At 32.5% G+C, this 115,343-nt stretch carries 126 protein-coding genes, 3 pseudogenes and 2 riboswitches (2 of these 131 cut by a window edge); of the genes and pseudogenes, 54 read left to right on the forward strand and 75 right to left on the reverse strand.

All coding sequences use genetic code 11. From position 1 onward, the window contains the following. A protein-coding gene (locus AOB58_RS07915) for a sodium-dependent transporter (RefSeq protein WP_172457956.1) crosses the window boundary here: on the reverse strand, window positions 1–221 show its beginning. Its footprint begins 1,111 nt before the window's first position; the window shows 221 of its 1,332 coding nt (coding positions 1–221); its start codon is at window positions 219–221; the stop codon falls past the left edge of the window. 297 nt (window positions 222–518) lie between these two features. Between AOB58_RS07915 and brnQ the strand changes: the two genes are divergently transcribed. Continuing rightward, a complete protein-coding gene (gene brnQ / locus AOB58_RS07920; protein WP_021339667.1) occupies window positions 519–1,823 on the forward strand; it encodes a branched-chain amino acid transport system II carrier protein in 1,305 nt (434 codons plus the stop codon). Between the two features lie 166 nt (window positions 1,824–1,989). Next, on the forward strand, window positions 1,990–2,361 hold the full coding sequence (locus AOB58_RS07925) for an iron chaperone (RefSeq protein WP_002512033.1): 372 nt from the start codon (window positions 1,990–1,992) through the stop codon (window positions 2,359–2,361). A 179-nt stretch (window positions 2,362–2,540) separates the two neighbouring features. On the opposite strand, the gene AOB58_RS07930 is transcribed toward AOB58_RS07925, so the two are convergent. Together AOB58_RS07930 and AOB58_RS07935 are read right to left on the reverse strand one after the other, a co-directional pair. After that, window positions 2,541–3,278: an alpha/beta hydrolase gene (locus tag AOB58_RS07930; RefSeq protein ID WP_064783216.1), complete on the reverse strand. Its 738-nt coding sequence runs from the start codon at window positions 3,276–3,278 to the stop codon at window positions 2,541–2,543. A gap of 184 nt (window positions 3,279–3,462) precedes the next feature. Then, the gene (locus AOB58_RS07935) at window positions 3,463–3,996 is read right to left on the reverse strand and encodes a hypothetical protein (RefSeq protein ID WP_064783218.1); all 534 of its coding nucleotides are present in this window, start codon (window positions 3,994–3,996) and stop codon (window positions 3,463–3,465) included. A 310-nt stretch (window positions 3,997–4,306) separates the two neighbouring features. Here AOB58_RS07935 and AOB58_RS13930 point away from each other — a divergent pair, with 310 nt between their 5' ends. Both AOB58_RS13930 and AOB58_RS07940 read left to right on the forward strand, forming a co-directional pair. Next, window positions 4,307–4,648: a poly-gamma-glutamate hydrolase family protein gene (locus AOB58_RS13930; protein WP_250636769.1), complete on the forward strand. Its 342-nt coding sequence runs from the start codon at window positions 4,307–4,309 to the stop codon at window positions 4,646–4,648. After that, window positions 4,615–5,040 carry a poly-gamma-glutamate hydrolase family protein gene (locus AOB58_RS07940; protein WP_250636773.1) on the forward strand — a complete coding sequence of 142 codons (426 nt, stop codon included), beginning with the start codon at window positions 4,615–4,617 and terminating at the stop codon, window positions 5,038–5,040. Before AOB58_RS13930 ends, AOB58_RS07940 begins: the two co-directional genes overlap by 34 nt. 95 nt (window positions 5,041–5,135) lie before the next feature. Here AOB58_RS07940 and AOB58_RS07945 read toward each other — a convergent pair whose 3' ends face one another. Then, on the reverse strand, window positions 5,136–6,350 hold the full coding sequence (locus tag AOB58_RS07945) for a CynX/NimT family MFS transporter (RefSeq protein ID WP_021339665.1): 1,215 nt from the start codon (window positions 6,348–6,350) through the stop codon (window positions 5,136–5,138). Between the two features lie 368 nt (window positions 6,351–6,718). On the opposite strand from AOB58_RS07945, the gene AOB58_RS07950 reads away from it, so the two are divergent. Next, window positions 6,719–7,312 (forward strand): histidine phosphatase family protein, encoded by a 594-nt coding sequence (locus AOB58_RS07950; protein WP_021339664.1) that lies wholly within the window; start codon window positions 6,719–6,721, stop codon window positions 7,310–7,312. Between the two features lie 365 nt (window positions 7,313–7,677). Continuing rightward, a complete protein-coding gene (gene isaB / locus AOB58_RS07955) occupies window positions 7,678–8,397 on the forward strand; it encodes an immunodominant staphylococcal antigen IsaB family protein (RefSeq protein ID WP_064783220.1) in 720 nt (239 codons plus the stop codon). Window positions 8,398–8,697: 300 nt separating this feature from the next. Here isaB and AOB58_RS07960 read toward each other — a convergent pair whose 3' ends face one another. The 3 genes from AOB58_RS07960 to AOB58_RS07970 form a co-directional block, all read right to left on the reverse strand. Further along, entirely contained in the window at window positions 8,698–10,173 is a 1,476-nt protein-coding gene (locus tag AOB58_RS07960; RefSeq protein ID WP_021339662.1) for a Mur ligase family protein, read from the reverse strand. Between the two features lie 145 nt (window positions 10,174–10,318). Next, a complete protein-coding gene (locus AOB58_RS07965; protein WP_064783222.1) occupies window positions 10,319–11,137 on the reverse strand; it encodes an anti-sigma factor in 819 nt (272 codons plus the stop codon). Then, window positions 11,127–11,696 carry an RNA polymerase sigma factor gene (locus AOB58_RS07970; RefSeq protein WP_002506013.1) on the reverse strand — a complete coding sequence of 190 codons (570 nt, stop codon included), beginning with the start codon at window positions 11,694–11,696 and terminating at the stop codon, window positions 11,127–11,129. Before AOB58_RS07970 ends, AOB58_RS07965 begins: the two co-directional genes overlap by 11 nt. Window positions 11,697–12,038: 342 nt before the next feature. On the opposite strand from AOB58_RS07970, the gene AOB58_RS07975 reads away from it, so the two are divergent. After that, the gene (locus tag AOB58_RS07975) at window positions 12,039–12,287 is read left to right on the forward strand and encodes a hypothetical protein (RefSeq protein WP_002506014.1); all 249 of its coding nucleotides are present in this window, start codon (window positions 12,039–12,041) and stop codon (window positions 12,285–12,287) included. 315 nt (window positions 12,288–12,602) lie between these two features. Here the strand turns inward: AOB58_RS07975 and AOB58_RS07980 are convergent. Further along, window positions 12,603–13,492, reverse strand: a pseudogene (locus tag AOB58_RS07980) (LysR family transcriptional regulator). Between the two features lie 114 nt (window positions 13,493–13,606). Here AOB58_RS07980 and AOB58_RS07985 point away from each other — a divergent pair. Further along, window positions 13,607–14,769: pseudogene (locus AOB58_RS07985) on the forward strand (MFS transporter). A gap of 116 nt (window positions 14,770–14,885) precedes the next feature. On the opposite strand, the gene cspD reads toward AOB58_RS07985, so the two are convergent. The 5 genes from cspD to AOB58_RS08005 form a co-directional block, all read right to left on the reverse strand. Then, window positions 14,886–15,086 carry a cold-shock protein CspD gene (gene cspD / locus AOB58_RS07990; RefSeq protein WP_002506017.1) on the reverse strand — a complete coding sequence of 67 codons (201 nt, stop codon included), beginning with the start codon at window positions 15,084–15,086 and terminating at the stop codon, window positions 14,886–14,888. Window positions 15,087–15,455: 369 nt separating this feature from the next. Further along, entirely contained in the window at window positions 15,456–15,614 is a 159-nt protein-coding gene (locus AOB58_RS13640; protein ID WP_021339658.1) for an Rv0909 family putative TA system antitoxin, read from the reverse strand. Between the two features lie 70 nt (window positions 15,615–15,684). Further along, a complete protein-coding gene (locus AOB58_RS07995) occupies window positions 15,685–16,068 on the reverse strand; it encodes a phosphate-starvation-inducible PsiE family protein (RefSeq protein WP_230456613.1) in 384 nt (127 codons plus the stop codon). Between the two features lie 132 nt (window positions 16,069–16,200). Beyond that, window positions 16,201–16,401 carry a hypothetical protein gene (locus tag AOB58_RS08000; protein ID WP_002512023.1) on the reverse strand — a complete coding sequence of 67 codons (201 nt, stop codon included), beginning with the start codon at window positions 16,399–16,401 and terminating at the stop codon, window positions 16,201–16,203. 34 nt (window positions 16,402–16,435) lie between these two features. Next, window positions 16,436–16,630, reverse strand: a complete 195-nt coding sequence (locus AOB58_RS08005) for a hypothetical protein (RefSeq protein WP_021339657.1) — start codon at window positions 16,628–16,630, stop codon at window positions 16,436–16,438. Window positions 16,631–16,774: 144 nt separating this feature from the next. On the opposite strand from AOB58_RS08005, the gene AOB58_RS08010 reads away from it, so the two are divergent. The 5 genes from AOB58_RS08010 (at window position 16,775) to AOB58_RS08025 (ending at window position 18,994) form a co-directional block, all read left to right on the forward strand. Then, the gene (locus tag AOB58_RS08010; protein WP_021339656.1) at window positions 16,775–17,113 is read left to right on the forward strand and encodes a hypothetical protein; all 339 of its coding nucleotides are present in this window, start codon (window positions 16,775–16,777) and stop codon (window positions 17,111–17,113) included. 41 nt (window positions 17,114–17,154) lie between these two features. Beyond that, window positions 17,155–17,325 (forward strand): hypothetical protein, encoded by a 171-nt coding sequence (locus AOB58_RS13645; protein WP_021339655.1) that lies wholly within the window; start codon window positions 17,155–17,157, stop codon window positions 17,323–17,325. 85 nt (window positions 17,326–17,410) lie between these two features. Next, the gene (locus AOB58_RS08015; protein WP_021339654.1) at window positions 17,411–17,614 is read left to right on the forward strand and encodes a hypothetical protein; all 204 of its coding nucleotides are present in this window, start codon (window positions 17,411–17,413) and stop codon (window positions 17,612–17,614) included. Between the two features lie 272 nt (window positions 17,615–17,886). After that, complete coding sequence (locus AOB58_RS13650) at window positions 17,887–18,027, forward strand: hypothetical protein (RefSeq protein ID WP_021339652.1); 141 nt, start codon at window positions 17,887–17,889, stop codon at window positions 18,025–18,027. A 241-nt stretch (window positions 18,028–18,268) separates the two neighbouring features. Further along, the gene (locus AOB58_RS08025) at window positions 18,269–18,994 is read left to right on the forward strand and encodes a halocin C8 precursor-like protein (RefSeq protein ID WP_237283139.1); all 726 of its coding nucleotides are present in this window, start codon (window positions 18,269–18,271) and stop codon (window positions 18,992–18,994) included. A 173-nt stretch (window positions 18,995–19,167) separates the two neighbouring features. Here the strand turns inward: AOB58_RS08025 and AOB58_RS08030 are convergent, their stop codons facing one another. After that, window positions 19,168–19,746 carry a DMT family transporter gene (locus AOB58_RS08030; RefSeq protein ID WP_226957284.1) on the reverse strand — a complete coding sequence of 193 codons (579 nt, stop codon included), beginning with the start codon at window positions 19,744–19,746 and terminating at the stop codon, window positions 19,168–19,170. Window positions 19,747–20,167: 421 nt separating this feature from the next. Between AOB58_RS08030 and AOB58_RS08035 the strand changes: the two genes are divergently transcribed. After that, window positions 20,168–20,728, forward strand: coding sequence for an LOG family protein (locus AOB58_RS08035; RefSeq protein WP_002455574.1), 561 nt, complete (start codon window positions 20,168–20,170; stop codon window positions 20,726–20,728). A 174-nt stretch (window positions 20,729–20,902) separates the two neighbouring features. Here AOB58_RS08035 and AOB58_RS08040 read toward each other — a convergent pair whose 3' ends face one another. Beyond that, window positions 20,903–21,220, reverse strand: a complete 318-nt coding sequence (locus AOB58_RS08040) for a phage head closure protein (protein WP_037554456.1) — start codon at window positions 21,218–21,220, stop codon at window positions 20,903–20,905. 620 nt (window positions 21,221–21,840) lie between these two features. On the opposite strand from AOB58_RS08040, the gene AOB58_RS08045 reads away from it, so the two are divergent. The 3 genes from AOB58_RS08045 to AOB58_RS08055 all read left to right on the forward strand — a co-directional run bounded on the left by AOB58_RS08045 (window position 21,841) and on the right by AOB58_RS08055 (window position 23,528). Then, window positions 21,841–22,362 carry a hypothetical protein gene (locus AOB58_RS08045; protein WP_037554460.1) on the forward strand — a complete coding sequence of 174 codons (522 nt, stop codon included), beginning with the start codon at window positions 21,841–21,843 and terminating at the stop codon, window positions 22,360–22,362. Further along, window positions 22,355–22,858, forward strand: coding sequence for a hypothetical protein (locus AOB58_RS08050; protein ID WP_002455577.1), 504 nt, complete (start codon window positions 22,355–22,357; stop codon window positions 22,856–22,858). The genes AOB58_RS08045 and AOB58_RS08050 overlap by 8 nt, the downstream gene beginning before the upstream one ends. Window positions 22,859–23,039: 181 nt before the next feature. After that, window positions 23,040–23,528, forward strand: coding sequence for a P-loop nucleotide/nucleoside kinase family protein (locus tag AOB58_RS08055; protein WP_002455578.1), 489 nt, complete (start codon window positions 23,040–23,042; stop codon window positions 23,526–23,528). A 28-nt stretch (window positions 23,529–23,556) separates the two neighbouring features. Here the strand turns inward: AOB58_RS08055 and AOB58_RS08060 are convergent, their stop codons facing one another. The 19 genes from AOB58_RS08060 to AOB58_RS08145 form a co-directional block, all read right to left on the reverse strand. Then, window positions 23,557–23,967, reverse strand: coding sequence for a YolD-like family protein (locus AOB58_RS08060; RefSeq protein WP_064783224.1), 411 nt, complete (start codon window positions 23,965–23,967; stop codon window positions 23,557–23,559). Window positions 23,968–23,976: 9 nt separating this feature from the next. After that, a complete protein-coding gene (locus tag AOB58_RS08065; protein WP_064783226.1) occupies window positions 23,977–24,168 on the reverse strand; it encodes a hypothetical protein in 192 nt (63 codons plus the stop codon). 88 nt (window positions 24,169–24,256) lie between these two features. After that, window positions 24,257–24,592, reverse strand: coding sequence for a hypothetical protein (locus AOB58_RS08070; protein ID WP_064783228.1), 336 nt, complete (start codon window positions 24,590–24,592; stop codon window positions 24,257–24,259). Next, entirely contained in the window at window positions 24,589–24,867 is a 279-nt protein-coding gene (locus AOB58_RS08075) for a hypothetical protein (protein ID WP_064783591.1), read from the reverse strand. The genes AOB58_RS08070 and AOB58_RS08075 overlap by 4 nt, the downstream gene beginning before the upstream one ends. A 44-nt stretch (window positions 24,868–24,911) precedes the next feature. Continuing rightward, entirely contained in the window at window positions 24,912–25,448 is a 537-nt protein-coding gene (locus tag AOB58_RS08080) for a hypothetical protein (RefSeq protein ID WP_064783230.1), read from the reverse strand. 40 nt (window positions 25,449–25,488) lie between these two features. Then, window positions 25,489–25,962, reverse strand: coding sequence for a phage terminase small subunit P27 family (locus AOB58_RS08085; RefSeq protein WP_064783232.1), 474 nt, complete (start codon window positions 25,960–25,962; stop codon window positions 25,489–25,491). A gap of 1,133 nt (window positions 25,963–27,095) precedes the next feature. Beyond that, window positions 27,096–27,569 carry a hypothetical protein gene (locus tag AOB58_RS08090; RefSeq protein ID WP_064783233.1) on the reverse strand — a complete coding sequence of 158 codons (474 nt, stop codon included), beginning with the start codon at window positions 27,567–27,569 and terminating at the stop codon, window positions 27,096–27,098. A 13-nt stretch (window positions 27,570–27,582) separates the two neighbouring features. Next, window positions 27,583–28,200, reverse strand: coding sequence for a hypothetical protein (locus AOB58_RS08095; protein WP_064783235.1), 618 nt, complete (start codon window positions 28,198–28,200; stop codon window positions 27,583–27,585). 12 nt (window positions 28,201–28,212) lie between these two features. Then, window positions 28,213–28,413, reverse strand: a complete 201-nt coding sequence (locus tag AOB58_RS08100) for a hypothetical protein (protein WP_064783237.1) — start codon at window positions 28,411–28,413, stop codon at window positions 28,213–28,215. A gap of 91 nt (window positions 28,414–28,504) precedes the next feature. Beyond that, window positions 28,505–28,918, reverse strand: coding sequence for a hypothetical protein (locus AOB58_RS08105; protein WP_082920400.1), 414 nt, complete (start codon window positions 28,916–28,918; stop codon window positions 28,505–28,507). Next, the gene (locus AOB58_RS08110; RefSeq protein WP_064783239.1) at window positions 28,915–29,199 is read right to left on the reverse strand and encodes a hypothetical protein; all 285 of its coding nucleotides are present in this window, start codon (window positions 29,197–29,199) and stop codon (window positions 28,915–28,917) included. The genes AOB58_RS08105 and AOB58_RS08110 overlap by 4 nt, the downstream gene beginning before the upstream one ends. Continuing rightward, window positions 29,186–29,989 (reverse strand): bifunctional DNA primase/polymerase, encoded by an 804-nt coding sequence (locus AOB58_RS08115; RefSeq protein WP_064783241.1) that lies wholly within the window; start codon window positions 29,987–29,989, stop codon window positions 29,186–29,188. Before AOB58_RS08115 ends, AOB58_RS08110 begins: the two co-directional genes overlap by 14 nt. Window positions 29,990–30,169: 180 nt before the next feature. Further along, entirely contained in the window at window positions 30,170–31,783 is a 1,614-nt protein-coding gene (locus AOB58_RS08120) for a hypothetical protein (protein WP_064783242.1), read from the reverse strand. A gap of 58 nt (window positions 31,784–31,841) precedes the next feature. Then, on the reverse strand, window positions 31,842–32,150 hold the full coding sequence (locus AOB58_RS08125; RefSeq protein ID WP_064783245.1) for a hypothetical protein: 309 nt from the start codon (window positions 32,148–32,150) through the stop codon (window positions 31,842–31,844). Window position 32,151: 1 nt separating this feature from the next. Then, window positions 32,152–32,562, reverse strand: coding sequence for a hypothetical protein (locus tag AOB58_RS08130; protein WP_064783247.1), 411 nt, complete (start codon window positions 32,560–32,562; stop codon window positions 32,152–32,154). Between the two features lies 1 nt (window position 32,563). Continuing rightward, the gene (locus AOB58_RS08135; RefSeq protein ID WP_237283141.1) at window positions 32,564–32,911 is read right to left on the reverse strand and encodes a hypothetical protein; all 348 of its coding nucleotides are present in this window, start codon (window positions 32,909–32,911) and stop codon (window positions 32,564–32,566) included. Window position 32,912: 1 nt separating this feature from the next. After that, entirely contained in the window at window positions 32,913–33,056 is a 144-nt protein-coding gene (locus AOB58_RS13655; protein ID WP_167708146.1) for a hypothetical protein, read from the reverse strand. Between the two features lie 30 nt (window positions 33,057–33,086). Continuing rightward, on the reverse strand, window positions 33,087–33,347 hold the full coding sequence (locus AOB58_RS08140) for a hypothetical protein (protein WP_002512000.1): 261 nt from the start codon (window positions 33,345–33,347) through the stop codon (window positions 33,087–33,089). Next, complete coding sequence (locus AOB58_RS08145) at window positions 33,348–33,557, reverse strand: helix-turn-helix domain-containing protein (RefSeq protein ID WP_064783249.1); 210 nt, start codon at window positions 33,555–33,557, stop codon at window positions 33,348–33,350. Between the two features lie 189 nt (window positions 33,558–33,746). On the opposite strand from AOB58_RS08145, the gene AOB58_RS08150 reads away from it, so the two are divergent. Together AOB58_RS08150 and AOB58_RS08155 are read left to right on the forward strand one after the other, a co-directional pair. Continuing rightward, window positions 33,747–34,373 carry a helix-turn-helix domain-containing protein gene (locus tag AOB58_RS08150; RefSeq protein ID WP_064783251.1) on the forward strand — a complete coding sequence of 209 codons (627 nt, stop codon included), beginning with the start codon at window positions 33,747–33,749 and terminating at the stop codon, window positions 34,371–34,373. A gap of 84 nt (window positions 34,374–34,457) precedes the next feature. Next, window positions 34,458–35,594, forward strand: coding sequence for a site-specific integrase (locus AOB58_RS08155; RefSeq protein ID WP_064783253.1), 1,137 nt, complete (start codon window positions 34,458–34,460; stop codon window positions 35,592–35,594). Window positions 35,595–35,687: 93 nt separating this feature from the next. On the opposite strand, the gene guaA is transcribed toward AOB58_RS08155, so the two are convergent. Genes guaA through xpt form a run of 4 tightly spaced genes read right to left on the reverse strand, consistent with a single transcriptional unit; the run spans window position 35,688 to window position 40,599 of the window. Next, on the reverse strand, window positions 35,688–37,229 hold the full coding sequence (gene guaA / locus AOB58_RS08160; protein ID WP_021339649.1) for a glutamine-hydrolyzing GMP synthase: 1,542 nt from the start codon (window positions 37,227–37,229) through the stop codon (window positions 35,688–35,690). Between the two features lie 21 nt (window positions 37,230–37,250). After that, window positions 37,251–38,717 (reverse strand): IMP dehydrogenase, encoded by a 1,467-nt coding sequence (guaB, locus tag AOB58_RS08165; protein WP_002506046.1) that lies wholly within the window; start codon window positions 38,715–38,717, stop codon window positions 37,251–37,253. A 35-nt stretch (window positions 38,718–38,752) separates the two neighbouring features. Next, the gene (gene pbuX / locus AOB58_RS08170; RefSeq protein ID WP_002506047.1) at window positions 38,753–40,021 is read right to left on the reverse strand and encodes a xanthine permease PbuX; all 1,269 of its coding nucleotides are present in this window, start codon (window positions 40,019–40,021) and stop codon (window positions 38,753–38,755) included. After that, window positions 40,018–40,599 carry a xanthine phosphoribosyltransferase gene (gene xpt / locus AOB58_RS08175; RefSeq protein WP_002506048.1) on the reverse strand — a complete coding sequence of 194 codons (582 nt, stop codon included), beginning with the start codon at window positions 40,597–40,599 and terminating at the stop codon, window positions 40,018–40,020. Before xpt ends, pbuX begins: the two co-directional genes overlap by 4 nt. A 248-nt stretch (window positions 40,600–40,847) precedes the next feature. Continuing rightward, a riboswitch (purine riboswitch) is annotated at window positions 40,848–40,950 on the reverse strand. 227 nt (window positions 40,951–41,177) lie between these two features. Here xpt and AOB58_RS08180 point away from each other — a divergent pair. The 4 genes from AOB58_RS08180 to AOB58_RS08195 all read left to right on the forward strand — a co-directional run bounded on the left by AOB58_RS08180 (window position 41,178) and on the right by AOB58_RS08195 (window position 45,339). Further along, window positions 41,178–41,591: a general stress protein gene (locus AOB58_RS08180; protein ID WP_002506050.1), complete on the forward strand. Its 414-nt coding sequence runs from the start codon at window positions 41,178–41,180 to the stop codon at window positions 41,589–41,591. A gap of 246 nt (window positions 41,592–41,837) precedes the next feature. Then, window positions 41,838–42,500: a hypothetical protein gene (locus AOB58_RS08185; RefSeq protein ID WP_021339647.1), complete on the forward strand. Its 663-nt coding sequence runs from the start codon at window positions 41,838–41,840 to the stop codon at window positions 42,498–42,500. A gap of 125 nt (window positions 42,501–42,625) precedes the next feature. Beyond that, window positions 42,626–43,681 (forward strand): hypothetical protein, encoded by a 1,056-nt coding sequence (locus tag AOB58_RS08190; protein WP_021339646.1) that lies wholly within the window; start codon window positions 42,626–42,628, stop codon window positions 43,679–43,681. A 278-nt stretch (window positions 43,682–43,959) separates the two neighbouring features. Continuing rightward, the gene (locus tag AOB58_RS08195; RefSeq protein ID WP_002511994.1) at window positions 43,960–45,339 is read left to right on the forward strand and encodes an L-cystine transporter; all 1,380 of its coding nucleotides are present in this window, start codon (window positions 43,960–43,962) and stop codon (window positions 45,337–45,339) included. 120 nt (window positions 45,340–45,459) lie between these two features. Here the strand turns inward: AOB58_RS08195 and AOB58_RS08200 are convergent, their stop codons facing one another. Next, entirely contained in the window at window positions 45,460–46,035 is a 576-nt protein-coding gene (locus tag AOB58_RS08200; protein WP_031266072.1) for a hypothetical protein, read from the reverse strand. 75 nt (window positions 46,036–46,110) lie between these two features. After that, a complete protein-coding gene (gene nfsA, locus AOB58_RS08205; RefSeq protein WP_021339643.1) occupies window positions 46,111–46,866 on the reverse strand; it encodes an oxygen-insensitive NADPH nitroreductase in 756 nt (251 codons plus the stop codon). Between the two features lie 166 nt (window positions 46,867–47,032). On the opposite strand from nfsA, the gene AOB58_RS08210 reads away from it, so the two are divergent. From AOB58_RS08210 to AOB58_RS08255, 10 genes are all read left to right on the forward strand, one after another. Next, the gene (locus tag AOB58_RS08210; protein ID WP_021339642.1) at window positions 47,033–47,812 is read left to right on the forward strand and encodes a 2-keto-4-pentenoate hydratase; all 780 of its coding nucleotides are present in this window, start codon (window positions 47,033–47,035) and stop codon (window positions 47,810–47,812) included. Window positions 47,813–48,167: 355 nt separating this feature from the next. Continuing rightward, window positions 48,168–50,159 (forward strand): catalase, encoded by a 1,992-nt coding sequence (locus AOB58_RS08215; RefSeq protein ID WP_021339640.1) that lies wholly within the window; start codon window positions 48,168–48,170, stop codon window positions 50,157–50,159. Between the two features lie 417 nt (window positions 50,160–50,576). After that, a complete protein-coding gene (locus AOB58_RS08220) occupies window positions 50,577–50,930 on the forward strand; it encodes a helix-turn-helix domain-containing protein (RefSeq protein WP_021339639.1) in 354 nt (117 codons plus the stop codon). Window positions 50,931–51,082: 152 nt separating this feature from the next. Next, complete coding sequence (locus AOB58_RS08225) at window positions 51,083–52,015, forward strand: LytTR family transcriptional regulator DNA-binding domain-containing protein (protein ID WP_002511990.1); 933 nt, start codon at window positions 51,083–51,085, stop codon at window positions 52,013–52,015. Between the two features lie 95 nt (window positions 52,016–52,110). Next, window positions 52,111–52,959: an ABC transporter ATP-binding protein gene (locus tag AOB58_RS08230; RefSeq protein ID WP_064783255.1), complete on the forward strand. Its 849-nt coding sequence runs from the start codon at window positions 52,111–52,113 to the stop codon at window positions 52,957–52,959. Between the two features lies 1 nt (window position 52,960). Beyond that, complete coding sequence (locus AOB58_RS08235) at window positions 52,961–53,668, forward strand: ABC transporter permease (protein ID WP_021339637.1); 708 nt, start codon at window positions 52,961–52,963, stop codon at window positions 53,666–53,668. A gap of 381 nt (window positions 53,669–54,049) precedes the next feature. After that, entirely contained in the window at window positions 54,050–54,619 is a 570-nt protein-coding gene (gene ahpC, locus AOB58_RS08240; RefSeq protein WP_002506062.1) for an alkyl hydroperoxide reductase subunit C, read from the forward strand. 16 nt (window positions 54,620–54,635) lie between these two features. After that, a complete protein-coding gene (gene ahpF, locus AOB58_RS08245; RefSeq protein ID WP_002511987.1) occupies window positions 54,636–56,159 on the forward strand; it encodes an alkyl hydroperoxide reductase subunit F in 1,524 nt (507 codons plus the stop codon). A gap of 347 nt (window positions 56,160–56,506) precedes the next feature. Continuing rightward, entirely contained in the window at window positions 56,507–57,124 is a 618-nt protein-coding gene (locus AOB58_RS08250) for an NDxxF motif lipoprotein (RefSeq protein ID WP_021339636.1), read from the forward strand. A gap of 365 nt (window positions 57,125–57,489) precedes the next feature. Next, on the forward strand, window positions 57,490–57,705 hold the full coding sequence (locus tag AOB58_RS08255) for a hypothetical protein (protein WP_002511986.1): 216 nt from the start codon (window positions 57,490–57,492) through the stop codon (window positions 57,703–57,705). Between the two features lie 40 nt (window positions 57,706–57,745). Here AOB58_RS08255 and AOB58_RS08260 read toward each other — a convergent pair whose 3' ends face one another. Continuing rightward, entirely contained in the window at window positions 57,746–58,324 is a 579-nt protein-coding gene (locus tag AOB58_RS08260; protein WP_021339635.1) for a histidine phosphatase family protein, read from the reverse strand. Between the two features lie 147 nt (window positions 58,325–58,471). On the opposite strand from AOB58_RS08260, the gene AOB58_RS08265 reads away from it, so the two are divergent. Continuing rightward, window positions 58,472–58,837, forward strand: coding sequence for a magnetosome magnetite crystal formation protein family (locus tag AOB58_RS08265; protein ID WP_002511984.1), 366 nt, complete (start codon window positions 58,472–58,474; stop codon window positions 58,835–58,837). Between the two features lie 94 nt (window positions 58,838–58,931). Here AOB58_RS08265 and AOB58_RS08270 read toward each other — a convergent pair whose 3' ends face one another. The 3 genes from AOB58_RS08270 to AOB58_RS08280 form a co-directional block, all read right to left on the reverse strand. After that, window positions 58,932–59,558 carry a LysE family translocator gene (locus AOB58_RS08270; RefSeq protein ID WP_002506068.1) on the reverse strand — a complete coding sequence of 209 codons (627 nt, stop codon included), beginning with the start codon at window positions 59,556–59,558 and terminating at the stop codon, window positions 58,932–58,934. 122 nt (window positions 59,559–59,680) lie between these two features. After that, on the reverse strand, window positions 59,681–59,995 hold the full coding sequence (locus AOB58_RS08275) for a DMT family transporter (RefSeq protein WP_002511983.1): 315 nt from the start codon (window positions 59,993–59,995) through the stop codon (window positions 59,681–59,683). Continuing rightward, window positions 59,958–60,320, reverse strand: a complete 363-nt coding sequence (locus tag AOB58_RS08280; RefSeq protein WP_064783256.1) for a DMT family transporter — start codon at window positions 60,318–60,320, stop codon at window positions 59,958–59,960. The genes AOB58_RS08275 and AOB58_RS08280 overlap by 38 nt, the downstream gene beginning before the upstream one ends. A 51-nt stretch (window positions 60,321–60,371) precedes the next feature. Next, a riboswitch (guanidine-I (ykkC/yxkD leader) is annotated at window positions 60,372–60,469 on the reverse strand. 300 nt (window positions 60,470–60,769) lie between these two features. Here AOB58_RS08280 and AOB58_RS08285 point away from each other — a divergent pair. Continuing rightward, window positions 60,770–60,994, forward strand: a complete 225-nt coding sequence (locus AOB58_RS08285; RefSeq protein ID WP_021339634.1) for a hypothetical protein — start codon at window positions 60,770–60,772, stop codon at window positions 60,992–60,994. A 205-nt stretch (window positions 60,995–61,199) separates the two neighbouring features. Next, entirely contained in the window at window positions 61,200–61,376 is a 177-nt protein-coding gene (locus AOB58_RS13660) for a hypothetical protein (RefSeq protein WP_002506072.1), read from the forward strand. 70 nt (window positions 61,377–61,446) lie between these two features. On the opposite strand, the gene merA is transcribed toward AOB58_RS13660, so the two are convergent. Together merA and hypR are read right to left on the reverse strand one after the other, a co-directional pair. Continuing rightward, window positions 61,447–62,769 carry a hypothiocyanous acid reductase MerA gene (gene merA, locus AOB58_RS08290; RefSeq protein WP_064783258.1) on the reverse strand — a complete coding sequence of 441 codons (1,323 nt, stop codon included), beginning with the start codon at window positions 62,767–62,769 and terminating at the stop codon, window positions 61,447–61,449. Further along, window positions 62,756–63,189: pseudogene (gene hypR, locus AOB58_RS08295) on the reverse strand (redox-sensitive transcriptional regulator HypR). The gene merA and the pseudogene hypR overlap by 14 nt, the downstream one beginning before the upstream one ends. 193 nt (window positions 63,190–63,382) lie before the next feature. On the opposite strand from hypR, the gene AOB58_RS08300 reads away from it, so the two are divergent. Next, on the forward strand, window positions 63,383–63,757 hold the full coding sequence (locus AOB58_RS08300) for a VOC family protein (protein WP_021339632.1): 375 nt from the start codon (window positions 63,383–63,385) through the stop codon (window positions 63,755–63,757). A 229-nt stretch (window positions 63,758–63,986) separates the two neighbouring features. Then, window positions 63,987–64,733, forward strand: a complete 747-nt coding sequence (locus AOB58_RS08305; protein ID WP_064783261.1) for a poly-gamma-glutamate hydrolase family protein — start codon at window positions 63,987–63,989, stop codon at window positions 64,731–64,733. Window positions 64,734–64,849: 116 nt separating this feature from the next. On the opposite strand, the gene AOB58_RS08310 is transcribed toward AOB58_RS08305, so the two are convergent. The 7 genes from AOB58_RS08310 to rpsF all read right to left on the reverse strand — a co-directional run bounded on the left by AOB58_RS08310 (window position 64,850) and on the right by rpsF (window position 69,505). After that, window positions 64,850–65,239, reverse strand: coding sequence for a tautomerase family protein (locus tag AOB58_RS08310; RefSeq protein WP_064783262.1), 390 nt, complete (start codon window positions 65,237–65,239; stop codon window positions 64,850–64,852). 63 nt (window positions 65,240–65,302) lie between these two features. Beyond that, a complete protein-coding gene (locus AOB58_RS08315) occupies window positions 65,303–66,148 on the reverse strand; it encodes a class II fructose-bisphosphate aldolase (RefSeq protein ID WP_064783263.1) in 846 nt (281 codons plus the stop codon). Window positions 66,149–66,350: 202 nt separating this feature from the next. Further along, window positions 66,351–67,652 (reverse strand): peptidoglycan recognition protein family protein, encoded by a 1,302-nt coding sequence (locus AOB58_RS08320; protein WP_064783264.1) that lies wholly within the window; start codon window positions 67,650–67,652, stop codon window positions 66,351–66,353. 216 nt (window positions 67,653–67,868) lie between these two features. Next, window positions 67,869–68,057, reverse strand: a complete 189-nt coding sequence (locus tag AOB58_RS08325) for a hypothetical protein (protein ID WP_021339624.1) — start codon at window positions 68,055–68,057, stop codon at window positions 67,869–67,871. Window positions 68,058–68,352: 295 nt separating this feature from the next. Continuing rightward, window positions 68,353–68,595, reverse strand: coding sequence for a 30S ribosomal protein S18 (gene rpsR, locus AOB58_RS08330; RefSeq protein WP_002506086.1), 243 nt, complete (start codon window positions 68,593–68,595; stop codon window positions 68,353–68,355). 51 nt (window positions 68,596–68,646) lie between these two features. Then, a complete protein-coding gene (gene ssb, locus AOB58_RS08335) occupies window positions 68,647–69,180 on the reverse strand; it encodes a single-stranded DNA-binding protein (protein ID WP_002506087.1) in 534 nt (177 codons plus the stop codon). 19 nt (window positions 69,181–69,199) lie between these two features. Further along, window positions 69,200–69,505 carry a 30S ribosomal protein S6 gene (rpsF, locus tag AOB58_RS08340; RefSeq protein ID WP_002511967.1) on the reverse strand — a complete coding sequence of 102 codons (306 nt, stop codon included), beginning with the start codon at window positions 69,503–69,505 and terminating at the stop codon, window positions 69,200–69,202. A gap of 403 nt (window positions 69,506–69,908) precedes the next feature. Between rpsF and AOB58_RS08345 the strand changes: the two genes are divergently transcribed. Beyond that, window positions 69,909–70,703, forward strand: a complete 795-nt coding sequence (locus tag AOB58_RS08345; protein ID WP_021339623.1) for a GH25 family lysozyme — start codon at window positions 69,909–69,911, stop codon at window positions 70,701–70,703. Window positions 70,704–71,684: 981 nt separating this feature from the next. Here AOB58_RS08345 and ychF read toward each other — a convergent pair. From ychF to AOB58_RS08375, 6 genes are all read right to left on the reverse strand, one after another. Further along, the gene (gene ychF / locus AOB58_RS08350; RefSeq protein WP_064783265.1) at window positions 71,685–72,782 is read right to left on the reverse strand and encodes a redox-regulated ATPase YchF; all 1,098 of its coding nucleotides are present in this window, start codon (window positions 72,780–72,782) and stop codon (window positions 71,685–71,687) included. After that, a complete protein-coding gene (locus AOB58_RS08355) occupies window positions 72,782–72,997 on the reverse strand; it encodes a DUF951 domain-containing protein (RefSeq protein WP_002506091.1) in 216 nt (71 codons plus the stop codon). The genes ychF and AOB58_RS08355 overlap by 1 nt, the downstream gene beginning before the upstream one ends. Before the next feature lie 21 nt (window positions 72,998–73,018). Further along, window positions 73,019–73,903, reverse strand: coding sequence for a mechanosensitive ion channel family protein (locus AOB58_RS08360; protein ID WP_021339622.1), 885 nt, complete (start codon window positions 73,901–73,903; stop codon window positions 73,019–73,021). A gap of 1,301 nt (window positions 73,904–75,204) precedes the next feature. Next, the gene (locus AOB58_RS08365) at window positions 75,205–75,573 is read right to left on the reverse strand and encodes a Na-translocating system protein MpsC family protein (RefSeq protein ID WP_002506093.1); all 369 of its coding nucleotides are present in this window, start codon (window positions 75,571–75,573) and stop codon (window positions 75,205–75,207) included. A gap of 202 nt (window positions 75,574–75,775) precedes the next feature. Then, window positions 75,776–78,403 carry a DUF2309 domain-containing protein gene (locus AOB58_RS08370; RefSeq protein WP_064783266.1) on the reverse strand — a complete coding sequence of 876 codons (2,628 nt, stop codon included), beginning with the start codon at window positions 78,401–78,403 and terminating at the stop codon, window positions 75,776–75,778. Between the two features lies 1 nt (window position 78,404). Beyond that, a complete protein-coding gene (locus AOB58_RS08375; RefSeq protein ID WP_064783267.1) occupies window positions 78,405–79,934 on the reverse strand; it encodes an NADH dehydrogenase subunit 5 in 1,530 nt (509 codons plus the stop codon). A 547-nt stretch (window positions 79,935–80,481) separates the two neighbouring features. Here AOB58_RS08375 and AOB58_RS08380 point away from each other — a divergent pair. The 6 genes from AOB58_RS08380 to AOB58_RS08405 all read left to right on the forward strand — a co-directional run bounded on the left by AOB58_RS08380 (window position 80,482) and on the right by AOB58_RS08405 (window position 87,224). After that, window positions 80,482–81,366: an AraC family transcriptional regulator gene (locus tag AOB58_RS08380; RefSeq protein ID WP_064783268.1), complete on the forward strand. Its 885-nt coding sequence runs from the start codon at window positions 80,482–80,484 to the stop codon at window positions 81,364–81,366. A 160-nt stretch (window positions 81,367–81,526) separates the two neighbouring features. Continuing rightward, window positions 81,527–82,825: an alpha-glucosidase/alpha-galactosidase gene (locus tag AOB58_RS08385; protein ID WP_064783269.1), complete on the forward strand. Its 1,299-nt coding sequence runs from the start codon at window positions 81,527–81,529 to the stop codon at window positions 82,823–82,825. Window positions 82,826–83,022: 197 nt separating this feature from the next. Beyond that, window positions 83,023–84,393 (forward strand): melibiose:sodium transporter MelB, encoded by a 1,371-nt coding sequence (gene melB / locus AOB58_RS08390; RefSeq protein ID WP_064783270.1) that lies wholly within the window; start codon window positions 83,023–83,025, stop codon window positions 84,391–84,393. A gap of 123 nt (window positions 84,394–84,516) precedes the next feature. Then, a complete protein-coding gene (locus tag AOB58_RS08395) occupies window positions 84,517–84,783 on the forward strand; it encodes an FmdB family zinc ribbon protein (RefSeq protein WP_064783271.1) in 267 nt (88 codons plus the stop codon). 322 nt (window positions 84,784–85,105) lie between these two features. Then, a complete protein-coding gene (locus AOB58_RS08400; RefSeq protein WP_002506100.1) occupies window positions 85,106–85,924 on the forward strand; it encodes an oxidoreductase in 819 nt (272 codons plus the stop codon). Window positions 85,925–85,946: 22 nt separating this feature from the next. Beyond that, window positions 85,947–87,224 (forward strand): condensation domain-containing protein, encoded by a 1,278-nt coding sequence (locus AOB58_RS08405; RefSeq protein ID WP_002511957.1) that lies wholly within the window; start codon window positions 85,947–85,949, stop codon window positions 87,222–87,224. Between the two features lie 572 nt (window positions 87,225–87,796). On the opposite strand, the gene AOB58_RS08410 is transcribed toward AOB58_RS08405, so the two are convergent. Both AOB58_RS08410 and AOB58_RS08415 read right to left on the reverse strand, forming a co-directional pair. Next, window positions 87,797–92,131 (reverse strand): non-ribosomal peptide synthetase, encoded by a 4,335-nt coding sequence (locus tag AOB58_RS08410; protein ID WP_064783272.1) that lies wholly within the window; start codon window positions 92,129–92,131, stop codon window positions 87,797–87,799. A gap of 136 nt (window positions 92,132–92,267) precedes the next feature. Further along, complete coding sequence (locus tag AOB58_RS08415; protein ID WP_237283142.1) at window positions 92,268–93,005, reverse strand: 4'-phosphopantetheinyl transferase family protein; 738 nt, start codon at window positions 93,003–93,005, stop codon at window positions 92,268–92,270. A gap of 277 nt (window positions 93,006–93,282) precedes the next feature. Between AOB58_RS08415 and AOB58_RS08420 the strand changes: the two genes are divergently transcribed. Beyond that, the gene (locus tag AOB58_RS08420) at window positions 93,283–93,486 is read left to right on the forward strand and encodes a TM2 domain-containing protein (protein ID WP_021339915.1); all 204 of its coding nucleotides are present in this window, start codon (window positions 93,283–93,285) and stop codon (window positions 93,484–93,486) included. A 124-nt stretch (window positions 93,487–93,610) separates the two neighbouring features. On the opposite strand, the gene AOB58_RS08425 is transcribed toward AOB58_RS08420, so the two are convergent. Continuing rightward, on the reverse strand, window positions 93,611–94,315 hold the full coding sequence (locus AOB58_RS08425; protein WP_021339916.1) for a ferredoxin reductase domain-containing protein: 705 nt from the start codon (window positions 94,313–94,315) through the stop codon (window positions 93,611–93,613). Window positions 94,316–94,680: 365 nt separating this feature from the next. On the opposite strand from AOB58_RS08425, the gene AOB58_RS08430 reads away from it, so the two are divergent. After that, a complete protein-coding gene (locus tag AOB58_RS08430; RefSeq protein ID WP_002506106.1) occupies window positions 94,681–96,723 on the forward strand; it encodes a heavy metal translocating P-type ATPase in 2,043 nt (680 codons plus the stop codon). Between the two features lie 18 nt (window positions 96,724–96,741). Continuing rightward, window positions 96,742–97,287: a DUF1541 domain-containing protein gene (locus AOB58_RS08435; RefSeq protein WP_002506107.1), complete on the forward strand. Its 546-nt coding sequence runs from the start codon at window positions 96,742–96,744 to the stop codon at window positions 97,285–97,287. A 198-nt stretch (window positions 97,288–97,485) separates the two neighbouring features. On the opposite strand, the gene mbcS is transcribed toward AOB58_RS08435, so the two are convergent. After that, window positions 97,486–99,063, reverse strand: a complete 1,578-nt coding sequence (gene mbcS / locus AOB58_RS08440; RefSeq protein ID WP_002506108.1) for an acyl-CoA synthetase MbcS — start codon at window positions 99,061–99,063, stop codon at window positions 97,486–97,488. Between the two features lie 587 nt (window positions 99,064–99,650). Here mbcS and AOB58_RS08445 point away from each other — a divergent pair. After that, window positions 99,651–101,072, forward strand: a complete 1,422-nt coding sequence (locus AOB58_RS08445; RefSeq protein ID WP_002506109.1) for an MDR family MFS transporter — start codon at window positions 99,651–99,653, stop codon at window positions 101,070–101,072. Window positions 101,073–101,333: 261 nt separating this feature from the next. Here the strand turns inward: AOB58_RS08445 and AOB58_RS08450 are convergent, their stop codons facing one another. After that, entirely contained in the window at window positions 101,334–102,530 is a 1,197-nt protein-coding gene (locus tag AOB58_RS08450; RefSeq protein ID WP_021339920.1) for an amidohydrolase, read from the reverse strand. Window positions 102,531–102,687: 157 nt separating this feature from the next. Then, window positions 102,688–103,869, reverse strand: coding sequence for an MFS transporter (locus AOB58_RS08455; protein WP_064783273.1), 1,182 nt, complete (start codon window positions 103,867–103,869; stop codon window positions 102,688–102,690). Between the two features lie 121 nt (window positions 103,870–103,990). Between AOB58_RS08455 and AOB58_RS08460 the strand changes: the two genes are divergently transcribed. Next, on the forward strand, window positions 103,991–104,371 hold the full coding sequence (locus tag AOB58_RS08460) for a winged helix-turn-helix transcriptional regulator (protein WP_064783274.1): 381 nt from the start codon (window positions 103,991–103,993) through the stop codon (window positions 104,369–104,371). 279 nt (window positions 104,372–104,650) lie between these two features. Here AOB58_RS08460 and AOB58_RS08465 read toward each other — a convergent pair whose 3' ends face one another. The 5 genes from AOB58_RS08465 to AOB58_RS08485 are packed head-to-tail and all read right to left on the reverse strand — an operon-like array spanning window position 104,651 to window position 108,825. Next, entirely contained in the window at window positions 104,651–105,460 is an 810-nt protein-coding gene (locus AOB58_RS08465; protein WP_064783275.1) for an ABC transporter ATP-binding protein, read from the reverse strand. Then, complete coding sequence (locus AOB58_RS08470; protein WP_002506115.1) at window positions 105,460–106,458, reverse strand: FecCD family ABC transporter permease; 999 nt, start codon at window positions 106,456–106,458, stop codon at window positions 105,460–105,462. The genes AOB58_RS08465 and AOB58_RS08470 overlap by 1 nt, the downstream gene beginning before the upstream one ends. 11 nt (window positions 106,459–106,469) lie before the next feature. Beyond that, complete coding sequence (locus AOB58_RS08475) at window positions 106,470–107,603, reverse strand: ABC transporter substrate-binding protein (protein ID WP_064783276.1); 1,134 nt, start codon at window positions 107,601–107,603, stop codon at window positions 106,470–106,472. After that, window positions 107,600–108,205: a hypothetical protein gene (locus tag AOB58_RS08480; RefSeq protein WP_002511942.1), complete on the reverse strand. Its 606-nt coding sequence runs from the start codon at window positions 108,203–108,205 to the stop codon at window positions 107,600–107,602. Before AOB58_RS08480 ends, AOB58_RS08475 begins: the two co-directional genes overlap by 4 nt. Further along, window positions 108,202–108,825: a hypothetical protein gene (locus tag AOB58_RS08485; RefSeq protein WP_002506118.1), complete on the reverse strand. Its 624-nt coding sequence runs from the start codon at window positions 108,823–108,825 to the stop codon at window positions 108,202–108,204. The genes AOB58_RS08480 and AOB58_RS08485 overlap by 4 nt, the downstream gene beginning before the upstream one ends. A gap of 153 nt (window positions 108,826–108,978) precedes the next feature. Here AOB58_RS08485 and AOB58_RS08490 point away from each other — a divergent pair, with 153 nt between their 5' ends. Together AOB58_RS08490 and AOB58_RS08495 are read left to right on the forward strand one after the other, a co-directional pair. Beyond that, window positions 108,979–109,611: a hypothetical protein gene (locus tag AOB58_RS08490; RefSeq protein ID WP_064783277.1), complete on the forward strand. Its 633-nt coding sequence runs from the start codon at window positions 108,979–108,981 to the stop codon at window positions 109,609–109,611. After that, the gene (locus tag AOB58_RS08495; RefSeq protein WP_021339926.1) at window positions 109,604–110,206 is read left to right on the forward strand and encodes a hypothetical protein; all 603 of its coding nucleotides are present in this window, start codon (window positions 109,604–109,606) and stop codon (window positions 110,204–110,206) included. The genes AOB58_RS08490 and AOB58_RS08495 overlap by 8 nt, the downstream gene beginning before the upstream one ends. Before the next feature lie 159 nt (window positions 110,207–110,365). On the opposite strand, the gene AOB58_RS08500 is transcribed toward AOB58_RS08495, so the two are convergent. Next, on the reverse strand, window positions 110,366–111,127 hold the full coding sequence (locus tag AOB58_RS08500; protein ID WP_021339927.1) for an SDR family oxidoreductase: 762 nt from the start codon (window positions 111,125–111,127) through the stop codon (window positions 110,366–110,368). 303 nt (window positions 111,128–111,430) lie between these two features. Between AOB58_RS08500 and AOB58_RS08505 the strand changes: the two genes are divergently transcribed. After that, the gene (locus AOB58_RS08505; protein ID WP_002506122.1) at window positions 111,431–111,856 is read left to right on the forward strand and encodes a MaoC family dehydratase; all 426 of its coding nucleotides are present in this window, start codon (window positions 111,431–111,433) and stop codon (window positions 111,854–111,856) included. Window positions 111,857–111,989: 133 nt separating this feature from the next. Here AOB58_RS08505 and AOB58_RS08510 read toward each other — a convergent pair whose 3' ends face one another. Both AOB58_RS08510 and AOB58_RS08515 read right to left on the reverse strand, forming a co-directional pair. Beyond that, window positions 111,990–112,745, reverse strand: a complete 756-nt coding sequence (locus AOB58_RS08510) for an SDR family NAD(P)-dependent oxidoreductase (protein WP_064783278.1) — start codon at window positions 112,743–112,745, stop codon at window positions 111,990–111,992. A 43-nt stretch (window positions 112,746–112,788) separates the two neighbouring features. After that, window positions 112,789–113,223 carry a MarR family winged helix-turn-helix transcriptional regulator gene (locus AOB58_RS08515; protein ID WP_002506124.1) on the reverse strand — a complete coding sequence of 145 codons (435 nt, stop codon included), beginning with the start codon at window positions 113,221–113,223 and terminating at the stop codon, window positions 112,789–112,791. A 144-nt stretch (window positions 113,224–113,367) separates the two neighbouring features. Here AOB58_RS08515 and AOB58_RS08520 point away from each other — a divergent pair, with 144 nt between their 5' ends. Then, on the forward strand, window positions 113,368–114,102 hold the full coding sequence (locus AOB58_RS08520; RefSeq protein ID WP_064783279.1) for a glucose 1-dehydrogenase: 735 nt from the start codon (window positions 113,368–113,370) through the stop codon (window positions 114,100–114,102). Between the two features lie 115 nt (window positions 114,103–114,217). Here the strand turns inward: AOB58_RS08520 and AOB58_RS08525 are convergent, their stop codons facing one another. Both AOB58_RS08525 and AOB58_RS08530 read right to left on the reverse strand, forming a co-directional pair. Then, window positions 114,218–114,541 carry a PH domain-containing protein gene (locus tag AOB58_RS08525; protein WP_002506126.1) on the reverse strand — a complete coding sequence of 108 codons (324 nt, stop codon included), beginning with the start codon at window positions 114,539–114,541 and terminating at the stop codon, window positions 114,218–114,220. Window positions 114,542–114,561: 20 nt separating this feature from the next. Beyond that, window positions 114,562–115,343, reverse strand: partial view of a catalase gene (locus tag AOB58_RS08530; RefSeq protein WP_002506127.1) — the 3' portion only. Its footprint extends 700 nt past the window's final position; only the last 782 of its 1,482 coding nucleotides appear in the window; its start codon lies beyond the right edge, outside the window; the stop codon is at window positions 114,562–114,564.

The raw sequence follows: 115,343 nt of genomic DNA on the forward strand, positions 1-115,343 counted from the left end.
GTTGTATAAGTCTTCCCCAACTTACCAACAGTAAATTCCATCATTAATAGAGGTAGTCCGACAACTATCGTAAATATTAAAAACATTAATAAAAATGCGCCTCCGCCATACATACCAGCCATATATGGAAATTTCCACATTGCTCCTAGCCCTATAGCAGATCCTGCACTTGCTAAAATGAAGCCCGTCGATGACTTCCATTGTGATTGTTTACTCATAATTTTACATCCTTTGTGTTTTACAAAACTTCATTGCGTTAAAGCGTTTTAGTAACATAGCAATTACTATAACATTTTTCAGTGATTGTCTCAATATAAATTTCCTTTGTTGGTGCGCACTATGTATCTTAAGACAAAACATGAGAGCCTTCTGTTACATTGAACATTTTATGACGTTTATAAAACACAATACTTTTAATATTGAAAATTATCTGACATCTTATTGAATTAACAAGAAATATATGTTAAAGTTGCTTACGTTTTGTGCAAGTAAATTTCCTTTAAATCGAGGTATTAGAAATGAACAGACTCATCTTAATTTCTGGTCTAATGTTATTCTCATTTTTCTTTGGAGCCGGAAATTTAATATTTCCACCTATGTTAGGTTATACAGCTCAAGAAAATATGTGGGTTTCTATGACTGGATTCGCTATAACAGGCATCTTATTGCCTTATCTTACAGTAATCGTCGTAGCTTATATGAATGGCGGCGTTGAAAGTATTGGTAACAAAGTCCACCCTATTTTTGGGACAATCTTTGCTATCTTTATTTATTTATCTATCGGTGCATTATATGGTATCCCACGTGCTGCAAATGTTGCGTACGAAATTGGAACAAATCATGTTTTACCAGTACATAATCATGTTACATTAATCGTATTTTCAATAATATTTTTCCTAATTGTTTATTTTATCGCATTATATCCAAATCGTATTATAGATAATTTAGGTAAATACCTTACACCTATTTTAATATTTATTATAGCTATTTTATGTATTCTAGTAATCATAAATCCAGAAGGTTCAATTGGCCAACCAAGTGGTGATTATGCACAAACTCCACTCGTATCAGGTATTTTAGAGGGGTATTTCACGATGGATCTTGTGGCTGCGCTAGCCTTTTCTGTTGTGATTGTGCAAAGCTTCAAAATGAACGGCATTACCGATCAAAAAACACTCGTTAAAAACGTAATTAAAGCTGGTTTGATCTCTGCTATTTTACTATTAGTCATCTATTTTGCACTGGCTTATGTAGGTGCTACAACAACTCAAGCTGGCTTTAAAGATGGCACAGGAATTTTAACTTTTAATTCGTTACGTGTATTTGGCTCATTTGGCAACCTATTATTTGGCATCATCGTTATATTGGCTTGCTTAACTACTTGTGTTGGATTAGTAAATGCATGTGCGGCCTTTGCGATGAAAAAATTACCGAAAGTATCATATAAAATTTTCGTGCTTATCTTTTCATTATTAGGCTTTTTAGTTTCAACATTAGGTTTAGAACTGATATTAGAAATTGCAGTGCCCTTGTTAACATTTATATATCCAACGTCGATTGTATTGGTACTCATTTCATTAGTAAGTATTTTTATTCCATTTGAAATGAAATTTGCTTTTATCATTCCTACTATCGTGACTTTAATTATTTCAGTGTTACAGATACTCAATGATTTCAAATTATTCCAACCACTGAATGCGTTATATCAAGTGTTACCACTCTCTGATATTCAATTAAGTTGGCTCATACCATTTATAGTCTTACTTATCGTTGGATTAATAATAGATTTTCTCTTAAAAAATAAACCAGCAAAATCGTTATAAATTCATTGTGTTTCTATACAAGCGAGCTGGAGATAATATTGGTTTCGCTGTCATAGCCTTTTCTTATTTTGCTTTATGATGGTTTGTCATAATTAGCTTTGCTAAAATGGATATTATGCAAATAAATTTATTTTAGTTATATTTTTAAAAGGGGATGGGATATTACATGGATAATTTCAATGAATTTTTACAAACTATAGATAATGATAAACACAAAAAAACAATGACTGAGATTTTCAATTGGATTTCAGAAACCTTTCCTAATCTTGAGACAACCATAAAATGGAACCAGCCTATGTTCACAGATCACGGTACTTTTATTCTCGCTTTTAGTAAAGCAAAACAACACTTTTCAATTGCACCTGAAGCGAAAGGCATGACTGAATTTAGTGAACGTATTGATGCCGCTGGTTACTCACAAACGAACAATCTATTTCGAATAAAATGGACTCAAGAGGTCGATTACAGATTATTAAAAGATATAATTCAATTCAACATTGATGATAAAGCCGATTGTTCAACATTTTGGAGAACTTAAAATTTATTCCAAGATAAGATTACGGTAAAAGAAAGCGAATATAAGCCTAAATTTAAATTCGCTTTTTGTCCCATTGTTGTAAATAGGTAAAAAAATGATGATCTCTACTATATTTCAGTAGAAATCATCATTTTTTATCTGGAGCATTAGTGTCCTAAAAGCTTTTTCGTGCTAAAAGGTTAATAATCTTCGAAAAATGCAATAACATCTTGTTCTACTTCTATATGACCTTCACCATAAGTCATTAAATGTTTGGATGGCCCATAACCTTTCACTTCTTTTTGTTCATGTGTAATACGATCATAGATATAACGCGCACTCGTTGCATAAGCGTCATCGTCTTGTTCACCGAATTTGATAGTAATGGGTGCAGTGATTTGATCTAATTTTGACATCACATCTTCAACTACGATTTGAAATTGATTAAGTCCTGGTGCATAGCGCTCAATATTCGCAATTTGTTGCGCTACCTCTGATTGTTGTAAACCAACCAAGTCGCCCATACGTTGACCATAATAAGTCAATCTACCAGAGAGACCAGCATCACTTTTTCGATATGGTGTAGACATAATAGCTATCGCATCTATAGGTTGATTCTCTGCCAATTTGAGTGATAATATACCACCTAATGATATACCACAGACACCAATACTTGAATAACCTTTATCCTGTAAAAATTGATAACCCTCTAATACATCTTGCCACCAATCTTCAATATCATAGGTCATCAACGTGTCTAACATTAAACCATGACCTTTGTATGCAGGAACATAACATGTAAAACCCGCTTTATGTAATTTAGTGGCTAGTAATTTTACATCTCTCACCGTACCCGTGAATGAATGTAATAATAATATAGCCCGTTCCGCTTCATTATTTTCCAAAAATATTGGGTTTGGCGCCTTAACATTTATCATCTTTGTCACTCCAAAATTTAGTTTCATCATTTATTGTAATTCAAATTCATAATGCGTACAAAGCATATAAACTATTACTTTTTTAAAATAAATACCCCTTTCAAAATCCAACACATTTTCGTGTTACTTTTGAAGGGGGTATTTTAATGAATTATTAACATTTATGACTTCTCTTAGTTTTTAGTTATTGGTTCATGTTAAAGAATTGTAATTCATATATTGATTTTTCATCATACGCATTAAAAGTATCAATTTTACCATTTAGATGTATTTCTTGTGTTTTTCTACTTACATTATGCTGGTAAGCTATTCTCACATTTAAATCAGATTCATAACCGTTATTCTTAATTGTATTTTCAATTTCCGAATAAACGTCTTTATTAATCGGTAACAAATAACCTTCTTTACTAGGTAAAATATTAACATATTTTGTTTGCAAGATGTCTTGATTACCAAGATAGATTTCTATTTTTATATTTTTAGCAGCACCGCCACCCAAGTTATATAATTTCAAAAAATCTTGGTCTTCATCACTATCAATAGCAATATTTCTTAAGTTTAATTCATCATGGTCTCTAGTAATCAGTATTTGATTAAAACCGAGCGCCGGTAAAAAACTGATTTTCATTTGGTACAGTTGCACACTGACTGATATAAAGTAAAACAGTGCCATTATAAATGTACCAAGTGAGCCAATCGCCGAAATAATATTTATCATAATTGTAAACCTCCATTGTTTTATTTAAGAGGCAGGATTTGAATTGTAACATATTTTACACTCAAAAAAAATAACGAGCCGCCAAAAGGCAGCCCGTAACTAAGAGGAAGTCTGTTAACATGCCCAAGGGCATGTTACAGACCTGCCTCTAGTTATCATGCCCGAGGGCATGAACAATTATTGTACAATGAACTTTTACTTTTCACAACCTAACATATATTTTTGATTTTATAAATGTTTTATAGCATTTACAATTGTATGCTATTATTATATTTATAAAATATGATTTAATATCAATAGGAGTTGTCGTATGTATAGTTCTAATCAAAGAGTCACCTCATTTTTAAAGATCACTTCATTTTCCACTATATGCTTTTTAACATTTTGTTTTTTCCTTACTTTATCTCCTAAAGCGATTTATGCCAATGATTTATACACGTCAATGACTGAACTTATGGAAGACACCGAAGAAGGTAGCGACTGGGAAATCACTTATAACAACAACCAGAGCAACGCGCTTATTGCAGCAATACACGGAGGTAATATCGAACCTGGAACTAGTGAAGTAGCAAAACTAACTGCTACCAAGGGGCATATAATTACTATAGCTTCCAAGGTATACGTTCCACGAACAACGCAAGTTTACATGTAACTTCAGTTAACTTTGATGAACCTATTATAGAAGATATGCAACAACAAGTATCAAATTCTGTCATGATTCATGGTGCAAACGGCGATGCACCTATCGTTTATATTGGTGGTAAAGATGATGCTTTAAAAGCGTCTATCGAAGAACAATTAGAGCTTAAAGATTTCGATGTACAAACATCCCCTAGTCATTTAGAAGGTGAAGCTGACGAAAATATTGTCAATAAAAACAATCAAAATGCAGGTGTACAGTTAGAATTAACGACTGGATTACGACAATCCTTTTTTAACAACCAAGACCTAACTATGAATTCTAGGCAAGATCAAAGTAATTGGAGCTTTGCAATGTATGACTTTGCTCAAGCAATACAAACAGCAATACATGAACATGAATAATTTCATTAAAAATTCTCTTTTAAGCTAACATAAAAACGCAGTCGCTTTTTTAACTCAAACGACCGCGTTTTTTATCATTTATTTTCCGAATTTTATTACGTTTCATCTTCAACCACTTTATTTTTAGCAGCAGGATAGCCAAAAATAAAGATTAAAATGGACATAATGATTAATGCGACAACACCTGAATTCCAACTTCCAGTTGCATCATACAGATAACCAATTAGGAATGGTCCAATTGCAGCAATTAAATAACCGACAGATTGTCCAAACCCTGAAAGTGATATACTGCCTTCACTTGTATTCGCACGAATCGAGAAGAATGTCATACATAAACTGAAACATGCCCCCATAGCTAAACCTGCAATCACAATACCAATAATCAATAGCACGAGTGATTGTGTAAAGAACAGACTAAATCCGATTAAGAATAATATTGTAATAATCACGACTAAAATACGTTGATCTTTCAACTTAGAAGCAACAATTGGAAATATAAAAGTCATAGGAACTTGAGAGAATTGATTTAACATCAATAAATAGCCTGCTGTGGTGGGTTCTAACCCTCTATCTATGAGAATTGAAGGCACCCATGCAACCATCGTATAGAACACCATCGATTGAAATCCCATCGTCAATGCGACCATCCACGCTAATTTAGACTTTACAATATTTACTTTTTTTGAAGTCTTTAGTTTCGACTGATCCACTGTCGCTTGTTCCAATTTGGCACCTGTACGTGCTTTAGGTATCCACAACAATAACGCAATTACACCAAAGATAATCCAAAAAGATAATGACAATCTAAATCCTATAGGTGATATTTCGGATAATGGAAAACTTAATCCCCCACCTAAGCCAGCTGTAAAATTCATCGTCCCACTATAAATACCTGTCGCTAATCCAATTTGCATTGGAAAATACCATTTAACATAACTTGGTAAGACGACATTCCCAAATGCAATGGCAATACCCAGCAATAATGTCCCAATAATAAACAAATTAAAGTCACCAGCGATACGTAAAAACAACGCAACAATCAATAATATCGTAGAGTAAAATATCGTGCGCGACATCGTTAAGCGTGACGTAACTTTAGAGACAAGTGGTGATACAATCGCAAAAATAATCAGTGGTATAGTAGTTAAAATACCCGCTACACTATTATCAATTTCCATCACTTGTTTAATCTCTTCGATTACAGGACCTACAGAAGTAAGTGGCGCTCTTAATGTCGAAGCTATAAAAACAATAGCTATAATAACGCCCCAACGCTCATTAATTCTGTGTGTACGATAAAGTTCCGACATCTTACCCCACCTTTCTACAATAACTTAATTTTAACTCACCATATTTTAAAATCTTATATACTCTATATCATTCAATGTTACTATATTCATTTTAAAATAGCTTCTTTTATTAAAATAATCGCAGTCAATTTACCAACCAGTAAAAAGTATTATAGCGACCTATTTATACTATTGCTAATTACGTTACTACAATACTAAATATATTTAAAGATGATAAATTTTTAATTATAGAACTACTTTTGTAAAATGAATAGATACATGAGAAACTAAGCTATAAGATACATGACACATTTATACATATCTATATATGAGTAAATGGTAATAATATAATTTTGAATTAAAAAAAACTATGATAAAGGTTGATATCAATGACGGAAATTTGTTTTATTAGACACGGGGAAACAGACTGGAATACAGCAGGGAAATTACAAGGTCGCACAGACGTACCATTAAATAACACAGGCGTTAAACAAGCCGAAGCATGCAGCAAATTTCTAAATCATTCAGAATGGGATATTATCATCACGAGCCCATTAGCGAGAGCGAAAAAGACAGCAGAAATTATTCAGCAACAACTCACTATACCTTTGATAGAAATGGAGGCCTTTATTGAAATTTCATTCGGCGATGCTGAGGGATTATCAACAGAAGAACGTACAGCGTTATATCCCGATCGACTTTACCCAAACAAAGAACAAGCACACGTCGTAACAGATCGCTTTCTTAATGGGATAAACTCAGTTATAGAACAGTACAAAGATCAAAAAATTCTAATTGTCTCTCATGGCGCATTTATTAAAGCAGTATTTTCTTACTATTCTAATGGAGAAATCAGTACTGATTCACCAAGGTTGTCTAATGGCAGTCTAAGTACCCTTAAACTAACGAATAAACAAGCTACAATTTTAAATTATAATGAAGCGGCACATTTACCATCGCATTCTTCACTAGGAAAAAAGTAGCAGTCATTTTATAATTATTATGAATAATATATCTTGTAAATGAACTACTTTAGTTAAATGAATTTTATATCTTTAACGGTTAATTATAACTTTTTGTTATGATTAACCGTTTTTTTATAAAGTCCATGACAATATTTGAGAGCAGTAAGTAGATTGAATGAATATAGCGTTTTAAAAATAATTCAAAGAAAATTTCTAAAATGTGAACTCTATCTAAAAAGAAAACGTATATTTATTGAGTCAAATTAAAAAGGGGGCTAGTTGTGTAAGCTTATTTTGGATTTAATTTGGTAGTTAAAATCTAATGAGAATTAAGGTTAGACAACATGAATTACTTTAAAAACTAAAAATAGGGGTGAAGCTTTATGAATAAAAAATTATTAGTATTATCATCAACAGTCGCAGCTACAGGTTTTTTATTAGGAGCAGGAAATGGCGTAATTGGAAATAACACTGCACATGCGGACACAATGAATTCTCAAGAAAATAACATGAACAACAATATGCAACAACAAGCCATACCAATGGAACAAGGCATGAATGATATGCAAGGCAATATGAATCACAGTGATATGCCAATGGAACAAGACATGAATGATATGCAAGGTAATATGAATCACAGTGATATGCCAATGGAACAAGGCATGAATGATATGCAAGGCAATATGATGAACAGCAATATGGAAGAAACTATGATTCCATATTATAATTACACTGGCTACACAACATATGATGGTCATTTCACTCAAGATTATGATTTTGTAAGAGCGTTAAAATACGATAACGTAATGATTGATGGGTACAAAGTTAACACTGCAACAAATGATAAAGACGTGTCTACAAGTAAAAAAGTGAATGACACAATGGTTGATATGAATAAAGATGGCCAAGTCGTTAATATCACTTTTGATACTAAAGCCGATACGGTAAGCAAAGCAATGTTCAAAGAAGCACATATGTCTAACCATATGTCTGACGAAGGACAAACAGAAAACGGCTCATATATGACTTATGAAACAAATAATGGCATGTATACAGCACACTTCGACGAACAAGGATATTTAATGAAAGTAATGATAAGTTAATAAATAGTAACAAAAAAGGACCTGATTATAGGTCCTTTTACTATGCCAACAAAGTCAGCGACTTTGTTGGCACATTTTTATGTTTTATATGATAAATGATTGTTAGGGAGCAAGATAGAAATCTAATTTTTCTAATAATATTTCGACGTATGAGCCCACCTCGGCAAAGCCGACTATAAAATGGAACTCAAGCGTTGAAGATTTTGTATAATAATTACTTGTCTTCATAAATGCAATAGTAGTTTTTTTAAAGACTTGGTATAAGCGCATTTTCAATTCATTCAGCCACTGCCAATTAAGTTAAATTATATCCATTTGTAGTATTTCTTCTATATATGATTGATCATCATGGTCATACTTACTACCTTTAAAGTTTTGCGGTTCATTAATACCAGTAAGCAAGATGACCTCATTATTGCTATCTGTAGCATATAATAGCTCTCGTATACCTTCCTTTCTCGAGCATCCATTTAAAACCACACTCTTTTTATAACTATCAGGTAAATGCTGATTCATAAATTTGATAATAAGTTTAGGATCTACATACCCTACTTGCTCTGCAGCCAGCATCAACTTATGAACACCATCAGGAAGATCATCGACAGTCAAAGCGATTTTATCAAAACCTCTTAAGCCTATACCAGTAATCATCGTATTTAATTTTTTTCCAATACTGTCCGTATAGTTTAAAGCATTGTTTACTGATTCTCTAACTGCTAAAGCTGTATGTGCAAAATCTAAAATAATCGTATATGCACCTATGTCAATAATTTGAAAACGATGTAAAGGTGACTCAATCACATGAGCTGCTTGAATAATAACTTCGATATCGAAATCCATTTTATGCAATGCAAACATACTCGTCGCTAGGTTAATGTAATTATGCCCACCCTCAAAAGTAGGATGAACACAATACTTCGCTCCATCGATAATGATATCAATATGACTATTTTCCGCATGATATTGGTAATATGTTTCTTCTTGATTTGAAAAATATAAATCATCTTTTGCTATAGATCTATATTCAGTCATGTCCCAATTCACTAAATTCGATTTACTTAGATTATCCAACTTTAACTTAGCATTTAAATAATTTTCCATTGTGCCATGATATTCAAGATGTTCCGGACTAAAGTTAGTAAATACTGCTAACTCATTTTGAATGAAGTCAATGCGTCTTTGTTCTAAAGCAATAGAAGTTGCTTCATAAATTACATAATCATAATTTTCACGATAAAAATAATCTATGATTTCTCCCATTTCAAAATACATCGGCGTCGTTTGCGTCGTATGGTTAAATTTCATTTTGTTATAATGACTATCAAACACGCCCATCGTACCGATGATAGCTACTTTTTCACCTAACTGTGTTAATAAATTTCCAATCATATGACAGGTTGTTGTTTTTCCGTTTGTACCCGTCACTGCAATAAAATTTAAAGCGTCAATGGCATCTCCATAGTATAACTTCACTAATTGATTAGCTACATTAGGAAAATCATTGATATAAATTATGGGCATATTAAATTCGAAATCTTTAAAAGTAGACGGACTCGCATCTGTAATCATAATCAATGGTTTCATTTCATTTGCACGTTCCGCATAATAAACCGTATTATCCGAACACTTCAACATAAATATTGTGTCTTGCTGAATATCTTGATACATTGACGTAATTTTTTCACAAATCTTATCTGTCTTCACTTTTACGCTTAATGAACTCTTAACTATGTTTTCTCCAATTGTTAATAATATATCTTCAACAGTTATTTTCATTATATTCACCCAACATTTATCGTTTATTTTATAATACTTAAATATGCATATTAAAAAAGTAATTATAAAGTATACGTATAAATCAAAGAAAAGGATCACATTAATCTGTGATCCTTTCAAAATAATTTTTTAAATCAAAACCAAGTTAAATTTCATTACTAGACATAATCATTTGTCCTTTAGGTTGTTTATTATTAGGTGATGGTTCTAGTGTAATTGCTATTTTATCTTCTTTATCAACATCTACATTACTTAACTCAAAAACAACCATGCCTTTATCATTCGCACTCGCAAATGTTCCTGCAGGGTGTGCTTGCTCGCCTTTTAATATCCATACTTGATAAACTTCATTACCTTCTGTTGGCTCAATATCATTGGCTTCAACCATTAATTTTCTATCTTTCGTACCATTAGATTTAGACAGATAGGCTTGCCCTTGCACTTCATCTCTGGCCATAGAATTTAAATTTATTGGTTTCGCATCATTCGTATTAATCATGGAAGATGATTGATTTTGAGATTCCTTATATCCAAAGTATTGCACGCCATTACCTATAATAGATAAGAACAATAGCGCTACTATAACGCCTATCGATACGCGTTTGGTAATAACACTTTTAGATTTTTTCTTCTTATGTTTCGAAATATGCGCTATTTGTTGATTTTCATGATTGTTATTTGCACTTGTTGTATCAATTTCATCTTCTTGCTGTTCTTTTTCTGCTTCTTCGTTTGAATTGTTGTCTTCATCTAGCACCGACGTTAAAATTCTTTTCTTCATACCTGTTGGCGGTTCAATTTCTTGATTACTATAAGGAAGTGAATCGTGAAGAACGTTTAAGTCGTCTAAAGTCTCATGGCTTTCAGATGACAAATCTAATTCTTTTTCAACTTGCTCTTTTTCACTTTCGCTCAGATTGCCATTAAAATAATCATATAGCTTATCAACTCTATTATCTTTCATCTTCTCCACGCTCCCTTCTTAAATGTTTTTTGGAATAATCGTTCAAATGCTTAATTGACAGTCTCATTCTACTCTTAACAGTTCCCAATGGAGTTTGTAATTTATCAGCAATTTCTTGCTGACTCAAACCTTTATAATAAAACAAATAAATGATCTTTTGTTGATCTTTATTTAAAAGTGAAATCATTTTTTTAATTTCTTCAGAGACTTCCTTATCCAATAAGTCATATTCTGGTAGACTATTGTTTTGTATTCCTTGGAAATCCTCATCAAACTCATTTTCAATATGCTTATTTTTTCTTAACATATCTATAGATTTATTACGGCATAACGTAATAAGCCAAGTCGACATTTTTCCTTTGTTTGGTTTGAAAATTGCTTTTTGATTCCAAATTTTCATGAAAACATCTTGCAAAACTTCTTCACTAGATTGAACATCTTTTGTGATTTTGTAAGCCAAATTAAATAACAATGACTCATATCGATCATATAGGATTTCTAAGCTCTCACTGTCCTTTTTATCGATTATTGATCTATAAAGATCATTTTCATCTATCATGCCGTCCCCTCCTTAGTTTAAATTCAGTATCTAGAAATACTTATCCTATATGTATATTTACATATGTATACAATAAACATACGAAAGTTATATGTTAAAAGTTTAACTTTCAAGAAAATTTTTATAATATCGCTAAATAATTAAAGCTATTTCCTTTTCCCCTTTTTAGCTTTAACCTATTAATCACATTACCACTAATGGCTCAAGCATTTCATTACAAAAGCGGTTGTACAATTGTTTTATCTAACTAACAAATGCAGTAATATTACAAGTCTTCATACTAGATTGTCTATAAATAAGTGTTACACTGGACGTAAATCATAACCTACTGGAGGGATTTTGATGAGTATCATTCTTACACTAATCGTAGGTGCTATTGTAGGCATCAGTTTATCGCTTTGGTTAACGAGCAACTCAATTCCCACTGTCATTGTCAGTCTGATTTCAGGTGTTTTAGGTGCATTTATAGGCACATCTTTATTAATACCATCAGGTATGTATTTCTTAATCACAGCATTTATAGGCGCATTTACGCTTACATTGCTTGTTCTATTCATCATCAATACAAGCATTGATGTTGTAAGAAACTAGGTTAATTTCCAACTACAAGTCGATATTAAACTTCAAAAAACATTCCTTGTAATATAAATTTTTAAAAGGAATGTTTACATATAACGCATCTTAAGTTATTCGTGATAGTAAGTGCTTTTCTGTTTTTGAAATGACTTACATCTTCTAATATCAAACAAGTGCATCTTGTTTTAATTGTTTTTCAAAACCATCCTTATCCCCGTTTTTTCTGTATATGAATTTCAATTTTCTTCATATAATTTCCTTTAAAATCGTATTCACTTTACATATATGCACCAATTAAACGAAAAATAATTTGGCTCTAATTCTTATAAATTACTGGCAAATTTCCGTCGCTTTTTCTAAAAAAAGTTGTGCTGCTTTAGAAAAAGTATGGTCTTTGCGCCATACGATATTATGTTTTGCTATTAATTTCGGTTTTAGCGGTACAAAACTAAGTTTGTTTTCAATAGAAGTGTTGATAATACTATCCAAAGTGATGACATACCCTATGCCAGCTTTGACCATTAATCCAGCGTTATATGCTAAATTGAAAGTACCTACAATATTCAGTGCTTCAAAACTACTACCAAACCAATCTGCAAATTCATTTTTAGAAATCGTTGTATCTAAAACTTGTCTGGAACAAATTAACGGTTTCGTTAATAAATCCTCCTTAGTTACAAAAGTTTGCTGTGCTAAGGTACTATCACTTTTAGCTACTACCCCCAATGATCTAATGACGGTAAATTTAATGCTTTATACTTATTTAAGTTTGCTGGTTGAATAAATATCCCAAAATCCAACAATCCTTTATCTAACCGACTCTCAATATCTTCTGCATTACCACTATATATATGAAAATGAATACTAGGATACACTGATTGAATATTTTTAAAAACATTAGCTATTACTTGCATCCCTTTAGTTTCACCACAACCTATATAGACATTACCTTCAATGTTTTTATCAATAAATTTAAATTCATCCTGTATTTGGTGAGACATTTCTAATAATTCTTCAGCTCTCTTTTTTAGTAATAGCCCTTCATCTGTAATATAGATACTGTGGTTGCTTCTTTTAAAAAGTTTTACACCTAGTTCACTTTCCAAATCTTTAATTTGTCTAGATAAAGTTGGTTGCGTAATGTGCAATGTGTTAGCAGCACGTGTTATACTCTCTTCTTTTGCAATCGTTACAAAATAATATAGGGTTTTTAATTCCATTACATTTCTCCTCATTATGCGTTTTAAGCATATCTAATAATTACAATTAAGTATTTGTTATAACTATTTATACCCTTTACACTTTTATTATAAAAGTTCTGTAGGGGGTACATAGTGAAAAACAATAACTTAATTATACTCATTTTAACTATTGGTGTTTTTGGTATCTTAAATACTGAGATGGGTTTCATCGGATTAATACCTCAAATTGCTGAACGTTTTGGTGTTAGCACTTCAACTGCTGGTTGGCTCGTTTCCATTTTTGCTATTGGCATAGCAATATCAGGTCCAATTATGCCTTTATTATTATCTAAATTGGAAAGAAAAAAAGTGATGATTATTGTGCTTTTAATTTTTATTATTAGTAATATCATTTCAGTATTCACTACAAGTTTTACTGTTTTATTAATCGCTAGAGTAATTCCAGCCATTTTCCACCCAGTATATATCGCCTTAGCTTTTTCAGTCGCGTCTGATTCGGTCAATTCTAAAGATGCACCTAAGGCTGTAGCTCGTGTATTTATTGGTGTTTCTTCAGGCATGGTTGTAGGTGTACCTATCGTTAATTTCTTAGCAACTCAATTCAACTTGTCTATTGCTTTATCATTTTTTGCACTGGTTAATATAATCGTTTTGATTTTAACATTAATCTTTATACCTAAAATGCCAACAAAAAAATCTGTGACTTACGGCACACAACTTAGTGTATTAAAACGTCCTTTAACATGGATATCTATCCTCGTTTCTATACTATTTAATGCTGCTATATTTGGTGTTTACAGTTACTTAACCGATTACTTAAATATTGTGACAGAAGCGCCTAGTCACTATGTATCCATAATTTTATTCCTATATGGTATATCCAACATTTTAGGAAATATTATTGCGGGAAAACTATTAACTTCTATTCCACAAACAGCAATTTTTCTATTACCGTTTGCGTTAATTATTATATATGTATCAATGTTTGGCTTAGGATCTTTCCTTATACCAATGGCTATCATTTCAATCTTTTGGGGTACACTAGCCGGAATTTCCGCAAATATCACACAATATGTAATTACTTCATCTGCTCCTGATGCACCGATCTTTCCAATGGTATATTTTTATCAGCTGTAAATTCAGGAACAACGATTGGTACATTTATTGGTGGTATATTTATCACTACACTAGGATCAAATTATGTCATTATGGTTGGTATCTTAGCCTGTGTCATTAATATCTTGTTCATCTTAATTAGAAATAAAAGTTTTAAAAAACAAGATAATATTGCATAATAAAATCCCTTAATCTAGATAGATTAAGGGATTTCGCGTTGATACTTTCATTAATCATTTTGAAATTTAAATTTAGGCATAAAAAAAGACGAGTTATACTCGTCTTTTAGCCGTTATTATAATTTAACAACGTTAGCTGCTTGAGGACCGCGGTCGCCTTCAACGATTTCGAATTCAACAGCTTGGCCTTCTTCTAATGATTTGTAGCCTTCTTGAGTGATTGCTGAGAAGTGTACGAATACGTCGTTTCCACCTTCAACCTCGATGAAACCAAAACCTTTTTCTGCATTAAACCATTTAACTGTACCGTTATTCATATTAAATTCCTCCATGTGCTTTTGCACTAATATTTGTAATCTGTCTTAAAAAATCAAAAGGAGTAAATTCAAAAGAATAAAACTACAAATCAATTTCACGAACTAAATTACTTAATACCTATTATAACGAGTTATACTCATTTTGTACACCCCTATTTCTAATTTAATTTTAATTTTTAATCTTTGATACGAATATATTGTGTTGCTCTACTCATTTTATTTACAGTTAAACCTGTGTGCACTACGTCTTTCATTAATATAATCATTAATTACATCACCGTTTAGAACATAAATTCACTACAAAAAAACAATGAAGACACTCTATTAGGTGTGCTCCATTGTTTCAAATGACTCTAGTTCCAGGCTATATTATACTCTTTTACGTAATTGATCCATTATTTTACTAACATATTTTGAATAATCTTTGCCAGTTTTCTTTTTAAGTGTATCGCTTATTTTATACAAGCCTTGCTCTAATTTACCGTTTTTTACATATTTACTTAATGTGCTTTTTACCTTATTTATCAATTATAAATCTCCTTTTTTTACATTCTAAATGCTTATTAGTATTTCAGTCACAAAATCTGTGTCTTAATTTTTAATCTAATGAATAGCGTTTCAATAAGTGTAAGCAAAATATTAATACACCAATTGTCACTGCAAGAAGCAATGTTTCAATTGCATTATAATGCTCTACAATAATAAATCGAATCACTGCCGTAATTCCTACGTAAATAAAAAATTGTAATGAGAAATGATAATTCTTTCTGAAATATTGTATGATTAAAAGTATGAATTCGATATGCATGAAAGCAATCAACATTTTCTCTACGACATAATTATACTTCACATTTTTATTTTCTATAAAGGTATAAATCATACCCCAACATTCTTGAAATAAAAATACGACTAAAATAACTCCTAATATTGCAATACAGAGGTTTAAACAAAAATAAAGTGCTTTAGTGAAATAATCTATCACTTTGTTCAATATTAATAAATCTCCTTAGCTTGAGAATGTCCTTATACAAACACTTGTATAAGGACATCCATTTTAACATTTATATCATAAATTACATCATATAGAACCTTATAAATAAAATTTATAATTCAGCTAACCAACTAGAAATGTGCCCACTAACAATATTACCGAAATAATCATTGTCCAACTCAATATGGGTGCCACTTTATCAATCATTTTTTTGTATTCTTTATCTGGCGCATTATTTTTCTTTAAATGCCAGCACTTTGTTAATAAATACAATGCTTCTAGAAAATTAACGAGCAAGACTATAATGAAGATTGTGATGATCATAAATATATCTCCTTTTTTATAATGATATGTAAGCTTAATTATTGTGTTTTTTTCTTATGTTCATAGCTTTATAAACGAGGTAACCTGCATTTAGCATGGTAATTATTACTAATATAATTAATAATGGCATACTTAATGAAGATGAACCGAAAGCTATGATTAATACAAGAAAGATATTTATAAAACTAGAAATCATAAAACCCGTGTCTAAATCCTCTTCTTTCTTCATCAATACATCTCCTTAGTTTTTAATTCTTCAAACACTACACTAACATAATTTTTTTGCCATAAATATTTCATTGATAATATATTTAAAAGCAATACAAAATGGATTATACTTATATTGTTGATTAATTAATAAGGAGATACCATTTTGAAATTACTTTTATTCTTCATTGCTATTTTGATATTTTCATCAATTTGGACAGTGATAACAAGCAAGTATTTACCAAGTGAAGCTGTGGATAATAACAAGAACAATAGCCGATATAATAAAAGACAAAAGAAAATATTCATTGAAATTTTAGCCAGAACCTGTGTTTGGCTAGTTTATATTTTAGTACTCATACTTATATTTCGACTTTTTGGTTTTTGGGATACCAAAGGCAGCCTTTTCATGAACTATCCTGAAATTATATTTTTAGCTGCAACTTTTATATTAATTGTCGTAAATTATTTAGTTGTTAAGAAAAAATATTCTACTAGCGAGTAATAAAATAAGAATACATAATATAAAAAAGGATTGATGCAATTATGAAATTCATAAATTTTACTTCAATGACAGAAAAAGGATTAAATAAAAAAGTGAATGAATTTTTAACAGAAAATCCATATATCGAGATTATTAAATTCGATTATCAAATGGGTTATAGCGGCTGTGGCGTCGGCATACTTTATAGTGACACGAAAGTTTCTAATTTATAATAATCACCAGAAATTAAACTAGTAAGTGAACATCTAATAGTCTTTAAAATTTTTTAGAAACCAATTCACTTAAGGGGAAATTAAAATGAGCAAGTCTCTGTTTATACACAGCACAATTAACATTGCGCTTATGATCATCCTATTTATATTGAATTTCACCAATATAGGTGGATCAACAGCTTTAATCGTATTAGCAATTATATTTGTTTGTAATACGATATTATTACTAAGAGCAAACAGTAAACAAGTTAAGAAAGATGGCACTACTATGGATAATTATGAGAAATAATAGTACCAATTACATAGGAGGGATTTCATGAAATATAACGATTCTCAATCAAATACTAAAGATGTTAGAAAGATATTTTTAAAACCTTTTCCGATACCTTTAATGTTTATTGTATTTGCAATATACACCATAATAACTAAAGATAATACAGCTTATATAGTTACATCTATAATCGCATTAATATTTTTCACATCATTGCTAACGTTAGATATTAATGCCTACATAAATTGTAAAAGACGAAACAAGCAGAATAAACGGAATGGAAGATATGTATGAATTTTGGTAAATATAAATATGATTATAACTATTTACTTATGTCTACACCACTTTTAGTAGTATCATTATTTGTACCATCAGTATTTGTTGCCTTTCTTGTATGTATATTTTGTGGATTTGAGAATAAGAATGATTAATGATGGTATTTTCGTTGATGAAGACAAATCGGGTACTATGATTAATACAAGAAGACTGTTTATAAAACTAGAATGCAATGAATTTTTTAAATCTTTGTTGCCACTTACTAATAGTCACACATTGTAAAAAATGAACAATATGAAGTCAAATAATTTATATAAAAAATGATACAATAAATAATTTCTATGATAATTTCATGATATAATATAATGAAGGAAGAGCGTAAAGTAGTTAATTATTTTGAGAAAATTTTTATTTTCATTTTTATCGCTAGTATTAGTAATTTCTTTTAGCATTATTCCATTTTTTCAACAAGCACACGCAGCCAGCGAAGGAGTCCATAAGCCTAAAAGTAATGTCAGCACTAAAACTAAGAAAAAAATAATTAATATAATTAAAACTTCCAAAGAGTATAAAGAGTATGCCACTTCAACTTCTATTGACTCTATAAATGATGAAAATGTAATCGTTCACCTAAACAAAGGCGAGAACACAAATGTGTACTCTATCAATTATATCTTTGGTAAAAACCTTGCTAAACAAAATAATAACTTAGCGATGGTTGAACTGAAATATAATGAAGCCAACGGAAAAGTTTTCTATGCCCACTCAATGTACACAAAATTTGTAAAACATAATGGTAACCAGTTTGTTAATTTACAAGGAGTTTTAAATAACAAACCATATTATAATTTTAATCTCGGCAAAGACGGTAAATTGTATAATGAAAATTTCAAAGTTTCTTCTAAGAAAGAAATTGAAGCTGACTCTTATAAAAATTTACCTCACAAAGAACGAGGTTGGTGTGAATGGGCAGTAGGATCACTTTGTGGTACTGGTGGTGCTGGAGGTTGTTGGGCTAGTTGCTTTAGGTATTACCAAAGGTTTGGGTGGCTTCGGTATAGCAACAATATGTGGCTTAATTACTTCATTAGGTTGTATAGGCGCGACAAACTATATTTGTAGTTGAACGAAATGAGGTTTTAGTATGGCGATGTTTATCATAATATTCCTATTTGTATACTCTATAGTCATAACGTTAATGTATTTTAAAAATCAAAAATAAATTAAAACACTCTTCCTTTGAAAGGGCGACTCTAATAACAGTCACCCTTTTGTTGCTTTTGGAATTATCTAAATCAGACAATCTCTTTTTTCTTTAATGCTAAATATGCACCAAGACAAGCTAGAACTATGCCCACAATTAGGTTTAAACTGATTTGAGTCTCTCCCATAAGGATACTTCTGCCTCTTCCTATTGCTGGAAACATCGCAACCATATCCCCACTTTCAGAGGCCCCAATATTACTGATCAATTTTAAATAGAATAGCCACGCTAAAAATGAAGATAATATAGCTAAGTATAGTAATCCGAACCAAAAATTCGGCTCTTGTGGCAACGTATATGAATAGCTTTTAAACCCAGTATAAATAACTAAAAATAGAACTGCCGATAACATACCTATAGTGTTTGCTAAAACAGGATTAGTATTATTATTGTATAAAGATAATACATCTCCAATAGATGTGATTATAGTACCTATTAAAGCCATTACTATGCCTATTATAAACTCACTTGTAAGTTGGTTTAAGTCTGGGAATAGAATTACCACCACACTTATTAAACCTATAACCCCACCTAAATATATTCTGTTAGCTATTTTACTTTTAAATACTAGACTTATAAATATAGGCGTCAATTTAAAATATATATACATAAACATTTCTAGTATTTTTGTTTCATCCCTGTTTATTAAAATTATCTATCTCGGAAAATTACAAAAACACCCCTTAAGCCTATGGCCTAAGAGGGTGTTTCATTTTACAATATTATTCCCACTCGATGAAGTAGTGACTTTTCATAGTTTTATAATACTTGCTAACAGTTGATATATCAGTGTTTTAATATTGCACTTATTCTAGTTAATTACCAATAATTTAAAATTTACGTATTCAATTACGTATTCAATTACGTATTCATTCCCGTATGCGTGAGATACCTATCAATATAGGTGGCCTTGTTTTATAAAACAATTTTTCATATAATTATTACCATGACTAGAAAAACTCGTTTCAAATATCGCCTCAAAAATTGTTCCATCTTGTTTAACATAAAAAATGAAAAAAGGAGTAGTAAAAATGAATATTATAGTCTATTGTGGAGCCAGCAAAGGAAATCAAAAAGAGTATGAAAATAGTGCTATTCAATTAGGGGAATGGATAGCTAAAAATAATCACTCTTTAGTTTTCGGTGGTGGCAATGCTGGATTAATGGGTATATTAGCAAATACTGTAATACATAATAACGGAAAAACAATCGGCGTAATGCCTACTTTTTTACAAGAAAGGGAATTAGCACATGATAAATTAGACGAATTAATAATCGTCGAAAGTATGTCTGAAAGAAAAGAAACCATTTTAGAAAAAGGCGATGTATGTATAGCCTTACCAGGTGGTCCTGGAACACTAGAAGAAATAACGGAAGTTGTTTCATGGACAAGAGTTGGACAAAATGACAATCCTTGTATTTTCTTCAATACAAACAACTATTATTCACTTATTGAACAATTTTATGACCAAATGGTTTCAAATCAATTTTTAACTCAAGAAGATAGAGACAAAATATTATTCTCAAAATCTTTTGAAGAAATCGAAAGATTTATAAAAAATTATAAAGTGCCAAAAGTAAGAACATACTAAAATAAAATTGCTTTATTGTCATCGATCCTCGGAACACACCTATTCATTTAGGTGTGCTTTCTTTATGGACGTAATCAACCAACCGTATACCCGCTTTATCAATTCTCGATGCAACATAAGGCATTTCTCAGAACACAAAAAACCTCTACTCCGTAATAAGGTAATGGTTTAATGTTACATTTCATTTCTATTTGCAAATATCGTTAATGTATAATTTTTACCATCGTCATTTTCGATAGATTCAATCTTATACATATCTCCATTGTATTTAATTTTATGATCTAACTCGATACCCTTACGATAACGAATAATAAATCTTATTGGTACATTTGTGACACTGAATCCCATTGCTTCAAACTCACCTGCTCGCATTGTCTTAATGTCTGCCCATGGTTTAGCGATTTCAGCTTCTACTTCTTCAAATCCACCTTCATCATTCATTTCTTCCGTGATACCAATGATAGATATTCTATTATTAAAATGATATGCCATTTGTTTCACCTCACATATAAATTGTTGAACCTGTTCAACATTTGAAATGGTCCGACGTCGGACTTTTTAGTTACAGACAATTTTGTCCGTTTGCTGTTACTCTTTTTTGAGTAATAGTACGCGCACTTTTTTTGTGTGTACTTTTACATATTGGTTAAACTTTTTTGTCTAACCAAAGCTCATAATTGAGCCGTGTGATTCCTCAACTTTGAGGTCTCTAAATTTTCTAATTGGTCGCCGTGCAACTGTTGCACAACGAAATTCTGATACGTACCACATTTCAAGCGAGCACTCGATTACATCGCCCGTAAGAATTGCTCATAATTATCAAATATCCCACTCTCACATTCGCCCTGTGCTGCATCGAGAAATAAATTAACGTATAGTTGTTCGTTTGACGTTCTATAATTATGTCCATATTATCATTAAATATAAACAAATTCTTAAATTTTTATATTAATCATAACTTTTTGTTATCACCATTATTTTTTAGATATAGTACAATTAAATCATTATCTTTTTTACAATATCCATTAATAAGTTGCACGAATTTTAATAATTTCAGTTTGAGGCATTGCGTGTGTTTGAATATAAAAAAATTAAATAAGGGGGTATGTAGAATGGGTGTTGGAAATAGTAATTTAGAAATAAAACCTACACTAAGTAATTTACAGTTTTACATAGGTCAAACAGGCAAACCTGAACATGATCCATTGCTAGACTTTTCATTGTTATATGAACACGCAGAATTAGGTATTAAATTCACTTTGAGTGGTTTAGACAAAATTGATAATCCTTATAATACAGATAATGAATTATATTTAATAATTCTATTATACGATAAGGTTGGAGGTATCGGTTTTGATTTACGTAATTTTTGGACATTAAATTTAAATGCCGAAACCATGAAAAAACCTTATGAAACAATCCAATTCACGTTATATAAATTTGAACCTAATAATAGAAGTTACGATTTCACTAATATTTATCAACAATTAAAAGTATTAGTCTTGCCTGAAGAAATTGGTAAAGAAGAAATTGACAAAGATACTTTTATGAATTGGATGACTTGGCCACAACAGAACGAAATTTTAAGTACTAAAATACCTATTTATCATCACAAGGAGATTAATAATGAGTAATTTAGAGCCTGTACCTCACAAAACTTTATTAAACAGAATATATCCAAATGGTGATATTCCAGTCAATTTTATGAATGATACTAAAAATCAAAAAGATGATATAATGGAATTAAATAAAAACGATGAATCCGGAGGTGGCGATATGAACAACTATGTAACTAGAGATGAATTTAATAATGGAATAAAAGAATTCAAAGATGAAATGCGTGCTATGAGAACTGATATGAATAACAACATGAATAGCATCAGAACTGATATGAGCAATAATATGAATAGTTTACGTACAGAAATGAATACTAATTCTAATTATTTACGCAGTGAAATGCAAAATTCTATTAGTAAGTTACCTACTAATTCTGAAGTTGAAAATATTTTACTAAAAAACAATAAAGAATTAGACAAAGAAGCAAAGCAAAATAGAAACACAATTATAGGTTGGACTATTGGTATAGTTGGTTTAGGTTTCACAATTGCTAAAAGTCTCGGATGGCTATAAATTAATAATAAGGGTAGTCCACCTACCCTTATTATTTTTCATCTTAATTGACATACAAAACAACCCACCTATTCATATAAATGAGTGGGGGTTGTTTGTTAATATAATTTTTCATATAATTAATATCAACACAAGAAGAATTCGTTTACACACTTTTCAAAAAAATCGGAGGTACATAAATTTGAATAATTTAGGAACTTTATATTTTTTCTCAGGAAAAATGGGAGCAGGAAAATCAACTAGATCTAAAGAGATAGCACAAACTGAAAATGCAGTTTTATTGTCTGAAGATGAATGGTTAGAAAAATTATATCCAAATCAAATAAATGATTTTGATGATTACTTAAGTTACTCAAAGTTAATAAAACCATTATTGAAAGAGCACATCCAGCGAATTTTAAAAGTCGGTAGTAATGTAGTATTAGATTTTCCAGGTAACACTAAAACTCAAAGAAAATGGCTATTAAGTGTAGCTTCAGAAATTAATGCAAATCATCAATTAATTTTTCTCAATATAAGTGATGATAAATGTTTGAAACAAATTAATATAAGACGTAGTGAAGAACCAGAAAGAGAACAATTCGATACTAAAGAAACTTTCGAATATGTTTCTAGTTTCTTCGAACCCCCTGAATTTTCAGAAGGTTTAAATATTATAGAAATCAAATAGTTAACCCCATCTTTTCATTTAGGTGGGCTTATTTTATCTCCACAATATCTTTTAAATTCAATACACTCATTCCAGTATCTTCATACATGTGCAGTGTTTTAGTATACACATCTACTTTATGAATGTAACCTACTTTCGTTTTAATATATCCATTTTCGAAGTAACGCAATTCAATAGATGGGTCGTTGTACATTTTGAAAATTAATGTGTTATTTAATTCATTCAACTGATCGTCGTCTAATATCGGTTTTTCAATTTTATTTTGGTCTTGTATGTATTGTTCTAGTTGCTCGTATTGCTCAGGCAGCGTCTTAAAGGCTTGCCACTTAATGATGCCTCTACCTTCTGGTATACGTGGATTAAGATACTCTCTAGGTATATTACGGTAATCAGTTTCGTATTTGTATTCATCTGGTACATCTGGATTGATTGGTTTCATATAATCACCTCAAAAAAATGGAATCGTTTTACTAGCTTTTATAATATCTTTTGTAAAGAAAAATTGCTTGCCTTCACCAGTATAAGCTGGGTTTAAAACCATATTCGCTTTAGCATTATATAACCACTCTGGATTAATACCAGAATTTAATATTTCTTGAAATTCTTGAAAGTTTTTATTCCAATCTAAATTTGGAATCATATAATCACCTCATGAATATAATAGAACACTTGTTCGCATATGTAAATAAAAAAATAGGGCAAGCACATAAGTGCCTACCCCTAGTTTTTCATTCCAACTTATCCAACAATCTATTCAACATTTGCTTAGCTCTTGCCTCTTTAACACCAAATATATTTCCAGCCTTTTCAAAACTAACACCATTACAAATTAATAAAAACAAATTATGTTCTTTTTCAGTCGCTACTCTTTCAATAACAGCTTCTAGTTCATTATAGAATATCACATCTTCAATGTTGCTATTATCTATCTCATGAGTTTCTACTTGATTGTTAACATTAAAAAAGTCATCAATCCCAACATCTTCATCACATGTATAGCTATTATCTTGTATCTTGTGGTAGTTTAATATGAACTCTTTTACAGTTGCTTTGTCATACCTCATACATATTCTACTGCCTTTGCTACACGCTTTAATATAACCTCTCTAGCATGTCTTAAAGTGTATTCTGTGATACCTATAACACTTGCTATCACTTCATCTGTATACTTCTTATCTTTCCACCATGTGAGTTTAATAATCTGTTGCACTTTAACTTCACTATCGTTATATACTTCTGTAATCCCCTTTACAATTGATTCTAGGTTCATATACTTTAATTCGTTCACATCACCAGGTTTATTCTTATAAGTATCAACCATACTATGATAATTGCGCATGTATTTTTCTAATATTGGATAATCTACTTTATCTAATCCTCTAATCACACAACCAACTCCTCACGCTCTTTATTTAAGCTTTCTTTCACTTCTACTACAAAGTTTTGATATATAACTTCATTCTCTTTTTCACGCTGTTCATTGCGTTCTATACGTTTATTGTGATGTATCTTATATAAATCTTCCTGTAACTTATCAATTGTCTTATAAGGCTTGTTACTCCCATTAGATTTGAAATATCTCATCACTTCTTTTTGTTCCTTAGGTGTATAGTTACTGATAAGTTTCTTCAATAAATTGAGTTTCTTGGTACTATTAATTTTAAAACGATTCAATTCATCTTTTTGATCAGTTATCCATATAACTAATTTATCTAATGGATATGAAACTGTAATAACACCAGCGATTTCATCACACACTGTATGGGATGTATTAAGATGATACATTGCATTGATTTGTTCCTGTATTGCTCGAATCTTACTATTAATGAATTGTGGATTGTAATTAGTTAGCAACTCATATTCAGTAATTTTCATTTCTTCTTTATACCACAAAACTGATTTACAACGTTTTAATATCATAGTAGCCCTCCTAGACACTTATAATGAAACAAATTTATTTTTAATCGTCATCATCCATACCGAATATGTCAAAAACTGATTTTCCAGTCACTTTTTCTTTTGAAGGATCTAATATTTTCAATCTTGATTCCACAGTAAGTCCCAACTTAGGCGCAATACTATTTAATTGTGATAGTGAATCTCTTTTAATAGCGTGATTCTGATTAAGTTTCGTGCCACGTTCCGTTTCTATAATTGCACTTTCATTTTTCATTCGTATAGTTGCATTGATATAGTCCGAATACGCTGTGCAATATGCTGATACAAGTGCTAAATCTAAACTAGCTATTGGTAATTCTTCTAGTAACGGGAATATCCTGTGCCATTCCTTTGTGGCTGTATCATCTAACCATTCAGGTGGCTCTGGTTGTAATTTAGTAAGTTGTTTCAATGCTTCTTCTGTAGCTTGCTTAGTTTCCTGTGCTTCTGTAGTTAATCTACTCTTTTGCTGTGACAATAATTTTCTTTGAGCCATTCAATTTCCCCTTTTCTAAATGATTTTCTCACTATGTAAAGCTACTTTTCTTTACACATTTTCAACTTTCATTTTCAACATTCTAGCGAGATTACCTGTCGACCGATTTAAAAAAATTAAAAATATAGTGGGCGCCTATAGGATGCCTCCCTTTTTAATTACTCCTCTCCTGTTGCCAATAGCTGTATTAATACTACGTGCATTTATTATTTACAAAGCCTTTAATCACAGTGTTATAACATGCTCTGAAACAGGCTCTAAATGCCTTGTATGAAGTCTTGATATTAAGCATTTTATTGCTCTGTTTATCATGTATATTAATAGCTGCTATAACTGTATTTAGATAAGCTATTACACTCGCTTTATGAGTACTTAACCAATCTATTCACATTGATATCGCTAAACTGTTATGACCTTTGTATTAGTTATCTATTTGCTATAAACCTATTAACACTATTAAGCATTTAACCTATTGAATAAGTATGAAGATACTTATTGTATTGATGTTCATGTTGAATGTTTATTTTTTTATTTTAATAAATTATTTTGAATTTAATTTTAAGTTGAAGAACAAAAACATTTTGTAATCATTTATCTTTTAAGTTTGTTCATCAAAGTTATTTAGTTAATCATTCTTCTTTTGATAATATAAATGAATTCATTATGATCTAATCATTCAATTGATTACATTTACTTATCTCATTATCATTGTTGAACTAATTACTTATTCATCATTCAATATAACTTCAATCATTTTCTATCTTGAATACTTATCTTGTTATAACAACACAACAAGATAGAATCATTCTCTTGCTTTAACAATGTTCTATATCAATCTGTTAATCACACATCAATCACATGTTAGATATGATTACTGAATGTATGATCTATCAAACTGTATATGTCTGTATGAACTCTTAATATTAAAATAGCCACCACCACAAGTACAAGAACAGGACAAGTGATGATGGCGTATAAAGGAAGGGTTTATCTGTATGTTACTTTCAAGAACAAGCGATTAATTGATACCAGAAGAATAGACTGAATGATTTATAAAGCATTCAAGGTAGATTTCTACCTACTTACATTATACTACATAAACCATATTATAACAATACTATTTTATAATTACTTTATTTTGTGTTCACCGATATTAATTCAATCTTATCAATGTTACCAATCGTTGTACCATCCATACCTAATGTACTGGCATAACATTGTACTGATACCGAACGCTTATTCTTTGCTATGTCTACTAATTCTTTTAGCCCTTCACCTTTATCTTTCACCTTATCAACTTGAATACCAAAACCTATAAACTCTTCTTTAATAACAGTAAGTACGCCAATATCTTGACTGTTAGCAACGAATGAACTTTCGCTATTATTTAACACAATGTTTATTCCATCAGTATCTTTAAAGTTTTTAAATACTCTGCTCGTAAGTAAACCATTCTTATAATTCACATTAGATTTAGTTAATCCATCTGATTTAGCAATTCCAACTTTCGAATCTGAATATAATGGTTTTAAAATAATAGTGTTTTTCTTTTCATCAAAACCTAATGCATAATCTTGTTCTAATGGACTTAATACTGTATAACTCATTTAAATTCCCCCTCTACCATTTTTGGTTTCCGTTATTGTATTCTGAATCTGCACGACTGTTTATGTTAAATAGTTTCTCTTTAAAAGTATTCGCTAAAATAGTTGGGTCTGTATCTGTTCTGAATGGATCATCAACTAAACTTGTGCTGCGTTGTAAACTCAATCTCCATTGGTCTGGATTGCTAATTGCACTATTCATATAATTACGTCTTGATGCTCTGCGAATAGCTTCTACCTTATTAGCTGCAATCTTTTCATAGACTTCATATGCATCTTGCAATTTGTTATTGAAATCTTGAATTAATTTACTATTTATCTCTCTTAATTCTTTAACCTCTTTATCATAAGCACTGTTAAAGTCTTTAATATCTTTATCTAACAACTTATGATTATCATCTTCACTTTGGTCATGTAATGCCACAATCTCATTCTCAAGTTTTCCTTGTTCCTTTTTAAGTGATGCAATCATTGCAAAATCTTCTTCATTGCGATAGTGCGACATCTTGAAATCAAACTCTTTAAGTTTGTCAGTTACTTTAATCTTTTCTAAAGCTGCATATTTTTTATTCTCTATCTTTGGTTCAATTACCTTGTTGAATACTTCGATTGATTTTTCATTTACTTTAGCCATTTAAAAAACTCCTTATTGTTTAGTTATAAAATCTTTGTATGTTTTAATTTGCTTACTTTGTTTCATATCGTTAATGCATTGTTTCACTTCTTCAATATCTTCATGCTTAGTTACATATCGCTTGATCACAGTATCTAAATAACTTTCTGATACATTACTTATATCGGTCGGTAATCTTGCAACAATTTGATTAACCACATCTCTATACCACATGTGCGTATCCCCTTTAATAATATAGATATAAACAATCTTTAATATCTTCTAATAATTTGTAGCTATACAATTTCAAATGAATATCTTACTTTTAAAGTTGTTTAATACTACGCTCACTTATCGGATAAAACCAATTGAGATCGTCGGCGCTCTTAGGCTTAAATCCAGCAAGTGCCATGACTTCTTTCATATTCCCATTTGATATATAAAAGCCATAAGACTCACGTTCAAACATATGCTTTAAGTTATAGCTAGAACAATTGTAATTAACTGATTTCATAGGCTCTAACTGTTTACACCACATTAATACTGTTTCAAGTTGCTGCATTGTCATATCGTTAAAATCAATTGCATTAAAACCTAAGTTGTTATCTAACATGTACTGCTGCAATTCATCATCGTTAAAGTTAAATACTTCACGTGGATAATCCATAATCACACGGTGTGTATTATTTTTAGTTACTACTGTTCCATATCTGTTGCCACTGTTGTATAGGTATCTCATTTTCTTCCCCCTCTATTCTTTTTGATATATCCTAAATAATTCTTAGTACGTGCCATTACTAATTCAAAGCCACCATGAGCAATCATTTTATAACTGGTGCGCCTATTACTATTGGGTACATAGCTTTCACGCCATGCCACCCAATTATTATCAATATACTCAACATATACTTGCGACACCTTACTTATTGAACAGAAATACATTTCTTCTGATATCCCAACTATTAAACCTGCCTTATTTGCTTGTTCATCATAATTTATTTCAATATTAGTAGCCTGCACTTCTTACAGTCGCCTCCCAACTTCTCTCATCGAATATATCGCCGTTTTTATTATCCCCAATTAATATACGCAACGGTTCAATGTCGATGTTACATTGCTTCGCATAGCTTGCTGCTTTATATAAATCATCATTTCTATATTCACTTTCACCATTTACAATACGTTGATAGGCTTGCTTACCTAATCCACCTTTACCAGCACCTAAATGGTCAAAATTATAGTCTGATAACACTCGTTTCATAGAATACGGTTCTAATACTTGTTGTGTGTAATTGCCACGTTTAGAAAATATACGATTTTCAAATTCTCCGTTATATTCAGATACATTTATACCATTGTGTTTGTAAGTACCTTTATGTGTTCGACTGTTTCCTAACACAAAATAGTTATTATTATGTGCCTTTATATCTACTGATGGTAAATAATCTATTTTTTGACCGTATTCAATACCGACACGTTTTTTGAATACTATGTGCTTGCCACCACTAGGTGTAGTTTGTACCAAAGTATTTTGAGCATTTGCTACAATCTCATCATTGTAAGGAATCATCTTTAAACTCTCGAATCCGTTTTTACCTTTAGCGTGATCTACATCAATATCGATGCACCACACGCCACGTGTGAGAACACCTAACACATTTGTTTGATTGTATATATTAGAGTGATATTCAATGAAATCATCAGTAATATCTATATCAGCAAATGAAACACTTGGCTTTTTGTACTCATTTAAAGGTATAACTTGAATATTCTTTTTTAATAAATATTTTGCTACATGATAACCTGTCATTGAATACCTCCTACCTAAGAGTTACGGTAACGCTTGTAACTCTTATTTTCTCTATAGTAGTAAAAGATAATTTCATTTATAAAAAATGCTATAGAAATTAGCGTTACAAGAGTTACCGACTGTTATTACAATGATTTGAGAGTTACTATAAGAGTTACCTAAGAGTTACGGTAACGCTTGTTATTGATTAATTAAATTTAACGCCATATTGAATAATTCTGTATTGCCCACTTCATGGATTCTTGTGTTTACACCGTCTATCTTTTTTTGATTATTAAGACTGATACCAATTTTTTTCATATCATCTTTAGCTTGTTTGTAGCGTAAACTTTTATAATCTTGTTCAATCAACTTTTGTAATGTTTCATCGCCAGCAAATATGAAATTTTGCCTAGATAATGCTTTCAATAAAGAAACTTGTGTTTCAGTCAATTCATCTTCGCTAAAATAGTTTTTAAGTGTTACATCACTAAAATTAAACTCTCGACCAATTTCTTTCAGATACTCTAAACTCACAATCAAAAATGAAACTGCAGCTACTACTGATTTTTTACCATTAGGTTGCACGAAATCCCAATATGGTTTGAATATTTGATAACGTTCTTCATCTGTTTCATTGAGTGGTCTATCTTTGAGTGAAATTTTAATTGTTCTTGTAGTGTTCGCTGTAATTTCCCCTGTGTCTACATTTTCATTAGTATCAAGAATTAAAACTGCTCTATTTGTAAATTTAAAACTATTTCTTTGAATGCCACGCCCAGAAATTGTTTCTCCAGTAGCAATTTTCCGTAATATACGCATCATCACTTTTGTAATTTCACCAGTTTCATTGGCATGTGCAATATCGGCACCGTAAAAATTCATCCATTCGTTAGATGCTTCAAAGCCTGAAGACAATAAACTATCAAAGTTAACTTTATTAACCTGTAACAGTGCATCAAATGTAGTCATTAGTAAACCTTTGCCCGACCTACCGAAATCCTTCATCAAAAACCATTTCTCAGCTTGTATGAGTTTCATCTTGCGATACATTGTATAAGCGTGCATTAACATTAAATTATTTTTACTCTTATCATTTTCTGTTACTAAATCATAAAATTTCTTAGGTGTTTCTAAATTAATATCAGATTCATTTACATCATATTTTTTGACGTATAATTCGTCTAAATTAAGTGTTTTTTTCTTAAACTCTAAATTCCTACAATCATATATCCAGTCATTACCTGCAATCGTATACGGAAGAATATTGTATCCGTGTTCAATATTTAAATGTTCTCGATACATTTCAAGCATGACGTCTAAAAAATCGTTTATCTGATGCTTATTATCGACTGGATAATTTAATGCAAAATTAGTTTCATCTATCACTTCATAGGTATTACTTTTCACTATTAAAAATGAATCTAGTTCATCTGAATAAATCACTTTACCTGATATTAGATCTGCAATAAATCTTGCATAATTGTTAAATGCATCTGCTTTAAAACTTGCCTTCTTTTCTTCTTCACCGTTATCATTTTCTATAATTTTAGTGTTTACAATCCCATAAATAACTCCAATTTCTTTTGGAATTATGATATAATCTAAAGTAAGATTACTAATGTAATCACCTATATCGTTCTTTTCACGATGATATAAATTTCCTTTATTATTAAAGATTTGTTTATCACCAGAGATAGAAGCGAAATTGATTCGCTTACTGATCTCCTTGATTTTGGATAAACTTGTTGTATTGATATAATCTAAATTTGAATGAAATTCAAAATGTTTTTTATATAGTGTTGTTTCGTCCATACAACCATCCTTTCATTTATGTTATATTCTTGTTAGGTATTTAACTAAATATCTGTGTTTAGGCGTTATCATTCTGCTTGCCGGCTTGTGATAATGCCTTTTTTTCTTGCTTAATATTCATTTGGATATCATCGTGCATATGCTCAATATCTGTTCTAATAGCTTGTAAAGTCGATGAGATAATGTAATTTTGTTTAATGTTATTATTAACAGCTTGATGATAAACAGGTTGATTCGTTTTTATTGCATGTTCTCTTTCATCTTCTAATTCTGATGATTCCATACCGATGTAGTCGAGAACGCTCTGAATCTTATTTCTCAAATCTGCAAATTCCACTGACTCGTTAACTTTTTCTGTGTATAACATGTTATTTACTCTCCTTATAAAAATTAATGTAATTTGGTCTATTTCTCTCGATCACTTTGATTAACTTTTCAATTTCTAGCTTAGCAAGATAGAGATTGTTTAAGTCGTCTTCTCGTGAGAAGTAACTAATTTCATTTGCTATATCATAATTTTTAACTCGCATTTTCTTTAAGATGTTTGTTGCATATACTGACATTTGAGCCATCGTTTCAAAGTCTTGAATCATATCTAAAATATCTAATTCACCAATGTATTTATCGTTTACGCCTTGATGTTTCATGTATTCTTGAATTAGTTCCATCTCATGTACTTCTCTATCATCTTTACTTAAATTTCTATTATTGATACGCTCGCTTATTAGCATTAGTGTAATCTCTCTGCCATATTTGCTTTTAAATTCTTTAATTTTCATATTAATTTTCCTCCATCATTTCTTCATCATCTAGGTATACGTCATACTCATCGTCGAATTCACCATGAAATTCATTTTTACTAACAAAAATTCTAGATTCATCTTCAACAGTTAGGCCATATAGCAATTCAGCGAGACATTCTTCATAACCTAATTGTTTTAACGCTTCAACACGACGGATTCCGTCAATAATATATAAGCCATCTTGTCTTACACTGACTGTGATGTAACCTATAGCAAGTCTGTTGAAATTTTCCACAATACCATCAGCATTTAGATTATTTGTGGAACGATAACTATAATCTACTTTCAAATCATTAATTTTTACTGTTTCAAATTTTTTATTCATTTTATACTTCCTCCAAATTTGTAAATTTAATTCCAACTGCTGATGCGACAATATATAATGCAAATGCTACGAACATATCAGTTAGTACAGCTAAAAATACTGTGATTATTGATAATGTGAGCATGTAGATCAAGTAGGTTTTCATAATTTTTCTTCCTCTCACGCATGCGGGCGTTTATTGTTTTAATGTTTCTAATACTTCATCAATATCTTTACGATCGTAATACCATGATTTTCCTTGTCTGCGTTTACGAAGTCCTGCAATTTCCCAATTAGTAATATCTGCATGTGTACATCGGTACTCTTTCATCACTTCATTTTGTCTTAGCCAACGTTTCTGTGACTGCCTAGCCTTTTCTATAGCTAATTTCTCTGCAAGACTTATAATGTCACTCACAAGTTGTTGACTAGCTTCGTTACTTAGTAATTGGTTCACTTAATTCACCACGCTTTCTTTGATACCAAAAAATTCATTTGGCGTTACTTCAAAATACTCACATAACTTCATTACTGTTTTAGTATCTGGATTCTTAGTTGTTTCCTTATATAACCCATACAAAGTAGTTTTTGCTATGCCTGTGTCCTTATAAACGTCAGAAACTTTAAGTTTTTTCATAGCTAGCAAAATTCTAAAGTTATTTTTCAATATATCCACCTCCTACAAGTCTGTTATATTTTTTTGATATCGCTAACTATTTACAGAGTACAACGAATTGATACATATGTCAATACTCAATAATTAAACTCAATACTCAATAATATTTTAGCGATGTTTGTTATTTTGTGGTATTGTATGTTTATATTGAAAAAATCAAATAGGAAAAGAGGTTCAAATATGATTCAAAGTAAGTTATCCGTGTTAATGGCTGAAAGAGGACTTAAAATATCAGATTTATATGAAGAAACTGGAATTTCAAAAACTACGCTAATGGCTTTAGCTGAAAATTCAGGTAAAGGAGTGCAGTTCGACACTATTGATAAGCTTTGTAATTATCTAGATATTACCCCTTGTGAATTCTTTGATTATGCACCGTATATGATAAATATAGATGATGCTGATTTTAGTAGTGGGTCAGAAGAGTTTAATAATATATCTATCACTTTAAAAAAACAGTTCTACAAACGTACCTTTTATATTTCAATTTATGTTTTCGATGCTACAGAAAAATTCATAATTTTACCTACTGATGATAAAAATATAGATTTTTATGTAAGAGTAGATTTGGAAGGGTCTGACTCTTATAACAATGAAGACTTTTATTCCTTTTTGTCGGACTTATCTGTAAATTTTAAAACTAATTTAATCAATGAAATTTTGAATAGGTCAATTGACAAGCTGTATCAAAACATAGGAAAAGAATTATCAAATGAAAAGGGCTATTTAAGTAAAAATGATAATATCTTAATTCATTTATTCAGTGATACAAAATTTGATATGCTTAAAAAAATAACTTTAAAATAATTAATCACACCATGAGGTAACCACTCCTTATTGGTGTGTCAATCCAATCTCACGCATGCGGGCAAAGAGGAAAGGATTGGTTTTATGATTAAGAAATATAAGAAAAAAGACGGTACTAACGCCTATATGTTTGTTGCATATTTAGGCATTGATCCAGTTACTGGAAAACAAAAACGTACTACTAGACGTGGTTTTAAATCTGAAAGAGAAGCAAAAATTGCAGAAGCTAAGTTGCAAACAGAAGTACAACAAAACGGATTTTTGAATAACGAAATTACAACTTTTAAAGAGGTTTACGAGTTGTGGTTAGAACAATATCAAAATACTGTAAGAGAAAGCACGTACCAGCGTGTACTTACATTATTTGATACTGCAATACTAGAACATTTTAAAGATATACCAGTTAAGAAAATTACTATTCCTTACTGTCAAAAGGTTATTAATAAATGGAATAAAAAATATAAGGATATGAAGGCAATTAGAATATATGCGTCTAACGTGCTTGATTATGCTGTGAATTTAAAAATCATTGCCGATAATCCATTTAAGCATACGAAGCAACCACGTAAGAATGAAGTTAAGCAAGATGATACAATCATATATTACTCTAGCGACGAATTACAGACGTTTTTAGGCTTTGTAAAAGATAAACCAATGTATCATGCCATATTTAGAACTTTGGCGTTTACGGGCTTTAGACGTGGTGAATTGATGGCTTTAACTTGGGAAGATGTCGACTTTGACAAGAAAACTATATCTATCAATAAAACATGTGCTAGAGGTAAAGACTACAAGCTGGTTATTCAAGCACCTAAAACTAAATCATCATTAAGAACAATCAGTATTGATGATAAAACGTTAGATGTATTAAAGTATTGGAAAACGCAACAACGTATTGAGTCGTTGAAATTCGGTCACAATACGATGGATGAGAAGCAGCATGTATTTACTGATGTTACTACTAATAAAATTTTATATCCTGAACATGTTAATAAAGCGTTAAGTGATATTTGTAACGACAACAACTTTAAACGCATTAAGGTACATGGTTTTCGTCATGTTCATTGTTCGCTTTTATTTGAAGCTGGTCTAACTATACAAGAAGTACAAGATAGGTTAGGTCATGGCGATATTAAAACCACAATGGATATATACGCACATGTTACTGAAAAACAACGTGATAAAGTTGCCGATAAATTCGCTAACTATATCAATTTTTAGACCGAACGTATTCAAAACGTATTCAAGGCAAATTAAAAAGAGCTAGAAAGTGCATTATAGCAACGTTTCTAACTCTTTTTATATGCTTATATATTATTCCCACTCGATTGTGCTTGGTGGCTTAGATGTAATGTCATAGACGACGCGGTTAACGTGGTCTACTTCGTTTACAATACGACTTGAAATCTTTTGTAAGACTTCCCAGTCAATGCGTGCGAAGTCACTTGTCATGCCATCAATAGAAGTTACAGCACGAATACCTACTGTGTGATCATACGTGCGGTAGTCTCCCATAACACCTACAGATTGGATGCCTGGTAATACCGTGAAGTATTGCCAAATCTCACGTTCAAGACCTTCTTCACGTACAACTTGTCTTAAAATCGCATCAGACTCACGTACAATTTCTAGTTTATCTTCTGTGATTTCTCCAAGTACACGAATACCAAGTCCAGGACCTGGGAATGGTTGTCTCCATACTAAATGTTCTGGAATTCCTAATTCGATACCTAATTCCCGTACTTCGTCTTTAAACAATGTATTGATTGGTTCGATTAATTGGAATTCCATATCTTCTGGTAATCCACCAACGTTATGGTGTGATTTAATTGTTTGTGCAGTTTTCGTACCTGATTCAATAACATCCGTATACAATGTACCTTGAGCTAGGAAGTCTACGCCTTCTAGCTTAGACGATTCGTCATCAAATACATAGATAAATTCATTACCAATGATTTTACGTTTTTGTTCTGGGTCAGATACACCTTTTAGTTTACTCATGAAACGTTCTTGTGCGTCCACACGAATAATGTTCATATTGAAACCTTCACCAAATTGTTCCATTACCATGTCGCCTTCACCTTTACGTAAAAGACCATGGTCTACGAAGATACATGTTAATTGGTCACCGATTGCTTTGTGTAGTAATACTGAAACTACTGATGAATCTACCCCACCGCTCATTGCAGAAAGGACTTTACGATCGCCAACGAGGTTGCGGATTTTTTCAATTTCAATATCGATAAAGTTTTCCATTGACCATTGGCCTGTACAATCACAGACGCGACGTACAAAGTTACGTAATAAATCATTACCGAATTCTGTATGACGTACTTCTGGGTGGAATTGTACGCCATAGATACGGCGCTCTTTATCTTCGATAGCTGCATAGCTTGTACTTGGGCTATCTGCAATAACTTCAAAACCTTCAGGAATTTCAATTACTTTGTCCGAATGACTCATCCAAACATTTTGTTCTTCTGGTAAACCAAAGAATAATTCATCAGTTTTAGCATTAATAACTGCTTTACCATATTCGCGTTCATTAGCGCGCTCAACTTTTCCACCTAATAATTTAGTTGTAAGTTGCATACCATAGCAAATACCTAAAATAGGAATACCTAAATTATATATTTCTGGATCAATTGTAAATGAATCTTCTTCGTAAACTGAATTTGGTCCACCAGAAAGGATAATACCTTTAGGGTTCAAACTTTTAATTTCATCTATACTCATTTCATGATCGTGTAATTCACTGTACACTCCCATTTCACGAATACGACGCGTAATTAATTGGTTGTATTGGCTACCAAAGTCTAAAACAAGTATGAGCTCTTGCTCTTTCGCCATTTCCATAACTTTTAAATCTCCTTTGACTTAGAATGAATAATTTGGTGATTCTTTTGTAATTTGAACATCATGTGGGTGACTTTCTGCTAGTCCAGCAGGCCCCATACGTGTAAACTGTGCTTCTTCTCTTAGTGCTTCTAAGTTTCTTGAACCAGTATAACCCATACCAGATCTTACGCCGCCCATAAGTTGATAAATTGTATCTTGTAATGAACCTTTATAAGCAATACGGCCTTCAATACCTTCTGGAACGAATTTCTTAGGTGTTTTGTCCTCTTGGAAATAACGGTCATTGGAACCACTTTCCATAGCACCTAATGAACCCATACCTCTGTATACTTTATATTGTCTACCTTGGAATACTTCTGTTGCGCCAGGACTTTCTTCAGTACCAGCGAGTAAGCTTCCTAACATTACCGCATGTCCACCAGCAGCTAATGCTTTGATGATGTCACCAGAGAATTTAATACCGCCATCAGCAATAATTGATTTGCCTTGTCTACGTGCTTCTGTAGCACAATCATAGATAGCTGTAATTTGAGGTACACCAACACCTGCTACAACACGTGTTGTACAAATTGAACCTGGGCCAATACCTACTTTAACTACATCTGCACCTGCATCATATAACGCTTTTGTACCTGCAGTAGTAGCTACATTACCAGCGATTAATGTTACTTGTGGGAATTGCTCTTTAATATGCGCAACTTGGTCTAACACGCCTTTAGAATGGCCATGTGCTGTGTCGATTACTAACGCATCTACGCCAGCTTCAACTAATTTTTTAGCACGGATGTCTGTGTCTTTAGCGATACCAATTGCCGCACCAACTAATAATCTACCGTGTGCATCTTTAGCTGAATATGGGAATTCAAGTACTTTTTCAATATCTTTAATTGTGATTAAACCTTCTAAACGTCCTTCTTTTACTAGAGGTAGTTTTTCGATTTTATGTTTTTGTAATAATTTTTCAGCTTCATCTAATGTTGTGCCAACAGGTGCTGTAACTAGTCCATCTTTAGTCATCACATCAGAAATTTTAATTGAAAAATCTTCAATAAAACGTAAATCACGGTTTGTAATAATACCTACAAATTGTCTATCTTCTTTACTATTAACAATTGGTACGCCTGAGATACGATATTTACCCATCAATGCTTCCGCTTCAAAAACACTTTCTTCAGGTGTTAAGAAAAATGGATTTGAAATAACACCATTTTCAGAGCGTTTTACTTTTTGAACTTCGTCTGCTTGATCTTCAATGTTCATGTTTTTATGAATTACGCCAAGTCCGCCTTGTCTCGCCATTGAAATCGCCATTTTCGATTCAGTTACTGTGTCCATACCCGCTGAAATCACAGGAATATTCAATTTAATGCCTTCTGATAATTGAACACTTAAATCTACTTCTTTCGGTAAAACATCTGATTCTGCTGGTAACAACAACACATCGTCAAAAGTTAAAGATTCTTTTTCAAACTTATTTTCCCACATACTGGTATAGCCTCCTATTATTTGTTTTATAGTTATTATTTCATAACTTCCGTATTTTGTTGACTCTTTATTCCATTAAAAAAGAAATTCAAAATAATTGCTGAAATCGCGCCAAGTACAATACCATTTTGAGTTAACCATGCAAACTGCTCACCCAATGCTTCAAATGCTTGAGGTACTGCACTTATACCCGTTCCTAGCCCAACTGATACAGCAATTACTAACAAATTGTTTTGATTCTTAAAATTAATATTACCTAATATACTAACACCATATGCCATAACCATGCCAAACATAGCTATCATGGCACCACCTAATACTGGAAGTGGGATCATATTCGCCAATGCACCTAATTTAGGAATACATCCGCAAATGATCAATAATATCACCATGCCATATATCACATTGTTCTTTTTAGCACCTGATAACGATACTAACCCAACATTTTGCGAATATGCTGTATATGGGAAGGCGTTAAAAATTGACCCTAATATAATCGCAATGCCTTCTGCAGTATAGCCTTTACGGAAATCTTTACGTTCTAGTTTCTTACCTGTAATCTCACTTAATGCATGATACACACCTGTTGATTCTATCAAGCTGACTAATGCAACGATGAAAAATACAAGCGTCGCACCTAAGTCAAAGCTGAAAGTTGAAAACCTAAATGGCTGCGGTAACGCAAACCAATGCGCTGTTCCAACTTGCTTCACATCTACAATACCAAATATCGAAGCTAAAATCGTCCCTGCAACCAATCCTATTAAAATAGCAATAGATTTTAGAAAACCTGATGTAAATCGTTGAACGATCAAAATAATAATTAACGTCGCTGCACCAAGCATAATATTCGTAGCATCACCATAATCTTTTGCGTCTTCTCCACCAGCTAAATAATTCATTGCAACTGGCATAAGGTTAATCCCTATTATCGTAACTACACTACCTGTTACAACAGGTGGGAATAACTTCACTAAATGCGAAAAGAATGGTGCAATAACAACAACTAGGATACCTGATAAAAATAGTGAACCATATAAGTCACCAATACCTTTTGTCTGACCAATCAAAATCATTGGTGCAACTGCAGTGAATGTACACCCCAATACAATAGGTAATCCTGTACCAGTACCTTTCCAAACTTGTAAAAATGTAGCCACACCACACATAAAAATATCTACTGTAACTAAGAATGCAATCTCTTCTGGAGAGAAGTCTAAACTTGTTCCAACAATAATAGGAACTAAGATGGCTCCTGCATACATTGCTAATAAATGTTGTAAACTTAAGAAAAAGGTCTTCATGCTTCGTCCCCTAGAAACGTTACTTTGTTTCCACTTAAAGAAGCAACTTTACATAGTGATGAAACCGTAAGACCCGCTTGTTCTAATCGCTCTCTACCGGGTTGGAAGCTTTTCTCTACTACAATGCCAACACCGACCGTAGTCGCGTGCGCTTTTTCTACAATTTCGTTTAAACCAAGTGATGCATCGCCGTTCGCTAAAAAGTCATCTATAATTAATACGCGATCATGCTCACCTAAAAACTCATTTGAAACAATGACCGTACTTGTCGTGTTTTTTGTGAATGAATGGATATCTGCTTGATATACATCTTTCTTTAATGTACTCGGCACTGCTTTTTTCGCAAATAGACACGGTACATCAAAGTGCATTGCAGCCATGATAGCTGGTGCAATACCTGAAGCCTCTATTGTTAATATCTTAGTAATACCTTCGTCCTTAAACTGCTCATAAAACGTTTGTCCTACATCGTACATTAACCTTGCATCGATTTGATGATTTAAAAATCCGTCCACTTTCAAAATCTTCTCATCAATAACGACACCATCTGCTTCTACTTTCTGTTTCAACAAATCCACTCGAAAACCTCCTCATTTTGTGTACAAAAAAAGTCCTAAACTAACTTAGTTTCAGGATCTATGAGTGAACTTGCAATACGAGAAGAAGCCCTTCTTCAACTTTTAACTAATGTTGCCCAAATTGGTTGTTTCACATTCATTTCCCAAATTACATGTAAAAAGGTTAGATTTGTGACAACAGTAGCGATAAGTGTTCTAAAACGTGTATGTCTTCCTACGATTTAAAACATATGAATTCGAATTACTTATGTATTGTATTGGTTACCCATAGTCATATCGTTAATGGCGACATGGTAGAAACTTCTAAAGCCTTATCCTTTAGATTATATGAGTTAGATAAATTATTAACTGATGATAGCAAATTTTAGCTTTATTTTCAATACTCATATTACAAGTAAGCGCTTTATGACGACCTTTTTATTACTTTTTTCTCGAAAATATAAACGTTTTCTATAGCGAGAAAATGATGTTTGTCAGAGTTGTCTTTCCGTTATATAATAAAGTTGTATTCGTTTTATCTATATGTGAACTGGGTAAATACTTAATAATCATTAAAACAATGGCTGGAGGGATTTTACATGACAGATTTTACAATTGTACAAAATGAAGAAGAATTATTACAAAAAGTTAAAGAAAAAGTTTCTGAAGGATATGATGAATCAGAGTTATCCGTTTTATCTAGAACAAAACTCCATATTGATGAATTACATAATTCCGAAGTGAGTTTAATAGCAACAAGCGGATCATTTAGTGATAAAATCGCTAAGATTATGACTGGTGAAGACGGTGAAGAAGTTGTCTTATCTCACTACGATATTACAGATGATGAAAAAGAACATTATAAAAAGGAAATACTGAACGATAAATACATTATCGTAGCTGCGAGAGATACTTCTTCACATGAAGAAGTAGAAAAAACAAATGCTGCTTATGAAAGTGAATCAGTTGTAGGGCATCATTATGCCGAAGAATCAAATGGGCCAAAATCGTAGAGATACACTTATTACAATAATTTTGAGTCTGAAACATAATTGTATTTTTAATTTAGAAACTGCATAGTAGTTCACTAGATGTTTAGTTATCCTAGTGGGGGCGGGAATACGAAATCAAAATTTGATTTCTGTCCCGCTCTTTTTCTATTACATAATAATTATTAACAAGATTTGAATCATGCGTTAATAAATTACAAATATAACTATTATGTTATAATGAACGCAATAATTTTGGGGGGTGTGTCTATGGAATTTAAAGCCGTAACATCAATTGATGATCCATTGTTCAAATCAGCTTTAAAGATATATGACGAAAAGTTTGATATCGGATTAACAGAGGACGAACAAATATTTAAACAATCGTTAAAAAATGAGCGTACTAAAGATGATTATTTATTTTTAGTAGGCATCGAGTCAGAAAAACCAGTGAGTTTAGCTACTGCTCACTATGAAGCAACGACGAACTCAGCTTTTTTAATATATTTAATAGCCCTTGATCAACCTAACCATGATGAATTAATCAATTTAACACTGAAGCGTATGGAAAAAGAAATTAATAAATTATCTAATCAACTACATGCTCATGATGTTAACTTCATCATGTTGGAAGTGCCAAAAGAACCTGAAGAAGTGTCTGAAGATGAGATAACTATTATGGATAACAGACGTCAGTTTTTATTCGAAAATGGTTTCGAAAGACAATATGATATCGATTATTTAGCACCCAGTCTGAAAAGTTTTTCTGAAGGACGACCTATGGATTTATTTATTAAAGCTAATATCGAATTAACTAAAGATATTTATGGTCCAAGTATTAAATCGAATTATATATTAAAGTATGTATTTGCTAACAGAATATCTAGAAGTGTTATTTATCCTTTACTTACAGAAATGGATTTGCGCAAATGATAGCAGGCACTACTTGAAATCACTGTTAAAACAGTTTAGACTAACATAGAGGTAAGACTGACGTTTCACTAACCGAAGACAAACGTCCGTATACATAAATCACTTATATGAAAGGACTTATTACTATGTTAACTAAAGAATTTGCACTACGTGTAGAGCTAAGTGAAAAACAAGTCCGTAAAATCGTTCAACATTTAGAAGAACGCGGGTACCAACTTAGCAAAACCGAATACCGTGGCCGTGAAGCTACAGATTTCAAAGAAGAGGATATTGAGCTTTTCCAAGAAATTGCCGAAAAAGTTAAACAAACCAATAGTTATGATTTAGCTTTCGAGGAATTAGAAAAAGAAAAAGACTTCCTACAAGTGCTTGTTAAAGACAATGACAGTAATCTACCTACTGATCAAAACGTATCTAAACTTGTGGATGACTTACGCTCTGAAATCCAAAAAATGCGTGACGAACGTCAAATGCTCGGGCAAATGATTAACCAAGTACACCAACAGCAGCATGAATTACATGAAATGCAAAATCAAATCACATCAAAATTAGATGCTAACACTGAATCATTAAAGGCTATCCAAACATCAACGGATGAAATTAAGACAACTCAAAGTGTGATTCAAGATTCTCAAAAAGAACAATCAGAACTTGTGAAATCTAATGTTGAGACAGACAATATCACTGCTTCTACCGGTACAACTGCTAGTAAGGGAGATAAGTTGACTGATAATACTACTGAACAAACTTCAGCTGCTACTACACATCCAGCTAAAGACAGTAAAGTAAGTACTGAAAACACTTCAAACCCAGCTCAAGTTGAAGATAGTGAGATTACGCAAGTTGGTGCTCAACCATCTACTGTAGCTAAACCAACAACTGATGATAGCAAAGTTGCTTCAGCTACTGCTGCTTCAACTTCTTCTACAAGCGAGACAGCTAAAGAAACTGATACAGCGCGTGCTACAGCTTCAACAGAAGAAAAAGATACAACTTCCGTTGATAAAGCTAAAGATGACTCAATCCAAAAAACACCAGACAATGATCATGCTACTGACATAGCATCATCTAGTGAGCAAGAAACAGCTTCAGAGCAAACACACGCTTATGAATCACCACTTGCTAAAGAAGAACCAAAAGATGAACGCAAAGGATTTTTTGCTCGTTTATTCAACCTATAAAGAAACGCTAATTTATTTAAACCATCCCCAACAATCAAGGGATGGTTTTTTTATATAATTATCCAGTATATCAATCTTCTCTCCTCACCCCTTGCTCCACCGATAAAAACGCCTTCATAGCAGTGCCTCAACGCATTTCACTATTGTCAGAATATAAAGTCATTTTTATTTTTAAATTTTCTTGCAAAATAGACTTGAATATTATCAACTTTTCTAATATCCTTAGTATGCTTATCGGAATTAAAAATATTAAATTATGAAAGTGTAGGTCCTGCTTTATGTTATTAACAATTCTTAACATCGTCATTTTTGTGGCCTTCCTCATCGGATTATATGTAATGGCTAAACGACACGTGTCATTTCCAAAACGTGTTTTTAGTGCTTTAGGCGTAGGTATCATTTATGGTATTTTCATTCATCTAATTTATGGTGTGGATTCTACGATTACTAAACAAACAACAGATTGGTTTAGTATTGTCGGTGATGGCTATATCGCATTATTACAAATGATAGTAATGCCCTTAATCTTTATTTCAATCGTTTCAGCTTTCACTAAAATTCAAATTGGAGAAAAATTTGCTAAAATCGGCATTTATATTTTCATGTTCTTAATCGGTACAGTAGCTATCGCAGCTATTGTCGGTATTGTATCTGCCCTAATTTTTGGTTTAGATGCTTCTTCTATCGATTTAGGAAGTGCTGAAAGCTCAAGAGGTAATGAACTTGCAAGTCAGGCTAAAGGCATGACTGCCAATACATTGCCACAGCAAATCTTAGAGTTACTACCAAGTAATCCATTCTTAGATTTCACAGGTCAACGTACAACTTCTACTATTGCAGTTGTTATATTTGCTGCATTTATTGGTTTTGCATTTTTACGTGTAATGCGCAAACAACCTGAAAGCGGAAATATCTTAAAACGTGGTATCGATGCATTGTACAACCTAGTAATGGCCATTGTAACGTTCGTATTACGCTTAACACCTTATGGTATTTTAGCAATTATGACATCAACGATTGCAACAAGTGACTTTGGTGCTATATGGACATTAGGTAAATTTGTGCTCGCATCTTATGCAGCACTTATCGTAATGTATATCATTCACTTAATTATTGTTACAGGATTAGGTTTAAACCCTGTTACTTTCGTTAAGAAAACAGGTGAAGTACTACTATTTGCCTTTACGTCTCGTTCAAGTGCAGGCTCATTACCACTTAACGTACAAACTCAAAAAAATCGTTTAGGTGTACCAGATGGCATCGCTAATTTCTCTGCCTCATTTGGTTTATCTATCGGACAGAATGGTTGTGCGGGTATTTATCCAGCTATGCTAGCTGTCATGGTAGCACCTGCTGCCGGTGTGGAAGTTAACTTACAATTTATATTGGCAGTTATCGGTGTTGTCATTATTAGTTCATTTGGTGTAGCTGGTGTTGGTGGCGGCGCAACGTTTGCTTCAATCATCGTATTGTCTACACTGAACTTACCTGTTGCACTTGCTGGTGTGTTAATTTCTGTAGAGCCATTAATTGATATGGGTCGTACTGCATTGAACGTCAATGACTCTTTACTTGCAGGTACAGGTACAGCTAAACTGACAGACAACTTAGATAAAGACGCATATAATGCAGAAGAATATGGTGAAATTACTGGCTAATCAGCCTTTAACAAGAACAATACTGCTCATTAATTGTTCTAACTATAACTAAAATTAAAAATGTTAAAAACCTTCCCAAACCGTGTCATTTCACGTCGTTTAGGAAGGTTTTTATTTTATCTAGTATTCTGGTTTAAATGGTCCCCAAGTGATTCTTTCTTTACCGTCTAGCGGAATCGCATCAATTTCTTTCGATACATCATCAAACCATTTTAAAAAAGCAGGTTCTTTTTCCAAATATGCCTCAACGCTTTCTTGCGTAACATCATGTAAATACCACGCTTTACTTTCAAATTCATATTGAATTTGAGCATATGCTAACCTAACTTTGTCTACGCTATCGTATAAACAATTCACCTGTTTCACTAAATTCGGTGCTTGAGAAACGATACTACCTGAAATAACCTTTTTATGTGTTTCGTTATCCAAGTCATTCCACATTCTGAGTTGGCCATCCATTTGAAAAAACAAATCGATTGTTGAATCTTTCTCATCAAAGGTTATTAAAATAAATATGCGCTCAGCTGTATGATCTACTGAATTGATTGCAGTGACAAGCACTTTTTGTGCCATTTTCGCCCAATACTTTTGCGCTTCTTCCGGGGTTAGTTTGTTCTCAGATGAATAAATATATTGATTATTTATGTCACGTCCATCAGTCTCATCTGTTTTTTTTCTAAAAAATCTATTAAACATGCTCAACTTAACCAACCCCTTCCTTAATGTAATGAGTTTTTGAAAATGAAACACTTTAGCTATCTTGTTATCCTATTATTTTCTAATAAAACCTGCTCTATTCAATTGATCTAACATATCCAATCTTTGTTTTGCGCTCATAAAATTCGCGATTTGATTAGACCATGTTTCACTACGTTCACCGTTTGTACGCGATTTATAATAATCACTTACGGTTTGATCATATCTTTGTAATTCTTCTTTTTGCTCGTCCTTATCGCTATTATATCTATCACGATGAAAAACATGTTCAAACGGTAAACGTGGTTTCGGGCTACCATCTTCCTCATCTTTAGGTATGCCAAGTGCCATACCGAATAGAGGGAAAGTATGCTCAGGTAGGTCTAATACTTCTTTAACTCGTTCAACATCATTTCTTAATGAGCCTAGATAAACAATTCCATATCCCATATCCTCTGCTGTAGCAGCGATATTTTGTGCTACTAACGTTGCATCTATTGTACCAACGAGCAAGCCTTCCGCAGATTCAAATGATGTCTCCATTTGATGCTTGGAATCTTCATTCACTATTGAGTGTCTATAATAATCCATTACAAAAACAAACAAATAGCCATTTTCTACGACATAAGGCTGTCCAGATACTTCTTTTAAATCTTCTTTTATCTCAGGATCTTCTATACCTATAATGGAATAAGTTTGTAAATAACTAGAAGTCGAAGCGCTTTGCCCTGCCTCAACAAGTTGTTTAATATGCTCTTCTGGAATAGGTTCTTTCTTAAAATTTCTTACTGAATGGTGTTTTTTCAATAAGTTGTACACGTGATCAGACATGCTATCGCTCCTCTTTATGAAATATATCCATATCTTACCAAAAGCATATTTTGATTGCTTATATTATGTTTACCCGTTTTTCACCTTTCTTAAAAGATTTGAAAGTAATTAAGTTTATGGTTAGTATAATAGTAACAATATTCTGAAAAAGGAGTGCTAATATTTCATGACACAAGCCAATACAACTGTCGTAGATGCATTGTTTGAAGCCTTTAAACAGCACGAACCCATAAATTTTGTTAGTCAAACACACAATATCAGTGAACGAGAAGCGTACCAAACACAAGATTTACTTATCGATAAACTTCAAGACGTTGATCAATCCAATATCGTCGGCTATAAAGTAAGTATGACGAGTGCAGCAACACAAAGTATCGCTAATACTGATGAGCCAGCTTATGGCACAATACTTTCCTCTAAAATTGTAGAAAGCAATGGCTCTGTATCACTTTCAAGTCTATTTTCACCTTTAATTGAACCAGAAATTATGTTTATTCTAACGAAAGATTTATCTTCTAATCCAACAAATGAAGAAGTCCTATCTAGCGTTAAAATTGCACCAGGTATTGAAATACCCGATGCACGTTACAAAAATTGGTTCCCTAATTTCACTTTAGGTGATTTACTAGCAGACAACACTGCGACAGGATTAATTGTTGTTGGTGAAACAATTGATCCTTTGTCATATGAAGATTTTGCAAATATCCATATGAAACTATCGTATAACGGCATAGTAGAACATGAAGGTGATTCTACAGAAGTGCTTGGCAACCCAGTTGAGTCTGTTAAATGGCTTGCACAAAAACTCGCAACGCACGATAAAAAATTACACCAAGGTCATATCATTTCTTCAGGTACGTTTATATCCCCTATCCCTGTAGAATTAGGATCTTATAAAGCCGAATATAGCGATGTAGGACAAGTGGATGTCACATTTGTAGACTAGTCCCTCTTTCGCTCACAGCACAGGTTATTTCTGTGCCAAAGAATATAGACAAATCAAATGCTTTTCAGCATTTGATTTGTTTTTTCGTATTTTTCTTTAAAAATGATAGTGCTTAGGTCGACTCCTACGAAAAAGTAAGTAGCCGAAGACCACAGTCTAAGCCTGTAATCGTGGAAAACGTGTACACAACTGCCAACAATCTCGGAATCTTGTCTATAATCAATCATATATAATCTTCCCCCTATACATACTATAATTTATAAATCATTTAAAATAATTCATTTAACTCATAGATATGTTTCTCTTTATCGTAACGTGGAAAATATTAAATGTACGTAAAGATAGGGGTATTTTAATGAGCAACAAAAAGAAAGATCAATTAAATGAAGTAGAAAAAAACAATGACGATAAAGCAATGACGACTAATAATGGTGTCAAAGTAAGTGAAGATGAAAACACGTTAACTGTTGGTGAACGTGGTCCTAGCTTATTAGAAGATTTCCATTTCAGAGAAAAAATCATGCACTTCGATCATGAACGCATTCCAGAACGTGTTGTCCATGCCCGTGGCTTTGGTGCACATGGCGAATTTCAAGTTTATGAAGATTTATCGAAATATACTTCAGCCGACTTTTTAACTCACCCCGAGAAAACAACGCCCGTATTTGTTAGATTTTCCACAGTTCAAGGTTCTAAAGGCTCTCCTGATACAGTTAGAGATGTCCGTGGCTTTGCGACAAAATTTTATACAGATGAAGGTATTTTCGACCTAGTAGGTAACGATATACCAGTATTTTTCATACAAGATGCAATCAAATTCCCAGATTTAATTCACGCAGTTAAACCTGAACCACATAACGAAATGCCTCAAGGTGGTACAGCACATGATACATTTTGGGATTTCTTTGCTCAAAACCCAGAATCTACACATACCGCTGTATGGGCTATGAGTGATCGCGGTATACCTAAAGATTTTAGACAAGTCGAAGGTTTCGGTGTGCATACGTTCCGCCTTGTTAATAACGAGGGACAGTCTTATTTTGTTAAATTCCATTGGAAACCACTTCAAGGGCTAGAGTCTCTCGTATGGGATGAAGCACAAATGCTACATGGTAAAGACGTCGACTTTCATCGTAAAGATCTTTATGAATCTATCGAAAAAGGCGATTATCCTGAGTGGGAATTAGGCCTACAAATTATTCGTCCTGAACAAGAATTTGACTTTGATTTTGATATTTTAGACCCTACGAAGATTTGGCCTGAAGATGATGTTCCAGTACAAAGAGTTGGTAAAATGACACTAAATCAAAATGTTACGAATGTGTTTGATGAAACAGAGCAAGCCGCATTCCATCCAGGACATATCGTACCAGGTATAGACTTTTCTAATGATCCATTATTACAAGGACGTTTATTCTCCTATACAGATACACAAATCACGAGATTGGGCGGTCCAAACTTCAATCAAATTCCAATTAATCGTCCTGTAAATGAAGTACACAACAACCAAAGAGAAGGCATGCATCAAACAAGTGTAAACAAGGGACAAGTTGCGTATCATAAAAATGCATTGAATAATAATAATCCTCATACAACACCGAAAGAAGAAGGTGGTTATGAGCACTACCAAGAAAAAGTTGAAGGCCGCAAGATTCAAAAACGCAGTGAAAGTTTCAAAGATTATTATAGCCAAGCCAAACTTTATTTAAACAGTTTGACTCAGCCTGAATTTGATCATACAGTAGATGGCTTTTCATTTGAAATCGGTATGTGTAAATCGGTTATGGTTAAACAAAATGCTGTTAATCAATTGAACAAAGTTGACCGTACATTAGCCGAACGTGTAGCTAAAAATGTAGGTGTGGAAGTACCCACAGAAAATGAAGAAGTCCAATCAGATGCAAAAGATAGTAAACTAACAATGGAAAAATTCGGTATCCCATTAGCTGGACATTCTGTAGCTGTTGCAGTAAATGGCGATATTAGTGCTGACACGCTAAAATCATATGCTAAAACGTTCACTGAAAACAAATTGAACTACGCATTTGTGGGACAACATCCTAAAGATATCTCAGAAGACTACGGTATCACTGAAACATTTGATACTGCTCATCCAACTTTATTTGATAGCTTAATTGTACTTTCAGATGGTAGCGATATACTCCCACCTGTCGAGGAGTTTGCAGAACTCACTTATAAACACAATAAACCATTAATCGTTAACCAAACAGCTGCGACAAATTTAGCAGATGCCAAATTGAATCTAGCAGCACCTGGTGTTTTCGTATCGGATGACCCTAATACAATTGTGCAAGCTTTTGATAGAGCAAGATACTGGGACAGATAAAAAATTCACAAATAATCATTGAACACCAACACTGTTTAATTTAAATATATTATATTATTTTTGTTTAAAAAATAGCAGTAATTTGTGCCGACTCCTGCGGGAAAAGCACTAGCTGAAGACTACAGGCTGAGGCTGTGCCCGCGGAAAGCGTGCACAAAAAAAGTACCAACACTCTAGCTGCCTAAGTTATAACTTAGGCAGTTTTTTATTATAATGGAAGATAATGGGTATTATTACATTAAAGAGGTATTCACAAATACATTTCAACATAGTTCAACATGTTACATATTTAATTTTTTAAAAACTGCTTAAGATGATAAGCACGCGATTGCAACCTGCCGTTGCGGCAGACAATAACATTAGGTTCGTGACGCTGAACATGTAATATATTACCTTTAAACAAAGGATGTGGTTGTTATGGAAATTGGAAAAAAGATTAAAGAGCAAAGAGAGCAAAAAAATTGGTCGCAGGATGATTTAGCTGAAATACTTAACATTTCACGCCAAAGTATTTCAAAATGGGAATTAAATAAAGTCTATCCAAGCATTGATATGTTAATTAAAATGAGTGATCTGTTCGACATTTCATTAGACGAACTCATTAAAGGGGACAAGCAACTGAAACATACAATTATTGAAACATATCAGCAACCTGTTTCAGATGATAAAGAGAAACATCCTATGAATGGTTGGGAATTCCTAGCAGGATACTGGTGGTTGTTCTTCCCTGTTGCTGCAATGATTTGGTGGATAATACAATCATTCATGTAATCAAGTACTAACACCTTCTTTAGTAACTTTATACTTTTAAAAAATACGAGACCTATTTCAAACTGTAAATAGGTCTTTTTTCATGAAAATCTCACACATTATTACTATAGCTTGTTATACTGTTTTATAAATACACTATAGGAGTATTATTTATGGTTAAACATATAGAATTATTTGTAAAAGACAATAGATTGGTTGAACTTCAAAACGATTTAGCTACTATTGTCACAGAAGATGAGTTTCAAAATTCAATTATAGAACTCAATCAAGATACGAGCGGATTCAAGACATACACGCTTAAAGCACCACTACCAGAGCGACTATCAGTAAAAGAAATCATTAAATTTTGGTGTAAGTGGTACGATTCAAAATTATCCTTAGATACAGTCCTTTATGAATGTAAGTTATTCTCCTTCAATCACAAGAAAATTAAAAAGCTCACAACTTCTGAACTTAAACTCGTCCATTTAGCAAAATTATTCCTTGTACCTGAAACGAAATTTATTATTAAAGAACCTTTACAAAATGTCTCTATTGAAACAAAACACACCGTACTCAACTTACTCAATGAACTCAGCAAATACAATTCGATTATTACGTTAACAAATCACACAGAAGAAGCGTTACTTATCAGCAACAATTGTTATCGCCTTACTGAAAAAACATTTAAACCTATAGAAATATCACAATATGAACCAAATCATCAGCAAGATATAAACGACAGCAACCAATTAGAGCGTCAACAAATCAAACGTTTAACAGTTAAAACCAATGAAAAAACGTTATTTTTAGATCCTATCGACATTGATTACTTAGAAGGTCAAGATGGCAAAGTTGTTATACATGTAGGTAATGAACAATATACCCATGATACGACTTTACAATCTATTGAAAAAATTATTGTTCCTTACGGTTTTTATCGATGTCATCGTTCTTATATCGTAAACTTACAAAAAGTTAGTGAAATTATTTCTTGGTCTAAAAACAACTATTCGATACGACTCAATAATACTAAAGAAATACTAATTCCTTTATCTAGGCAAAAAGCAAAAGAAATAGAACGATTTTTCAATATTAATGAGTAACAATTCAACACTTATACGTTACATTTCACCTTCTTTTGAACGTCAGATCCGCGTGAACACGCTATGCTGAAGTTAATTCAAAAGGAGGTAATTTAATGGAACACATAATTGAAATGAATCATGTAACAAAATCATTTAAAAACAAAATAGCAATTAAAGATATGAATTTCACTGTAAAAAAAGGAGAAATTTTTGGTTTCCTTGGACCTAGTGGTTCTGGCAAGACAACAACAATTAAAATGTTAACTGGCACATACGATCCGTCTAAAGGTAGTCTAAATGTACTTGGACACAATGGTTCTGAAATAGGTGCAAGCAACTTCATGTCAAAAATTGGTATCCTTACAGATCACAGCACTGCTTATGAACGCCAAAGCATTTGGGATAACTTAAAGTTATTTGCCAAACTTAATCAACTACCATTACAAAAAGTTGACGAAGCTTTAGAATTTGTCGGTCTAACACAGGATAAAAAATCATTATTTAAAAACTTGTCTGCTGGTATGAAGCAACGTGTACTACTTGCTAAAGCAATCTTACATCAACCTGAGTTATTATTTTTAGATGAACCAACAGCATCTTTAGACCCTATGACAATTCAACACGTGCATAAAGGACTTAAAGCACTAAACCAACGTGGCACAACGATATTTTTAACAACGCATAATATGGAAGAAGCAAACGCATTATGCGATCGCGTGGCTTTTATAGAGTCAGGTGTACTCAAAGAACTTGATACACCTGAGAACTTTCGTTTTAATCATGCAAATCATACAATTAAAGTCATTCATAATAATAATCGAGAAAAAACCTTACCCATGACTACCGAATCCGCACAGTATATTACAGATATGCTCGAAGCAAATGATTTAAAATACATTTCATCTGATTTACCTACGCTTGGCGATGTTTTCTTGAAAATCACTGGAAAGGAGCTTGTTTAATATGAATATCACACGCTTATCAGCACTGTTAGAGAAAGACTTTAAAGAATCTATACGAAATCCTTCTATTATTTTCATGCCGTTAATGATCATATTAATCAGTATATTTTACAGTATCATTCCAACTACAAATGCAGTTCAAAGCGCACCGGCTGTAATGCAGTTCATCATAATTAACATGGCATTTGTTTTTGTTGCCACATCACCGCTTATCACAATGATCTCTGAGGAAAATGAAAAAGGTACATTGAAAGGCTTAGTAGAGTCGCCAGCATCTAATATTGAAATATTGTTATCTAAAGTCATTATCACGTTTATAATCACTATTATTACGACTATTATAAGCTTAATGATTGTGAACAGTAACGTGAATTTCGATTTCCAAACTTATTTAGGCCTTGCAGTCATGCTATGCTTTTACCTTGTACTTGGTTTAGTCTTTGGTTTGTTGTCTAATACTGTTGGTACTGCCACAACATTAATGATGGTGCCCTTCATTCTCTTTGGTATGACACCAATATTTAATACCTTAGAAGGTGTTATAAAATTAGGCTTTTTCGACAAAGTACTAGAAATATTACCTTTTGGCTTAATTTTAGAATTAGAAATCAATAACGCTAGCTTGAATCTACTATATCTTGTGATTTGGTTTATTCTTATTATGGTTTCCTTGTTCATTACTTATAAGTATAAATTCCGTAAACGTTAGTCGTTCACAAAATTGTAAAAAACACTCTAAAAAGCTGTGTAATTCATGTTTTCAAGCCATTTTAATAAATAATAAGCCTTTCTTCTCATTTTCATATGTTTAGTTGAGAATTGAAAGGCTATTTAATATGTAGAAAGATTATATCAATTATGTAAACGCTCTCTTTTTTATGCATATTTTCACTTACCACTAATGGTTCAAAAGCACACATAGAGCGTTATTTTACACTTTTGTATATAACCTTTCATCGTTGACTAGAATATATGAGCGTGCAATAATAGTAAGTGAAAGATTAGAATTATTACAATTAACAAACTATAATAATCTACTTAACTAATATTCTAATCAAAATTAGTTAATAAATCAGGAGGATGTTTTTTTATGTCTTTAATTAACAAAGAAATTTTACCATTCACAGCTAATGCTTATGATCCAAAGCAAGATGAATTTTTCGAAGTTTCAGATGAAAACTTAAAAGGTTCATGGAGTGTTGTTTGCTTCTATCCAGCAGACTTCTCATTCGTATGTCCAACTGAATTAGAAGATTTACAAGGACAATATGATAAATTACAAGAATTAGGCGTAAACGTGTATTCAGTATCAACTGATACGCACTTCGTACACAAAGCTTGGCATGACCATTCAGAAGCAATTAACAAAATCCAATACACTATGATTGGTGACCCTTCTCAAACAATCACTCGTAGCTTTGACGTATTAGACGAAGATTTAGGTTTAGCTCAGCGTGGTACTTTCATCGTAGACCCTGACGGTATTGTACAAGCAGCTGAAGTGAATGCTGACGGTATCGGTCGTGACGCAAGTACATTGGTACACAAAATCAAAGCAGCACAATATGTACGTCAACACCCAGGCGAAGTTTGCCCAGCTAAATGGGAAGAAGGTTCAGAAACATTACAACCTGGTCTTGACTTAGTAGGTAAAATCTAAGGAGGCATTGATTTAAATGCTTAATGATCAGCTAAAATCACAATTACAACAATTACTTCAATTAATGGAAGGTGACGTTGTACTAAGTGCAAGTTTTGGTACAGATGAAAAGTCTAAAGAATTAAAAGAATTGTTAGACGAAGTAGCAGAGATGTCATCTCGCATTACTATAGAAGAAGTTGACCTTAAACGTACACCAAGCTTTTCTGTTAATAGACCTGGTGAAGAAACAGGTATTACATTCGCTGGTTTACCAATGGGTCATGAGTTCAACTCTCTTGTTCTCGCTTTGTTACAAGTAAGCGGTCGTGCACCAAAAGAAGAACAAGCAGTTATAGATCAAATCAAAGCTTTAGACCGTCCGTTACATTTCGAGACTTTTATTAGTCTAACTTGTCAAAAATGTCCCGACGTTGTTCAAGCTTTAAACTTAATGAGTTTGGTAAATCCAAATATCACACATTCTATGGTAGATGGATCTATCTTTAGAGAAGAGTCTGAAGACATTATGGCCGTTCCTGCAATTTTCCTAGATGGAGAAGAATTTGGTAATGGACGTATGACAGTTCAAGATATATTAGCAAACTTAGGCAGTCAAGCAGATCCAGCTGAATTTAATGACAAAGATCCATATGATGTATTAATTGTCGGAGGCGGACCTGCAAGTGGTAGTGCAGCAATTTATACTGCACGTAAAGGTTTACGTACAGGTATTGTTGCAGATCGCATCGGTGGTCAGGTCAACGATACCGCTACTATCGAAAACTTTGTCACTGTTAAAGAAACAGATGGACCTAAATTTACTTCAGCACTCGAAGATCATATTAAACAATACAATATCGATGTAATGACTGGTATTCGTGCCAGCGATATTGAAAAAACAGACGATGGTATCATTGTCACTTTAGATAATGGCGCACAATTAACAAGTAAAACTGTTATTATTTCAACAGGTGCACGATGGCGCAAGCTAGAAGTGCCTGGCGAAGAAGAATTAATCAATAAAGGCGTTGCATTCTGCCCGCATTGTGATGGCCCATTATTTGAAAATAAAAATGTTGCTGTTGTAGGCGGCGGTAATTCTGGAGTCGAAGCTGCAATCGATCTTGCAGGTATCGTTAAACACGTAACGTTACTTGAACGTAACGCTACGCTGAAAGCAGACAACGTATTACAAGAACGTTTGGCTTCTTTACCAAACGTAACTATAATAAAAAATGCTCAAACAACAGAAGTTTTAGGTGACAGTGCAGTAACTGGTATTAAATATCAAGATAAATCACTTGGCGAAGACCATACTTTAGAACTCGAAGGTATTTTTGTTCAAATTGGTTTATTACCAAACACTGAATGGCTTGATAATTATGTTGAATTAAACCAAGCTAAAGAAATTGTAATTGATCGTAAGAATGCTACAAGCATCCCTGGTATTTTTGCAGCTGGTGATGTTACAGACGATCGCAACAAACAAATTATTATTTCTATGGGTGCTGGTGCAAATGCAGCATTAAACGCTTTTGATTATATTATCAGACATTAATCTCAAGCTCTAGATTAAATAGAACCCTTTTGTGGTTCTATTTTTTTATGCCCTTTTCCCTGAATATGAGTATTACCTTTGCGTTCTTATTCTTGTATCTATGTAATTAATTATTCATATTAGCTAACATTTTAAAATGAAAATCTAATGAATTTTTAAATTTATATGGCAACTATCCTCTTTTATTATTAATTTGTTCAATAGATTGTGCGTTTATTATTTAATTCATCATACAAATAGATAGCACTACATGATACGCTTAAGTTATAATTTTCTAAGAACATATGTAAACATACAATGGGACTGTTAAAATAGAATGACTTATTATTAAAGGAGCAATATTATTTATGAAGAAAAGTATACTTTTATCGTTAGTTTTGGTGCTAGCTGTCATACTCGCAGCATGTTCAAATGGTAATTCAGAAGATGAGGAACATAATGAACGCAATGCCCCTAAAAACGTGAGCAAATTAGCTGAGAAAGATATCTTCCATTCAGATAAAAAGGGTGAAGATATTAGTGAAGATGAAATGAATAAAGCGATTAAAAAATATTTAGATGTTAACTCACTTATTATTGATAATAAATACCTCATGCAATATAAGTTAGATAAACAAATAGGTACAGATACAAAAATCACTGATGCGCAAGAAAAACGTTTATCAAATTTATCGAATAATGCAATTAAAAATGATCTTCACTTTAAAGACTTCGTAGAAGATAACAACATGCCGAGCGGTTATAAAGATAATCTAGATGAAATTATCGCTTACTTTACATCCTTAAACAGTACAATTAAAAACGTTGATAAAGAAATTGAAGAAATAGATTACCAACCTGACAACAACCTCAACGTTGTTGACGTTCCTGCTAAAGTTGCCGGAAATGTTAATCATAAAAAGCAAAAATCAATTAAGAAATTCCTTGATGACAAAGGAATTGAAAGTGACGCAGTAGATAAATAGATGACAAATGGGAGTGAGACAACGAAATCTAATGTTTCTAACAAGATTTCTATTCCAGCTGCATTTGTGTCAAAAGATTGTTGTTTTAGCGCCATACTTTTCATTTATGTTTCATAATATTAGCTAAGGTTACAAAATGATGACATGTCACCTTTCCGTGGTGGCAAAGGCGTTAAGACTATTTTTTACTCAACCATTTATATACTCTGACTTATTCTCGTAAAAAACCTTACATGATTGTAAGGTTTTTTAATATGATTATCCTGTTTTTCTCAAAGCTTAATTTGTTAAGATATATACAAGTTAAGAAATACGTTATTAGAAGCACAGCCACTCATTAATAATTTTAAGGAGGCCACACTGTTATGATATTAACTATTTTAATAGGTGCCATGGCTGCTATTTTCATAGCTTTTAATCTCTTTGAGAAGAAAGAAAAATATGGCGTCGTTTCTTTTAGAACAATCGCGCTAAGTGTAACTTACGTCATACTGGCTGTTATTGTCGGAAGCTTTTTAGACAATATCAATACATTATTCCAAGGATTTCATGATAGCTTGACAGCAGCTAAAAAATATTAAACCTGAACCGACAATGTCGCAGTTCAGGTTTTTTTTTGTCTTATATTTCAAGTTCATAGGGTACACAGTTTTCTATTTTTCTATCAATTACAGTTTCTTTTGTTTCATAGCGTAAATAAACAAGAAAACATCTGATTACGACCTGATGCGCAACGATTGCGATAGACTCTAAAGACGGATCAAGTTCTTGTTCAAAAAATTGTTCAACACGCTGTAATACATCCGAATAGCTTTCTCCTTCAGGGGCTTTTTGCGTAAAACTATGGCGAAAAGCAAGTAAATTATCATCATTAAAATAAGCATGATATTCGGGGTTTTGTTCAATTTCATTTACCATTTTGCCTTCAAAGATACCTAAAGAACGCTCTCTTAATAAAGGCGTTACACTTGCTGATATGTGCTTATCAAATATGGCATTATATGTTTGTCTCGTGCGAGTCAAATCAGATATATATACGTGCTCGATGTTCTTTTTTTCAAAGTAGCTTTGTAGTAATTGAGCAGAATGTACACCACTTTCTGTTAAAGGCACATCTAACTGACCACAAAAGTATTTTTTTCCTTGTTTTTTATCATAATTAGACTGTGATTCTCCATGACGAACTAAATAAATTTTCATAACGATTACCTCTTCTCTATTTCTATTTATAATCCAATATTTCATTATTCTTTTTCACGAAGCTCATATCTTACAATACTGTTAGATGAAGTAATATACCTATATTTCAATACTTATTCTTGTTATTATCCAATTGAGGTGATACAAATGAGCGAAAAAATGTTACATCATGACACACAAAGTGGTCGCGTATTAGCAGCAGTCAGTTATTTCAGTATATTCTTTGCACCAATTATATTACCTATTATCCTATGGATTTTTGCTGATAAACCTGCTTCAACTCATGCAGCAAAATCGTTATTTTACCATATTATAACGTATATTGGACCAATACTATTAGTTTTAAGCGCAGCGTTCGGAACTGCAATTATCGATCAACAGAACACTACAATTGCAATAATAGCAATTGTAGTAGCAATCCTCCTATTAGTTGTAACAATTTGGTACACTATCAAAAATATATATCGTGGTATCAAGATATTGATTTCTGAAGATGCTTATTTCCGTCCATAAAGCATTGCAATTTTCTAGAAATTCTATTTAGAAAGTGAATGAGGCTGAGACATGTATTTGTCCCAGCCTTCTTTCGTTATACTTTTAAGTTAAATCAGCTGCTTTTACTAAATAATAAACTGATAGATAAACCAATAAGGATGGCACCTACTGCATAATCAAACACCGCTTTTATTTTTCTATTTCCAAAAAGTAATTTGATATATTGGAATATGTATACGCAAAAAATAAACCAGATGAGAATAACTGTTGTTACTATTGCCGATAATATTGCAATTTGAGATGACACACCTTCGCCAGCAGTTATAAATTGCGGTAATATACTTATGTAATAAAGTAATGCTTTAGGGTTTAATATTGTGCTGATAAAACCTTGTCGATAAGAACTTAAATAACTAATCTGTTGTGCCTGCATTTGAGATGTTGAAAAATTCATGCTTTGACGTGCACAGATGATACTTTTAATTCCTAAATAAATCAGATAACATGCGCCTAAAATTTTAATCATTAGAAAGACATAATACATATTTGCCAAGATAAATATAATGCCAAATACTGCTAATAATGAATAGATAACGTGTGCTGACGTAATACCTAATGCGGCCATTGCGCCATTACCTTTACCTGAAGTAATTGAATTTTTCATTACTACAAAAAAATCTGGACCAGGAACAATAATAATCATTAATGTAATCGTAATAAATGCTGCAAGTCCTTCCATCACATGCACCTCCATCTTAACTACATCGTATCAATTCCGCTATGTCACCGCAATACACCTAGCCCATATTTCTTTTTACCAGCTGATTAGAACCCCCTTTATTACTTCTTATTACTTCCACGTTAACTCAATAATTTCAAACCAACCGTACTAGCTAATATGACTGCAATACAAATTATTCTTTTGATATCGGTAGACTCTTTATAAAAAACCATACCCAATATCGCTCCGCCCACTGCACCAATACCTGTCCAAACTGCATACGCTGTACTCATAGGTAATTGAGTCATTGCCATAGATAAAGCTAAGAAGCTCAAACTAAAGAAACCTATCAATCCTATGACAGCAGATGTTTTTCGTGTATGCGTATAAGCATTTAAAAAGTTAATGCCTAACATTTCAAAAACACCTGCAATGATTAATAATATCCAAGCCATTATGCTTCTCCCCTTTATCTGGTGTGACTAATTTCAAACAAATCACACCTAAAAGTAATGTTAAAATTAATATAATTTTTCCATAATTAACTTCCTGGCCAAAGAAAGCAAAATCAAATATAGTGACACCTGTTGTACCCAGACCAACAAATACTGCATAAGATGTACCCACTGGTAACATTTTGGATGCATCTATAAGCAAATAAAAACTTAAAAATATAGCTATAATTGTTAACATCCATTCTAGACCTGTCGTTGCATATGTTAACCCAATGACCCAACCAACTTCAAATATTGATGCGATAATAATTTTTATCCAATTCATTCATATTCCTCCTATTAAAATAAAAAAGCCCGAGAGATAGTTATCACTACTATCTCCCAGGCTTTTATCCTTCCGTGTCACATTCAACATGTGGCTTCCTCTCGGACCAGTCCAACATTGAGTGTTGCGGAACCCTAGAAAGCTTTTATTTAATTCTCTGTATCATATCAATTTATCTTATAGACATCAAGCATAGCATTTCATTCTTACTCAATTTAAAATTATTATCATTTAAAAACGCTTACAAGAAACACTTAGGTGTCTTTTTACATTTTTATTTTAAAAAGTTTTAATTATTTAAGTCATTACCCTCTACATTTTATGAATTTTCATGTATACTATATATCAGATTAGAACTATTATAATCTAAATGCTTAATCAATGAAATGAATTCTCAATTAAAACACTCCGATTATTGGATTGAAATATAAAAAAAGTGAGGGATTACTATGCAATTATTAAATTACAAAATGCACAATGATGAACTCATCGCTACAGTGTTATCCGATAAGAAGCAAGTATTCAAATACACGTTTGATGTAAACACGCCGGAATATGAAATCTTAGATGTACTTGAAGAAATTAACGAATATGTAGACAATGGTCACCATCCATTAGGTTGTTCATTACTAAAAAATTATACACACGCGGATGTGAGTCAAAATAGTTTATAATATTGATCACACAGCAAAAAGATGAGTATTACTGTTCACTTAGAAACAGTAATTACTCATCTTTTATTTTTGCTTGTTAATCTTCATGAAAAATACTACCTTTAATTGAACTGTGCATGGTATATTGAGTTAGTTAACATCATATACCGGGTAAATACATAATAAAGATATTCAAACGTGATAAATATAGTTGGGGGGACGCAAAATGTTCTATGGTTCAATATTACTCATTATTCTTGGTATTGTACTATTAATTTTAAATAAACGCCTTTCAAAAAAAGGTGATACAAGTAAAAAACAAAGTTTTATTAGTTTCGGCGTGATGTCATTAGTTTTTGGTCTTTTTGGCCTTATAGGTGTTATTATTATGGCATTGACTTAATATTTATTGCATGTAAAAAGGTGATAGAGCCCCTCAAGGGGAATCTATCACCTTTTAACTTTCCACACTATTACATATCAAATAAATCATTAAATGATTCAACCATCGTTGGATGTGTATAAATATTATCTTTCAATACCTTATAATTTAACTTTTGATCTATTGCTAATTTTAATACATTAATGATTTCTTCTGATTCTAAGCCATATAATGTTGCTCCAAGTATTGTTTCCGTATCTTTATTCACTACTGCTTTAAACAAGCCTCTTGGATCATTATTCACTTTATGTCTAGGGATAGCGTTAACTGGAAGTGCGTTTTCTATTACATTGTAGCCTTGATTTTTAGCTTCTTGACCAGTCAAACCTACACGTGCCATTGGCGGATCAATAAATACTGTATAAGGCACAGCGCCTCTATTTTCAGTAGAACGCACACCCGTTCCAAAGAGTTGATCTTTAACAATTCTAAAGTCATCTAAAGAGATATATGTGAATTGCATACCACCTTTAACATCACCGATTGCATAAACATGTTGCGCATCCGTTTGGAGATATTCATTCACTTTAATTTCTCCATGCTCACCAAGCGTTACATCCGTATTGTCTAAATCTAAATCCACATTAGGCTTACGACCAGTCGCTAACAGGACTGCATCCGCTTCATAATCTCCATTAGACGTATGCACAATAGTTCCAGATTCAGTATCTTCAAAGCGCTCTGTGTTCACATTGTATATGATATTTACACCTTTGTTAGCTAAATCTTTTTTAACTTCTGTAACTATATCATGATCTTCTTTAGGCATAATATCGTTGCCACGTTCAAGTACGGTCACTTGTGTATCGAAGTTAGCAAACATTGACGCAAATTCTAAAGCAATATATCCAGCACCAATGATGACTAATTGCTTAGGCTGAAAATCCAAACTCATAATCCCAGCAGAATCGTATAAATGCTGAGAACTTTCGACGCCTGTAATTGGTGGTATGACTGACATTGCGCCCGTATTAATAACGACATCTTCTGCATGCAATGTTTCCACTACATCCTCATTGTCATTTAATAACTTCACTTCATTGTTAGATTTGAACTTCGCAGTATAATCCAAGACTTCAATATTATTATCATCTGCAAGATTATGATAATTTTTATTATTCAACGCATCTACCACATCTTTTTTTCTAGAAAATGCTTTGTTAAAATCATTATGAGTTAGACCTTCGTGAACAAGCGTTTTTGAAGGAATACAACCAACATTGATACAAGTGCCACCATACATCTTTTTAGACTTCTCAATGACTGCTACTTTTTTACCTTGTGCTGAAGCAAATTTCGCTAATGTTTTACCACCTTTACCAAATCCTATAATCACTAAATCAAATTGTCTCATGAATATCCTCCTTCATTACATCATTTAATACATCTGTAATTGTTATAGTTTTATAATAATTTATTAATATATCATTTTCTTTTTGCTGAAACTTAGACATTGTAGTCCCTATTTCCCTGGAAATCTCACAATCACTACCTTCGTCACCTGTAAAAATACGTCCATCTGATCTTTCCTCATTAAATAATTCAAATAAGTCTGCCAGATTAACATCAGCGGTTACTTCATTAGCTTGATAACCACCATACTTCCCCTACTAGCATCTAGGTAATGTTGATCATTTAACTTTCTTGTCACCCTGCGTAATTGCACAGGATTAATACATATCCGCTCTGATAATGAACCACTACTATAACGTGCATCTGAATGCTTAACTAGAAATGTTAGCAGATGGACTGCTATATTAAACTCTAAATTCATTCGCATCACCTTTAATTGTAACTTTTATAATTACATTAAAACATGTCTTGAAATTACTCGAAAGTTTTTTGCTTATACTATCTATATTCCCAATTACAGTAATATATATCTAACAATGTTATTGTTTTGCATTACTGACTACATTTAATATACTTATGTGCAAGGTGGTATTAACAATAAAGGAGATGGAGAAATGATTAAAAAATTAGATGAAGTTATGATATACGTATATGATCACGATAAAGCAATTGAATTTTGGACAAAAAACTTAAACTTTGTAGTAGTAGCCGATGACGAAGAAATGGGTATGCGCGTAGTAAAACTGCTTCCAGAAGACGATGCTCAAACTGCTATTGTATTGCAGGACAAAGCGAAAGTTGACGAAATGGACATGGGTGTCAGTACAACTACACCATCACTGATTTTCGCAACAACACAATTCGACCACTTATATGATCGTTTGAAATCTAATCAAAATGCAGTTGGAGACATTATGGATTTACCTATGGGTAGAGTCTTTAATTTTGCAGATGCCGAAAACAATTATTTCGCAGTTAAAGAAATATAATTCTACGATACTTTAAATGAACTTTGCTCATGATCTAGGACATAAATATATCCCTCCGCCTCAATTATGAAAACATACAACTTACCTTAATCTAGCATGTTCTTCCCATAATAATTGTAAATAACTGTTAAGTCGTAAGTAATGTAATTGTAATCAACACATAACCTGTATAACCCATTAAGTTTGTTATACTTTTATAGCCACTAAATATGTATTACAGGAGACAATTATGAAAAGAATCTTCCACTTGTATTTATATTATTTAATTATGTTAGCTATCGTTGCCGCTATTTTACTTTCTTTATATTTTTTATATGTGTGGAAAAACAATCAGCCGCAAAATCAAGACTATTATAAGAATTTCGAAGAACTGAAAGCTGACACAAAAGAAGATCGTGATTGGCAAATCAATTCAAAAACGACAAATAACAAAGATATATTAGTTACTGCTATTCATGGTGGCGGTATTGAGCCTGGCACTTCTGAATTGGCAAAAATCATTTCTAAAAAAGGTAACTTTAATCTATATAGTTTTGAAGGTTTATTAAAATCGAATAATGCTAAATTGCATATTACTTCGACTCGTTTCGATGATCCCAAATTAAAAGACATGACGAGCAAATCTGATGAAACGGTGTCTATTCACGGCATTCGAGAAGATAAAAAAGTTGTCTACATTGGTGGTAAAGATAAAGATATGGCCAAATCTATACGTAAGGAATTAGAAAATGAAGATTTTAATGTTGAAAATAGCCCTGATTATGTAAATGGCGATTCCAGCCAAAATATCATTAATAAAAATGATACAGGCTCAGGTGTTCAACTTGAGATTTCAACAGAATATCGTAAGTCATTTTTTGAGGACGATGAGCTTGGTCGCTCCACGAGAGAAAATCCAAATGATTACAGACAATCCGTCTACGACTTTGCTGAAGCTGTTACAAAGGGCGTAAAAGAGCAAACAACAAAAGATTAGCAATAAAAAATCCAGGAATCTTACTGGCATTTAATATTTAGTATAACTATTGTAACGATAAAAAAGGTCTGGGCATTGAGTGCCAGACCTTCTTTAATTTAATGAGTCATTACACCCTATAATTCTCCAGTTAAGAATTGAGCTTCACCGTTAAAGAAACTCCAATCTTCATCAGAATTTTCAACTAAACTAATCATGATATCTTCTGTTCTTATGTTTAACTTCTCATTTAGAGACTCTGTTAATTTTTTATAGAATTGGATTTTTTGATCTTTAGTGCGTGGTCGAGTGACAACAGTGAATACCAGTACGTCATCCGTTCTAGAAACACCTAGCCCTGTATCTAATATTTGCATTTCATAGTCTTCATGCTGATTAACAATTTGGTATCTATCTCCTATTGGGGCTTGAAATGTTTCTAGCATAACATTATATGTAATATCTAGAATACTTTTAATTTCTTCTTTAGTTCTACCTTTAATCATATCTACTTTTATTAACGGCATGTTATTGCTCCTATCTACTATAATTTAAAAGAACCTACAATGCTGCAGGCTCTTTACATCAATTTAATGTTTTACTTTTCCATCGCTAGAGCATTTTTTAATAATACTTTTTACAGTTGATTTAATTATTTCAATACTTGGACTTATAATTTCTTGAGGACTAAATACTGTAGGATGCTTGATTAAATAGTCCCTTATAGCACTACTCCAAGCCATATTTATTTCAGTATTAAAATTGATTTTTGCATGTCCATAATTTATTGCTTTTTTCAAATCATTATCTGATAAACCAGAAGCACCATGTAGTACTAATGGTATATTTAAAATATCATTGATGTTTTTCATTTTATTAAAATCTAAATCAGGTTCACCGACATATTCTCCGTGCACTGACCCAAGTGCAGGCGCTAAAGTATCAAGATTGCTATTGTTCGCGAGTTTCACGCAATCCTCTAAACTAGCGTATTTTAGATTACTAGTCATACCATCTTCGCTACCACCTACCGCGCCAACTTCGCCTTCAACATAAACATTATATTGATGTGCATAGTCTACAACTTCTTTAGTCGCTTCAACATTTTCATCAATTGGCAGTTTAGAACCATCAAACATAACGGAGTCGTAACCTGCATCAACAGCTTTTTTACATCCTTCTACACTTAATCCATGGTCTAGATGAATAATAACTGGCACCGTGATATTCATAGCCTGAATTTTATTTTTGATTGTTTCCCCAATAAATTCATACCCACCTAAAAATGGAATGTTTTTATCAGTTGTACCTAATATAATAGGAGAACCACTTTCTTGCGCAGCTTTTAACGCGCCTTCAATCCATATAAGTCCATTAATATTAATTTGTGGTATAGCATAGTGATTTTCAAAAGCATTGAGGATATATTTTTTCATGAAAGTAGATCTCCTTTCATTTAATTAATAAGATTTAGCATGTTTTAGATTGGAATCTAAATCTTCTCGTGATTTTTTCACATTCTCTTTTTGAGATGTTTCTGAAACACCTACCTCAAGTGAGTCTAAGAATATGAAATAGCTGTTAGATATCTTTGTGATATCTAACAGCTATTTTTAACATTCATTAAACATTATAAGGCTATTTTATTTTTAAGATTTGTCCTGTTTTAATGCTATTTGAATCTAGATTATTATCGGATTTTATTTTACTTACTGTTGTATCTTGTTCTTTAGCGATACTATACAAGGTATCATCTTTTTCAACGGTATATGTTTTAACTAAGTAGAGTGTTTGCCCTTTACTGATATTATTCGTTTCAAGATTATTCCATTTTTTGAGATCTTCAATACTCACTTTGCTTCTTTTAGAAATATTGTATAAAGTGTCACCTTCGACTACTTTATGTGTATCACCTGAAATACTATCGTCATTACTATCAGGGTCCGTCAATTTCAATGTTTGACCGACGGATAATGTATTATCGTTTAAGTCATTCCATTTTTTAATATTATCAATTGTTACGCCACTTCTCTTAGATATACTATACAATGTATCGCCTTTAACTACTTTATAAGTAGAACCTGTAATGGCATTGTCATCTTCGCCACCTAATTCTTTATAGTGTTTCTGAACTAAACTATAAAATTGATTCATGTTATAGCCCCATTGGTTAAAATAACCTACAGGGTCAGTATGGTTTGTCCCACCCCAGTATTGACTAACTGCATTATGACTAATAATTGTTCCAGTTCCTTGATTATTATCTGCAAGTGAAGGTTGTAGTCCGTTTTGTTTTAACATTTTAGCAGTCAAATAAGCTTGGTTGTTCACAGACTTAGCAAAACCATCAAATGTGTTAGATCTTGTTAATTCTATTTGATAAAAATATGGGTTAGCATTCGCTCCGGCGCCCCATGCTAAATAGTCGCTTGGCGCTGTTTGTATAATTTTGTCGCTACCTGCATATGCATGAACAAAGGCATTATTGTAGTTATTATACATGTAATTTACTTCACCATCGATTGTACTATTAGGGTTTGCAGTTTCATGAATAACGACACCGATGAATTTCCCTGATTTATAATTATATTTTGGTAAATTATTCATACGAGAATCTTGCACTATTTTTGCAGGTTCTATGTTGTTATTGTCTATGTATGTATTAACGTCTTGGTACGCTCTATTTGCAAATGTACTCATTTCTACTGAATTATGTTCTGCAACTTTATCATGTAGCTTCAAATCCCCTGCCGTTAACTGTTCTTTCAAAGCTTGCGGACTCATTTTTTGTGCTTTTTCAAAATCTATTGCCTTACTTGTATTTTCATTTTTAGTTTCTTCTGCACTCTTATTAGAATTATCTTCTTGTGCGGTTGCAACTGTACTACTTAACAATAAACTTGTGGCTAACATTAATGACAAACTTACCCTATACTTCATAACACCATCTCCTATTTCAAAAATTTAAAAACACGACACTATATAAATATCTATTCCTTGCACAACACCTTATTGTCTCATCTTATAATATTATAAGATTATTTACAAAACATAGTTTTATTTTATGCTATTATTTTAAATATTTTTATCTAGTCATAATCATTATTTTGATTTTCGCACAAAAAAGCTACTACCTTAAAAGGCAGCAGCTTATATTCAAATGTCCATAAACACACTAGATAAAATAGCAACCAATGCGACTACGAGTACCAATACTAAAAGTGAATCAATTCGTTTTTGGTTACGTTCATTCATAGGTTTTCTAAATTCTTTTAATGCGAAAAATCCTGTAATTAATACAATAACTAAACACAATAAATGAAATACCAACGCTAATACTTCCATTATCATCACTCCAAACTTGAAATAATTAAGTTTGTTGCTTTAAATCTTCTTATATTATTTTGGTCTTTCATGTACAAAGCATTCCCGATTCGATATGTTACGATTTATATTTCACAGTTACAAAAAACAAAGATTAATTTATATTCTTTTTATTCAAGTACCCCTTTTTCGACGATTAGAAACAAATATCACTCGTTCATCTAGCATATGTAATAATAAAATTCTCCACTATAATTAACACTACAAAAATAACCCCGTAAGCCTAAGCTTACGGGGTTTTCAGATACAATATCTATTATTGTTCTTCTTTAACATATGGTAATAATGCCATATGACGAGAACGTTTAATAGCTAATGTCAACATACGTTGATATTTAGCTGAAGTACCTGTTACACGACGTGGTAAAATTTTACCGCGTTCTGAGATAAAACGTTTTAATAAGTCTGTGTCTTTATAGTCGATGTGTGTAATTCCGTTTGCTGTGAAATAACAAACTTTTTTACGACGACGTCCGCCTCTTCTTGGTCCACCTGCCATGGTAACTGCCTCCCTTTTTATGATATTTTCTTATTTATATACGCTATATAATTAGAATGGTAAGTCATCATCACTAATATCAATTGGTCCGTTTGCATTTGCAAATGGATTATCCGATTGATTATTTTTGTTTGATGAATTGTTGTTATAATTATTGTTGTTGTTTTGGTTATTGTTTTGATAAGATGACGTATTTTGACCTGATTGTTGTCCGCCAAAGTTTTGGAAATTGTTATTTCCTTCTTGGGCATGACGTTGGTTTTGGTTTTTAGGTTCAAGGAATTGAACACTATCACAAACCACTTCAGTTACAAATATACGACGACCTTCTTGGTTTTCGTAGCTACGTGATTGAATGCGACCGTCAACGCCAGCTAAACTACCTTTGAATAAGTAGTTATTAACATTATCTGCTTGTTTTCTAAAAACGACACAGTTAATGAAATCTGCTTCGCGTTCCCCTTGCGCATTTGTAAACGTACGGTTTACTGCTAGAGTAAAAGTCGCAACACTCACGCCTGAGGGTGTTGTTCTATATTCTGGATCTTTCGTTAAACGACCGACTAAAACAACTCTATTTATCATTTAAACGAACCCCCAATTATTATTTTTTAGTCTTATCTTCGTCTGCACGAATTACGATATAACGGATGATATCATCGTTGATTTTAGCTAAACGTTGGAATTCATCAGTAGCTTCATTGTCTTCAGCTTGGATACGTACTAAGTTGTAATAACCTTCACTGAAATCATTAATTTCATAAGCTAAACGACGTTTACCCCAATCTTTAACTTCTAAAGCCTCTGATCCGTTAGAAGATAAAATACCGTTGAAACGTTCAACGACAGCTTTTTTAGCATCTTCTTCAATGTTCGGACGAACGATGTACATAACTTCATATGTTCTCATTTATAATTGCACCTCCTTGTGGTCTATGCGGCTCATCATCATATGTGATAAGCAAGGAATAATTTTCATTACTCACAATCAAGAATTATAGCACAGCGCATTACATTTTACAATGGTTATTGTACTGCTATAATCTAAAAAATATCAAAATGTTTCATATGAAACATGCTGTACAGTCACAATAAAATGCCTTTCAAATTTCTTGTAAAACGCTTTATGCTGATATTTAATATTTAAATTCTAAATAAAGTTAATCTTAATAAAAAATTGATTATATAAAATATATGGTTGATAAATCTTTTTAATTCTAATAGCATACAATTTGAGTTCGTTTTTTTATAATTATAAACTTATTTAGCACCTAGCATTTTCAAAATATTAATTACATATAAAGGAGAATATTATGGTTTCAGTAATCAAAAAAGGTTTAGTCACTGCAAGTGTATTATTTGCATCAACGTTAGCAATGAACGCAGCACACGCCGCTGGAGATACATCAAACCAAAAAGGAACGATGGGGTATGGCTATCAACAATACATTGAAAAACACCCTGAAAAATCATCCAAACAAAGTTCAAGTGAAGTACAATCTGAAGCAAGCACAACACAATCTGGCGAACGTGTTCTAGACATTTCAGAATGGCAAGGCGACTTAACTGAACAAGAAGTTATAGACCTTAAAGCTAATTACGACTTCATCATCATTCGTGCTCAATACGGCTCTGAAAAAGTGGATGCTTCATTGGAACACAATTCAGCTTTATTAGACAAACACGGCTTGGACTTTGGCGTATATTCTTATAGTATGTATGAAAATCCTGAAGATGCACGCTACGAAGCTCAAACATTATACAACCGTGCACCTAAAGCTAGCTTTTACATCAATGATTTTGAACAAGATACAGTCACTTCAGGTACTTCAGAAGAAAGTACATCTGCATGGTATGATGAAATGAAAAGTTTAGCTGGTAACAAGAAAGTACTATTCTATTCTTATGAAAATTTCATGAAGGAACATGCTTCAGAATCAGTAGGTGAATATGACGGTTATTGGATCGCTAACTACAATCCTGATCAACCTGCTAGTGAACATGTCTTATGGCAATATACTGATAGTTACGCATCACCTGAACTAGACCAAAATGTCGATGCAAACTACACTGGTCCAGGTGTCGATACATCATGGTTCACATCTTAAATTTATATACTTTAAAATATATTAGCTCATACATCACAACTGTTCAAGTTGGTTGTATGAAGTTCATTTAAATAACGACAACGATTTAGCCAACTCCAGACTCGTTAATAAAGCATTAGTCGAAGATTACAGGCTGACGTGCACAAACTAATGCCAATGTCGACACTCTGAGACAATCTCTATAATAGAGATTGTCTTTTTTTAAAACGTTAATTGAATATACTCTAATTTTATTGTAAGAAAAAAGACCAAACAACACGATGGGTTGTCCGGCCTCTTATATATTTGAATTCAACGTTATAAGTCGTTAAATTAAAATGTATTTTGATTGGGTGTTAAAGAATCATAACCTTTAATTAGGGTACTTCTAAGTAACTTTTATACTGGTAAGATGCTTGATACTAAGTCTAAAACTGTTTGTAATAATCCGCCTAACATAGTAACGCCTCCTTATTCTAAACATTGAATGTTGTTATTCTAATTGTTTAATCTAAGTGACACTTAAAATATAAATGTTACACAAAATATCTCGTATTATTTAAGTAATGCTTTAAAAATTAGTTCGATAATATTTTCTATCATAATCGAGCCCCTCCCATCACATAAACCTACTCACTATTTTTTTAACTATTCTACTTGATCAAGGATTAATCCAAGAATTTGTTCTACTAGATTTGCTAACATATGATGCACCCCCTTGAAGTGTCTAAATACAGACTAACATAAAACAAATTCCAATAAAATCATTTTGTGACCAAAAACAATATATTTACTAAAAGTTAACTTTAATTTTACATAAATTAATTATTTAATGTACAATTCAATTGATTGTGCTTTTATTCACTAAATATTCTATCGCACTGTTCCCTATTTTAGCTTTATATAATTGTGTAAAATTCCACAAAATACACATTGTAGTTTTAGACAAAATAAAAAAGCCTTCTCATCACTATTTTATAATGAGAAGACTTCATGCTTATCTTACACGTTAAATCTAAAGTGTACGACGTCGCCATCTTTCATAATATATTCTTTACCTTCTAAGCGCTGTTTCCCAGCATCTTTGGCACCATTTTCGCCATTGAATTCAACGTAATCATCGTAGCTTGTTACTTCGGCACGGATAAAACCACGCTCAAAGTCTGTATGAATAATACCCGCACACTGTGGCGCTGTCATACCTGAGATGAACGTCCATGCACGTACTTCTTGAACACCCGCAGTAAAGTACGTTGCTAAACCAAGTAAGTCGTATGTTGTACGAATTAAACGATCTAAACCAGGTTCTTCAATACCTAAGTCTTCTAAGAACATTTCTCTATCTTCATCTTCAAGCGTTGCAATTTCTTCTTCAATCTTAGCGCTAATTACGATAACTTCTGAATCTTCTTTGCTTGCATACTCACGAATTAATTTAAGTTTTTCGTTATCTTCATCGCCAATTTCATCTTCGCCTACATTAGCAATATATAACATTTCTTTAGAAGTTAATAACTGTGCTTGATTTACAAATTTTTGATCTTCATCATTAAATTCAAGGCTACGAACAGGATTTCCTTCTTCTAATGCTTCTTTAATTCTTGCTAAAATGCGAGCTTCATTCACTGCATCTTTATCTTTTTGTTTCGCCATTTTTTCTGCTTTTGGCAAACGTTTTTCAACAGATTCTAAATCTGCCAATACTAATTCCATATTGATTACTTCGATATCATCAACTGGGTCTACGCGTCCTGAAACATGTGTCACATTATCATCGTCAAATGCACGTACTACTTGGCAAATTGCATCTACTTCTCGAATATGTGATAAGAATTTATTACCAAGTCCTTCACCTTTAGAAGCCCCTTTAACGATTCCAGCGATATCTGTGAATTCAAATGTTGTTGGGATGGTTTTCTTTGGTTGTACCATTTCTGTTAATTTATTTAATCTGCTGTCTGGCACTTCTACGATACCTACGTTAGGATCGATTGTCGCGAACGGATAATTCGCTGCCAGTGCACCTGCTTTTGTGATTGCATTGAAAAGTGTAGACTTACCTACGTTGGGCAAACCAACTATACCTGCTGTTAAAGCCATTATTCATTCTCCTTATTTTCAGTATCTTGATGAGACACTAATATTTTTTTTAGTTTTTTATTAAAAGTTTGTCTTGGGATCATAATACTTCTTTGACAGTTTTCACATTTTATCCGGATGTCTGCACCTACACGAATGATTTTAAAACAATTCGTGCCACACGCATGTTGTTTTTTCATCTCTACAATATCATTTAAACCGTAATTTGATGTCATTCTGTCACACCTCCGAACATCTTATGCATTATTTTGTTGATTCGCGTCGTATTGTACCATCATAGGTTTCGGTATTTGAATCTCATGCTTTTTAAATAATTTTAAAATCTCTTTTCTTAAAATACGTGCACCTGAAAAACCTTCTCCAGGTATCGTTTCAGCAGAAATCCACAGTGTAATTTCATCTCTTGTAATGGAATTAATACCAATCACTTCTGGATTTGATATAAATAAATAATATTTAGAACGCATTGTTTCAAAATGTTCGACTAATATCTCTTCTACTTTATCTATATCTTCTTCTACGGAAACCGGTATTTCTACCATTGACTCACCATTCGTTACTGAGTAGTTTGTAATTTCACCCACACTACCATTAGGTAATGTTGTTAGCTCGCCCGTAATCGTATTAATTCGCATCGAACGTAAACCAATTGACTGTACTGTACCTTCCGCAACGGTAGTACCACTACTATTGATTTTAACATAATCTCCTACATCAAATTGATTTTCAAAAATAATGAAGAAACCAGTGATAATATCTTTAACAATTGTTTGTGCGCCGAAACCAACTGCTAAACCAACAACACCAGCACTAGCAATAATGCCTCCAACGCTTATACCAAACTTACTTAAGATTGTAGTCAATACGATAAACCATACCACATATGCTACTACGTTTTGAACTAATGCTATTAAAGTTTTAGAACGTTTTTTATTCGCTTTTTTACCTCTATTTTGTATTTTAAAGAATTGTGCTATTCCTTTATTTATAAAATGTAAGACAACCCAAGCCACAATGATATAAACAATAATCATGATGATATTCGATATCAATGTTTGATATGTCTCTGGCTTGGTTAATGGTTCAATTAATGAATAAAGGATGCTTTTAATTTGATCCAACTACACTTCCTCCTTAGCCATAACTCTATACCATTCTATTATAATCAATTTTTCTATGAAATAAATCCAACTTCAGCTTTAACTTCATAGAAAATTTTATAATTAAGAACAGTCGAAATATATTCTACAGAGACATAATTATTTTCTCTCACTAAAATAATTATAGACTTATATAGTTTATTAAAAATGTATCTGAAAGGATAGTTTTAAACCTTATATTGTACTTAAGCTTTAAAGGGGTTCTTTAATGAAGCTTTATATCAATAATCATTAAATTAATCGGATATTTCTAGTAATAGACTAATGATGCAATGATTAAAATTTGAAATTTCATTATAATATAACTTTTATGTATATCTTTATTTTTATTCCTAGTCATAAGATTGCCTACAGAACTTAAAAAATGGCAAAAGAAAAAGAACCATAATTAAAAATTATGATTCTTTAACACCCAATTTAGAATTATACTATAATGCATACACAAAATTCAAGTGTTTTACATTTTATTTGTTAAATTTTCAAACAAACAAAATTCACTACCTCCCAAATGTCTATAACTCTATTTAAATATATATAAATTTCATCAATCTCTTTTTACAATATTTAAAATACAACTAAATAAATATAAAATTACAATAAATTTAATATAATAACACTTGCGCATTAAATATAAACACTTAGGGATTTTTTACCAATTTTTTATGTATTTATTATAATATTCAGATAAAGGGGTGTATACAATGTTAGCAACTCTAGTAGAACAAATCCTTAACTTAGTATTAGACCAAGTAGAATAGCAATTACAAGATAGTATTTATGAAGGAGGGAATTGAAATGATTGAAAACATCGTTGAACTCATCTTCAAATCACTTTTAAAATAATCCTCGTAAATTTAGATTGAGACAATATTGCACTTTGTATAGCGTCTTGAACTATTAGGTTACATAACTTTTATAAGGAGGGGTATTATGCTAGGAGATATCGTACAAACAATTTTAGATTTAGTATCAAGTATTTTACCATTATAAGAACAAAACGTTAACGTTTAAGAACTCTAATTAAAGATTATGATTCTTTAACACCCAAATATATATATGATGATAGTCATTTTTTAAGTAAACGGTTCTTCTGAATTCCTATAATTAACAAGCACTTACTGAGCCTTACATCGGTAAGTGCTTGTTTTGCCAAAAATGCTTTAATTATAATATTAAAAAGCCTAATCAACTTCTATTTGGAAATTGATTAGGCTTTTTAAATACTAGCGTTTAATTTTCATTAATAAATGTGGTGAATTGTTCTATTCAGCAATTTGTTTTTCAAGGTCATTATGAAGTTTAAAAATCATCACACGTTCACCTGTACGAGAACTTAAATCAGTATGAAAACCTTTGACTTCTTCGCCAGTAATGGATAATACAATGTCATCGAGTGCTTCAATACCTGATTCCACGAGTTTTGAGCGTGTTCTTTTAATTGTTACTAGTCCTTCGTTCGTTTCACAAACTTTATACTCTGCTTGTGTTAATACACCTTGTAAACTCACAATAATCATATCGCGCAATATATCTGTTTTTACAGAAAGAGAGCCACGGCCAAGGAAGTCCTTTTCCCATTGAGTAATTGCTTTGCTGATTTCAGACTCATAAGTGCCTTTGGTTGTTTTCATTTAGTATGCATCTCCTGTAGAACCAAAATGAGGTTAAGTTAGATAATTATTTGAATAAAGATAACATTATCATTTTTTCATACTTTTCTCCATAGTTCTACAATATCACCTGGGAAATCATTTATATTATATTTAATAAATTAAGTACGATAAGATATCAATATTCTCATAGATTTTCAATGACATGATATTCAAATATAGCTTAATAATCCGTTGACCAGTCATGCCACTGGCCATCTTCATCAATCGTTGCTAATCTCACCCAACCGTTTTGTACTTTTTGTTGGAATGCTTTGTCCGCTTCCAGTCGTTCTTTCACAAAGTCTTCAGGCGCTTGAATCACTACAAGTAAACGTATAGGTGAATGATACATTTTATCATCTGACGACATCACGGATTGCCAAGGTAAACCTGTTAACAAATCACTCGCATTCCCTTGCATAACTCCAATGCCAGCTGTCACCGTTTGTGTTGTTTTACTACCACTACCATAATAATGGGGCGCAACTGTAGAAGCGTAATATTGTAAGTTAATCCATTGTGCTACAACTGCAGGTCCACCGATAATATTTGCTAATATACTACCATCAAGGTCGTTTTTCCAATCATAATTATGTAAAAACGCTCTACCTTGTAAGTTACCGTGCTTTGTTAGCTCACGTTGTCCAATAATAAAGGAGGCATTTTTAGCTAAGCCCCACTCTGGTCTTATCTCGCTCCAATCATTTGATAAGCGATGCGCTTCATTAACAGGGTTTTTCTTCGTTACGTTATTATTTGGTAATTGTTCTAAGCGTTGTTCGTTAGCATAATAACTGACGTTAGGCATTGCTGCTTCGATAGCATCATAAGCTTTTTGTGCCTCTTCTGGTAATTCTGGTACATAAACCCATTCTAATACGTCCACAGAAGTCTGATGTTCTGCAGCTGCGAATACGGTCGTTTCCGGAATTTCAATACCCTCACGTGCTAGCCCCTGTCTCACTTCTGGCAAGTTACATAACTTCGCTAATACTTTGCCATTAAAACCACTTGCTGCACCACCACATGCACCACAATCTAACGAGGCAGCATACGGGTTATTCGCACTTTGACTGCCATGACCACACATAACAACTAAGGGTGAAAAATCTGTCGTTAAATCCATTAAGCGTAGTGCTTGGCGTGTATAATTTAACTGCTCATCTTTTGTAAACCCTACAGGCAAACCATCTTCTTTACGATGATGGTGATCAAGTGTCAGTGCTGTATCTTCTGGTTTTTGTAACCAACCTGCATAGAACCTGCGAATCCCATTTCCTACACGATTAGGTATGAAACTACGCGTAAATGTTTGTAGCGTTAACCATGGACCACTGAGTTCTGGTAAGAGTAAACTTGGTAACACATTCTGCTTCATTTTTTTAAAAGTATATGTGACCGATTCAAGTACATGCTTACGTTGTCGGAAAATAGTTGGTTCTTTTTCCTGTGTATACTCTTTAATTTTATGCTGTGGCTTACTCATTACAGGTAAAGATGGATGACTATGTTGATTCCCAAGTTCATTTTTAGCAATCGGCAAACCAAAGAACCCTGCAATACCTATCGTTTCAAAGGGGCCTGCTGCTTCAATTTGTTTACGAAATGGCTCAGAACGCACATCTATACAAAATGCCATTTGTGCGAGTGGCGTGTCATTCTCTAACAACGCTTGCTTCTCAGGCGCAACAATCTTTCTTAATTGCTGATTATATGTTGCTTCCCACGCCTCTAACAATAATTTACGACGTAATTGATCATTAAACTGAGCGGCAAACAATACATGTTGTTGTTGTTCTTGCGTTGTTAATTTGTCCCATTGTTCTGCCGTAAAACCACCCCATTGCATCCATGACAAAATGCAATCCGTTAATGAAATAGATTGATTCGCTGACGTGTCATTTGTCGATATGTCTGATAAATATGGTTCCATGATTACCCACTCTATCCCTAAGCGAATCGCAAGGTAATCTAATAACAATGACTCCATTTTACTATTATTGTCGTGTTGCCATAGCATCATACCTGCCCAACCTGGTAATGATAATAAATGATTCTCTAAATAATTTTGTGTATCTTCCTCAGCAATACCTAATTTTAACAATGTTGTTCTAATTAATGATTCAGCATCATCAGGTAAAGTCTTCAATCGAGCACGTTGGTGTTTCGTTAACGCTGGATCATATTGGACTAAACGTCTCCATGAATAGAATAATCCTTTGTCACGATGAGGCATTGTCCACCCTGATTGTGCATCATCAACAAATAACTTACACCATTTAATAACGTGATAATCCACTGTATCGATTAATTTTTTATTATTTTCATCCATTACATATGTAGACAATAACGACGTTGAGCTTTTGACATCACTTGATAAATCTACATCCTCTAACTGTTGAGCCAATGCATCAACTTGCTCTTGTACATGCTGATTAGATTTTAAAGGATGTAATTTTAAAGCATTACGTCCATATTTCACTGCACTTTCTCTTGGGATTGCTAACGACGCTTGCTCCAACCACTTTTGGAATCGTTCCTCTATCTTACAGTCGTCTATTTCGCCCTGTTTCTTAGCTTCTAATATACTTGCTATCGCAGGGTAAATATCTACTTCTCGCACTTGTTTAAGCCAATGTGCAACTTCATCAAACGTTTTATCCTCTAACCCAGACCACGGACTTCTTGCCGCAAACACTGAAATGGGTGATAACGGGACAATAACCTTACTTGCAGCATCAATTAATTTTCGAATATCATTATGATTGTTTTGTGAAACATAATCTGTCTCTCTATTTGTTTCCCCCATTTTAGTGTCCTCCTTTTGTTAAATATGTTTTAAGGTAGTTTGGATGACGTTCTACAGTCTCAGCTTTTGCATCCCCGATACGTACAAGCCACATATATAATATTGAAAATGCAACCGATGAACGATTACGCGCGACCCACGTACTCATTAAACTACCAAGCAAGAGCACTAAAGCTACAATTACAACGACAAGCATAGGTGGTTGAACACTATTGAAAGTTATCGTATGTAAGGCGCTAGCGAAGAAGTGATGAACGATAAAGTATACTGCACCAACGACGATGAGTATCAATAAGCCCATGATACGTCCGAATTTCCCTTCTCCAAATGCTACAAGTTGTGTCCATGATACAGATAATGACCAAGCTAAGATGAGTCCACTCACTAAGCGGTAGCCTTCTCCTGGTGATGTAAGCCAAAAACCTAAACCAATCGCCAAAGCTAATATACGTCCTGACACAATCCATAAGTATGACATTCTCTCACTTGCACGACTTGGTACATTAAAGTGACGCACTGCTGAACCAGAACGTAAGAAGAGCGTTGCTTTAAATAGACCATGTAAAATCAAATGGATAATCGCAGGAATGTATGCACCCATTGCACACTGGATTAACATAAAGCCCATTTGTCCAATTGTTGATCCTACTAAAAGTCGTTTATAGTCTACATGCACTAAACTTATACCTGCACCAATCAGTACAGAAATACTCGCAAACAATAACAACACGAATGTTGCAATGTCACCATTAAATATCGGTGAAAACCTTGCTAATATGACGCCACCCGCATTAACGATACCTGCATGCATAATAGCCGACACTGGTGTTGGCGCTGCAACTGATTCTATCAACCATCTTTGAAATGGAAATTGTGCAGCTGGTACCATAACCGCTAATATAATGAGCATATTAATACCAAAACTTTCCCACGCATTAATTTGAGCTAAATTTGAAGCTGTGAAAATTGAGGTGTATCGCCATTCACCAGTTAGTAATGTCATCCACACTACTGCCAACAATAATGCTATCCAACTTAACAAAAACAATTTACCAGTTACTTTTGCAGCAGCTCTCGTCACTTTCCAAGCGCTTGTTAAGCTGATTAATAGCGTTAAACCAAGTAACGTTACACCCCAGCTGATAACCATAATACGCAAATCACCTGTTAACCAAGCCATTGCGGCAAAACTAGTCGTAATTGTAAATAAAGTGAAGTACTTTCTATAACTTCGATCGCCCATTAGATACTGTACACAATAACGCTGGATGATTAAGCCTATGACTAAAACGAAAAAGGCCATTAACCACGCTAGAAAATCTGAATACCAAAACCCTACTTCTATATTTTTCGGTGCGCCTATAAGTCCGATAAATGCTACAAGCGGCGGTAATGCCACTAAGAATATATGTATACGCACATACGCCAATGGTATGCGTGAATTTAAAAACATTATGCCACTCAATACAGAAACAATGACAGTGATAAAAAATATAATTAACAGTATTGATACATTAAGCGATGTGAGCATATTAGATTCTCCTTTCTTTTTACATTACTTTTAGCGTTACAAGATTAAACTACTTTCATTTATAACTTGCTATGTCCAGTTATTTTTCCATTAAAAAAAGCCGACAATATACAATAAACCACGCATGATTTATTACAATTGTCGGCTTCATTACAACGCACTTTTTAAAGAAGTGATTTGCTTTGCTACCTTATATGTATGAATGTTTATGAATTTTATACTCTAAAATATTACATTTAATCTTATATGACGGATGATTTTAACTTTTCAACACTATTCGTACACTTTTTCAATTTGCCAATAATATTATTAACAACTTGCTAAAGCTTTAACATCGTGAAAAAAGCAGTATTCAACGACTATATTTATTTTTATTTAATATTACAAATATATACTTATTATTCGTGATTGTCAAGAAACACAAACTTCATTCAAATCTGTACCTCCTATTGTAAAAGTGCAAAATATAACAACTAGTTGTTCGAGAAATGAGTGAAATGTAAATGAAGCATGTTAAAATGAGTAACAAAAGTTGGGAGGCGTAGATTTGGAAAATAGGTTAAATTATAATTCTTATGGTTTTAGATTTAAAGGAGATTATCAAGATAAAGTTGCTGGATTAAATGCAATGGGTTTTGAACTTCAACAAAGCCAAGAATACAAATGGCATGGTTTAAATCGTGGAGAAAATGATGTATTTATCTTTCAGTATACGACAAATGGCTATGGCATTATTCAAATAGAAGATAAAACTTTTAATTTAGAAAAAGGAGAAGCTTTTTTTGTCAAAGTTCCAAGTAACCATTGCTATTATCTACCTCATAATTCAAATGAATGGGAATTTCTCTATTTCACAATTTATGGCGATGAAGTCAGTAGATTATTTAATATAATTGTAAATACATACGGAAATATATTCAAATTACCTTTACACTCAAAACCAATTAAACATATTATAGAAACTTTAGAAAAAGTGGATACTATCGGAATCAACCATGGTTACGACGCTTCTTCTTGCGCCTACGCCTTTATTATGAAGTGCTTAGAGTATTTTGAATACGGCTATCAACACTCTGATGATTTCCCTCTATCTATTACAAAAGCGATTAACTTCATTGAAAAATATTATCAAGAAGACATAAGTCTAGATGATATTGTTAAAGTGTCTAATTTATCTAAGTATCATTTCACCCGCCAATTTAAAAAGTCTATAAAAGAAACCCCTATTAATTTTTTAGCAAAAACTAGAATAAACAAATCACTTATTTTATTAACCTCAGATGATAAGAACATTGAATATATCGCACAAGAAGTGGGCTACACTTCTAGTAATTATTTTAGTAAAGTATTTAAAAAGTTTATCGGGACAACTCCAAATAATTACAGAAAAACCATCAATATAATGCCTGTAGATAAAGTTTTCACCGATTGATAAAGAGCAATATATTACTCTTTTTAAAAATATTTACGCTTGTTTATCCTCTAGTTAATGACTAACCTAAAAGTAAGCTATAGCGATTCAAGTATTTTATTTCCATAAAATAAATTCAGTTGTTTAAGTTTTATTTTCCAACTGTCAGGAGGAGTAAATATTGAAAAAGATTACATTTTTAGGTGCAGGAAGTACTGTTTTTGCAAAGAATGTACTAGGCGATTGTATGACTGTGGATGCTTTGCAAGATTTTGAATTTGCATTATTTGATATAGATAAAGAGCGTTTAAAAGATTCAGAAATGATGTTGAATAACTTGAAACAAAATATGAATTCTACCATTACAATTAAAGTATATCAAAATCGTAAAGCAGCATTGAGTAGAGCAAAATATGTCATAAATGCAATACAGGTCGGTGGCTATGATCCGGCTACAATTACTGATTTTGAAGTACCAAAAAATTATGGATTACGACAAACAATTGCCGACACACTTGGCATTGGTGGCATTTTTCGTAATTTGAGAACTATTCCCGTAATGCAAGATTTTGCCAACGATATAAAAGAAGTTTGTCCCGAAGCTTGGTTTTTAAATTATACAAACCCCATGGCTGTTTTAACAAATATTATGTTGAAAGAAGGCATTAAGACAGTGGGCCTATGTCATAGTGTGCAAGTATGTGCTAGTGAATTACTTGAGTCTTTGGAATTACCAAAAGATAACATACAGTGGAAAATCGCTGGAATCAATCATATGGCTTGGCTATTAGAAATTAAACGTAACGAAAAAGATCTTTATCCAGAAATTAAAAAGCGAGCTAAAGAAAAACAAAAAACAACTCACGACGACATGATTCGGTTTGAATTACTGGATAAATTTGGCTATTACGTCACAGAATCGTCTGAACATAATGCCGAATACCATCCATACTTTATCAAAAGCCAGTATCCGGAATTAATAGCTAATTACAATATTCCATTAGGTGAATATCCACGACGTTGTGTTAAACAAATAGATGATTGGAAACAAATGCGCGATGATATTGTTAATGATCAAAACCTTTCACATGAACGATCTCATGAATACGGTTCTTATATTATTGAAGCTATGGAAACAAATAAGCCATTTAAAATTGGTGGCAACGTTTTAAATACAGGTGGATTAATCAATAATTTACCTGAAAATGCAGTTGTTGAAGTTCCTTGCTTAGTAGATGCAAATGGTGTTTCACCTACTTATGTTGGGGATTTACCAGAACAACTTGCAGCCCTCAATAGAACAAATATAAATACACAATTATTAACAATTGAAGCTGCTTTAACTAAAAGTAAAAGTAAAATTTACCAAGCTGCTATGTTAGATCCACATACCGCAGCTGAGTTATCTATTAACGACATTATTTCCTTATGCGACGATTTAATTGAAGCACATGGCAATTGGTTACCAGAATATAATTAAAATAAAAACCAGGCTTTTACTATTTATCTTAGAAAAGTCTGGTTTTTCTAAGATTATTAAATTCCATTAATGATTACACAATGTAGACATATAGCTTAACACTCTATTTCACAAGCATATTAACTATGCGTATTTTGTTAACGCAATAATTTAAAGCGCTTTCATTATTGATTAGATACTATAGAGAGGTGATATAATTGGAGAGACAAATAACCCGTAAAGAAAAATATTCATTTGGAATTGGTGCATTTGGTAAAGATTTGGTTGTTAACTTAATAGGTATATATCTTATGTATTATCTTACCGACATCTTAGGTGTTGCGGCCGGTTTTGTGGGCTCATTATATTTTGTTGCTCGTATTTGGGATGCGATTAACGATCCAGTCATGGGAATGATTGTGGATAAAACTAAAACTAAATGGGGGAAATTCAGACCCTGGTTAGTCATAGGCACACTTATAAATTCTATTGTAACAATTATTTTATTTACAGATTTTGATTTAACAGGAACAAGTTTATATATATTTATTTCAATTATGTATATTCTTTGGGGCATGACTTATACAATGATGGATGTGCCTTATTGGTCATGGTTACCTAATCTAACCAATAATCCCACCGAACGTGAAGAAGTATCTGTCATCCCTCGTATTTTTGCGAGTTTAGCAAACTTAATTCTTGGAGCTATAGGTTTAAGCGCTGTAATATATTTAGATACAATTTTCGGCACTGGAGATCAATCTACTGGTTTCTTAATTTTAACAGGAATTATCATTCTTTTTTTCATAACTACAATGGGCATTACCGTATGTAATGTAAAAGAGGCTCCTACAAATATTGATACTGGTATTACACTACGCTTTAAAGATATTTGGCGAATACTATTTACCAATAAAGAATTACTAGCCTATATCGGTATCCTAATTACGTTTTTCTTATGTACTCAAATCATTGGCAATGTACTCATTTATTATTTTAGTTATGTGGCAGAATCAAAATTCTTATTTGCCCTATATAACGGTATGGGATTTGTAGAAATTATAGCATTAATTCTTTTCCCTAGAATTGCCAAATTACTTACAAGAGAACGTATATTTCCTATTGCAACATGTAGTATCATTATAGGCCTACTCATTTTATTACTAGCTAGTTATGTTTCACCAAGTGCTATATTACCAGTTGTTATAGGTACTACTTTTATAAAAATTGGCACTGGATTTATCATGGGTATTATAACAGTTTCTATTGCCGATGTAATAGACTATAGTGAAATGAAATTTGGTCAAAGAAACGAAAGTGTCATTACTTCTACTCAAACATTTTTAATGAAAACAGCTATGGCAGTTTCTGGTTTGATTACTGGTTGGAGTTTAACTTTTTTAGGTTATCAACCTGGTGTAGAACAAAGTGAATTCACCAAGAATGGATTGCGTTTTATCATGACTATTCTACCTATTATTTGTATAATAGCAAGTTACCTCATTTATAAATGGAGCTATAATTTAAAAGGTACATACATTAAAGATGTAGTACATGTATTGAATCAAAGAAAAAGTAAAAAAGGTTGATATTAAAAACAAACGAAAGTATTAGATACTCTCATTTGTTCTTTGATTTTAAAATTCTACACTTTCAATTCCCCGGGAAATATTCAAAGGTGATATTTTGCCCGAATTGGAGCCTGATGAATAATGCCAAACTACACATACACATGTCCGACTTGTGATGAATTTACAATTCGTCAATCCATGAACGACATACACAATAACGTTTCGTGCCCTGAATGTGGACATTTATCTAAACGTGTATATACTGCTTTTCAAACCTATGGAATGGACTCAAAGTTAAAAAACCGTATTGAACAAGGACAACAACCTAAACTCGTTACCAAAGATAAATTACCTCAACAAAATCGTGCAACTACAAATGCTGTCAGACCTTGGATGGCCGGACATTAATATATTTAATAGCATTACAAATACTCAGATCCACCATTGCTTAGAATTAAGTAGTAATGGTGGATCTTTTATATTCATTACTTCTAAATAATAATTTCATCGGTACATTCACACCCTCACACTGAGTACATTTAATTTAAAAACATTAATTTTACTTTCAGTAGATAGAATTAACATTTCGTTAATAATTTTAATAAAACTAAAAAGAGTTATTTTTTTAATAAAAGTATAATTTGTGATATATTTATAAAATAATCATCATATATATATTAAGTTTACTTAATATTTTTATTTATTTTCAAAAACAAAGGGGATGGTTTTAATGAAAGTTGCTATAGTCACAGGAGCAAGTAGTGGAATTGGTTTTGATACAGCTAAAATGTTAGCCAAAAAAGACTACCGTGTTTATGCTCTTGCAAGAAACACAAAGAAAATGCAAGGTTTATTAGCATATAATGTCAAAATAATGAAACTAGACATAACAGATTATAATGCAATCAAAGAAGTAGTTAACCATATTTTAAATAAAGAAGGCCATATAAATATTTTAATAAATAATGCTGGCTATGGATCATATGGTGCTATTGAAGATGTATCAATTGAAGAAGCGAAAAGACAGTTCGAAGTAAATCTATTTGGTCTATCTGAAATAACAAGAGCCGTTATACCTTCCATGCGTGAACAAAAAGCAGGAAAAATTGTAAATATATCGTCAATCGGTGGACGTATACCTAATTATCTAGGAACTTGGTATCATGCTTCTAAACATGCTTTAGAGGGATACAGCGAAAGCTTACGTTTAGAACTTTCCGAATTTGGTATAGACGTTATCGTTATTCGACCGGGTGGTATAAAAACAGAATGGTCTTCTATTACAGCTCAAAATCTTAAATCATCTGCTAAAGGAGGAATCTATGAAGAAAAAGCTTTAACACTGGCAAATTCAATGATTAAATTAAATTCACTTAATTTATTTTACCCTCCTTCCGCTGTAGCTAAAGTTATAACTAATTCAATAGAAAGACGCTTTGTAAAACCGCAATATATTGTCGGTTTCCTTGCTAAAACCTCTATTTTTTTACATGCATTACTACCAGTTAAGCTATATAATTTTATTATCAAAAAACCGGTATCTAAATAATTTATGACAGGAGCGAATTTAAATGTCCACTGCAAATCTAACTTTGGCTCAAAATCATTATGCAATGTTGGAGTTATCACAACCTAATACAAGCATTTCTAATCTTTCTAATTTATTATATATCGAAAACACTTATTCTTATGATGCAATAAACAATGCATTAAATAAGCTTGTTGAAAATTTTGATGCATATAGAATTCATATAATTAATGAATCAGGTGAACTAAAACAATCTTTACAACCTTTTAATTTCGAATACTTCCCATTAGTTGAATTTACAGACGAAGCTCAATATAACGCTTGGATTGATCAACAAAAAAGCAAATGCTTATTTGATTTAAATAGCGATTTATACGACTTTACAATTGTAAAAAAACCCGATGGAAAACATTGCGTTTTCTTCACACATCATCATATTATTACTGATGCATGGAGCATAACGCATTCCGTTAACTATGTCGCAAAAACTCTGATTGGCCACAATATGGAACCCAATCCTTATTCTTATTTAGATATCACTAATGATGACAAAAAATACTTAAATTCTAACCGTTATGAAATCGATAAAAATTATTGGTTTAATAAAGTATTGAATTTTGAAATTACTGATTTTTTACCAAAGTTACAAAATGAAAATTATAAATCAGTAAGAAAATCTTATTCTCTTACTGAAGATGAATTTAAGTTCCTTCATAAAATGTGCAGTGATTATTCTATTAGTATTAGTACAATGTTTATGTCTTTAATGCATTTATATGTTAGTAAATTATCGAATAAGAAGCAAAATTCAATTGGTTTAATGGTACATAATAGAAGTAGTAACATCGAAAAAGAAACTTGTGGTCTTTTTACAAAAGCGCTACCATTAATTGTTGAAATAAACCCTGAGCAAACTGTTGAAAGTTTTATCAACTTAGTTAAAAAAGAGAACTTCACTTTACTAAAACATAGAAAAATACCTACTACATTATTAATAGAACAAAATAAGGAAAAAGATGTAACGGCCTTAGCTGATTTTGCTATTTCATATCATAATATGCAATATGATAATGAAATTACAAAAGAAGGTTTTAAAGAGGAATGGTTATTAAATGAAGCAAATCTTTACAACAAATTAAATATGAATATTAGTAATAGAAATAATGAGAATACATTGCATATCGATTATGACTTCAGCACATTCTATCTAAGCGAGACTTATATTGAACAAATGCATTATAGTTTAATGGATATTTTAGTTCAATTTCATAATAATCCGCACACATGCTTAAACGACATAGACGTTGTTCCTTTTAAATGAGGTCGATAATTCATGGTAAATATTACTTTGTTTTGTATTCCACATGCAGGGGCAATAAATTTATATTTCACCCCTAAAATATAAACTTCAAAAATGATATTGCTTTAAAACCATTAGAACTTCCAGGTCATGGAGAAAGATTAAGGCTCTTTGTTAAAGAGGATTGATACAATTTTTTGAGATTAGGCAACCTTATGTTGCTTAATCTCTTTTTTGCTTGAAGAAGCATAAAGTATTGAAGTTAGTAAAATACGGCTCATACATATCAAGTGTATGAGTCAAAACTTTGTACCTTTCTGTTAAGTGAAACGGTAAATATTTTTCATGAGTGTAATTTTCTATCTTTTACGATATCCATGACTTTATATGTTGTTGCGTCGCAAAAGATGAAACTATTAACACTTGTCCACATGTTTAACGCATTTAAATTCATCCATCTTATTGTCAATGATAGATATTTTTTGCGCTTTTTTATACCAAAAAACAGGACTGATTTTTAAGTCTGTCCTGTTTAGTATAGATCCTAAAAAATAAAAACGAGGTAGCAAAATAAAATTTGCTACCTCATTTTGTTAGAAATTATTTTTTGTATGATTAATCATTATATTTAATGTATTTTCACTTGTTGGTTCCCACTGGAAATTCAATTTTTCTAGTATGAAATTAGTTTTATAATCCAAAATTTCAAAATGTGCTTTATTAAATAATGTATTGTCTAAGATACCTGTATGCAGTAGAAATGCATTGACTTCATCACTCATTACACCAAGATTTATACATTCCATTAAGTGATCCAAAAAAGCATCCCAATAAACAGCTTCTATATAATGGTTGTTCTCATTATATACTGCCATTAATTTCTGGAGTGATAAGCGCTTGTTGTTATAAATGTGATGGATTTCATTGCTTAATTGATCATTCAATATTAATTTATTACATGCTTTTGCAGCTTGGTCCACATGAGTAAATTCTAAGTCATCTTCTTCGAGCCTTGGAAACTTTTGAAGCATCTTGAATGATTTTATAACACTATAAAAAGCATTGTTTTCTTCATTTTTTTGAAAAATTCCTGTTCTAGAGTCACATTGTAAGTTACCTAGTCTATAAATGTTCGTCTCAATGCCTTCTTCACGATAAGCAATAAGTAATTTTTCAGCTTCTATTTTACTATCAATATAAATATTATTTGGTTTTTGAGAAATATCCACGTCATATTCAGAAAAAGTACTACTATCTTTATCCTCTATACTGCCTGAAGCTATACTAATTGTAGACATATGGTGAATTTCTTTTTTATTTTTATCTTTTGCAAACGATATTAAGTTATGGATTGATTTAACATTTGTGTTATAAGAAGACTCTTCTGTCGCAAAATGATTTACATTTGCTGCTGCATTTATAATAATATCTATATTATTTACTAAATAATCATAATTGCTATTAGAAAAACCTAAATATTTTGATTCAATATCGCCCTCTACAAAATGAATACGACTCAAATCCTCTGTTTTTAATTGAGAATTAAAGTAATAGAACCAATTGTTATTTAATTTGTTCTCACCACTTATTTTTTCACTATTTCTCACTAAGACATAAATAATTAAATCTTTACGTTCTAGTAGATCTTTTAATATATGGATACCTAAATAACCTGTAGCTCCTGTCAATAATATTTGTTTATCTGATTTAACTACATCTTTATCAATAAATTTATAATTTTCATTACTTTTCACTTTGTAATCATTGATTTCAGATATAAAGTCACTATTAAAATGATGTTCATTCTTAACATTCGGAATTTTTAATGCGTCTAATTTTGTCATTACATTCATTTCTTCACGTTCAACCAACGCTTTACTTATAGATGCAATGGTCTGTAACTCAAAGATGTCTTTAATTGATATATTATATGATTTAGATATTAAAGATGTTAACTTTATAGCCTTAAGTGAATCTCCTCCCATTTCGAAGAAATTATCATGAATACTAACTTGATCCACATGTAATACTGCTTCAAACGTTTCTGCTACAGCGCTTTCCATATCATTTGTCGGCGCTACATATACTTTACTTTCAACTTTAATTTCTGGTAAAGCTTTTTTATTCAGCTTTCCATTTGAAGTTACTGGCAGTTCATCAAGTTGCGTCATATATGCAGGTATCATATAATCTGGTAACTTTTGACCTAAAGATGTTTTTAAAGATCCAAAATCAAGTGAGTCATCTGATACTAAATACGCACAAATAGATAGTTCATTATCAACCATCGGTCTCGCTACAATCGCTACATCATTGATATGAGTATGTTGTCTTAAAATACTTTCTATTTCACCCAATTCAATACGATAACCGCGTATTTTAACTTGTTCATCTATACGGCCTATATAAATAATATTGCCGTCGCCATTCCATTTCGCTAAATCTCCCGTACGATATAATTTACCTTTCCCAAATGGATTATCAATAAATTTCTCTTGTGTTAATTCAGGACGATTTAAATAACCTGCTGTGACACCGACACCTGCAATACAAAGTTCACCAGGCACTCCGATACCCATTATATTATTATCTTCATTTAAAATATAAGCTTGAATATTGGAGATTGGTTTGCCGATTGGAATCGAATCATATGTTTTATGATTTTCACAGTCAAAACTTGTTACGTCAACGGTTGTTTCAGTAGGGCCATATAGGTTGAGTAAGGCAGTATTGTTTTTATTTCCAATAAAATGATTAAAGTCATTAACTTGTTCCGGTTTTAATGCTTCTCCACTAGCTAAAACATATTTTAGTTTCGAAATGGCTTGTGCGTTGTTTGTAGATTTAATAAAATTAACAAACATATTTAACATCGACGGCACGAAGTGAACCATCGCTACTGAGTAACCTTCTAATAATTCAGTTATTTTTTCAGGGTTCCCTTCTTCTCCAGAAGGTAGTAGAACAATTTGACTACCAAGCATTGCCCAGCCAAAGATTTCCCATACTGAAACATCGAATGTATAAGGCGTTTTAAATAATATTGTATCTTCACCATCGACATTATATTTATTTATCACCCAGTTTAAACGGTTCATAACGCCTCCACTATGCGCCATAACGCCCTTCGGTTTTCCAGTTGTACCTGAAGTATAAATAACATACATTAAGTTAGACTCATCTGAAATTTGTTTTAAATTAGAAGTTGGGAATGCTTCTAACCTTGTTGTTTCAGTTAAATCAATGACTTTATTTCCATAATTTATAGCTTCATCTAATTCTCGATCTGTTAATAAAACCTTCGGTTGACTATCTTCTAAAATATAATTAATGCGGTCAATTGGGTACTTAGGATCGATTGGAACATAAGCACCACCTGCTTTTAAAATCCCATAAATACCAATAATCGTTTCAAGTTGTCGATCCATAATTAAGGCAATTAAACTGTTAGCTCCAACACCTTCAGCTCTTAATTGATAGGCAAGCTGATTCGCACGTGCGTTTAACTCATCATAATTTAAACTTTCACCTTCATACGTAATGGCTGTTTGATAAGGCGTTGCTTTTACTTGTTTTTCAAAACGCTCTACAAATGTTTCCTTATTATTTAAACTAGCCTCTGTATCATTAAATTCATTTAAAATTGTATATTTCTCATTTTCATCCAATATCTCTATATTTTTGATTTTTGTATTTGGTTTTTCTATTGCCTTATCCATGATTTTTAAAATAATATTATGTAAATCTATAATTTCTTTCTCATTTACAATAGCTGTTTGATAATCATAATCTACAGTTAAAGTGTTCTTTCGATTTCTATTACTAATATTCACAGTTAATGGCGCGTTATTTGAGCCATTTTCTATCCATTCATCTGAATAAACATTTTTTAAAACTTCATGACTGTATTGAGTATTTTGGTAAGAGATCAGACAGTCTAATAGTCCTTTTTGCCCACCACTATCTTCTACTATATTTCTATAAGGGTATTTTCTATGCTTTAATATATTGAAGGTTTCATATTTTGTTTGAGTTAATAAATCAGATATAGAATAATCACTAGAGACATCAATTATAATTGGCAACGCCCTTGAAAATACTCCTGTAACTCCTTTTTCTGCTTTTTTATTTCTATTATGCATTATCGACCCAACTGAAATTTTTTTCGATGTCGTTTTTTTATATTTTATAATAATCATCATAGCAGAGAATAAATTATTAATACTTATATTATTTTTTTCACAAAATTCGTGTATTCTATGGGTTTCAATATCAGACAAACTATAACTTTTTCTATTACTATGACCATTATTATCACTATTTTTCTCGAATAATTCATTGTCTTCTAAATTTTCAGTCTTTTTCAACCAGAAAGATTTATCTTTTTCAAATCTTTTAGTATTTTTATATTCTATTTCTTCTTCGATGTAATCAAAATATGTAGATTCTATTTCCTTGCTATTCGGTCCATCATTTAAATATTTACTTATTGTATTTGCAGCTACTGTTATACTCCATGCATCTGAAATGACATGATGTTCCATCAAAAATATTCCGATTTTTCCAGTAGGTAATTTCACTATTTTAAAGTCAAATAAGTCACTATCTGTTGAAAATAAATTTTTGCGTGCTTGTTCATTAATCCATTTGGTATACCCTACTTGATTATTCTTAAAGTCAACAAAATCAAATTTTTTGTCTTTATGTTCACTAATATATTGTTTATATTCACTCTTCACTTTTTTCAATTTAATTCTATAAGTTTCATGTGTTTTTATTAGATTATTTAATGCTTTTTCTATTTCTTCTATTTTAATACCAGGTTTAATATAAATAATAACTGATATATTATTAATACTATTATTTTCATAATATTCTTGTAGTTGAATAATCTCAGTTTGTGCATCTGATAAATTAATTGTTTCCATAATTAAACCCCCTTTTTTTATATCTTAAGATTAACATATTTTTTAAAAAAATAACCTTTTATAACTTTTATTATTATTAAAATAAAGGTTATAAAAAGTTATAGATTGTAAATATTTTGTAAATATTTTATTGAAATCAAAAAATAATATTAATTAAAACAAACGTAGTGTAAAAACAGCCTATAGGAGCAGCTGGTTTACAACACTTTAATAAGTGATTTTTTATATTTTGATAAGTAACCAATTCAATATCAGGTTCGGTGATATTTTTGCAACAAACAGCTACTTTGTAATTTGCGATAATATCTAACAATAGAAAATGATTTGTAATAACTTGATTATTGAACGACAGTTTAATGTTTTGTTTCCTATTAAGATCAAAAGATAAATCTTGAATATTCAAATATAAACCCTGTCCTACAAATTTAATATAGCTCTCTTTTAAGCACCAAATCGAAAAGAAATTTTCTTTATTATTGCTCAGCTTAGCGCGTTCACTATCATGTGTTATATCATTAAACAGCTTCTTATTTATGTCTTCTATTTGTTCTATATCGACCCCTACTGACGAATTGGAGATATAACAAGCCGCCCATTCATTTGAATGAGATAAATTAAAATGTACATTCTGTGCTTTTGCTAAAAAAGGTTTGCCATACTCATTTTCCTCAAAAATGAGTTCTTCAGGAGAAAATCCATAATCTTGTATCAGCGCATAATACAATAACAGTTCACTAACCAAAGCAAGCATTTTATCATTTTCAACATGTAACTTATGGATTCTGCTCCGCTTGTCGCCTTTTATACGATTTAAAAAACGTTTTTGTATAGCATCATAGTTTAAGTCACTAACATTTATTAAATATAACTTCATCTATTTGCTCCATTCTAACTAGGTTTAATACATATCGATTTACAAAAATATACAATGATATAAAAAGTTATTAAAAATATTATATTATTATTTACATAATAACACGTGGAAATAATTTTGATATTAAATATTTTTTAAGATTTTGTTATTGTAATAATAATTTATATCATACAGATATATTGGTTTTAGAAGAAACAAATTGATGGAAATGACAAAATATTATGTATACCCCCTTTTATATTGTATAGTGCGTATAAAAGAGTTAGGAGATGCTTGAATGAAAGTTAACAAAATAATTTATATGCTATTAGCCTTCTTTCTAGGTGGATTGGGCGTCCATAAATTTTACTCAAACAAAAGAAAAATAGGGATATTATATTTTGTGTTTTGTTGGACTGGTATTCCTGAAATCATTGGTATCGTAGAGGCGATTTTAACTGTTTTTAAAAAGGCAGATAGTAATGGTGATATAACAGTATAAAGAAATTTAAAATTCCAGTTCCCAAGGAATCTATTAATATAAAAAATAGCAGTGAAGTCCTCTATCATTATAGATTTCTTCACTGCTATCTTCTTATGTTTTAATTTTATAACAATTCAAACATTTATATTGTTAAGAATTCTGAGCGTTGTTTCTCACGCTTATCAATTACAATTTGTGACGTTTTAACATCTAATTCTAATAATTTTTCGATATTTTGAGTTACGAATTCATCGCTTCCTACTATATAGAATAAGGCGTTTTTATCCATTGCAATATTTTCTAACTCTTCATAATATGATGCTCTACTATCCACAAATTGTGATGTGAATTTTTTATCTGGTACAGACTTAAATATATCTGTAAATAAGAATTCTCTAGACGAATCAACATTTATAGAATGTATTTTATTAACATCCTCAGCGTTCTCTAAATATTTAAGTACTATTGGTCTATATGTTGCCAAACCAACGCCAGAAGATAGTAAATACACATTTTTACTTTCTCTTTTTAGTGGAATATTTGAATGTGTTTTAAAAATTGCTACTTCCTGTCCAACTTCTAAATTATTTAAAATATTTTTAAACTCAGAACATTGTTTTCTTATTCTTGTAGTAATTCCAATTATATTCTCATTAGGAACGGTAGAAATCGACATATGGCGCACCAAGCTTTTATTTGGTTTTTCGCCTTCATTAAAGCCTTTTAAGCCCATGTGTGTATGAGATCCTTCTTCCCAAGTAAATCCCTCTGGGCAATCAAGTAAATACGTTTTAATTTCAGACGTTTCATTAATAATCTTATTTATTTTAGTCCAATATATCTGCATTTATATATTCTCCTCATCATTTACGATTAAATCTATTTATATAATATACTCCAAATGATAATAATTATCAATTAAAGCATATTAGTGTTTATCGAAAATAATTTTACAGAAGTGATTTTCGCTATATTTAAAGCGTGAGTAGAAAAAAGGGCAGCTAACTCTCCTGTTGAATATATAGACATATTTTTCACCTCCTATTTTATTTAATAAACTATTACCCTGAGTAACAGTCAATATAAATAAACACTCTCATTATGTTTTCTACCAAATTATTTATGAAAAGTCGAAATATTTATACCCATATAGGGTATGTGTTATACTAAAATCATCTTATTACCAATTCTATAAATATAGGGGGTTTTATTATGGAACATAATGATCAACACCATAATCATGATGCTCATAGTCATCACGAACATGAGCATCATGACAGCCATAATGGTCATGCGCATCATCACGGCAATTTTAAAAATAAATTTTTTATTTCTTTAATTTTTGCAATACCTATTATTATTCTATCACCAATGATGGGTGTTACATTGCCATTCCAATTTTCATTTCCAGGTTCTGATTGGATTGTTTTAATCCTTGCTACAATTTTATTCTTTTACGGTGGCAAACCATTTTTAACAGGTGCTAAGGATGAGATTTCAACTAAAAAACCTGGCATGATGACGCTAGTTGCTTTAGGCATTTCAGTGGCTTATTTTTATAGTTTATATGCTTTTTACATGAATAATTTCACCGATTCCTCAACGCATACAATGGATTTTTTCTGGGAATTAGCGACTTTAATTTTAATTATGTTGTTAGGTCATTGGATTGAAATGAATGCTGTAGGTAAAGCAGGCAATGCATTGAAAAAAATGGCAGAACTGTTACCGAATATTGCAATTAAAGTGACAGAAGATGACCAACGTCATGAAGTTAAAATTGATAACATCAATATTGATGATATTGTTGAAGTTAAAGCTGGGGAAAGCATACCTACAGATGGCACAATCACTCAGGGCGAGACATCAATTGATGAATCATTAGTTACTGGTGAATCAAAAAAAGTTGCCAAAAAGTATAATGATGACGTTATTGGCGGCTCTATCAATGGTTCAGGCACAATACAAGTTAAAGTTACAGCCACTGGTGAAAATGGCTACCTATCTCAAGTTATGGGATTAGTTAATCAGGCGCAAAATGATAAGTCAAAAGCCGAGCTTCTCTCAGATCAAGTAGCAGGTTATTTATTTTATTTTGCAGTGAGCGTAGGGTTAATTTCATTTATTGTATGGATGCTTATTCAAAATGATATCGACTTCGCACTTGAAAGACTTGTTACTGTATTAGTTATTGCTTGTCCACACGCATTAGGACTGGCCATTCCATTAGTTACAGCACGCTCTACTTCTATAGGTGCACATAATGGCTTAATCATAAAAAACAGAGAATCTGTAGAAATTGCCCAACATATTGATTACGTTATGATGGATAAAACAGGAACACTTACTGAAGGTGATTTTACAGTGAATCACTATGAAAGTTTTACTGATGAATTCCATGAGGAGATAATATTGAGTCTATTTGCTTCATTAGAAAGTAGTTCTAATCATCCACTTGCTACTGGAATCGTTGATTTTACTAAAGGTAAAAATATCTCGTATGCTAATCCTAAAGAAGTTAATAATTTACCAGGCGTAGGATTAGAAGGCACAGTTGATAATAAAATACTCAAAATAACGAATGCTTCTTATCTCGATAATAACAATCTTAAGTATAATAAAGAACAATTCACTCATCTTGCTCAACAAGGTAATTCTATTAGTTATTTAATTCATAACCAACAAGTTATTGGCATGATTGCACAAGGCGATAAAATCAAAGAAAGCTCACAACAAATGATTTCAGACTTATTATCAAGAAACATTACACCAGTGATGCTTACTGGTGATAATAAAGAAGTTGCAGAAACAGTTGCTAAACAATTAGGAATTAACGATGTCCATGCACAATTAATGCCCGAAGATAAAGAAAGTATTATTAAAGCATATCAAAGCAGAGGTAGTAAAATTATGATGGTTGGCGATGGAATCAATGATGCTCCCAGTCTTATAAGAGCAGATATTGGAATGGCGATAGGCGCTGGAACAGATGTAGCAGTCGAATCAGGCGATGTCATACTTGTTAAAAGCAATCCATCCGATATTATCAATTTCTTTACACTTTCTAAAAACACTATGAGAAAAACAATTCAAAATTTATGGTGGGGTGCTGGATATAACGTTGTAGCCGTTCCTCTTGCAGCCGGTATATTAGCTTTTATAGGTTTAATATTATCGCCTGCTGTAGGTGCAATACTCATGTCCTTAAGTACAGTTATCGTAGCAATTAACGCTTTTACTTTAAAATTAAAATAAATGATAGGGGTTAAAATTATGATTAAAAAATTAAGCTTTATTATATTAGCATCAGGCCTCGTATTATCAGCTTGCTCAAATGGCAGTGGAGAGGAAAAAGATTCTAAAGATCAAAAACACGAGGAACATATGGAACATAAAAGTGAAAATAAAGTTCCAGAGGATATGGAGAGCACAGAAGAAAGTAAATTTAAAAAAGATGATGAAGTTACTATTACAGCAGGACACATGCCAGGTATGAAAAATGCGGAAGCTACTGTAAAAGGTGCTTATGAGACTTATGCTTATGTCGTAAGCTATACACCCACAAATGGGGATGAAAAGGTAAGTAATCATAAATGGGTTGTTAATGAAGAAGTTGCCGATGCCCCTGAAAATGGCTTTAAGAAAGGTGATACAGTTAAATTAGAAGCTGACCATATGCCAGGTATGAAGGGGGCAGAAGCAAAAATAGATGATGTAAATAAGACAACTGTTTATGTAGTTGATTATAGATCAACTGAAAATGACAAAATGGTTAAAAATCATAAATGGATGACAAGTAACGAACTAAAATCGAGATAAATTAAATTATCCTTTTAGACTTTTTAAAATCTAACCGCATTTAGCATTCCCATTACTTTCGATATTATAATACAGATGATATGACGTAATAAAAAGAGCAAACACTTTTCAATAAAAAAATAAAACTGGCACTATCATTAAAATTACTCAATGATATTGCCAGGTTTTTGTGTACTAAGCATTTTTAAGTTTAATCAATTACGATTGTTTCTTTTTCTCAGCGTCTCTTAATTCGATACGTCTAATTTTACCTGAGTTGGTCTTAGGTAAGTCTTCGACAAACTCGATGGCTCTTGGATATTTATATGGCGCAACGTCATGTTTGACGTAGTTTTGTAATTCTTTGATTGTGTCTTCATTACCAGTTACATCATCTTGTAAAATAATAAATGCTTTAACGATGTTCCCTCTAATTTCATGTGGGCTTGCAACAACAGCACATTCTTTTACGTAAGGATGTTTCGTAAGTGAATCTTCAACCTCGAATGGTCCTATTGTATAGCCAGAACTAATAATGATGTCATCTTTACGACCTTCAAACCAGAAATAACCATCTTCGTCTATTTTAGCTAAATCACCCGTCATAAAATAGTCACCATTTTGTGGTTCTGCTGTGCGTTCTGGGTCTTTATAATAACCTTTGAATAATGCAGGTAAGTCTAACGGCACTGCGATATTACCTACTTCGCCTACTTTAGAAAGTTCACCATCATCATTAATAACTGTTACATGACTACCAGGGATTGCTTTACCCATTGAACCGGGACGGCTCTCTGTATCTTTTAAAAATCCAATCAACAGTGTACTTTCTGTTTGGCCGTATCCATCTCTTACCGTAAGATCAAAGTTTTCTTGGAATTTTTCAACGACTTCTCTATTTAATGGTTCGCCTGCAGACACTGCACTATGCAAATGTTCTAAATTATAATCTGTTAAATTAGACAGTTTTGCCATCAAGCGATACTCAGTCGGTGTACAACAAAGCGCATTAATTTTATTATCTTGTAATAACTGTAAATATTTTTCAGCATCAAATCTTCCATTATATACAAAGGCAGTTGCACCTGATCCCATAATTGATAACAATGGGCTCCATACCCATTTTTGCCACCCTGGTGCAGCAGTTGCCCAAACAATATCGTCTTCTTTAATACTCAACCAATGTTTTGGCGCCATCTGCATATGTGCATAGCCCCAACCGTGTGAATGGACAACAGCTTTAGGATTACCAGTTGTACCAGACGTATAAGATAATAAAGCAATATCTTCACGAGAAGTTTCAACAATCTCTAATTGATCCGTTGAATTTGCTTTTTCATCTTCAACTGACATCCATCCATCTTCTTGACCGCCAACAATAAATTTAGTTAAAGTGTCGTATTCTTTGACTGCTTTAAACTCATCAAGCGCATCTGAAATAACTACAATTCCTTTTACTTCACCATGTGTAATTCTGTATTGTAAATCTTTCGTACGTAACATTTCAGAACTAGGGATAATAATGATACCTAATTTTAAAGCAGCAAGATAAACCTCATATGTCTCAATACAACGTGGCATCATGACGAGCACTTTGTCACCTTTTTTAAAACCATATTTTAAAAACATATTACCAACTTTATTCGCATTTTTGATAAGGTTGGTATATGTAATTTCTCTATTTTCTCCTGTTTCATTTTCAAATATTACAGCTTTTTTAGATTGATCTACTGTAAATTTTTCGATTTCGCTCACTATGTTATAAGTTTCTGGAGCGATTAAATCTTGTTTATTCATTATTTACTCTCCTTTTATTTGAATATCTATAATCTGTACAATTGTACTTTAAATGTATAGATTACTGATTACTTATCCAAATACTTTCCAATAATTTAATGATAATTTTAAACTTATTACATGTAAATAGATACGATTATGACTTAAATGATTTATTTACTTATTTATTATAGCAAAAGTGACCCATAGATAGATATATTTTAAATTCAGAATAATTAAAATATTTTTGCAAAATCATTTTTTTATACCCTTATTAATTCCACAAAAAGCTCTAGCAATCACTTTATAGAGTTCTGAAATTAATCTAAATAATTTATGTTAACTCCTGATTTTTCAACTTCATTTATATTTCCCTTCATATAAATAGAGTTTATTTTGACATTAGCTATAATAAAAGTGTAGTATTTCATACGTAGCATTATAAATGTGTAAATCACTACGAAAATTATACGCACCATTTCAAAATTATTAAAATAGATTGAGAAATGGTCCCTGTTCATCAATTATCGGATGTATTATTTATTTTTAAGCTCAATCACTAGATTGAAAATGAGCTTAGTGTTAAACTGTTTAGATGTGCTATTTTTATGAAAGAAGTGAGTCTATTGACTGAAACAGGAGCATTCCATGTAGAAAAAAGAATCCCCTTATTTATCGTATTATTATCAGGGGCCTTTATTACAATTTTAAACCAAACATTACTTGGTACAGCTTTACCCCCTATTATGAAAGACCTACAAGTATCTGAAAGTACGGTACAGTGGTTACAATCTATATTTATGTTAGTAAACGGTATAATGATACCTGTTACTGCATTTTTAATTCAACGTTATACATCGAGGCAGTTATTCTTAACCGCCATGAGCATTTTTGCATTAGGTACTTTAATCTGTGCTGTCGGACTAGATTTTTCAATGCTATTAATTGGACGTGTCTTACAAGCAGCAGGCGCTGGTATTATGATGCCATTAATGCAAACAATCTTATTCTTACTTTTCCCTGTAGAAAAACGTGGTACCGCAATGGGCTTATTCGGCTTAGTCATTGCATTCGCGCCAGCGATTGGACCTACGCTATCAGGTATTTTAGTAGAGCATCTCTCATGGAGAAGTGTCTTCTACGTCGTATTCCCAATTGCAGTTGTTATCATCGTTGCTTCAATTTTCCTATTGAAAAACGTTACAGAAACTTCAAACCCAAAACTAGATATCGCATCAGTAATTCTATCTACACTAGGTTTTGGTGGACTCTTATACAGTTTCAGTTCTGTTGGAGAAGCAGGATGGGGCAGTGTACAATTTATCTTACCGCTTATCGTTGGTATCATTGCATTAGTTATATTTATTCGTCGCCAGTTAAACCTCAAAGAACCTATGCTTGAATTTAGAGTGTTTAGCTACAGCATTTATACGTTAGGTACAGCATTAAGCATGTTCGTATTTGGTGTATTAATCGCATCAAACATTATTTTACCATTATATATGCAAAATATGATTGGATTCTCTGCATTAGAATCTGGTTTAGTATTATTACCAGGCGCTGTTGTTATGGGAATAATGAACCCAATTACAGGTTATTTATTTGATAAATTTGGCGGTAAATGGCTCGCTCGTATTGGCTTGCTCGTATTAGTTGCTTCAACAATACCATTTACAATGCTCACAGCTGATACAACCTTTACTTATCTTGCCACGGCTAACGCAGTACGTATGGTATCACTAGCAATGGTTATGATGCCTATGACAACGCTAGCGATTAATCAATTACCGAATAGTCTCATTGCTCATGGTACTGCTATGAACAACACATTTAGACAAATGGCCGGTGCAATCGGTACAGCGTTATTCATTACGTTAATGTCTGTTTCAGCTATTCCTAGTGAAGGTCTAGAAGGTATGATTCATGGTGTGAATGTAACATTCATGGTCGCTACTGGTATATCAGTCATCGCATTATTATTATCAGCTAAACTTAAAGATGACAGTAAACCATCACGCAGAACAATTTAATTAGACAATCGATCAAAAAGCTTCATTATAATAGATAATAAAAAAACACTTTCGTTACATTCATATAAATAGAATGTTTTCGAAAGTGTTTTTTATATTTTAATATATTAACTTTGGTTGATAAAAATGCTTTATTAACTGTTCGATTTGTTAGCGTACAGTGTTTTCATTGCAAATCTCGCTATTGGTTGAGCTATGAGTAGTTCAATCCAAAATGCAATAAAAAGTTACGAGGCCAATTATAAAAGAATATTTCAAAGATTAGTCTGTAGCAGAAAGTCTGTTAATTGCAATTTCACCCACTGCTTTCGCTGCAACTAATAATGCATCTTCATTCACTTCAAACTTAGGATGATGATTCATATATGGCGCTTCAATGTCTTCTGGTTTACAGCCAACGATGAAAAAGGCACCTGGTATTTCTTTTAAATAATACGCAAAATCTTCAGAACCTGAAACTGACGGTATTTCTACAAGATGTTCAAAATAATCACCCTTACTTGCTGTTAAAATATCTACCACTTGTTCTGTTTGTGCGGGATGATTGTATAGCACAGGATAACCAAATTGGTAATCTAAATCATACGTAACATCAAAACCGACCGCTACGCTTTTTGCGACTTTCTCAATCTCTTCATACATAAATTGCTCTAAGTCATCATTAAGATAACGTGCTGTTCCTTTGATTGTAACTTTGTCTTGTATAACATTGGCTCCACCAGGTGCATCAAACGCACCAACAGTAATCACACCCATTTCTGAAGGATCGATACGTCTAGACACTATTGTTTGGAGGGTGTTTACAAAATTGGTACCTGCAATCAAAGCATCGTGTGTTTTATGAGGACTCGCAGCATGACCACCTAAACCATTAATCGTTAAAGTAAATGTAGAACTACCAGCGAAAGCATTGCCTTTATTATATCCAATCACGTCTGTACCAGCGACGGGTACTACATGAATACCATATATTTCATCTAAATCATTTAATGCACCTGATTGCATCACTTGTTGTGCACCACCTGGAGGCATTTCTTCAGCATGTTGATGAATAATTTTAACTGTACCTGAAAGTTCATCTTTTATTTCAATTAATGCGTCTGCTAATCCTAACAAATACGCGGTATGTGCATCATGGCCACACGCATGCATCACCCCTTCATTTGTTGACTTAAAGGGCACATCTATCTCTTCTTGTATTGGCAACGCATCAAAATCAGCGCGTAATCCTATTGTTTTGCCAGGTTGTCCCCCTTTGATTTCTACAATAATTGCGTTACTACCTAGAACAGGTTGCGTAACTGTAACTTCTTTCGATTTGTAAAAATCTTTAATATATTGCGCCGTAGCATCCTCTTGGAATGACAACTCCGGATGTTGATGTAAATAACGACGATGCTGAATCATCTCAGATTCCTTCTCTTCCAACTTTTCAAATAATATCTCTTTTGTATTCATAACTGTTCACTTCTTTCTATTTGTTTATAAATAATTTAACTATTTTAAAATTTTAAATCTAAAAGAAGATTAATACAAAAATAAATTACTGTTTTATGGAATTTTACATTTTTAAATATTTAATGAAGTAATGTTAATCTCTCTTATTATGAAATTTTTATAGTATATCTACTTGTACTTCTGTCTCATTTTTATAAACGATATACATCATAATGCTAGCAATCACCACCATAATAAAGCCAAAATATGGTGTCATTGAAAGAGAAAAATGATTGAGCACATATCCTCCGATGACCGCTCCCAATGTGATACCGATATTGAAGGCAGCAATGTTTAAACTAGAAGCAAAGTTAGTCGTTGCCTTATTTTTACGTTCTGCAAAAAGCACCACAATCAATTGCAGACCCGGAACGTTCATAAATGCGAACAACCCCATAATAAGTATGGCTATCGTACCTAAGAAATAATGTGTCACAGATAAGCCTAGAAGTAATAAAACAATAGCTTGAATTAAAAATATCCATATAAGTACTTTTGTTGGCTTATTGTTTGTTAATTTCCCACCAAGTGTATTGCCAATAGCAACCATTACACCATATATCACAAGTAGTAGTACCACCGCTTCGTCACTATAATTCAAAATATCTGTAAGTATACTAGTCAGGTATGTGTAGACTACAAAAGTGCCACCGTAACCGAGTGCAGTAATCAAATAAACCATCATTAATGACTTGTTTTTAAACACTTCTAATTGTTCCTTTATCGATGCCTGAGCATATTCTTTCAAATTACTTGGCACTGCAAATATATTAATGATTAAACTGATCAATCCAATCATAGCAATCGTAATAAACGACGCTTCCCAACCAAAGTGCTGACCAATCCACGTTCCTAATGGTACGCCTGTAATTGTAGCAACGGTTAAACCTGTAAACATCATTGCAATCGCGCTTGCACGCTTATCAGGCGTTACCAAATCACTTGCGATTGCTGTGGCTATAGACATAAACACTCCGTGCATTAATGCCGATAATACACGCATTGCTAGCAACATACTAAACGTGGTAGCAAAGGCAGCAAGTGTATTCGCAACAATGAAAATAAGCATAATCATTAATAGTAAATGCTTCCGTTTCATTTTATTTGTCAGTGGTGTTAGTACAGGTGCTCCTATTGTTACCCCCACAGCATACAAAGATACAGTTAATCCTGCTAATGAAATCGTAGTATTAAAAGCATTTATAATGAGCGGTAAGAGACCTACACTAATAAATTCAGTCATTCCAATTGCAAAGGCAGACATTGCTAACGCTAATATAGCGAATTTGTTTTTTCTCATAATGTTTTTTGACTCCTTCTTGTTTTGTGTATGTGTTAATATAAACTACACGTATCAAAAGCGGAAGTACGCACTTTAAAGTACTATAGGCACCTTTGAGTACCTATAAGGAGGTAATTAAATGAGCAAATCTTATAATATTGGCGTCGAAGCAACCATTGATGTCATCGGTGGAAAATGGAAACCTGTCATCTTATGTCATTTACAAAACAACGGGTTGATGCGTACATCTGCATTAAAACGTGCTATTCCAACGATCACTCAAAAAATGTTAACACAGCAATTACGTGAACTAGAGAATGACTGTATCATCAACCGTATCGTATATGATCAAATCCCGCCTAAAGTTGAATACGAATTATCAACTTATGGTCAAACACTAGGAGAATTACTTTCTTCACTTTGTTATTGGGGAGAGTTCCATATTGAAAAAATGCACCAACAAGGTGAAACAGTCTCATTAGCACAACAAGATTTTGTCGATATACCCAAACCGAGTTAAAAAAATGCCCCTTTCTATAACTTTAGAAAGGGGCATTTTTGTATACCAAATTATTATGATTTTTATCTATATTTAATAGATAGATGAGTATATTCCATACAGAAATATCGTTCTTCTATAAAATTGTGCCGATTTTTTAAAGAGATGACGCCTAGGGTAATAGTATGAGTGAGAGACTACAGGCTCGAGCCATACCCCAGGCAAGCATGCACTTTCAAAATCGGGGATTTTTATATTCTAAAATCTTTTGTATACCAAATTATTATAATTATTTTGTTCTTAAGTCTTGTTTTTGGGGATTCCTAAATCTTTAGGAACCATCGTTTCAAGTTGTAGTTCTTCATCTTCATAGTACAGTTTCTTTAAATCAACATCGAAGAATTGTTTCATTCTTTGTTCAGTCATTACTTCAGTTGTTTCACCAAAGACAATACCTTTTTCTTTTCCAGTAATAATTACATTATCTGATAGATAAAACGCATGGTTTGGATAATGCGTATTAATAATGCACGATATCCCCTGTTCTTTTGATAGCTTACGTATCGTTTGTAAAATCGTAATTTGTTTTTGAATATCTAAATGAGATTCTGGCTCATCCAGTATTAATAATTCAGGGCCCGACACAAGTGTTCTTGCGATAAGTGCTAATTGTAATTCTCCGCCACTGACTTCGTTACATGATTGATTGGCTAAATGGCTAATACCTACTGTTTCCAGCGCTTCAATTGCAGCCGCTTCATCTTTTTTTGAAGGTTGTGCTAAAGTACTTATAAATGGTGCTCTCCCCATAATCACAAGTTCTGAGAGCGTATAACCAAAAGTCATTTTTTGAGCTTGTGGCACATAACCAATCTTCTTCCATAATTCTTTTTTCTTCAGGTCATTTAACGGGACATCATTGATAAACGTTTCGCCATCCGTCCAATCTAGCAGACCAATAACACATTTTAGCAATGTTGTTTTTCCTGCACCATTAGGCCCTAGAATGGATAAGACCTCGGCAGGAGCCAATTTAAAACTCACATCTTCTTTATATAAATAAGGTTTGTTTTTATAATGAAAATTGCCTGCTTTTACTTCTAAGTGCATTACCACGAACCTCCCATACGGCGTAATAAGTATGCAAAAAATGGTGCGCCAATAATTGCAGTTAAGATAGATAATGGAATTTCAGTAGCTGTTAAACTTCTAGCTAAGTTATCAATAATTAACAGATACGTACTACCGATAGCGAGTGATACAGGTAACACATATTGATTATTGTTACCTACAAACATACGTGCAATATGTGGGATGATTAAACCAACCCATCCTACGATACCCGCTACTGCAACCGTAGCTGCTGTGATTATCGTTGCACCTGCAATGATTGCCCATTTTAAAGATACAACAGGAATCCCCATAGATTTAGCTTCATCTTCTGGTAACGTGAGTAAATTGAGTCTCCATCTTAGTGTATACAATATGAGCACACCTATAATGATAATTGGTGCCGCAACATATAAATCTTTATAAGTTGCAGTTCCTAGACTTCCCATTAACCAATATGTTATTGCAGGTAATTTTTCTTCTGGATCAGCTACGAACTTCATTAATGAAATAAGCGCGTTAAATAATGCTGATGTAATGACACCTGCGAGTACAAACATAAAGATTGGAGAATTTTTTTGATTTCCCGCTACAAAGAATGCAAACAATATCGCCAATAATCCAAATGCTAAAGCCAATATTTGTGCGCCAAATGTGTTACCAAAGAACAATATACCTAGGGAAGCTCCAAATCCAGCTCCTGCTGAAACACCGAGTATGTCTGGCGAAACTAATGGGTTGCCAAACATGCCTTGGAAACTCGCACCAGAAATAGACAATCCACCCCCTATTAATAAGGCTAATAATATTCTTGGAAAACGGACATTCATCACAACTGTTTCTTGCACTGGCGCCCAAGTTTCTTCTATAGGAATAATTTGTGATGTTAAAATTTTAATAATGGTAATAGGATCTATAAAAACTCTTCCTACTCCGAGTGAAATAATTGCTACCACAAGTGGTAAAACAATTAATAATAATATTTTTGATTTCTTCATTAGTTAACTCCTTAATACTTCGCTGCATCAGATGACGGATGTAAAATAGACTCAACATCTTCGTCTGATAATTTATAGTCGTAAAAATCTTGGTAATATGATTTAATTTCATCTTTCATACCATAGTTGAATTTATCTGGGTGATTATGTTGCGCCATCCATTTAAGCATTAATGGCGCATCTCCGTTTGGTGGGAACCAACGATAGATACCTAAAGGGACCTTATAGACCGCTTTGTCTTTAACTGCTTTTACCTGACTCCAATCTTGACCAGACACTTTGTTTTTCAATAAATCATTTGGCTGGGTCTCAGTGAAGTTCGTAATATAGATTTTATCTGGATTCCATTTATAAATTTGCTCCATATTAACTTCTTTTTGACCATCGACACCGTCATCGCCAACAACATCTATACCACCAGTTGCTTCTGTCCATTTTTCACTAAAGAAATTACCGCCACCGACAACAATAGAGTTGTCTGTATGTTGATGTAAGAATAGCACTTTGGGTTTGTCTGATTTTTTCGTGCCTTTTAGACCATCATCAATCATTTTTTGAGATTTTTCTCCCTCTTTCATAAATTTCTCAGTTCTATCGCTCGTCTTACCACCTTTAACATCTGAAGTGACTTTTAACCAGCTGTTAAACGTAGCTAAAGGATCAGCGTCTTCTACCTTGATTGTTTCTAGTCCCATGGTTGGTATACCACTCTCCGCAACTTTATCTAAGGTTTTCTGTTCAGTAGCATTTTCAAAATAGACATCTGGGTTTATTTTAGAGAGTTCTTCTATATTCACATCGCCATTTTTCACAAATTCTGTAGACGCTTTTTTAATATCAGGCGATATTTTAGAAAGTATAGAATTTTCTGCAGCGTTATACGCATTAGGATGTAGACCTTTAATTTCTTTTGTAGAATTCGTCCCTACAAACCAAGTAGAAAAGTATGGTAAGATGCCTCCTACTACAATACTGTCTGGATCTTTCTTTATTTTCACTTCTCGGCCTGTTTGATCTTTCACTATTTTTTCTTCTTTTGTTAATTCTTTCTCTTCTGAATTCGTAGCTGTCGTATTTGAATTACATGCTGTAAGTAATGTAGCTGATAATACAATTCCAGCTAGAGCACTATATTTTTTCTTCATTGATTATCTCCTGTTCTTAGCCATTGTCCTAAACCATGTAAAAATGGCTTTGCTTGATTAATAAAACCGAGTCCGATATGAAACATTGGATCTAACGACGTTACGATTAACTCGCCATTGAAATTGATATCATCAATATAAAAAATAGACCGTCCATCTGGTGTATTTAACAGTGATTTCGCGCCATTTGGTGGAGCAAACGTGCCGTGATAATGCCACTTCATATCATCCACTTTCAAGTATTCATATAAACTATGCGTTTGATAATCAGGGTTTAACGGGAGGTCGCCGTTGGGTCGAACCCACCAACTGAAATTCACTTCAGAATCTTCCCAATGTATGTGAGGAAACCATTGATCCAATACTTCTCCAAAAATTACTAGCCGCTTACCTTGTTTTAAAAAATTTAAAAATATTTGTCTATGTTGTTTCAATAATTGAATATCTAGCCGACACGATAATAAAATTGTGTCATAGCAACTTAAGTCGTATGAACTTAATGTTCTAATATGTATCACGTCATTATATAAATACTTAAATTCCTGTTCTTCTAAAAATCTATTTTGGTATGGTGTCCCATTAACAATCAAAGCTATATTCAATGTTGATAATCCTCCCTAATTCTCGATGCTTCTGTACGTATGGCATTTAACATCTGTAGCCCCACTTGATTTGAAGTGTTGTCTTCGTATGTATAGATACGATACATATCGGTGCCAGCACCTGCATATATCGTTCCTTTATGTGTTCGGTCTACATAAACAATAGGTTGTTGTTCTTGATCCGTTATTAACACTTTTGCTTGCTCAGGAACTGTTTCAAAATAGCCTCTTGAAAAGAAACCCCGCACGCCTCGTCTATATTCCAAATCTTTTACTTTAATGTTCTCAAAAAGCCCATTATCCGTTGCTTTCACTTCTAAAGCCCGATCTTTTAATGGGATGGAAGACCTTTTCCAATTCGATACACAATTCAACCAAGGTAAAGATTTTTCCACTAATGTGAAAATCACTCCGCCTTGGTTGATGTAATCAGTTAATATGGCGTCATGTGCCAAAAGATAAGGTTCATCAATATGGTTTGAAATAATTACGCCATCAAATGTATTTAAATTAGTGTTTGGTAAATCGTATACATTTAAAAACACGAGTCCTCTTTGACGATCTAATTCTGTAAGTCTCGAAAATTGGATGTCTATTGCTAAATATGCGATTTCATTCATTTTTCTACTTCCCTTGCTAAATTTTATATTTATGCGTATTTTATAATATATAAATCATTTTACCGATAATGATTCTCAATTTCAATTAAAAAATTAATTATCATTAAAAATGTTATTTCAAAAAAACAAATTAATTATAAAAGGATGTTTTTAATGACTTATTTAATTGGGCACATTGACCCTGAACATGCATTTGGCGTAACCAAAGAAAATAATATAGACAAAGAAGTAATAGTAGAATATATCCGTCAATATGAAATTCATAAATTAGACATTTTTAAATTTGATGCAATTATTATTCCAAATTTCGTAGATCAAGAATATTTGTATCGTCATAAGCGTTTGATTGATGACTATTTGAACGCTAAAAAAGTCATTGTCTTTTTTGGTCACTTATTCAAACCATTTTTACCAAAAACTGCTTTGTTTATGCCGGAACACATTAATCATTTCAGTGATTATTCGCTATATCCAAACAATGACTCCTCTATCTATGCCAATGTCGATACTGACGACATGACATTTAATAAAGGGGTCGCTGGTTTCTTTGCAAGAGGCCATTACCAAACGCAACCTGAACATGAAATACACTTAACATTTCGTAACGGACATGTTGTGACCTATGTAGATAGAATTTCAACTGAAGGCACACTCTTTATGCACGCTGGCCGTTCACTTTTAGGATACATAGCACAAAATAAAACAACCGATTATATTTCTAGTCAATTTACAACTTGGTTAAAACAAGAAATCACATCGTTACAAGGAGGAGAATTCAATGAATAAAATAGGTGTTATATACTCTGGAAATGAGTCACATTATCGTACATTCCACGAACCTAAGTTTCATCAATTTATAGACCAATTAATTTACCATCCAGATTTTTTAGGAACAGACATTAGCATGCTTGATATATTGATCGTGCCTTCGCAGTTAAACCAGCCCTTATTATTAAAAAGCGTCAATAAAATTCACGCTTTCGCACAATCTGGAGGCACCGTTATCGCATTCGGACCACAACCACATGACTGGTTACCAAATCAAAATTGGGAATTTAGACCTACTAACTTTTGGTGGTGGTTAGAAGAGAATGCTGATAGTGGTTTGCTTTTATCAGCACCGAATCATTCACTATTCGCACGTTACCTTACGCTAAATGATTGCACATGGCATCAACATGGCGTGTTTTGGCCACCAGAAGATGCTGAAATATTAATTGCCTCAAAAAATGGCGGTGCTGTCCTATATGAACAAAACTCCGAACAATATGGTCATTGGATTATTACAACGCTAGATCCTGATTATCATTTTGGCTCATATTTCATGCCAGCTACAGAAAAATTTCTTGAAGGCTTTTTTCCGTACTTAGCTTATGAATGAATTTTTATAAATAAGAAAAAACCATAATATTAATGACAATCACGTAGTTTATACAAAAAATGATGGCTTCTACTTTATTTCACGTAGGAGCCATCATTTTTTAGTTATAGTTTTTTTATTTCCCAAGAAATAATGATGATAAGGTTATTCATATTTATTCTAAAATGCTGCAGTCCATCCGCCATCTGCTGTGACGATTGTCCCATTGATAAAACTCGAATCATCAGAAGCTAAAAATAATGCTACTTTAGCAATTTCTTCTGCTTGCCCTGTTTTAGGTATCGCACTTTGTGCTATTTTTGTACGTTCAGCTCCAAAGTGATTAATATTTTTCATTGAATCAGATATATTTGTTTCAATTGCCCCTGGCGCAATCCCATTACAGCGTATACCTTTTTCAGCATACATAAATCCAGTGTTTTTTGTAAGTCCTACGAGAGCATGTTTAGAAGCACTATAAATGGCGCCCGCATGAGCACCATTTAATCCGCCTGTAGAAGTCGTATTGATAATGATACCTTCTTGTTTTTCCAAGAATATTGGCATCGCCTTGCGCATTGCCCTCATCGCACCTTTAGTATTAATATCAAATATTAAATCCCATCGTTCATCCAAGATATCTCCCACAGGCTCAAATCCATCCATAACTCCAGCATTATTGACTAAAATATCTAAAGTACCATAGGATTCTATAGCAGTATCGATCATATTATCGATATCTTCTTGCTCAACTATGTTTACCTCAATGGCTTGAGCAACACCATTATTTTCGTTAATCTCTTTTGACACTGCTTCTGCCTTTTCTAAATTAAGATCAGCTATGATAACTTTAGCGCCTTCTTTAGCATATAATTCAGCAATTGCTTTACCCATTCCAGATGCTGCACCTGTGACAATCGCTACTTTATCTTTTAATTTCATAATATTCTCCCTTTCTTTCTATTTTAATAGCTACTAGTGTAAATATATCATTTCGAGATTTTTTTAGCCCAAAATGAAGTTGTCGCTTTCAATTGCCTTACAACAAATATAAATAATGAAATGATTGTACGTATCTTTTGCTATAATTGGTTCAATGATATATTAGTTAAAAGAAGATATGCCCTATACACCAAATATTTAGTTGATAACATAGCTAAAGTTCATTTCAATAAATTTTAATTTTTCATATTTCTCAGTACAATAGAAATATGAAAAATTTAACACACTAAGGAGAATACAATCATGAAACTAGATGAATTTCACATTGGCGAAGAATTTACGACTAAGCCATATAAAATAAGCGAAGAAGCTATTACTGATTTTGCTAGTGAATTTGATCCACAATATATGCACTTAGATAAAGAAAAAGCGCAACAAGGCAGATTTAATGGTGTCATCGCTTCTGGTATCCAGACACTAGCCATTTCTTTCAAACTATGGATTGAAACAGGAAAATATGGAGAAGATGTCATTGCAGGTACACATATGAATAATATTAAATTTATCAAACCAGTATTTCCGGACGACGAATTACATACAGTTATAAAAGTTATTGATAAAAAGGCTGGTAAAAGAGACCAAGGATTACTTACGGTATTAATGACAACATTTAATCATGAAGAAGTTAAAGTATTTGAAGGCGAACTCACGGCACTTATCAAACGTTAAAATTTTCAAAATATATAACAAAAGCGGGACAAAAACCAACATTTGAAAGTTGTTTTTTGTCCCGTTCTCGTTAATAAATTATTTTATTTCAACTCAATTGATACAAAAATACTTCGTTATACTTTTAACATCATTAGTATAATTTAATACTACCGCCATCTACCATAACCGTTTGTCCTGTGATATATTGTGCATCTTCGCTTCCTAAAAATACTGCTACTGGACCAATATCATTTTCAACATCTCCAAATTTTTGCAACGGAATGCCTTGAACGACCTTTTCATAATAATCTGGGTTATCTTTACGCCACTGATCAACGCCTTCAGAATAAGCGATTGGCGATATGATATTTGCATTAATGCCAAATTCTCCAAATTCATTCGCTATCACACGTGTAATACCACGTATCGCCTCTTTTGCTACAACATATGCACCTTGATTCTTATCACCTTTTACAGCGGCACCTGAACCAAAGTTTATAATATTACCTTTTGTTTCTTTCAAATAAGGTATAACCATTTGGCATAAATAAAATGTCGCATAAAACCCCGTATTCAGAGATAAATTCAAATCTTCTTCTGTAATATCTAAAAAAGAATTCATGCGAGATGCATGTGCATTATTAACCAATATGTCAATTTTTCCATAGTTTACAATTGTAGTATCGACACAAGCTTGCAAAGAATCTTTATTTGTTAAATCTGTTTTAATAAATAATGTTTCGTATCCTTGATCATTCAATGTTTCACTCAATAATCTTCCTTTTTCTTCAGCAATATCAGCGATAACTACTTTAGCATGTTCCTTAGCATAAGACTTCACAATTCCAGAGCCAATACCTCCTGCACTGCCTGTCACAATTGCTACTTTACCTTCTAGTTTAGCCATTAAATCACACTTTCGTTTTTTATATTGGGTTACTTACAAAATGTTATTTATTCATTTGTTTTACATGACTATAAAGTTTCTTCTGAATATTAAGTAGTTGTGTCACTTCATCATCATTCAATACTGAATAAATGTCATTTCTCATTGCTTGACCTTGTTTTTGAGCCTCTTCTAACACATCCAACCCCTTTGCAGTAATAGTAATTAAAATGGAACGTCTATCTTCTTCTTGGTGTTCCCTTACTATGTAACCTTCTTTAACGAGTTTGTTTGTCAAACCGGTAATTGCTCCTGAAGTATAGCCAAGGGACTGCGCAAGCGCTGATGGTTTTTGCGCTCCATGCTCCTTAAGTTTAGATAAGGCAATAATTTGTGAAATATTGACATTCATATTAAATTGTTTCAAAAAAAGTGTCATTGTCGCATCGTTAAATAACTCAGCAGTATGAATGAGTTCGAAAAAATTATTCTTTTCCATGATATCCCTCCTATATATGTTGATATAACAATAGTATATATAAATTTACTTTAGCAGTAAAATACTTAAACCTAAATATTTAACTTTTAATGTATTTACTGTTAAATTATATAATAAGAAATAGAAATTGGGAGGATGTTATTTATGAAAAGATTAGACAATAAAGTTGTAATTATTACTGGGGCAGCACAAGGTATGGGGAAAATGCACGCAGAAAAAGTATTGAATGAAGGTGCAAAAGTCGCGATAACTGACATCAATGAAACGCTCGGTCAAGAGGTTGCACAAGAACTTGGGGAAAGTGCACTTTTTATTAAACATGATGTTTCTAATGAAGCAGATTGGCAAAATGTAGTAGATACGGTAATCAATAAATGGGGCAAAATAGACGTCTTAGTTAACAATGCTGGCATTACTTATAACACGCCTTTAGAAGAGCTCAGTTTAGAAAGTTATATGAAAATTGTAAACATCAATCAAGTGTCTGTATTTTTAGGTATGAAATCAGTCGCTTCAACTATGAAAGAACAACAACACGGTTCAATTATTAACATATCTTCTATGAATGGACTTGTCGGTGGTGCTATTGGTTACACAGATACAAAATTTGCAGTTCGGGGTATGACGAAAGCTGCTTCAAGTGATCTTTCACCATATAATATACGTGTAAACTCAGTACATCCGGGTGTGATTCAAACACCTATGATTGAACAAGAAGGCGTTAAAGAAGCAGTTGAAGAATTTGCGAAAACTATTCCAATGCGTCGTATCGCTTTAACAGAAGAAGTATCTAATATGGTCATCTTTTTAGCTTCAGATGACGCGAGTTACTCTACAGGTTCTGAATTCGTCATCGATGGCGGTCTTACTGCGTTATAAACAACTTATGAAAAGCAAATGTTTTACACATTAAAAACCCCTTCACAACCATTTAAATGGTTGTGAAGGGGTTTTATAATAATTCATAGTATCTATTGAAATCAAATTGCTAATTCTATTTTTTAGGCTCTACATAAGCAACAAATTTTTCAGCATTATCTTTATTTAAATCTGTTAATGAAAATGTGCCAATGCTAAAGCGCATCGTTAATACATTATCATTTAATTCGATATTTTCAATTTCGTCATATCTAATGTTTCTATAGTAAAACTGTCCATCCATATCAACATTTAAAATAAGACGTTCATTTGTTGCGACATAAGCTGCCTCATATACTTTGATTTCACCTTGAACAGGGTACTCCATTTTTCCTAAAACGGAAGGACCTTGTTTCTCAGTTGGAAATAAATCTTCTGGATTAATATTATCTAATATCATTCGATTACCTACCTTTTCAATTAGTCTGCAACTTCTAAGTCTACAGTATTAATATCAATACCCATAGCATCTGCTACACCTTGACCGTAAGCTGGATCTGCTTTATAACAATGTCTAATGTGACGGTGTTTAAGTGGGTCAGTAACTGGCCCCATTTCGTTAGCCGTATTATTAAATAATATTTGTTGCTTATCAGGTGACATGCGACGGAATAATTCACCAGGTTGTTCAAAGTAGTTATCATCATCTTCACGATAGTCATATTCGAATGCTTGACCTTGAATGTCTAAGCCTGGTTTTTTGTATTGCGGTTGGTCTTCAAGCGCACCGTTACTATTTGGATAATAGTGTGTGCCACCGCCTTGATTATTATCTAAAATTCTCATTTGACCATCTCTACTGAATGGACAAATATTTTCAACACCTACACCTTTAGGTTGGTTTACTGGAATTTGCCAATGGTTAGCACCAAGTCTGTAACGTTGTGTGTCACCATATGAGAATAAACGGCCTTGTAACATTTTGTCTGGTGAAAAGTCTAGCCCTGGTACGATGTTTGTTGGTGCAAATGCTGCTTGTTCAACATCTTGGAAATAGTTTTCAGGGTTTCTGTTTAATTCAAACTCTCCTACTTCGATTAATGGGTATTCGTCTTTATACCAAACTTTTGTTAAATCAAATGGATTATCTTTATGGTTGCGTGCTTGTTCTTCAGTCATTACTTGGATGTACATTTTCCATTTAGGGAAGTTACCTTCTTCAATGTTTCCAAATAAATCTCTTTGAGAAGACTCTCTGTCAT

This window comes from Staphylococcus sp. AntiMn-1 (genome assembly GCF_001663395.1).
Classification (GTDB): Bacteria; Bacillota; Bacilli; order Staphylococcales; family Staphylococcaceae; genus Staphylococcus; species Staphylococcus equorum.

Bases quoted from the DNA above. Each gene is read 5' to 3' on its own strand.
- brnQ (WP_021339667.1), top strand. From the start codon at position 519: ATGAACAGACTCATCTTAATTTCTGGTCTAATGTTATTCTCATTTTTC.
- AOB58_RS07925 (WP_002512033.1), top strand. From the start codon at position 1,990: ATGGATAATTTCAATGAATTTTTACAAACTATAGATAATGATAAACAC.
- AOB58_RS07930 (WP_064783216.1), bottom strand. From the start codon at position 3,278: ATGATAAATGTTAAGGCGCCAAACCCAATATTTTTGGAAAATAATGAA.
- AOB58_RS07935 (WP_064783218.1), bottom strand. From the start codon at position 3,996: ATGATAAATATTATTTCGGCGATTGGCTCACTTGGTACATTTATAATG.
- AOB58_RS13930 (WP_250636769.1), top strand. From the start codon at position 4,307: ATGTATAGTTCTAATCAAAGAGTCACCTCATTTTTAAAGATCACTTCA.
- AOB58_RS07945 (WP_021339665.1), bottom strand. From the start codon at position 6,350: ATGTCGGAACTTTATCGTACACACAGAATTAATGAGCGTTGGGGCGTT.
- AOB58_RS07950 (WP_021339664.1), top strand. From the start codon at position 6,719: ATGACGGAAATTTGTTTTATTAGACACGGGGAAACAGACTGGAATACA.
- isaB (WP_064783220.1), top strand. From the start codon at position 7,678: ATGAATAAAAAATTATTAGTATTATCATCAACAGTCGCAGCTACAGGT.
- AOB58_RS07960 (WP_021339662.1), bottom strand. From the start codon at position 10,173: ATGAAAATAACTGTTGAAGATATATTATTAACAATTGGAGAAAACATA.
- AOB58_RS07965 (WP_064783222.1), bottom strand. From the start codon at position 11,137: ATGAAAGATAATAGAGTTGATAAGCTATATGATTATTTTAATGGCAAT.
- AOB58_RS07970 (WP_002506013.1), bottom strand. From the start codon at position 11,696: ATGATAGATGAAAATGATCTTTATAGATCAATAATCGATAAAAAGGAC.
- AOB58_RS07975 (WP_002506014.1), top strand. From the start codon at position 12,039: ATGAGTATCATTCTTACACTAATCGTAGGTGCTATTGTAGGCATCAGT.
- cspD (WP_002506017.1), bottom strand. From the start codon at position 15,086: ATGAATAACGGTACAGTTAAATGGTTTAATGCAGAAAAAGGTTTTGGT.
- AOB58_RS08000 (WP_002512023.1), bottom strand. From the start codon at position 16,401: ATGATCATCACAATCTTCATTATAGTCTTGCTCGTTAATTTTCTAGAA.
- AOB58_RS08005 (WP_021339657.1), bottom strand. From the start codon at position 16,630: ATGAAGAAAGAAGAGGATTTAGACACGGGTTTTATGATTTCTAGTTTT.
- AOB58_RS13645 (WP_021339655.1), top strand. From the start codon at position 17,155: ATGAAATTCATAAATTTTACTTCAATGACAGAAAAAGGATTAAATAAA.
- AOB58_RS08015 (WP_021339654.1), top strand. From the start codon at position 17,411: ATGAGCAAGTCTCTGTTTATACACAGCACAATTAACATTGCGCTTATG.
- AOB58_RS13650 (WP_021339652.1), top strand. From the start codon at position 17,887: ATGAATTTTGGTAAATATAAATATGATTATAACTATTTACTTATGTCT.
- AOB58_RS08030 (WP_226957284.1), bottom strand. From the start codon at position 19,746: ATGTATATATATTTTAAATTGACGCCTATATTTATAAGTCTAGTATTT.
- AOB58_RS08035 (WP_002455574.1), top strand. From the start codon at position 20,168: ATGAATATTATAGTCTATTGTGGAGCCAGCAAAGGAAATCAAAAAGAG.
- AOB58_RS08040 (WP_037554456.1), bottom strand. From the start codon at position 21,220: ATGGCATATCATTTTAATAATAGAATATCTATCATTGGTATCACGGAA.
- AOB58_RS08045 (WP_037554460.1), top strand. From the start codon at position 21,841: ATGGGTGTTGGAAATAGTAATTTAGAAATAAAACCTACACTAAGTAAT.
- AOB58_RS08050 (WP_002455577.1), top strand. From the start codon at position 22,355: ATGAGTAATTTAGAGCCTGTACCTCACAAAACTTTATTAAACAGAATA.
- AOB58_RS08060 (WP_064783224.1), bottom strand. From the start codon at position 23,967: ATGAAACCAATCAATCCAGATGTACCAGATGAATACAAATACGAAACT.
- AOB58_RS08065 (WP_064783226.1), bottom strand. From the start codon at position 24,168: ATGATTCCAAATTTAGATTGGAATAAAAACTTTCAAGAATTTCAAGAA.
- AOB58_RS08070 (WP_064783228.1), bottom strand. From the start codon at position 24,592: ATGAGGTATGACAAAGCAACTGTAAAAGAGTTCATATTAAACTACCAC.
- AOB58_RS08075 (WP_064783591.1), bottom strand. From the start codon at position 24,867: ATGCGCAATTATCATAGTATGGTTGATACTTATAAGAATAAACCTGGT.
- AOB58_RS08080 (WP_064783230.1), bottom strand. From the start codon at position 25,448: ATGATATTAAAACGTTGTAAATCAGTTTTGTGGTATAAAGAAGAAATG.
- AOB58_RS08085 (WP_064783232.1), bottom strand. From the start codon at position 25,962: ATGGCTCAAAGAAAATTATTGTCACAGCAAAAGAGTAGATTAACTACA.
- AOB58_RS08090 (WP_064783233.1), bottom strand. From the start codon at position 27,569: ATGAGTTATACAGTATTAAGTCCATTAGAACAAGATTATGCATTAGGT.
- AOB58_RS08095 (WP_064783235.1), bottom strand. From the start codon at position 28,200: ATGGCTAAAGTAAATGAAAAATCAATCGAAGTATTCAACAAGGTAATT.
- AOB58_RS08100 (WP_064783237.1), bottom strand. From the start codon at position 28,413: ATGTGGTATAGAGATGTGGTTAATCAAATTGTTGCAAGATTACCGACC.
- AOB58_RS08105 (WP_082920400.1), bottom strand. From the start codon at position 28,918: ATGAGATACCTATACAACAGTGGCAACAGATATGGAACAGTAGTAACT.
- AOB58_RS08115 (WP_064783241.1), bottom strand. From the start codon at position 29,989: ATGACAGGTTATCATGTAGCAAAATATTTATTAAAAAAGAATATTCAA.
- AOB58_RS08120 (WP_064783242.1), bottom strand. From the start codon at position 31,783: ATGGACGAAACAACACTATATAAAAAACATTTTGAATTTCATTCAAAT.
- AOB58_RS08125 (WP_064783245.1), bottom strand. From the start codon at position 32,150: ATGTTATACACAGAAAAAGTTAACGAGTCAGTGGAATTTGCAGATTTG.
- AOB58_RS08130 (WP_064783247.1), bottom strand. From the start codon at position 32,562: ATGAAAATTAAAGAATTTAAAAGCAAATATGGCAGAGAGATTACACTA.
- AOB58_RS08135 (WP_237283141.1), bottom strand. From the start codon at position 32,911: ATGAATAAAAAATTTGAAACAGTAAAAATTAATGATTTGAAAGTAGAT.
- AOB58_RS13655 (WP_167708146.1), bottom strand. From the start codon at position 33,056: ATGAAAACCTACTTGATCTACATGCTCACATTATCAATAATCACAGTA.
- AOB58_RS08150 (WP_064783251.1), top strand. From the start codon at position 33,747: ATGATTCAAAGTAAGTTATCCGTGTTAATGGCTGAAAGAGGACTTAAA.
- AOB58_RS08155 (WP_064783253.1), top strand. From the start codon at position 34,458: ATGATTAAGAAATATAAGAAAAAAGACGGTACTAACGCCTATATGTTT.
- guaA (WP_021339649.1), bottom strand. From the start codon at position 37,229: ATGGAAATGGCGAAAGAGCAAGAGCTCATACTTGTTTTAGACTTTGGT.
- guaB (WP_002506046.1), bottom strand. From the start codon at position 38,717: ATGTGGGAAAATAAGTTTGAAAAAGAATCTTTAACTTTTGACGATGTG.
- pbuX (WP_002506047.1), bottom strand. From the start codon at position 40,021: ATGAAGACCTTTTTCTTAAGTTTACAACATTTATTAGCAATGTATGCA.
- AOB58_RS08180 (WP_002506050.1), top strand. From the start codon at position 41,178: ATGACAGATTTTACAATTGTACAAAATGAAGAAGAATTATTACAAAAA.
- AOB58_RS08185 (WP_021339647.1), top strand. From the start codon at position 41,838: ATGGAATTTAAAGCCGTAACATCAATTGATGATCCATTGTTCAAATCA.
- AOB58_RS08190 (WP_021339646.1), top strand. From the start codon at position 42,626: ATGTTAACTAAAGAATTTGCACTACGTGTAGAGCTAAGTGAAAAACAA.
- AOB58_RS08195 (WP_002511994.1), top strand. From the start codon at position 43,960: ATGTTATTAACAATTCTTAACATCGTCATTTTTGTGGCCTTCCTCATC.
- AOB58_RS08200 (WP_031266072.1), bottom strand. From the start codon at position 46,035: ATGTTTAATAGATTTTTTAGAAAAAAAACAGATGAGACTGATGGACGT.
- nfsA (WP_021339643.1), bottom strand. From the start codon at position 46,866: ATGTCTGATCACGTGTACAACTTATTGAAAAAACACCATTCAGTAAGA.
- AOB58_RS08210 (WP_021339642.1), top strand. From the start codon at position 47,033: ATGACACAAGCCAATACAACTGTCGTAGATGCATTGTTTGAAGCCTTT.
- AOB58_RS08215 (WP_021339640.1), top strand. From the start codon at position 48,168: ATGAGCAACAAAAAGAAAGATCAATTAAATGAAGTAGAAAAAAACAAT.
- AOB58_RS08220 (WP_021339639.1), top strand. From the start codon at position 50,577: ATGGAAATTGGAAAAAAGATTAAAGAGCAAAGAGAGCAAAAAAATTGG.
- AOB58_RS08225 (WP_002511990.1), top strand. From the start codon at position 51,083: ATGGTTAAACATATAGAATTATTTGTAAAAGACAATAGATTGGTTGAA.
- AOB58_RS08230 (WP_064783255.1), top strand. From the start codon at position 52,111: ATGGAACACATAATTGAAATGAATCATGTAACAAAATCATTTAAAAAC.
- AOB58_RS08235 (WP_021339637.1), top strand. From the start codon at position 52,961: ATGAATATCACACGCTTATCAGCACTGTTAGAGAAAGACTTTAAAGAA.
- ahpC (WP_002506062.1), top strand. From the start codon at position 54,050: ATGTCTTTAATTAACAAAGAAATTTTACCATTCACAGCTAATGCTTAT.
- ahpF (WP_002511987.1), top strand. From the start codon at position 54,636: ATGCTTAATGATCAGCTAAAATCACAATTACAACAATTACTTCAATTA.
- AOB58_RS08250 (WP_021339636.1), top strand. From the start codon at position 56,507: ATGAAGAAAAGTATACTTTTATCGTTAGTTTTGGTGCTAGCTGTCATA.
- AOB58_RS08255 (WP_002511986.1), top strand. From the start codon at position 57,490: ATGATATTAACTATTTTAATAGGTGCCATGGCTGCTATTTTCATAGCT.
- AOB58_RS08260 (WP_021339635.1), bottom strand. From the start codon at position 58,324: ATGAAAATTTATTTAGTTCGTCATGGAGAATCACAGTCTAATTATGAT.
- AOB58_RS08265 (WP_002511984.1), top strand. From the start codon at position 58,472: ATGAGCGAAAAAATGTTACATCATGACACACAAAGTGGTCGCGTATTA.
- AOB58_RS08270 (WP_002506068.1), bottom strand. From the start codon at position 59,558: ATGGAAGGACTTGCAGCATTTATTACGATTACATTAATGATTATTATT.
- AOB58_RS08275 (WP_002511983.1), bottom strand. From the start codon at position 59,995: ATGGCTTGGATATTATTAATCATTGCAGGTGTTTTTGAAATGTTAGGC.
- AOB58_RS08280 (WP_064783256.1), bottom strand. From the start codon at position 60,320: ATGAATTGGATAAAAATTATTATCGCATCAATATTTGAAGTTGGTTGG.
- AOB58_RS08285 (WP_021339634.1), top strand. From the start codon at position 60,770: ATGCAATTATTAAATTACAAAATGCACAATGATGAACTCATCGCTACA.
- AOB58_RS13660 (WP_002506072.1), top strand. From the start codon at position 61,200: ATGTTCTATGGTTCAATATTACTCATTATTCTTGGTATTGTACTATTA.
- merA (WP_064783258.1), bottom strand. From the start codon at position 62,769: ATGAGACAATTTGATTTAGTGATTATAGGATTTGGTAAAGGTGGTAAA.
- AOB58_RS08300 (WP_021339632.1), top strand. From the start codon at position 63,383: ATGATTAAAAAATTAGATGAAGTTATGATATACGTATATGATCACGAT.
- AOB58_RS08305 (WP_064783261.1), top strand. From the start codon at position 63,987: ATGAAAAGAATCTTCCACTTGTATTTATATTATTTAATTATGTTAGCT.
- AOB58_RS08310 (WP_064783262.1), bottom strand. From the start codon at position 65,239: ATGCCGTTAATAAAAGTAGATATGATTAAAGGTAGAACTAAAGAAGAA.
- AOB58_RS08315 (WP_064783263.1), bottom strand. From the start codon at position 66,148: ATGAAAAAATATATCCTCAATGCTTTTGAAAATCACTATGCTATACCA.
- AOB58_RS08320 (WP_064783264.1), bottom strand. From the start codon at position 67,652: ATGAAGTATAGGGTAAGTTTGTCATTAATGTTAGCCACAAGTTTATTG.
- AOB58_RS08325 (WP_021339624.1), bottom strand. From the start codon at position 68,057: ATGGAAGTATTAGCGTTGGTATTTCATTTATTGTGTTTAGTTATTGTA.
- rpsR (WP_002506086.1), bottom strand. From the start codon at position 68,595: ATGGCAGGTGGACCAAGAAGAGGCGGACGTCGTCGTAAAAAAGTTTGT.
- ssb (WP_002506087.1), bottom strand. From the start codon at position 69,180: ATGATAAATAGAGTTGTTTTAGTCGGTCGTTTAACGAAAGATCCAGAA.
- rpsF (WP_002511967.1), bottom strand. From the start codon at position 69,505: ATGAGAACATATGAAGTTATGTACATCGTTCGTCCGAACATTGAAGAA.
- AOB58_RS08345 (WP_021339623.1), top strand. From the start codon at position 69,909: ATGGTTTCAGTAATCAAAAAAGGTTTAGTCACTGCAAGTGTATTATTT.
- ychF (WP_064783265.1), bottom strand. From the start codon at position 72,782: ATGGCTTTAACAGCAGGTATAGTTGGTTTGCCCAACGTAGGTAAGTCT.
- AOB58_RS08355 (WP_002506091.1), bottom strand. From the start codon at position 72,997: ATGACATCAAATTACGGTTTAAATGATATTGTAGAGATGAAAAAACAA.
- AOB58_RS08365 (WP_002506093.1), bottom strand. From the start codon at position 75,573: ATGAAAACAACCAAAGGCACTTATGAGTCTGAAATCAGCAAAGCAATT.
- AOB58_RS08370 (WP_064783266.1), bottom strand. From the start codon at position 78,403: ATGGGGGAAACAAATAGAGAGACAGATTATGTTTCACAAAACAATCAT.
- AOB58_RS08375 (WP_064783267.1), bottom strand. From the start codon at position 79,934: ATGCTCACATCGCTTAATGTATCAATACTGTTAATTATATTTTTTATC.
- AOB58_RS08395 (WP_064783271.1), top strand. From the start codon at position 84,517: ATGCCAAACTACACATACACATGTCCGACTTGTGATGAATTTACAATT.
- AOB58_RS08400 (WP_002506100.1), top strand. From the start codon at position 85,106: ATGAAAGTTGCTATAGTCACAGGAGCAAGTAGTGGAATTGGTTTTGAT.
- AOB58_RS08405 (WP_002511957.1), top strand. From the start codon at position 85,947: ATGTCCACTGCAAATCTAACTTTGGCTCAAAATCATTATGCAATGTTG.
- AOB58_RS08410 (WP_064783272.1), bottom strand. From the start codon at position 92,131: ATGGAAACAATTAATTTATCAGATGCACAAACTGAGATTATTCAACTA.
- AOB58_RS08415 (WP_237283142.1), bottom strand. From the start codon at position 93,005: ATGAAGTTATATTTAATAAATGTTAGTGACTTAAACTATGATGCTATA.
- AOB58_RS08420 (WP_021339915.1), top strand. From the start codon at position 93,283: ATGAAAGTTAACAAAATAATTTATATGCTATTAGCCTTCTTTCTAGGT.
- AOB58_RS08425 (WP_021339916.1), bottom strand. From the start codon at position 94,315: ATGCAGATATATTGGACTAAAATAAATAAGATTATTAATGAAACGTCT.
- AOB58_RS08430 (WP_002506106.1), top strand. From the start codon at position 94,681: ATGGAACATAATGATCAACACCATAATCATGATGCTCATAGTCATCAC.
- AOB58_RS08435 (WP_002506107.1), top strand. From the start codon at position 96,742: ATGATTAAAAAATTAAGCTTTATTATATTAGCATCAGGCCTCGTATTA.
- mbcS (WP_002506108.1), bottom strand. From the start codon at position 99,063: ATGAATAAACAAGATTTAATCGCTCCAGAAACTTATAACATAGTGAGC.
- AOB58_RS08445 (WP_002506109.1), top strand. From the start codon at position 99,651: ATGAAAGAAGTGAGTCTATTGACTGAAACAGGAGCATTCCATGTAGAA.
- AOB58_RS08450 (WP_021339920.1), bottom strand. From the start codon at position 102,530: ATGAATACAAAAGAGATATTATTTGAAAAGTTGGAAGAGAAGGAATCT.
- AOB58_RS08455 (WP_064783273.1), bottom strand. From the start codon at position 103,869: ATGAGAAAAAACAAATTCGCTATATTAGCGTTAGCAATGTCTGCCTTT.
- AOB58_RS08460 (WP_064783274.1), top strand. From the start codon at position 103,991: ATGAGCAAATCTTATAATATTGGCGTCGAAGCAACCATTGATGTCATC.
- AOB58_RS08465 (WP_064783275.1), bottom strand. From the start codon at position 105,460: ATGCACTTAGAAGTAAAAGCAGGCAATTTTCATTATAAAAACAAACCT.
- AOB58_RS08470 (WP_002506115.1), bottom strand. From the start codon at position 106,458: ATGAAGAAATCAAAAATATTATTATTAATTGTTTTACCACTTGTGGTA.
- AOB58_RS08475 (WP_064783276.1), bottom strand. From the start codon at position 107,603: ATGAAGAAAAAATATAGTGCTCTAGCTGGAATTGTATTATCAGCTACA.
- AOB58_RS08485 (WP_002506118.1), bottom strand. From the start codon at position 108,825: ATGAATGAAATCGCATATTTAGCAATAGACATCCAATTTTCGAGACTT.
- AOB58_RS08490 (WP_064783277.1), top strand. From the start codon at position 108,979: ATGACTTATTTAATTGGGCACATTGACCCTGAACATGCATTTGGCGTA.
- AOB58_RS08495 (WP_021339926.1), top strand. From the start codon at position 109,604: ATGAATAAAATAGGTGTTATATACTCTGGAAATGAGTCACATTATCGT.
- AOB58_RS08500 (WP_021339927.1), bottom strand. From the start codon at position 111,127: ATGAAATTAAAAGATAAAGTAGCGATTGTCACAGGTGCAGCATCTGGA.
- AOB58_RS08505 (WP_002506122.1), top strand. From the start codon at position 111,431: ATGAAACTAGATGAATTTCACATTGGCGAAGAATTTACGACTAAGCCA.
- AOB58_RS08510 (WP_064783278.1), bottom strand. From the start codon at position 112,745: ATGGCTAAACTAGAAGGTAAAGTAGCAATTGTGACAGGCAGTGCAGGA.
- AOB58_RS08515 (WP_002506124.1), bottom strand. From the start codon at position 113,223: ATGGAAAAGAATAATTTTTTCGAACTCATTCATACTGCTGAGTTATTT.
- AOB58_RS08520 (WP_064783279.1), top strand. From the start codon at position 113,368: ATGAAAAGATTAGACAATAAAGTTGTAATTATTACTGGGGCAGCACAA.
- AOB58_RS08525 (WP_002506126.1), bottom strand. From the start codon at position 114,541: ATGATATTAGATAATATTAATCCAGAAGATTTATTTCCAACTGAGAAA.